The sequence below is a fragment of the Variovorax sp. GW821-FHT09A10 genome, from assembly GCF_059418385.1.
Genome location: NZ_JBWKPT010000007.1, coordinates 225,858 through 314,965, shown reverse-complemented (window position 1 = coordinate 314,965; position 89,108 = coordinate 225,858). Strand labels below are relative to the sequence as shown.

94 protein-coding genes (1 of these 94 only partly in view) are annotated in these 89,108 nt (G+C 69.6%); 50 read left to right on the top strand and 44 right to left on the bottom strand.

Annotated features, from left to right (window positions below; translation table 11 throughout):
* Window positions 1-108 precede the first annotated feature (108 nt).
* Together AC07Q9_RS24785 and AC07Q9_RS24780 are read right to left on the bottom strand one after the other, a co-directional pair.
* Entirely contained in the window at window positions 109-3,234 is a 3,126-nt protein-coding gene (locus AC07Q9_RS24785; protein ID WP_495312124.1) for an efflux RND transporter permease subunit, read from the bottom strand.
* Window positions 3,231-4,853, bottom strand: coding sequence for an efflux RND transporter periplasmic adaptor subunit (locus tag AC07Q9_RS24780; protein ID WP_495312123.1), 1,623 nt, complete (start codon window positions 4,851-4,853; stop codon window positions 3,231-3,233). Before AC07Q9_RS24780 ends, AC07Q9_RS24785 begins: the two co-directional genes overlap by 4 nt.
* A gap of 378 nt (window positions 4,854-5,231) precedes the next feature.
* On the opposite strand from AC07Q9_RS24780, the gene AC07Q9_RS24775 reads away from it, so the two are divergent.
* The 5 genes from AC07Q9_RS24775 to AC07Q9_RS24755 all read left to right on the top strand — a co-directional run bounded on the left by AC07Q9_RS24775 (window position 5,232) and on the right by AC07Q9_RS24755 (window position 9,021).
* Window positions 5,232-5,753, top strand: a complete 522-nt coding sequence (locus AC07Q9_RS24775) for a DUF6622 family protein (RefSeq protein ID WP_495312122.1) — start codon at window positions 5,232-5,234, stop codon at window positions 5,751-5,753.
* 41 nt (window positions 5,754-5,794) lie between these two features.
* The gene (locus AC07Q9_RS24770) at window positions 5,795-6,760 is read left to right on the top strand and encodes a sterol desaturase family protein (protein ID WP_495312121.1); all 966 of its coding nucleotides are present in this window, start codon (window positions 5,795-5,797) and stop codon (window positions 6,758-6,760) included.
* A gap of 5 nt (window positions 6,761-6,765) precedes the next feature.
* Window positions 6,766-7,068: a 2TM domain-containing protein gene (locus AC07Q9_RS24765; RefSeq protein WP_495312130.1), complete on the top strand. Its 303-nt coding sequence runs from the start codon at window positions 6,766-6,768 to the stop codon at window positions 7,066-7,068.
* 71 nt (window positions 7,069-7,139) lie between these two features.
* Window positions 7,140-8,162, top strand: coding sequence for a sensor histidine kinase (locus AC07Q9_RS24760; protein ID WP_495312129.1), 1,023 nt, complete (start codon window positions 7,140-7,142; stop codon window positions 8,160-8,162).
* A 22-nt stretch (window positions 8,163-8,184) separates the two neighbouring features.
* On the top strand, window positions 8,185-9,021 hold the full coding sequence (locus AC07Q9_RS24755) for a LytR/AlgR family response regulator transcription factor (protein ID WP_495312120.1): 837 nt from the start codon (window positions 8,185-8,187) through the stop codon (window positions 9,019-9,021).
* A gap of 81 nt (window positions 9,022-9,102) precedes the next feature.
* Here the strand turns inward: AC07Q9_RS24755 and AC07Q9_RS24750 are convergent, their stop codons facing one another.
* A complete protein-coding gene (locus AC07Q9_RS24750) occupies window positions 9,103-9,465 on the bottom strand; it encodes a hypothetical protein (protein WP_495312119.1) in 363 nt (120 codons plus the stop codon).
* Window positions 9,466-9,602: 137 nt separating this feature from the next.
* On the opposite strand from AC07Q9_RS24750, the gene AC07Q9_RS24745 reads away from it, so the two are divergent.
* From AC07Q9_RS24745 to AC07Q9_RS24715, 7 genes are all read left to right on the top strand, one after another.
* Window positions 9,603-11,420, top strand: a complete 1,818-nt coding sequence (locus AC07Q9_RS24745) for a glutamine--tRNA ligase/YqeY domain fusion protein (protein WP_495312118.1) — start codon at window positions 9,603-9,605, stop codon at window positions 11,418-11,420.
* A gap of 139 nt (window positions 11,421-11,559) precedes the next feature.
* Entirely contained in the window at window positions 11,560-12,525 is a 966-nt protein-coding gene (locus AC07Q9_RS24740; protein WP_495312117.1) for a GSU2403 family nucleotidyltransferase fold protein, read from the top strand.
* A complete protein-coding gene (locus AC07Q9_RS24735) occupies window positions 12,522-13,082 on the top strand; it encodes an rRNA large subunit pseudouridine synthase E (RefSeq protein WP_495312116.1) in 561 nt (186 codons plus the stop codon). The genes AC07Q9_RS24740 and AC07Q9_RS24735 overlap by 4 nt, the downstream gene beginning before the upstream one ends.
* Before the next feature lie 43 nt (window positions 13,083-13,125).
* Entirely contained in the window at window positions 13,126-14,019 is an 894-nt protein-coding gene (locus AC07Q9_RS24730; RefSeq protein ID WP_495312115.1) for a peptidoglycan DD-metalloendopeptidase family protein, read from the top strand.
* A 46-nt stretch (window positions 14,020-14,065) separates the two neighbouring features.
* Window positions 14,066-14,941 (top strand): hypothetical protein, encoded by an 876-nt coding sequence (locus tag AC07Q9_RS24725; protein WP_495312114.1) that lies wholly within the window; start codon window positions 14,066-14,068, stop codon window positions 14,939-14,941.
* 61 nt (window positions 14,942-15,002) lie between these two features.
* On the top strand, window positions 15,003-15,923 hold the full coding sequence (locus tag AC07Q9_RS24720) for a restriction endonuclease (protein ID WP_495312113.1): 921 nt from the start codon (window positions 15,003-15,005) through the stop codon (window positions 15,921-15,923).
* Window positions 15,924-15,937: 14 nt separating this feature from the next.
* Entirely contained in the window at window positions 15,938-16,261 is a 324-nt protein-coding gene (locus AC07Q9_RS24715) for a hypothetical protein (RefSeq protein ID WP_495312112.1), read from the top strand.
* A 17-nt stretch (window positions 16,262-16,278) separates the two neighbouring features.
* Here the strand turns inward: AC07Q9_RS24715 and AC07Q9_RS24710 are convergent, their stop codons facing one another.
* The 3 genes from AC07Q9_RS24710 to AC07Q9_RS24700 form a co-directional block, all read right to left on the bottom strand.
* Window positions 16,279-17,214 carry a M14 family metallopeptidase gene (locus AC07Q9_RS24710; protein WP_095948925.1) on the bottom strand — a complete coding sequence of 312 codons (936 nt, stop codon included), beginning with the start codon at window positions 17,212-17,214 and terminating at the stop codon, window positions 16,279-16,281.
* Between the two features lie 130 nt (window positions 17,215-17,344).
* Entirely contained in the window at window positions 17,345-18,547 is a 1,203-nt protein-coding gene (locus tag AC07Q9_RS24705; RefSeq protein WP_062476947.1) for an ammonium transporter, read from the bottom strand.
* A 170-nt stretch (window positions 18,548-18,717) separates the two neighbouring features.
* Entirely contained in the window at window positions 18,718-19,680 is a 963-nt protein-coding gene (locus AC07Q9_RS24700; protein WP_495312111.1) for a LytTR family DNA-binding domain-containing protein, read from the bottom strand.
* Window positions 19,681-19,836: 156 nt separating this feature from the next.
* On the opposite strand from AC07Q9_RS24700, the gene AC07Q9_RS24695 reads away from it, so the two are divergent.
* The gene (locus tag AC07Q9_RS24695) at window positions 19,837-21,096 is read left to right on the top strand and encodes an acyltransferase family protein (RefSeq protein ID WP_495312110.1); all 1,260 of its coding nucleotides are present in this window, start codon (window positions 19,837-19,839) and stop codon (window positions 21,094-21,096) included.
* On the opposite strand, the gene AC07Q9_RS24690 is transcribed toward AC07Q9_RS24695, so the two are convergent.
* Window positions 21,020-21,460, bottom strand: coding sequence for a PaaI family thioesterase (locus tag AC07Q9_RS24690; RefSeq protein ID WP_495312109.1), 441 nt, complete (start codon window positions 21,458-21,460; stop codon window positions 21,020-21,022). The genes AC07Q9_RS24695 and AC07Q9_RS24690 overlap by 77 nt on opposite strands.
* A gap of 231 nt (window positions 21,461-21,691) precedes the next feature.
* Here AC07Q9_RS24690 and AC07Q9_RS24685 point away from each other — a divergent pair, with 231 nt between their 5' ends.
* On the top strand, window positions 21,692-23,320 hold the full coding sequence (locus tag AC07Q9_RS24685) for a DUF4139 domain-containing protein (protein ID WP_495312108.1): 1,629 nt from the start codon (window positions 21,692-21,694) through the stop codon (window positions 23,318-23,320).
* A gap of 276 nt (window positions 23,321-23,596) precedes the next feature.
* Here AC07Q9_RS24685 and AC07Q9_RS24680 read toward each other — a convergent pair whose 3' ends face one another.
* The 7 genes from AC07Q9_RS24680 to ylqF all read right to left on the bottom strand — a co-directional run bounded on the left by AC07Q9_RS24680 (window position 23,597) and on the right by ylqF (window position 31,262).
* Window positions 23,597-25,789 (bottom strand): TonB-dependent receptor, encoded by a 2,193-nt coding sequence (locus AC07Q9_RS24680; protein WP_495312107.1) that lies wholly within the window; start codon window positions 25,787-25,789, stop codon window positions 23,597-23,599.
* 31 nt (window positions 25,790-25,820) lie between these two features.
* The gene (locus AC07Q9_RS24675; RefSeq protein ID WP_495312106.1) at window positions 25,821-27,296 is read right to left on the bottom strand and encodes an ABC transporter permease subunit; all 1,476 of its coding nucleotides are present in this window, start codon (window positions 27,294-27,296) and stop codon (window positions 25,821-25,823) included.
* Window positions 27,297-27,311: 15 nt separating this feature from the next.
* Window positions 27,312-28,712 carry an ABC transporter permease subunit gene (locus AC07Q9_RS24670; protein WP_495312105.1) on the bottom strand — a complete coding sequence of 467 codons (1,401 nt, stop codon included), beginning with the start codon at window positions 28,710-28,712 and terminating at the stop codon, window positions 27,312-27,314.
* Window positions 28,713-28,716: 4 nt separating this feature from the next.
* Window positions 28,717-29,421, bottom strand: a complete 705-nt coding sequence (locus AC07Q9_RS24665; protein ID WP_495312104.1) for an ABC transporter ATP-binding protein — start codon at window positions 29,419-29,421, stop codon at window positions 28,717-28,719.
* 120 nt (window positions 29,422-29,541) lie between these two features.
* Window positions 29,542-29,691 (bottom strand): type B 50S ribosomal protein L36, encoded by a 150-nt coding sequence (gene ykgO / locus AC07Q9_RS24660; protein ID WP_013542562.1) that lies wholly within the window; start codon window positions 29,689-29,691, stop codon window positions 29,542-29,544.
* Window positions 29,692-29,795: 104 nt separating this feature from the next.
* A complete protein-coding gene (locus AC07Q9_RS24655) occupies window positions 29,796-30,251 on the bottom strand; it encodes a Fur family transcriptional regulator (RefSeq protein WP_495312103.1) in 456 nt (151 codons plus the stop codon).
* A 33-nt stretch (window positions 30,252-30,284) separates the two neighbouring features.
* Window positions 30,285-31,262: a ribosome biogenesis GTPase YlqF gene (gene ylqF, locus AC07Q9_RS24650; RefSeq protein WP_495312102.1), complete on the bottom strand. Its 978-nt coding sequence runs from the start codon at window positions 31,260-31,262 to the stop codon at window positions 30,285-30,287.
* 216 nt (window positions 31,263-31,478) lie between these two features.
* Here ylqF and AC07Q9_RS24645 point away from each other — a divergent pair, with 216 nt between their 5' ends.
* From AC07Q9_RS24645 to AC07Q9_RS24635, 3 genes are all read left to right on the top strand, one after another.
* Complete coding sequence (locus tag AC07Q9_RS24645) at window positions 31,479-32,081, top strand: cell envelope protein SmpA (protein WP_495312101.1); 603 nt, start codon at window positions 31,479-31,481, stop codon at window positions 32,079-32,081.
* A 161-nt stretch (window positions 32,082-32,242) separates the two neighbouring features.
* Complete coding sequence (locus tag AC07Q9_RS24640) at window positions 32,243-32,671, top strand: CBS domain-containing protein (protein WP_099791301.1); 429 nt, start codon at window positions 32,243-32,245, stop codon at window positions 32,669-32,671.
* Between the two features lie 105 nt (window positions 32,672-32,776).
* Window positions 32,777-33,139 carry an HPF/RaiA family ribosome-associated protein gene (locus tag AC07Q9_RS24635; protein WP_492696528.1) on the top strand — a complete coding sequence of 121 codons (363 nt, stop codon included), beginning with the start codon at window positions 32,777-32,779 and terminating at the stop codon, window positions 33,137-33,139.
* Window positions 33,140-33,151: 12 nt separating this feature from the next.
* Here the strand turns inward: AC07Q9_RS24635 and AC07Q9_RS24630 are convergent, their stop codons facing one another.
* The 7 genes from AC07Q9_RS24630 to AC07Q9_RS24600 form a co-directional block, all read right to left on the bottom strand.
* Window positions 33,152-33,613, bottom strand: a complete 462-nt coding sequence (locus AC07Q9_RS24630; RefSeq protein ID WP_495312100.1) for a MerR family transcriptional regulator — start codon at window positions 33,611-33,613, stop codon at window positions 33,152-33,154.
* The gene (locus AC07Q9_RS24625) at window positions 33,603-34,019 is read right to left on the bottom strand and encodes a nuclear transport factor 2 family protein (protein ID WP_495312099.1); all 417 of its coding nucleotides are present in this window, start codon (window positions 34,017-34,019) and stop codon (window positions 33,603-33,605) included. The genes AC07Q9_RS24630 and AC07Q9_RS24625 overlap by 11 nt, the downstream gene beginning before the upstream one ends.
* Window positions 34,020-34,124: 105 nt before the next feature.
* Window positions 34,125-35,051 (bottom strand): SDR family NAD(P)-dependent oxidoreductase, encoded by a 927-nt coding sequence (locus tag AC07Q9_RS24620; RefSeq protein WP_495312098.1) that lies wholly within the window; start codon window positions 35,049-35,051, stop codon window positions 34,125-34,127.
* A gap of 112 nt (window positions 35,052-35,163) precedes the next feature.
* Entirely contained in the window at window positions 35,164-35,544 is a 381-nt protein-coding gene (locus AC07Q9_RS24615; RefSeq protein ID WP_495312097.1) for a response regulator transcription factor, read from the bottom strand.
* 152 nt (window positions 35,545-35,696) lie between these two features.
* On the bottom strand, window positions 35,697-37,253 hold the full coding sequence (gshA, locus tag AC07Q9_RS24610; protein ID WP_495312096.1) for a glutamate--cysteine ligase: 1,557 nt from the start codon (window positions 37,251-37,253) through the stop codon (window positions 35,697-35,699).
* A gap of 165 nt (window positions 37,254-37,418) precedes the next feature.
* Window positions 37,419-37,736, bottom strand: coding sequence for a putative quinol monooxygenase (locus tag AC07Q9_RS24605; RefSeq protein WP_062477003.1), 318 nt, complete (start codon window positions 37,734-37,736; stop codon window positions 37,419-37,421).
* Window positions 37,737-37,787: 51 nt separating this feature from the next.
* Window positions 37,788-38,450, bottom strand: a complete 663-nt coding sequence (locus AC07Q9_RS24600) for an alpha/beta hydrolase (RefSeq protein ID WP_495312095.1) — start codon at window positions 38,448-38,450, stop codon at window positions 37,788-37,790.
* A gap of 167 nt (window positions 38,451-38,617) precedes the next feature.
* Here AC07Q9_RS24600 and AC07Q9_RS24595 point away from each other — a divergent pair, with 167 nt between their 5' ends.
* The gene (locus AC07Q9_RS24595) at window positions 38,618-39,094 is read left to right on the top strand and encodes a Fur family transcriptional regulator (protein ID WP_095747674.1); all 477 of its coding nucleotides are present in this window, start codon (window positions 38,618-38,620) and stop codon (window positions 39,092-39,094) included.
* A gap of 16 nt (window positions 39,095-39,110) precedes the next feature.
* Entirely contained in the window at window positions 39,111-39,764 is a 654-nt protein-coding gene (locus tag AC07Q9_RS24590) for an FMN-binding negative transcriptional regulator (RefSeq protein WP_495312094.1), read from the top strand.
* 13 nt (window positions 39,765-39,777) lie between these two features.
* Here the strand turns inward: AC07Q9_RS24590 and zigA are convergent, their stop codons facing one another.
* A complete protein-coding gene (zigA, locus tag AC07Q9_RS24585; RefSeq protein ID WP_495312093.1) occupies window positions 39,778-40,971 on the bottom strand; it encodes a zinc metallochaperone GTPase ZigA in 1,194 nt (397 codons plus the stop codon).
* 110 nt (window positions 40,972-41,081) lie between these two features.
* Between zigA and AC07Q9_RS24580 the strand changes: the two genes are divergently transcribed.
* Both AC07Q9_RS24580 and AC07Q9_RS24575 read left to right on the top strand, forming a co-directional pair.
* Window positions 41,082-41,498, top strand: a complete 417-nt coding sequence (locus AC07Q9_RS24580; protein ID WP_495312092.1) for a hypothetical protein — start codon at window positions 41,082-41,084, stop codon at window positions 41,496-41,498.
* 241 nt (window positions 41,499-41,739) lie between these two features.
* Window positions 41,740-42,102 (top strand): GNAT family N-acetyltransferase, encoded by a 363-nt coding sequence (locus AC07Q9_RS24575; RefSeq protein WP_495312091.1) that lies wholly within the window; start codon window positions 41,740-41,742, stop codon window positions 42,100-42,102.
* Between the two features lie 6 nt (window positions 42,103-42,108).
* Here AC07Q9_RS24575 and AC07Q9_RS24570 read toward each other — a convergent pair whose 3' ends face one another.
* Both AC07Q9_RS24570 and AC07Q9_RS24565 read right to left on the bottom strand, forming a co-directional pair.
* Window positions 42,109-43,020: an SDR family oxidoreductase gene (locus AC07Q9_RS24570; RefSeq protein WP_495312090.1), complete on the bottom strand. Its 912-nt coding sequence runs from the start codon at window positions 43,018-43,020 to the stop codon at window positions 42,109-42,111.
* Between the two features lie 64 nt (window positions 43,021-43,084).
* Complete coding sequence (locus tag AC07Q9_RS24565) at window positions 43,085-43,957, bottom strand: helix-turn-helix domain-containing protein (protein WP_495312089.1); 873 nt, start codon at window positions 43,955-43,957, stop codon at window positions 43,085-43,087.
* A gap of 92 nt (window positions 43,958-44,049) precedes the next feature.
* Between AC07Q9_RS24565 and AC07Q9_RS24560 the strand changes: the two genes are divergently transcribed.
* The gene (locus AC07Q9_RS24560; protein WP_495312088.1) at window positions 44,050-44,709 is read left to right on the top strand and encodes a glutathione S-transferase; all 660 of its coding nucleotides are present in this window, start codon (window positions 44,050-44,052) and stop codon (window positions 44,707-44,709) included.
* Here the strand turns inward: AC07Q9_RS24560 and AC07Q9_RS24555 are convergent, their stop codons facing one another.
* Window positions 44,710-47,100, bottom strand: coding sequence for a PepSY domain-containing protein (locus tag AC07Q9_RS24555; RefSeq protein ID WP_495312087.1), 2,391 nt, complete (start codon window positions 47,098-47,100; stop codon window positions 44,710-44,712). It abuts the gene before it with no gap.
* Between the two features lie 55 nt (window positions 47,101-47,155).
* Window positions 47,156-49,261, bottom strand: coding sequence for a TonB-dependent siderophore receptor (locus tag AC07Q9_RS24550; protein WP_495312086.1), 2,106 nt, complete (start codon window positions 49,259-49,261; stop codon window positions 47,156-47,158).
* Window positions 49,262-49,481: 220 nt separating this feature from the next.
* Between AC07Q9_RS24550 and AC07Q9_RS24545 the strand changes: the two genes are divergently transcribed.
* The 3 genes from AC07Q9_RS24545 to AC07Q9_RS24535 all read left to right on the top strand — a co-directional run bounded on the left by AC07Q9_RS24545 (window position 49,482) and on the right by AC07Q9_RS24535 (window position 50,816).
* A complete protein-coding gene (locus tag AC07Q9_RS24545; protein ID WP_307587522.1) occupies window positions 49,482-49,799 on the top strand; it encodes a hypothetical protein in 318 nt (105 codons plus the stop codon).
* Window positions 49,800-49,962: 163 nt separating this feature from the next.
* Complete coding sequence (locus tag AC07Q9_RS24540; protein ID WP_495312085.1) at window positions 49,963-50,508, top strand: hypothetical protein; 546 nt, start codon at window positions 49,963-49,965, stop codon at window positions 50,506-50,508.
* Window positions 50,505-50,816: a hypothetical protein gene (locus tag AC07Q9_RS24535; protein ID WP_495312084.1), complete on the top strand. Its 312-nt coding sequence runs from the start codon at window positions 50,505-50,507 to the stop codon at window positions 50,814-50,816. The genes AC07Q9_RS24540 and AC07Q9_RS24535 overlap by 4 nt, the downstream gene beginning before the upstream one ends.
* A 15-nt stretch (window positions 50,817-50,831) precedes the next feature.
* Here AC07Q9_RS24535 and AC07Q9_RS24530 read toward each other — a convergent pair whose 3' ends face one another.
* Window positions 50,832-51,734, bottom strand: a complete 903-nt coding sequence (locus AC07Q9_RS24530) for a LysR substrate-binding domain-containing protein (RefSeq protein WP_159275969.1) — start codon at window positions 51,732-51,734, stop codon at window positions 50,832-50,834.
* A 128-nt stretch (window positions 51,735-51,862) separates the two neighbouring features.
* Here AC07Q9_RS24530 and AC07Q9_RS24525 point away from each other — a divergent pair, with 128 nt between their 5' ends.
* Both AC07Q9_RS24525 and AC07Q9_RS24520 read left to right on the top strand, forming a co-directional pair.
* Complete coding sequence (locus AC07Q9_RS24525; RefSeq protein WP_495312083.1) at window positions 51,863-53,185, top strand: MFS transporter; 1,323 nt, start codon at window positions 51,863-51,865, stop codon at window positions 53,183-53,185.
* 46 nt (window positions 53,186-53,231) lie between these two features.
* Window positions 53,232-54,335 carry a M14 family metallopeptidase gene (locus tag AC07Q9_RS24520; protein WP_495312082.1) on the top strand — a complete coding sequence of 368 codons (1,104 nt, stop codon included), beginning with the start codon at window positions 53,232-53,234 and terminating at the stop codon, window positions 54,333-54,335.
* 16 nt (window positions 54,336-54,351) lie between these two features.
* Here the strand turns inward: AC07Q9_RS24520 and AC07Q9_RS24515 are convergent, their stop codons facing one another.
* Both AC07Q9_RS24515 and AC07Q9_RS24510 read right to left on the bottom strand, forming a co-directional pair.
* Window positions 54,352-55,149 (bottom strand): enoyl-CoA hydratase/isomerase family protein, encoded by a 798-nt coding sequence (locus tag AC07Q9_RS24515; RefSeq protein WP_070062549.1) that lies wholly within the window; start codon window positions 55,147-55,149, stop codon window positions 54,352-54,354.
* A 77-nt stretch (window positions 55,150-55,226) separates the two neighbouring features.
* Window positions 55,227-55,661: a hypothetical protein gene (locus tag AC07Q9_RS24510; RefSeq protein ID WP_495312081.1), complete on the bottom strand. Its 435-nt coding sequence runs from the start codon at window positions 55,659-55,661 to the stop codon at window positions 55,227-55,229.
* Between the two features lie 136 nt (window positions 55,662-55,797).
* On the opposite strand from AC07Q9_RS24510, the gene AC07Q9_RS24505 reads away from it, so the two are divergent.
* Window positions 55,798-56,013 (top strand): hypothetical protein, encoded by a 216-nt coding sequence (locus AC07Q9_RS24505; protein ID WP_095948954.1) that lies wholly within the window; start codon window positions 55,798-55,800, stop codon window positions 56,011-56,013.
* Between the two features lie 26 nt (window positions 56,014-56,039).
* Here the strand turns inward: AC07Q9_RS24505 and AC07Q9_RS24500 are convergent, their stop codons facing one another.
* Both AC07Q9_RS24500 and AC07Q9_RS24495 read right to left on the bottom strand, forming a co-directional pair.
* Window positions 56,040-56,957 carry a DUF808 domain-containing protein gene (locus AC07Q9_RS24500; protein ID WP_495312080.1) on the bottom strand — a complete coding sequence of 306 codons (918 nt, stop codon included), beginning with the start codon at window positions 56,955-56,957 and terminating at the stop codon, window positions 56,040-56,042.
* A gap of 89 nt (window positions 56,958-57,046) precedes the next feature.
* Window positions 57,047-57,565, bottom strand: coding sequence for a GNAT family N-acetyltransferase (locus AC07Q9_RS24495; protein ID WP_062477596.1), 519 nt, complete (start codon window positions 57,563-57,565; stop codon window positions 57,047-57,049).
* Window positions 57,566-57,651: 86 nt separating this feature from the next.
* On the opposite strand from AC07Q9_RS24495, the gene AC07Q9_RS24490 reads away from it, so the two are divergent.
* The 3 genes from AC07Q9_RS24490 to AC07Q9_RS24480 are packed head-to-tail and all read left to right on the top strand — an operon-like array spanning window position 57,652 to window position 58,363.
* Window positions 57,652-57,798: a hypothetical protein gene (locus AC07Q9_RS24490; protein WP_167395057.1), complete on the top strand. Its 147-nt coding sequence runs from the start codon at window positions 57,652-57,654 to the stop codon at window positions 57,796-57,798.
* Complete coding sequence (locus AC07Q9_RS24485; protein WP_495312079.1) at window positions 57,795-58,082, top strand: VF530 family protein; 288 nt, start codon at window positions 57,795-57,797, stop codon at window positions 58,080-58,082. The genes AC07Q9_RS24490 and AC07Q9_RS24485 overlap by 4 nt, the downstream gene beginning before the upstream one ends.
* Window positions 58,079-58,363: a 2Fe-2S iron-sulfur cluster-binding protein gene (locus tag AC07Q9_RS24480; RefSeq protein WP_354343678.1), complete on the top strand. Its 285-nt coding sequence runs from the start codon at window positions 58,079-58,081 to the stop codon at window positions 58,361-58,363. Before AC07Q9_RS24485 ends, AC07Q9_RS24480 begins: the two co-directional genes overlap by 4 nt.
* A 3-nt stretch (window positions 58,364-58,366) precedes the next feature.
* Here the strand turns inward: AC07Q9_RS24480 and AC07Q9_RS24475 are convergent, their stop codons facing one another.
* On the bottom strand, window positions 58,367-59,563 hold the full coding sequence (locus AC07Q9_RS24475; protein WP_495312128.1) for an MFS transporter: 1,197 nt from the start codon (window positions 59,561-59,563) through the stop codon (window positions 58,367-58,369).
* 128 nt (window positions 59,564-59,691) lie between these two features.
* On the opposite strand from AC07Q9_RS24475, the gene AC07Q9_RS24470 reads away from it, so the two are divergent.
* Window positions 59,692-60,363 carry an RluA family pseudouridine synthase gene (locus AC07Q9_RS24470; protein ID WP_495312078.1) on the top strand — a complete coding sequence of 224 codons (672 nt, stop codon included), beginning with the start codon at window positions 59,692-59,694 and terminating at the stop codon, window positions 60,361-60,363.
* Here the strand turns inward: AC07Q9_RS24470 and AC07Q9_RS24465 are convergent.
* The 4 genes from AC07Q9_RS24465 to AC07Q9_RS24450 form a co-directional block, all read right to left on the bottom strand.
* Window positions 60,350-60,790: a universal stress protein gene (locus AC07Q9_RS24465; RefSeq protein ID WP_056579296.1), complete on the bottom strand. Its 441-nt coding sequence runs from the start codon at window positions 60,788-60,790 to the stop codon at window positions 60,350-60,352. The genes AC07Q9_RS24470 and AC07Q9_RS24465 overlap by 14 nt on opposite strands.
* A gap of 130 nt (window positions 60,791-60,920) precedes the next feature.
* The gene (locus AC07Q9_RS24460; protein WP_070062542.1) at window positions 60,921-61,670 is read right to left on the bottom strand and encodes a 2OG-Fe dioxygenase family protein; all 750 of its coding nucleotides are present in this window, start codon (window positions 61,668-61,670) and stop codon (window positions 60,921-60,923) included.
* Window positions 61,667-61,951 carry a DUF427 domain-containing protein gene (locus AC07Q9_RS24455; protein ID WP_056579293.1) on the bottom strand — a complete coding sequence of 95 codons (285 nt, stop codon included), beginning with the start codon at window positions 61,949-61,951 and terminating at the stop codon, window positions 61,667-61,669. Before AC07Q9_RS24455 ends, AC07Q9_RS24460 begins: the two co-directional genes overlap by 4 nt.
* A 139-nt stretch (window positions 61,952-62,090) precedes the next feature.
* The gene (locus AC07Q9_RS24450) at window positions 62,091-63,017 is read right to left on the bottom strand and encodes a LysR family transcriptional regulator (RefSeq protein ID WP_070062541.1); all 927 of its coding nucleotides are present in this window, start codon (window positions 63,015-63,017) and stop codon (window positions 62,091-62,093) included.
* A 234-nt stretch (window positions 63,018-63,251) separates the two neighbouring features.
* On the opposite strand from AC07Q9_RS24450, the gene AC07Q9_RS24445 reads away from it, so the two are divergent.
* From AC07Q9_RS24445 to AC07Q9_RS24400, 10 genes are read left to right on the top strand one after another with little or no spacing between them, the layout of a single operon-like run.
* Window positions 63,252-64,022, top strand: coding sequence for a 5-oxoprolinase subunit PxpA (locus AC07Q9_RS24445; RefSeq protein WP_495312077.1), 771 nt, complete (start codon window positions 63,252-63,254; stop codon window positions 64,020-64,022).
* A gap of 42 nt (window positions 64,023-64,064) precedes the next feature.
* Complete coding sequence (locus AC07Q9_RS24440) at window positions 64,065-64,313, top strand: acetyl-CoA carboxylase (protein ID WP_489058263.1); 249 nt, start codon at window positions 64,065-64,067, stop codon at window positions 64,311-64,313.
* 11 nt (window positions 64,314-64,324) lie between these two features.
* The gene (locus AC07Q9_RS24435) at window positions 64,325-65,719 is read left to right on the top strand and encodes an acetyl-CoA carboxylase biotin carboxylase subunit (protein WP_495312076.1); all 1,395 of its coding nucleotides are present in this window, start codon (window positions 64,325-64,327) and stop codon (window positions 65,717-65,719) included.
* A complete protein-coding gene (locus tag AC07Q9_RS24430) occupies window positions 65,716-66,615 on the top strand; it encodes a 5-oxoprolinase subunit B family protein (protein WP_495312075.1) in 900 nt (299 codons plus the stop codon). The genes AC07Q9_RS24435 and AC07Q9_RS24430 overlap by 4 nt, the downstream gene beginning before the upstream one ends.
* A complete protein-coding gene (locus tag AC07Q9_RS24425; protein ID WP_495312074.1) occupies window positions 66,605-67,582 on the top strand; it encodes a 5-oxoprolinase subunit C family protein in 978 nt (325 codons plus the stop codon). Before AC07Q9_RS24430 ends, AC07Q9_RS24425 begins: the two co-directional genes overlap by 11 nt.
* A 50-nt stretch (window positions 67,583-67,632) precedes the next feature.
* Window positions 67,633-68,715 carry a TMAO reductase system periplasmic protein TorT gene (gene torT, locus AC07Q9_RS24420; protein ID WP_495312073.1) on the top strand — a complete coding sequence of 361 codons (1,083 nt, stop codon included), beginning with the start codon at window positions 67,633-67,635 and terminating at the stop codon, window positions 68,713-68,715.
* A gap of 7 nt (window positions 68,716-68,722) precedes the next feature.
* The gene (locus tag AC07Q9_RS24415; protein ID WP_495312072.1) at window positions 68,723-70,231 is read left to right on the top strand and encodes a sugar ABC transporter ATP-binding protein; all 1,509 of its coding nucleotides are present in this window, start codon (window positions 68,723-68,725) and stop codon (window positions 70,229-70,231) included.
* Complete coding sequence (locus AC07Q9_RS24410; RefSeq protein WP_354343694.1) at window positions 70,228-71,274, top strand: ABC transporter permease; 1,047 nt, start codon at window positions 70,228-70,230, stop codon at window positions 71,272-71,274. The genes AC07Q9_RS24415 and AC07Q9_RS24410 overlap by 4 nt, the downstream gene beginning before the upstream one ends.
* Before the next feature lie 37 nt (window positions 71,275-71,311).
* On the top strand, window positions 71,312-72,583 hold the full coding sequence (gene gabT / locus AC07Q9_RS24405) for a 4-aminobutyrate--2-oxoglutarate transaminase (RefSeq protein ID WP_495312071.1): 1,272 nt from the start codon (window positions 71,312-71,314) through the stop codon (window positions 72,581-72,583).
* An 11-nt stretch (window positions 72,584-72,594) separates the two neighbouring features.
* Complete coding sequence (locus tag AC07Q9_RS24400; RefSeq protein WP_492727911.1) at window positions 72,595-74,058, top strand: NAD-dependent succinate-semialdehyde dehydrogenase; 1,464 nt, start codon at window positions 72,595-72,597, stop codon at window positions 74,056-74,058.
* Window positions 74,059-74,062: 4 nt separating this feature from the next.
* Here the strand turns inward: AC07Q9_RS24400 and egtD are convergent, their stop codons facing one another.
* Window positions 74,063-75,061 carry an L-histidine N(alpha)-methyltransferase gene (gene egtD / locus AC07Q9_RS24395; protein WP_095747679.1) on the bottom strand — a complete coding sequence of 333 codons (999 nt, stop codon included), beginning with the start codon at window positions 75,059-75,061 and terminating at the stop codon, window positions 74,063-74,065.
* 26 nt (window positions 75,062-75,087) lie between these two features.
* On the bottom strand, window positions 75,088-76,353 hold the full coding sequence (gene egtB, locus AC07Q9_RS24390) for an ergothioneine biosynthesis protein EgtB (RefSeq protein WP_495312070.1): 1,266 nt from the start codon (window positions 76,351-76,353) through the stop codon (window positions 75,088-75,090).
* A gap of 149 nt (window positions 76,354-76,502) precedes the next feature.
* Here egtB and AC07Q9_RS24385 point away from each other — a divergent pair, with 149 nt between their 5' ends.
* On the top strand, window positions 76,503-77,849 hold the full coding sequence (locus AC07Q9_RS24385) for an NAD(P)/FAD-dependent oxidoreductase (protein WP_495312069.1): 1,347 nt from the start codon (window positions 76,503-76,505) through the stop codon (window positions 77,847-77,849).
* A gap of 19 nt (window positions 77,850-77,868) precedes the next feature.
* A complete protein-coding gene (locus tag AC07Q9_RS24380; protein WP_495312068.1) occupies window positions 77,869-78,120 on the top strand; it encodes a hypothetical protein in 252 nt (83 codons plus the stop codon).
* 31 nt (window positions 78,121-78,151) lie between these two features.
* Here the strand turns inward: AC07Q9_RS24380 and AC07Q9_RS24375 are convergent, their stop codons facing one another.
* Both AC07Q9_RS24375 and AC07Q9_RS24370 read right to left on the bottom strand, forming a co-directional pair.
* On the bottom strand, window positions 78,152-78,718 hold the full coding sequence (locus AC07Q9_RS24375) for a thermonuclease family protein (protein WP_495312067.1): 567 nt from the start codon (window positions 78,716-78,718) through the stop codon (window positions 78,152-78,154).
* A gap of 97 nt (window positions 78,719-78,815) precedes the next feature.
* On the bottom strand, window positions 78,816-79,847 hold the full coding sequence (locus AC07Q9_RS24370; RefSeq protein ID WP_495312066.1) for a LacI family DNA-binding transcriptional regulator: 1,032 nt from the start codon (window positions 79,845-79,847) through the stop codon (window positions 78,816-78,818).
* A 130-nt stretch (window positions 79,848-79,977) separates the two neighbouring features.
* Here AC07Q9_RS24370 and AC07Q9_RS24365 point away from each other — a divergent pair, with 130 nt between their 5' ends.
* From AC07Q9_RS24365 to AC07Q9_RS24340, 6 genes are all read left to right on the top strand, one after another.
* Window positions 79,978-80,844: a dioxygenase family protein gene (locus AC07Q9_RS24365; RefSeq protein ID WP_495312065.1), complete on the top strand. Its 867-nt coding sequence runs from the start codon at window positions 79,978-79,980 to the stop codon at window positions 80,842-80,844.
* Between the two features lie 22 nt (window positions 80,845-80,866).
* Complete coding sequence (locus AC07Q9_RS24360; protein WP_095746212.1) at window positions 80,867-81,634, top strand: SDR family NAD(P)-dependent oxidoreductase; 768 nt, start codon at window positions 80,867-80,869, stop codon at window positions 81,632-81,634.
* Window positions 81,631-82,539, top strand: coding sequence for a beta-keto acid cleavage family enzyme (locus tag AC07Q9_RS24355; RefSeq protein ID WP_495312064.1), 909 nt, complete (start codon window positions 81,631-81,633; stop codon window positions 82,537-82,539). Before AC07Q9_RS24360 ends, AC07Q9_RS24355 begins: the two co-directional genes overlap by 4 nt.
* Entirely contained in the window at window positions 82,536-83,531 is a 996-nt protein-coding gene (locus AC07Q9_RS24350; protein WP_495312063.1) for a quinone oxidoreductase family protein, read from the top strand. The genes AC07Q9_RS24355 and AC07Q9_RS24350 overlap by 4 nt, the downstream gene beginning before the upstream one ends.
* A 20-nt stretch (window positions 83,532-83,551) precedes the next feature.
* The gene (locus tag AC07Q9_RS24345; RefSeq protein ID WP_495312062.1) at window positions 83,552-83,908 is read left to right on the top strand and encodes a cupin domain-containing protein; all 357 of its coding nucleotides are present in this window, start codon (window positions 83,552-83,554) and stop codon (window positions 83,906-83,908) included.
* A 62-nt stretch (window positions 83,909-83,970) separates the two neighbouring features.
* On the top strand, window positions 83,971-84,960 hold the full coding sequence (locus AC07Q9_RS24340) for a Bug family tripartite tricarboxylate transporter substrate binding protein (protein WP_495312061.1): 990 nt from the start codon (window positions 83,971-83,973) through the stop codon (window positions 84,958-84,960).
* 2 nt (window positions 84,961-84,962) lie between these two features.
* On the opposite strand, the gene AC07Q9_RS24335 is transcribed toward AC07Q9_RS24340, so the two are convergent.
* The 4 genes from AC07Q9_RS24335 to fhuE all read right to left on the bottom strand — a co-directional run.
* Window positions 84,963-85,325, bottom strand: a complete 363-nt coding sequence (locus AC07Q9_RS24335) for a DUF3325 domain-containing protein (protein ID WP_354343715.1) — start codon at window positions 85,323-85,325, stop codon at window positions 84,963-84,965.
* On the bottom strand, window positions 85,322-86,941 hold the full coding sequence (locus tag AC07Q9_RS24330; protein ID WP_495312060.1) for a PepSY-associated TM helix domain-containing protein: 1,620 nt from the start codon (window positions 86,939-86,941) through the stop codon (window positions 85,322-85,324). Before AC07Q9_RS24330 ends, AC07Q9_RS24335 begins: the two co-directional genes overlap by 4 nt.
* Window positions 86,938-87,240, bottom strand: coding sequence for a DUF3649 domain-containing protein (locus tag AC07Q9_RS24325; protein ID WP_095948980.1), 303 nt, complete (start codon window positions 87,238-87,240; stop codon window positions 86,938-86,940). The genes AC07Q9_RS24330 and AC07Q9_RS24325 overlap by 4 nt, the downstream gene beginning before the upstream one ends.
* Before the next feature lie 91 nt (window positions 87,241-87,331).
* Window positions 87,332-89,108: the 3' portion of a ferric-rhodotorulic acid/ferric-coprogen receptor FhuE gene (gene fhuE, locus AC07Q9_RS24320; RefSeq protein ID WP_495312059.1), read on the bottom strand. The gene runs 704 nt beyond the window's last position; 1,777 of the gene's 2,481 nt are visible here — the last part of the coding sequence; the start codon falls outside the window, past its right edge; its stop codon occupies window positions 87,332-87,334.

Sequence of the window (89,108 nt, the reverse complement as noted above, 5' to 3'; positions counted from 1 at the left end):
TCGCCTTTTCTTTGCTTACTTTCTTTTGGCGAAGCAAAAGAAAGTGAGTCGCCCGCCGGGGCGAGACCCGGCCTCGGAAAACAAAAGAACAACAGGAGATGAACCAGATCAAGCCGTCTCCTCCTCAAGCTCCGAAGAAGACCGACGACCACTCCCCCCACCCAACCGATCAAACGCCAGATAGATAACAGGCGTAGTGAACAAAGTCAGCAACTGACTAACGATCAACCCACCAAAGATCGCAAGCCCCAGAGGACGTCGCAACTCCGCCCCATCCCCAAAACTGAACATCAAGGGAACAGCAGCAAACAAAGCCGCCAACGTAGTCATCAAGATCGGCCGAAACCGCAACAACGCAGCCTGATGAATCGCCTCACGAGCCGACTTCCCCTGCGTCCTCTCAGCATCAATAGCAAAGTCGATCATCATGATCGCGTTCTTCTTCACGATGCCGATCAGCAAAATGATCCCGATGATCCCGATCACCCCCAGGTCATTGCCGGTCAGCATCAAGGCCAACAAAGCCCCAACCCCCGCAGAAGGCAACGTAGACAAGATCGTCAGCGGATGCACATAGCTCTCGTACAGCACCCCGAGCACGATGTACACACAAACCACCGCCGCCAGAATCAACCACAGCTGATTCGACAAAGACTTCTCATAAGCCCCTGAAGCCCCCAGAAAAGTCATCGTCACACTGCTCGGCAGCCCGATCTCTTTAGCAGCCGCGCGAATCGCGGCAACCGATCCACCGAGCGACACCCCCGGCGCCGTATCGAAGTTCAACGTGCTCGCCGGATACTGCGCCACGTGCGTGATCTGCAACGGCGCCTGCCGCTCGCTGATCTCCGCAAAGGCCGACAACGGCGTCGCCGTGCCAGACCCCGCAATGAGGTTCAGCTGCCCCAGCGTCTGCGGCGTGTTCACCATGCCAGGCTGCGCCTCGAGGATCACGCGGTACTGGTTCGTCTCCGTGAAGATGGTCGACACGATCCGCTGCCCGAAGGCGCTGTACAGCGCGTCGTCCACCGAACTCGCGGTGATCGACAGCCGCGACGCCGTGTCGCGGTTCACGTTCACATACGCGGCCAGCCCCTGCGCACCGGCATCGCTGCTCACGTTGCGCACCTTGTCCGACTCCTGCAGCTTCGCCACCAGCTTCTGCATCCACTCGGTGACGAGCGCGCTGTTCACGCCTTCGAGCGACACGCGGTACTCGGTCGGGCCGGTCTCGGCATCGATGGTCAGGTCCTGCGTGGGCTGCAGGTACAGCGTGAGTCCCGCCACCTGCCGCACGCGCTCGCGCAGGCGCTCCATCACCTCCTGCTGGTTGTCGTGGCTCTTCGTCAGGTTGATGAGCATGCTGCCGGTGTGCAGCATCGTGTTGTTGGCCGCGTCCACGCCGACGAAGGAACTCAGGTTCTCGACGTCATGGTCTTCAAGAATGGCGCGTGCGGCCTGCTGTTGCAGCTGCGCCATGCGGTCGAACGACACGTCTTGCGCGGCCTGCACGCGGGCCTGCAGCTGGCCGGTGTCCTGCGTGGGGAACAAGCCCTTGGGAATGGTGAGGTACAGCACCACGGTCAGCACCATGGTGAGCAACGCCACCAGCAGCGTGAGCGGCTGGTGCGCGATCACCCAGTGCAGCGAGCGGTCGTAGCGCACCATCACGCCGTCGAAGAAACGCTGGGCGCGCGCGCCGAAGCCGGTGCCCGATGCGTCTTTCTTCGGCTCATGCTTGAGCCAGCGCGCCGACATCATCGGCACCAGTGTGAGCGAGACCACGCCCGAGATCAGGATGGTGATCGCCAGCGTCACCGCGAACTCGCGGAACAGGCGGCCCACCACGTCGCCCATGAACAGCAACGGAATCAGCACGGCGATGAGCGACACGGTCAGCGAGATGATCGTGAAGCCGATCTGCGCGGCGCCCTTGAACGCGGCCTGCAATGGCTTCTCGCCCTCCTCGATGTAGCGCGCGATGTTCTCGATCATGACGATCGCGTCGTCCACCACGAAGCCGGTGGCGATGGTCAGCGCCATCAGGCTCAGGTTGTTCAGGCTGTAGCCCAGCAGGTACATCAGGCCGAAGCTGCCGATCAGCGAGATCGGCACGGCGATGCTGGCGATGACGGTGGCGCGCAGGCTGCCCAGGAAGGCGAAGATCACCAGCACCACGAGCACCACGGCCAACACCAGTTCCATCTCGACGTGCTGCACCGACGAGCGGATGCCGGCGGTGCGGTCGCTCAGCACCTCGATCTGCAGGCCCGCGGGCAGGCCGGCCTGCAGTTCGGGCAGCTGCTTCTTGATGGCGTTGACGGTGGCGATCACGTTGGCGCCGGGCTGGCGCTGCACGTTCAGGATGATGGCGGGCGTGAGCTGCACCTGCCCATCGACCTTGCGCCCGGACCACGCGCCCAGCTGGGCGTTCTCGGCGCTGTTGACCACGCGCGCCACGTCGACCATGCGGATCGGCGCGCCGTTCTTGTAGCTGACGATGAGGTTCTTGTAGTCGTCGACCGTGAGCAGCTGGTCGTTCGAGTTGATGGTGTAGGCGCGCTTGGGGCCGTCGAAGCTGCCCTTGGCGCCGTTGGAGTTGGCCGCGCTGATGGCGGTGCGCAGCGAATCCAGCCCGATGCCGTTGGCCGCCAGCGCCTGCGTGTTGGCCTGGATGCGCACGGCCGGGCGCTGCCCGCCGCTGAGCGACACGAGGCCCACGCCGGAGACCTGGCTGATCTTCTGCGCGAGCCGGGTGTTCACGAGGTTCTGCACCTCGGTGAGCGGCAGCGTGTCGGAGGTGATGGCCAGCGTGAGCACCGGCGCGTCGGCCGGGTTGACCTTGGCATACACCGGCGGCGCGGGCAGGTCGGCCGGCAGCAGCGAGCCGCCGGCGTTGATGGCGGCCTGCACTTCCTGCTCGGCGACGTCCAGCGTCTGGCCCAGCGAGAACTGCAGCGTGATGATCGACACGCCGGCCGCGCTGGTCGAGCTCATGCGGTCCAGGCCCGACATCTGGCCGAACTGGCGCTCCAGCGGCGCGGTGACGGTGTTGCTCATGACCTCGGGGCTGGCCCCGGGGTAGAGCGTCTGGACCTGGATGGTCGGGTAGTCGACCTGCGGCAGCGCCGCCAGCGGCAGGAAGCGGAACGCCACCAGGCCGGCCAGCACGATGGCCAGCATCAGCAGCGAGGTGGCGACCGGCCGCAGGATGAACGGGCGCGAGGGGCTCATGGGCTGCGCCGTCCCTCACCGCCGCGTTCGCCACCGCCGCCGGCGCCACCGCGCTCGGCCATGCGCTGCCAGCGCTCCAGCGCGGCGGGCTCGCCGCGGTCGAGGGCTTCGAGGAAACGCTTGCGGCGTTCGAGCTGTTCGGGATCGTCCTTGGCCGCATCGAGCATGCGCTGGCGCTGTTCGGCGGTGGGGAGCTTGGCGGGTGTGGCTGCAGGGGCAGGGGCTGCTGCAGGTGCTGGCGTTGCTGCCGCGGGCGCTGCAGCCGGCGCAGCCGTTCCAGCGGCGGGTGCGGCCGGGGCCTGCGATGGCGAAGCCGGCGCCGCCGCTTCGGCCGGACGGGCACCGCCGCCCTGAGCACCGCCAGCACCGCCAGCACCGCCCGCACCACCGCCACCTTCCTGCCGACGTCCTCCACGCCGTCCGCCTGGCGCGGCGGCGCCCGAGGCCGCACCGGCCGGCCGGTCGACCGTGGTCTGCACGCGCGCGCCGTCCTTCAGGCGGTCGCCGCCTTCGGTGACCACGGTTTCGCCGGGCTGCAGGCCCTTGGTGATGGAGGCGAAATCGACGCTCGATTCGCCGCGCGTCACCGGCCGCTGCGAAGCCGTGTTCTCGGCCGTCACCACGTACACGTAGTCGCCGTTCGGGCCGTGGCGCAGCGCCGTGACCGGTACCACCACCGCGCTGCTCACGGTGCGCAGCAGCAGCCGCAGGTTGACGAACTGGTTCGGGAACAGCGCGCCGTCGGCGTTGGTGAAGCGCGCCTTGGCCTTCACGGTGCCGGTCTGCGTGTCGACCATGTTGTCGAGCGTGGAGAAGCTGCCGTCGGCCAGCCGGCGCGTGCGCGTGCGGTCGAAGGCGGTGGTGGCGAGCGTGGCGCCCTGGCCCAGCCGCTCCTGTACCTCGGGCACGCGGTCTTGCGGAATGGCGAACTCGACGTCGATGGGCGCGATCTGCGTGATGGTGGCCACGCCGCCGGTGCTGCCGGTCGAGATGTAGTTGCCCGCGTCCACCGGCCGCAGGCCGATGCGCCCGCTCACCGGCGCCGTGATGCGGCTCCAGGCCAGGTTGAGCTTGGCGGTGTTCTCGTTGGCGCGGTCGATGGCCACGGTGCCTTCGAGCTGCTTGACCAATGCGGCCTGGGTGTCGACGTCCTGGCGGGCGATGGAGTCCTGCCCGAGCAGCGTCTGGTAGCGCTGCAGCGTGACGCGCGCCGCGGCCAGTTGGGCCTCGTCGCGCTGGCGGGCACCGGCGGCCTGCGCCAGCGCGTTCTCGAAGGGCTGCGGGTCGATGGTGGCGAGCACGTCGCCCTTCTTGACCATCTGGCCTTCCTTGAACAGCACGGCCGTGAGCACGCCCGACACCTGCGGCTGCACGGTCACGTTGGCCAGCGGCGTGACCGTGCCCAGCGCTTCGAGCTGCACCGGAATGTCGGCCTGCCGCGCGACGGCGGTGCCGACGGTGCTGGAGGCCGGACCGCCGCCACCTGCCCGCCCGCCCGGCCCGCCGCCGGGCCGGCCCGCGCCCTGGCCCGGTCCGCCCGCGCCGGGCGCCGGTGATTTGGAACGCTGGATCAGGTACCAGGCACCGCCCCCGAGCGCCACGAGCAGCAGCAGGGCCATCAGGCTCCCGAACCAGCGGCGTCGACGCGCCGGCGGATGGGTCGGCGACACGACGGGTGGCAGGGGTTCGGGGGGCGTTTGGGAATCCATGGGCGGTGCGTGCGAAGGGGTGCGAAAAGGCGGCCTGAAGGGAGGCGGCCTAGAGTACAGCGCGAAATATCACTCCCCAAGTTTTCCGTGCCGTAAAGCGACGGTAAAGCTTCCGTTTGCGCGGCGACCCCGTCATCCCGCGCCCGCCATTCGCGCCGGTGGCCGGCACTTCACGCCGCCCACCCGCATTTCGTCGCATGGCCGTGGCGAGGGCCGGGCGGCATCGGCACAGTCCGCTCCATCGATTCCCTGCCCCCTTTGTCTTCTTCCAACCGAACGGAGCCTCTCATGCTGATGCAAATCCTTCTTCACACCCCGAAGTGGGTGTTCGCCGTGTTCGTCCTGCTGGCCTGGCTCGGTGGCCGGCAGCTCGTGGCCAACCGCATCGGCCTGAACCGCGTGCTGGTGATGCCGGTCGCCATGGCCGGCCTGTCGTTCTGGGGCGTGGTGTCGGTGTCCGGCGAGTCGGCCGGCGCCCTGATCGGCTGGGCTGTGGCCGCGCTGCTGCTCATGGTGCTGGTGCTGCGCCGTCCGCTGCCGGCGACCACGCGCTACGACGCGGCGGCGCGCCAGTTCGAGGTGGCCGGCACCGCCGTGCCGCTGATGCTCATGATGGGCATCTTCCTCACCAAGTACGTGGTGGGCGTGTCGCTGGCCATGCATCCCGAACTGCGTCACCACGTGGCCTTCGCCCTGGGCGTGCCGGCGTTGTACGGTGCCTTCAGCGGCATCTTCGCGGCCCGTGCCGCACGCCTGTGGCGGCTGGCCGCCGCGTCGGGTGCGATGGTCAGCGGCGCCCGCGCAGCCTAAGATTCCGGCACCCCCGCCCGCCCTCGCCGCCAGGAACCGCCATGACCGTGCTCGTGTTGATCCTCAAGATTTCCATCTCGGTGGTGCTGCTTGCCTCGCTGGCCGAAGCGCTGGTGCTGTCGTGGCGCAACGGCTGGCGCAGCTACGACTGGAAGGCGGCGGGCATCTCGGTGTTCGACTTCCTGGTGCGCGAATACCCGCTGCGCTGGCTGCTGCCGCTGGCCTTCTGGGTCGGCGCCATGGACTGGCTCTACGCCCACCGGCTCTTCACGCTGCCGATGGACCACTGGACCGGCTGGCTCGCCTGCTTCGTCGGCCAGGAGTTCTGCTACTACTGGTACCACCGCGCCGCGCACCGCGTGCGCTGGTTCTGGTGTACCCACGCCGTGCACCACTCGCCGAACCAGCTGAACCTGTCGGCCGCCTACCGCTTCGGCTGGACCGGCCGGCTCACCGGCACGCTGGCCTTCTTCCTGCTGGCGCCGCTCCTGGGCATGCCGCCGCGGATCATCTTGCTGATGCTCACGCTGAACCTGCTCTACCAGTTCTGGATCCACGCGACCTGGATTCCGAAGCTCGGCCCGCTCGAATGGGTGCTCAACACGCCCTCGGCCCACCGCGTGCACCATGCTTCGAACCTGGAGTACCTGGACGGCAACTACGGCGGCGTGCTGATCGTGTTCGACCGCCTGTTCGGCACCTACATCCCCGAGCGCGCCGACCTGCCCTGCCGCTACGGGCTGGTGAAGCCGATCACCTCGTACAACCTGCTCGAGATCGAGTTCAGCCAATGGCGCGACCTGTGGCGCGACCTGCGCTCGGCGCGCTCGCTGCGCGCCTTCGTCGGCTACCTCGTGAAGCCGCCGGGCTGGCGGGCGGACGGGCCGGGCGAGACCACCGAGGAGCTGCGCCAGCGCGCGGCCCTGCCACCTTCACCGTCGATGCCGGCATCGGCCGCCAGCGACTTCGTTCCCCTTTCACCTGTCTCTCTCAAGGAGCTGTCATGACCCCCATGTCCCCTTCCTCCTCCTCCTCCTCTTCTTCGTCCGCCGACATCGAACGGCGCGCCCGCCGCCGCGCCGGCGCCAAGATGGGCTGGTTCATCCATGCCTTCGTCTACGTGGTCGTCAACGTCGGGCTGGTGGGGCTTGCCGCCTCGCGCGGCCACAACTGGGCCGTGTACCCGCTCATGGGCTGGGGCCTGGGCCTGCTGATCCATGGCGCCGTGGTCTGGCTCATTGCGCCCGGCGGCGGCCTGTACGACCGGCTGCTGGAGCGCGAGCGCCGCGCGCTGGGCGGCGAGGACCGCCGGTGAGCCTGGGCCTGTCGCTGTCGCCCCTTGCCGCCGGGCTCAGTGCCCGGTTCAGTGCCACCAACCTCCAGTCCATGCTGCGGCATGGGCTGATCACCGCGGTCTTCAACTGCATGATTGCCAGCGCGCTGACCATCGCCGGCGGCGGCAGCTGGGCCGCCCACATGGTCTATTCGCTGGCGATCGGCACCGCGAGCTGGCTGTTCATCGATGGCGGCCGGCTCCTCATCACCGGACACCGCGACGCCCTCTGGCCGAAATGGCCGTGGGGCCCGCTGCTGGTCGTGGTGGGCGTGACCTTCGGCTTCCTCACCGGCAACCTCATCGGCGACGCCTGGAGCGGCGCGCCCGCCTTCGACTTTCTCGACCTGCGGGGCCACAAGCTGGCCACGGGCGTCACCATCACCATCATCGCGGGGGCCGGCATCTGCTTCCTCTTCTACAGCCTCGGCAAGAGCAAGTACATGCAGAGCCAGATCGAACTGGCCCAGCGCAACGCCACCGAAGCCCGCCTCAAGCTGCTCGAAACCCAGCTCGAGCCGCACATGCTGTTCAACACGCTGGCCAACCTGCGCGTGCTGATCACCGTCGACCCGCCGCGCGCCGTGGCCATGCTCGACCGGCTCAACAGTTATCTGCGCATGACACTCAGCGGCTCGCGCGCGTTGTCGCATCCGCTGTCGGCCGAGTTCGACCGGCTGGGCGACTACCTCGAACTGATGTCGGTGCGCATGGGCGAGCGCCTGCGCTACACGCTCGACCTGCCCGATGACCTGCGCGACACGCCCGTGCCGCCGCTGCTGCTGCAGCCACTGGTCGAGAACAGCATCCGCCACGGGCTCGAGCCCCAGGTCGAAGGCGGCGAGATCGCCGTGCGCGCGCGCCGTGAGGCGGGCGAACTGGTCATCGAAGTGAGCGACACCGGCGTCGGGCTCGATGCGGCACCACCGCAGCCTTCGGAAGGCAGCGGCTTCGGGCTCGAACAGGTGCGCGAGCGGCTGGCCACCGTGTACGGTGAGCAAGGCCGACTGAGCCTGCGCCCCGCGCCGACGGGCGGCGGTACGTGCGTCACCCTGAATCTTCCCCTGCCTGCCTGACATGCCCCAAGACGACAAGACGATGCCCCTCACCGCCCTCATCGCCGAAGACGAACCCCTGCTGGCCCAGGCCCTGCAGGCTGAACTGGCCGCCGCCTGGCCCGAGCTGCGCGTGGTCGCCACCGCCCGCGACGGCCGCAGCGCCGTGCGCGAGGCGCTGAGGCTGCTGCCGCAGGTGCTGTTCTTCGACATCCGCATGCCCGGCCTGGACGGCTTGGGCGCCGCCGCCGAACTGGCCGACAGCTGGCCCACCGACGAGGCGCCGATGCCGCAGCTGGTGTTCGTGACCGCCTACGACGAGTACGCCGCGCGCGCCTTCGAGGCCGAGGCCATCGACTACGTGCTCAAGCCCGTGCAGCCCGAACGCCTGCGCAAGACCGTGGCGCGACTGCGGCAGGCATTGGCGGCGGCGCCGTCGATGACGCCCCCCGTTGCGGCCGACGAAGCGCTGGAGCGCACCCTCGCCCAGTGGCGCCAGGTTCTGGGCGCCGCCGGCGGTGCGCCGTCGGCATCGACGCCGCCATCAGCGCCGCTGCGCATGATTGCCGCGAGCGATGCCGGCGGCGCCACCGTGCGCATGGTGCCGATCGACGAGGTGCTGTATTTCGAGGCCGCCGACAAATACCTGCGCGTGCTCACCGCCACGCAGGAATACCTGATCCGCACGCCCCTCAAGCAACTGCTGCCCCAGCTCGACCCCGACACCTTCTGGCAGGTGCACCGGGCGGTGGTGGTGCGCAGCGCGGCCATCGAGGCGGTGCACCGCGACGAGGCCGGCAAGCTGCACTTGGCGCTGCGCGGGCGGGCCGAGAAGATCCCGGTCAGCCGGCTCTACGCCCACTTGTTTCGCGCCATGTGAAATCTGCGCGCCCAGCGCCCAGCAAAAAGCCGGCCTTTTCGGGGCCGGCTTTTTTCATTCAGTCACGAATGGCGTTGTAAATCAGCGCCAGTGGCCGTGCCCATGGCCGTGACCGCGGTAGTAACCACGACCGTAGTAGCGCGGGCCGTAATAGACCGGCGGCGGCGGTGCGTAGTACACCGGGGCCGGACGGTAATACACCGGCGGCGGCGGACGGTAGTAGACCGGGGGCGGCGGCGCGTAATACACCGGGGCCGGCGGTGCATAGACCGGGGCCGGGTAGTAGGCGGGTGCGCCCACGCCGACGGCCACGCCGGGCACGCCGACGCCGATCGACCAGCTCACGTCGCTGCGCGCGCTGGCCGAGGTGGCGGCAAACAGCGCACTGAAGGCCACCGCACCGGCGGCGGCCCATTTGAAGAAGGTAGAACGTGTGACGCTCATGATGTGGAACTCCTTGTTGAGGGGGCGTTGTGGGCCCATGTGTGTATTGAACGCCCCAAATGCAAACCGCGTGGACGCTGCATTGTGAAGAGCGTTGCCAAAAGTAACCCCCGCAGGCCCCCCTCTAGAATGACGCGATGACCTCCCCGACCGACAAAAGCGGCACCAAAACGACCGCTGCACCGAGCAATTTCCTGCGCCATGTGATCGAGAACGACCTCGCACAGGGTGCCTACGCAGGCCGCACCTGGGGCGGTTCCCCGGGCGACGCCGCCCACCACGCCCAGGGCATGCCCGACCCCGCCAAGGTCCGCATGCGCTTTCCGCCCGAACCCAACGGCTACCTGCACATCGGCCACGCCAAGAGCATCTGGCTGAATTTCGAGCTGGCCAAGGAATACGGCGGCGTGTGCCACCTGCGCTTCGACGACACCAACCCCGAGAAGGAAGAGCAGGAGTACGTCGATTCCATCCGCGACGCCGTGAAGTGGCTCGGCTACGAAACCTACCTGGCCGACCGCCCCAGCGCGCCCGGCACGATTCAGGAACACGAGTACTTCGCCAGCAACTACTTCGACTTCATGTACGAAGCCGCCGAGTACCTGATCGGCGCCGGCCTGGCCTACGTCGACGAGCAGACGCCCGAAGAAATGCGCGCCAACCGCGGCGACTTCAACACGCCCGGCACCGACAGCCGCTTTCGCAGCCGCACGCCCGACGAGAACCTGGCGCGCTTTCGCGAGATGCGCGACGGCAAGCTCGCCGACGGCGCCGCCATCCTGCGCGCCAAGATCGACATGGCGAGCCCCAACATCAACATGCGCGACCCCGCGCTGTACCGCATCCGCCGGGCCACCCACCACAACACGGGCGACAAGTGGTGCATCTACCCGATGTACACCTACGCGCACCCGATCGAAGACGCGCTGGAGCAGATCACCCACTCCATCTGCACGCTCGAATTCGAAGACCAGCGCCCCTTCTACGACTGGCTGCTCGACCGCCTGGCCGAAGGCGGCCTCGTCGCCAGCCCGCACCCGCGCCAGTACGAATTCGCCCGCCTGAACGTGACCCACGTGATGACCAGCAAGCGCAAGCTGCGCCAGCTGGTCGAAGAAAAGCACGTCGACGGCTGGGACGACCCGCGCATGCCCACCATCGCCGGCCTGCGCCGCCGCGGCTACACGCCCGCCGCGCTGCAGCTGTTCTGCGAACGTAGCGGCACCACCAAGTCGGGCGGCTGGATCGAATACGCCAGCCTGGAGGCCGCGCTGCGCGACACCCTCGACCCCATCGCGCCGCGCGCCATGGCCGTGCTCGACCCGGTGAAGCTCGTCATCACCAACTGGGGTGAGCTGATGGGCAGCAACGACGCGCTCGACGACTGCTCCGCCCCCGTGCACCCGCACCATCCCGAGATGGGCAAGCGCGAATTCAAGCTCGGCCGCGACGTCTGGATCGAGCGCACCGACTACGAAGACGTTCAGCCCAAGGGCTTCTTCCGCCTGTTCCCTGGCAACAAGGTGCGCCTGAAGTACGGCCACGTCATCGAATGCACCGGCGCCACGCGCGACGCCGACGGCAAGCTCCTCGAAGTGCAGGCCACGCTGGTGCCCGACACCAAGAGCGGGACGCCCGGCGCGGACGCGATCAAGGTCAAGGGCAACATCACCTGGGTGGCCGCGGCCGATGCCGTGCAGGCCGAGGTGCGGTTGTACGAGCGTCTGTTCGCCGAAGCCAACCCGGGCAGCGGCGAGCTGCTGGACGAGCTGAACAAGCACAGCCTGGAGGTGTGCACAGCCTTCGTCGAGCCGTCGCTGGCGAAGGCCGAGCCGGGCGTGGGCATCCAGTTCGAACGGCATGGCTACTTCGTGCGCGACACGAAGGGCGCCGCCGCCGGCGGACAGGTGGTGTTCAACCGCGCGGCGGGGATGCGGGACAGCTGGGCCAAGTAAGCCCGCTGGTCGCGTTCTCCTGCGAAGCCGGGGCCGTTGAGGCTCCGGCTTTTTTCATACCCTCATCGGTTGACATAAGTTATTGATTTGAAATAATTTTCCGTATAAATTAGGACTCTTGTTTTTTATACGGAAAATCATGGACTTCCAGGACATCGGCGACGACGCCCGGCGCCAGTACATCGATGCCAGAGCCACGTTCGAGGCCCTCGAAGCGGCACAGGTGCAAGCCGCAGGCGTGCGCGGCGGCATGTACTGGAAGACGGTGAACGGCATCGAGTACCTCGTGCGCACCAGCACCCGCAACGCACAAAAAAGCCTAGGTGCACGGAGCCCCGAGACCGAGGCCATCCACGCAGGCTTCATCCAAAGAAAGGAAGAAGCCGAGGGACGCATCAAGGATCTCGGCGAGGCACTCGCCCGCCATCAGCGCATGAACCGGGCCCTGTTCGTCGGCCGCGTGCCGACCATCGTCATCGATATCCTCGACATGCTCCAGCGTGCGGACATCGCAGAGCACTTCACCGTGGTGGGCACGCACGCGCTCTACGCCTACGAAGCAGCAGCGGGCGTGCGCCTGCAGAGTGCCGCCGTGGCCACGCGCGATGTCGACCTGCTCTGGGACACGCGCAAGCGTTTTCGCCTGGCAACGCAGCTCAAGCGGCTCGATTCGTCCATGCTGGCCTTGCTGCGCAAGGTCGACAAGACCTTCGCCTTGATCGCCGATCAGCGCTACACGGCGGTCAACAGCAAAGGCTTCGAGGTCGACATCCTGCGTCGCGAAGCACAAGAGCATGACCCCCACCCGGCACAGCTCAGCGACGATGAAGACGACTTCTGGGCCGTGCAAGCCCACAACGCAGAACAGTTGGTGAGCGCCCCGCGCTTCTCGGCCGTCGTGGTCGGCACCACCGGGCACATGGCGCGCATGAACACCGTGCATCCACTCGCCTTCGTGCGCTTCAAGCGGTGGTTAGCCCAGCGACCCGATCGCGATCCACTCAAGTCTGGACGCGACAGCTTGCAAGCGGACACCGTGGAAGAACTGGTGCGAGACTATCTGCCGCAGCTGGCCGATGCGCCACGCGATGCCACCCGCCCATGAATCTGCCAACCAGCTCCCGCCTCATCCGCTTCAACAAACCCTACGGCGTCCTCAGCCAGTTCACGCCCGAGGGCCGCTGGCGCGGGCTGAAGGACTTCATCGACCTCCCCGGCGTCTACGTCGCCGGCCGCCTCGATGCCGACAGCGAAGGCCTGCTGCTGCTCACCGACGACGGCAAGCTCCAGGCGCGCATCGCCGATCCGCGCTTCAAGATGGAGAAGACCTACTGGGTGCAGGTCGAGGGCGTGCCGACCGACGAAGCGCTCGAGGCGCTGCGCAACGGCGTGCAGCTCAACGACGGCCCCACGCGCCCCGCACGGGCGCACCGGCTCGATCCGCCGCCCGAGGTGTGGCACCGCGAGCCCCCCATCCGCGAGCGCAAGCTCATTCCCACCGCGTGGCTGGAGCTGGCGATCAGCGAAGGCCGCAACCGCCAGGTGCGGCGCATGACGGCGGCCGTGGGGCTGCCGACGCTGCGCCTCATCCGCGCCGCCATCGGGCCTTACACGCTCGACGGACTGGCGCCCGGCACCTGGCTGGAACAGAACGGTGGCTGAGCCGCCGCATAACCAACACTTCATTCGAATCCTGTCCATGCATATGAACTTCCCTTTCTCCGACCGCCCCTCTGCCGCATTGAACCGCCGCAGCGCCGTGCTCGGCGCCCTCGGCCTGCTGGCGCTGCCCGCCGGTGCCGCGGCCCCGGCCAAGAAAAACAAGCAGCAGGCGCCCGACGTCTGGCCGCACGCCTTGCTGGTGCCCGGCGGCGTCGCCCGCCTGTCGCTCGGCCCCGCGGCCACGCGCCCCAAGGCCTTCGCTGGTGATGTGCCGGTGCTGGTGCTCGGCGATCCGATCGAATGGACCGCGCTGGTCGGCATTCCGCTCGCCACCGTACCCGGCGAAGCCAGCATCAGCGTGCGCGCCGAGGGCAAGCCCGAACGCCAGATCGCCTACACCGTCGCCCCGAAGCAGTACCGCGAACAGCGCCTGACGGTGGCGCCGCGCACGGTCGACCTGTCGCCCGAGGACGAGGCCCGCTACGTCAAGGAACGCGATCACCTGACCAGCGTGATGGCCACCCTCACCGACCTGCGCCCCGACACCGCGCTGCAGATGCGCGTGCCCGTGCCGGGCCGCCGCTCCAGCTCCTTCGGCCTGCGCCGCGTATTCAACGGCCAGTCGCGCAATCCGCACAGCGGCATGGACATCGCGGCCGGCACCGGCACGCCCGTGCGCGCGCCGCTGGCCGGCAAGGTGATCGACACCGGCGACTACTTCTTCAACGGCGGCACCGTCTGGGTCGACCACGGCGGCGGTCTGCTGACGATGTACTGCCACCTGAGCCGCTGGGACGTGAAAGTGGGCGACGTGCTCAAGGTCGGCGACCAGCTGGCCGCGGTGGGAGCGACGGGGCGGGTGACCGGGCCGCACCTGCATTGGGGAGTGATGCTGAACCGGACGATGGTGGACCCGGCGTTGTTCGTTGCGGGTTGAGTCGCGCGCAGGAACAGGCCCTCACCGCCCTCGGTAATCTCGGCGCATGACGACCCGAACCAAGTCCTTTCTCATCTGGCTCGCCGTCGTCCCCGTGCTCACGGGCCTGTGCCTCATCGGCCTGAGCCTGTTGCCGCTGTGGTTCGCGTACCTCCTGCCCTATGCGATCGGGGCGGCCGTGCTGGTCGTCCTCGTGGCGGTCTTGGCCGCAGGCGGCGCGACCCGGACCCTCGGTGCGAGCGTTGCGGGGCTCGCTGGTGGCGTCGTGCTGGTGAGCGTTGCCTTCAGCATCGCCGACGCCGCACGTCGGGCGGATCGGGACGCTTCGTACAAGGAATTCCGGGCGTTCAGCCAGACCGTGGCGCGCGGCGACCGGAAGGCCACGGCGTCGGCGCTCAATGACCTGCGGCACTTCACGCCGGCCGAAGCGCTCTGCGTCCTGGGCGCCGACAGCGGGAGCGGCGGCTCGGGATATCTGATGCCCGAAGGGCCGGACACGCAGCGCACCCGCATGGGGCAGCGCTACTTCATCTCGACGCCGCGACTTTTCGAGGTGGCCGAGATCCTCGTTTCGACGCAGCCGGCCCAGCGTGAAACGCAGGTGGCCCTGTCTCAAATGCTGCAGAGCTTGTACTGGCGCGACGACCCCTCGGCATTCCCGCGCTGGGAACAGCTCTGGCTGCGCACAAAAACCGCCACGGACGGCACCGCCGGATGGCACTTCGACGGCGCCCGTTTGAGGCGGCCACCCGCGCGGTGCGGAGGAGACGACGACACGCACCTGGCCGGACTGGTCAAGGAGATCAACAAGCCGCCCGAAACACCGGAAGAAGCGCGTGCCCCCGAGTCCGGCAGCTCGCAGGCGCGGCAAGCCGCGGACAACGCGCTGCGAGACGCGCAGAGCAACGCGGTCGCGCGGTGAAGACCCGGGCGCCCGCCCCCGGCTTATAAAGAGATCTTTCGAGGAGCGAGGCGAGCGACCGATGGCAAAACAGACAAGAGCCGAGCGCCGACGCGAGCGCGCGCGACAGGAACTGGCCGGCAAGGCCTGGATGGCGATCTTCGTCGGCATCCTGCTGCTGGTGGTCGCCCCCGTCTTCCTGAAAGGGCCGATCGTGGGCACGCTGGGGCCGGCGCTGCGGCCTGCCGGTTGGGTCGCACTGGCGATCGGGGCCGTGCTGCTGGGCTTGCACTACGTCGTCCGTCGTCAGGCCACCCGCGTGGAGATCGAACCCGCGGCAGCTCGCGCTCCCGCACGCCCCGCGCCCGCCTCGACAGCCGGGCGTCGCGAGCCCGTGCTGTCGCCCGCGCCATCGACAACGCCCCATGCGGGCCAGGAATCGCAGTGGAGCCCCGCCGTACTCCAGGCCATCGAATGGCGTCGCTTCGAGGCCTTGTGCGAAGCGCTCTACGCACAAGCCGGGTTCACCACGCGCAGCCAATCGCACGGCGCGGACGGCGGCGTCGATATCTGGCTGCAGTCCAGGCACAGTGACGTGCCGCGCATCATCCAGTGCAAGCATTGGCAGAGCAAAGCCGTGGGCGTCAAGGAGATGCGCGAGTTCCTCGGCGTGATGGCTTCGCACCAATTGAAGAGCGGCACCTACGTGACGAGCTCGACCTTCTCGGCGGAAGCGGCGGCGTTTGCGAAGGCGAACGGCATCCACGCCCAAGACGGCGCGGCCCTGCTCAAGCTGATCGGCCAGCGCACGCCCGAACAACAAGCGGCACTGCTCGCCGTGGCCTACGAAGGGGAGTACTGGCGGCCGACCTGTGCGAGTTGCGGCACCAAGATGGTCGAAAGAAGCTCGTCCAAGAACGACGGCAGCTTCTGGGGCTGCGCCAACTACCCGAAGTGCCGGGGCCGGACGATCCCGAAGTCGAAGGCATCCGCGACGATCTGACCAGGAAGCGCGCCATGGCCCATCCAGCGATATTCACCGAAGCCTGCCTCGCCTCCTCGTTCGCCCCCACCGAACGCCGCGAAGCCCTCGCCCGCCTCAACACCCTCTTGCACCCCGCCCTGCAGCGGATCGTCGCCGCCGAGGTCGCCGCGGGCAACCGCGTCGTCGATGCCGGCGTCGACTGGCCCGACGAGGGCTCGGTGCACGTCACGCTCCAAAGGCACTTCACGGCCCGGCACGCCGGCAAGCAGGCCGCTTTCAGCCTCTGCGACGACCCGCACTACTGGCATGCCGACTACAGCACCGCGGACAAACCACGGCACCTGCTGATCTGCTGAACTGAAGGGCGTCGGCCTCAAAGCGGCCTGGTCAGGTACACCGCCTCGCGCCCGACGATCGTGCGCTGCGCGGGCATGAAGATCGTGCAGTCGTCGCACGGCGCGCGGATTTCGTCCGGGCCGTTGGTGGCGATCAGTTCGCCCTTGGCGAAGGTCTCGAAGCCGATCAGCGGGCGCACGAAGGCGAAGTCTTCCGACTTGATGACGTGCGTCTGGAGCAGCTCGAAGCGGCGCTGCTCGCCGGGCGCGGGCACGGCCGGGTCCTTGTCGATGAGGCCGAAGTGCGCCAGGAAATCGAGCGAGATGGCGGTGGCCAGCTCGGAGGCCGAGCGCAGGAAATGCTGGCCGCACTCGGCCACCAGCGCCACGCCCTTGCCGTCGGCCCGGCCATGCTGGCCGTGCTGGATCAGCGGCGTGCCCGAGCCCAGGCCGTCGGGCATCACCAGGTGCACCGACGGGCGACCGATGGCCATGGCGGCCTCGGCGTTGCGGTCGAAGGCCGGGTACACCCAGAACGGGATCACGGGCTGGCTCGTGGAATGAATGTCGAGGATGTGGTCGGCCGCGCTCACCACCGGGCGCAACTCGCGGGCGCGGCGCAGCTCGGGGCTGTCCTCGCTGCCGTCGAGCCATTCGGGCGACCACACGCGGTTGAGGTTGTGCACCAGCTGGCGGCTGTCGAACGGCAGCGCCTCGTTGAAGGACTCGTAGGCCGCCACGTTGGCAAAGCTGACGGTGAGCGTGCCGATCTTCGGGCGCACGCCGGTGTCGAGCAGGTGCGTGGCCGCGGTCATGCCGCAGATCTCGTTGCCGTGCGTCAGCGCGTTGATCAGCACGTGCGGACCGGGCTTGCCGGATTCGAAGCGGTGCACGTAGTCGATACCGACGTTGCCCTCGCGGTAGGCGGAAAGATCGCGGGGGAGGACTTCGAGGGCGGGGGGAGATTGGGTCATGGGGTGGTGAACAGGTGGGATCGGAGGCCGCCGGCAAGTTTGCTACAGCTGGCAAATTCGTGCCGTGAGCCGCAAATCCCCCGATGCGGCTCATGTCCTGAGCCGCATCTCCCTCACCGGCCTCTCGCCCTTACCAATTCACTTCCCGCTCCGGCGTCGCCGAAATGTGGTGGATCGACAGGTCCGCCCCGTCGTATTCCTCTTCCTGCGACAGCCGCAGCCCCATGGTCGCCTTGAGCACGCCGTACACCACCGCGCCGCCGATCAGCGCCCAGACCACGCCGAGCAAGGTGCCGATGAGCTGCGCCCACAGGTTCACGCCACCGATGCCGCCCAGCGCCTGCGTGCCGAAGATGCCGGCCGCGATGCCGCCCCAGGTGCCGCACAAGCCGTGCAGCGGCCACACGCCGAGCACGTCGTCGATCTTCCATTTGTTCTGGGTGCGCGTGAACATGAAGACGAAGATGGCGCCGGCCACGCCGCCCGCCACGAGCGCGCCCAGCGGGTGCATGAGGTCGGAGCCGGCGCACACGGCCACGAGGCCGGCGAGCGGGCCGTTGTAGACAAAGCCGGGGTCGTTCTTGCCCATGGCCAGCGCCACCAGCGTGCCGCCGACCATGGCCATCAGCGAGTTGACGGCGACGAGGCCCGAGATCTTGTCGATGCTCTGCGCGCTCATCACGTTGAAGCCGAACCAGCCCACGCACAGCACCCACGCGCCCAGCGCCAGGAACGGGATGTTCGACGGCGGGTGCGCGCTGAGCGAGCCGTCGCCGCGGTAGCGGTTGCGGCGCGCGCCCAGCAGCAGCACGGCCGGCAGCGCGAGCCAGCCGCCCACGGCGTGCACGACGACCGAGCCGGCGAAGTCATGGAACTCGTGACCCGTGACCGAGGCGATCCAGCCCTGGATGCCGAAGGCCTTGTTCCAGGCGATGCCCTCGTACAGCGGGTAGACGAAACCGACGATCACCGCGGTGGCGATCAGTTGCGGCCAGAACTTGGCGCGCTCGGCGATGCCGCCCGAGATGATGGCCGGAATGGCCGCCGCGAAGGTCAGCAGGAAGAAGAACTTCACCAGCTCGTAGCCGCTTCTTGCCGACAGTTCGGTGGCACTGACGAAGAAATGCGTGCCGTAGGCCACACCGTAGCCCACCAGGAAGTACACGATGGTCGACACCGAGAAGTCGACCAGGATCTTGACCAGCGCATTGACCTGGTTCTTCTTGCGCACGGTGCCCAGTTCCAGGAAGGCAAAGCCGGCATGCATGGCCAGGACCATGATGGCGCCGAGAAGGATGAACAGCGCGTCAGCGCCCTGTTTGAGTGCGTCCATGAGAGCTTCTTGCAGGTTTTTGGTTTGATTTGGTGCGTCGCACCCGAACGGCTCGGGGCGCCGGCGCAAGAAAGCAAAAATGGTGCCTGCAGGCTCTTGAATGGTGCGAAACGACCCAGGAATGGGCCGATTTCGCGGGACGCGCACCGGATCGGAACGCGCCGAAACCCTCAGCCCGCGCCGCCGCGCAGCGCGTCGCGATACCGCCGGCTGCAGGGCACGCTCGTCCCGTCGCGCATGTGCAGCCGGGCGTCGCCGCCGTCCAGCGGCTCGATCTCCTTGATGCGGCCCAGGTTCACGGCGTGGCTGCGGTGCACGCGCACGAAGGTCGCCGGGTCGAGCTGGGTCAGGAAGTCGGTGAGCGTGGCGCGCAGCAGGTAGTCGTGGCCGTTGACGTGCAGGCCGACGTAGTTGCCCTCGGCTTGCAGCCAGTCGATGTCGGTGGCGGCGATGAGGAATTCGCGGCGCAGCTTGCGCACGAGAAAACGTTCGGGGCGTGCCACCACGGGCGATGGCGCCGGCGGCGCTTCGACAGCGGGCGCGGGAGGCACGGCAGCGTCGGTGGGCGCCTCGGCGGCCACCGGCGGCATCGCAGCCTCGGCCGCCCCTGCATCCTCCGGCGCGTCGAGCACCCGCGCCTCCCCCTGCAGCCGCAGCATGAACAGCCGGTAGGCCCAGATACCGAAGACCATCGACACGTATGCGCGCACGTCCTTCAGGTATTCGTAGCCCCACTGGCCGCGCCAGTCCGCGAAGTCGTAGCGCTCGCCGACCGCTGCGTAGGCCAGCGCGCGCAGCGCGAACATGGCCACCACGTGCACCACGCTGAAGACCACGCTGGCCACCGCATGCCCCGCCAGGTAGCGCAGCAGGTGCCTGCGCGGCAGCGGCGACAGCCAGCGCTCGACCGCCACGATGCCCGGCACCAGCGCCAGCAGCACGAGGTGGCTGGAACCCTCCCACACCAGAATCTCCCAGGTGGCGTGCGGCACGGCGCGCCGCCCTGCATCGACCAGCGCCACCGAGGTGTTGAACACGGCCTGCACCGCCATGACCACGATCCAGAAACCCACCTCCACGTACCGCCGGATCGGCTCGTAGCGTTCGTACAGGTTCTTGCGCGGGTCTCGCATGCGGCGAATTCTCGCGAAAACAGGCCCCTGGGGTCGGCCCATTTCGTCCCTGCGGGGCACCGCTCGTCACAAAGCGGGAGCGATCCGTCCCCTTGCCGCCCCCGGCCGGGGCCGCGGGCCCGAGCATCGCGGCTTCTTCGCTTCGAGGCGCCTGCAATGACCACCGCAACCACCCACCCGGCCGACCCACGCCGCCACGACATCGACGCCCTGCGCGCCCTCGCCTTCCTGCTCGTCATCCTCTACCACGTGGGCATGTACTACGTGGCCGACTGGCCCTGGCACCTGAAGAGCCCGCACGCGGCCGAGTGGCTGCCGTGGCCGATGCGGGTGCTGAACCTGTGGCGCATGGACCTGGTGTTTCTCATCTCGGGCGTCTCGCTCGGCTTCCTGAGCCGGGGCCAGGGCACCTGGGGCCTGCTGCGCAGCCGGGGCCTGCGGCTGATGCTGCCGCTGGCCTTCGGCATGGCGGTGGTCGTGCCCTACCAGGCCTATGCCGAGGGCGTGGCGCGCGGGCTGGTGGCGCCGGGCTTCGGCACCTTCCTGCTGCGCTACCTGTCGATGGGCGCGCCGTGGCCCAAGGGCGCGTTCGCGGGGGCGGAGTTCGGCATCACCTGGAACCACCTCTGGTACCTGCCCTACCTGTTCCTCTACACAGCGCTGGTCGCGCTGACGTTGCCGCTGTGGCGCTCGGCGGCCGGCCAGTGGGTGCGGCGGCGCTTCAACGGGCTGCGCGGCTGGCAGCTGCTGGTGCTGCCGGCGCTGCCGCTGCTGGCGTGGACGGTGCTGCTGGCGCGGCACTTTCCGGCCACGCACAACCTGGTGTGGGACTTCCACCTGCACAGCATCTACTTCACCGTCTTCCTCTACGGCTACTGGATGGGCGTGGACACGGGCATCTGGCGCGAACTCGAACGGCTGCGCCGCGTGTCTCTATTGCTGGCGGTGGCGGCGATCGGCGCGCTCATCGCGCTGCGTGTCGGGGCCAAGGCGCCGCCCACGGGGCTGCTGATGGACGTGCTGCGCAATGCCTACCTGTGGCTCGCGGTCGCCACCATCCTGGGCCACGGCCATCGCCACCTGAACCGCCCCTGGCCGTGGCTGCGCTGGGCCAACGAGTCGGTCTACCCCTGGTACATGCTGCACCAGACGCTGATCGTCGCGGGGGTGGCGCTGCTGGTGCCGCTCGCGCTGGGCCCGGTGTGGGAACCGATGGCGCTGGTCGCCGTGACGATCGCCGGCTGCTGGCTGCTGACCGACGGGCTGATCCGCCGCATCGGCTGGCTGCGCCCGCTGTTCGGGCTGAAGCGCAAGCCCGAGGCCGAGCCTGCCGTGGTGCTTACGTCGCCTGCTTCGGCGTCGTCGATGCCTCGTCCACCGGCACCAGGATGGCGTTCGCCGTCGCCACGAGCTTGAGCTTGTCTTCGCCCTGGCCTTCAGGCCGCGCGAACAGCTCGGCCCCGACGAACACCTGCTTGCGCCCCGCCTTCACCACGCGCCCGCGCGCCACGAAGGCCTCGCCGATGGCGGGCGAGATGCAGTTGATGGAGAAATGCGAGGCCAGCACGCGGCCCGCCACGGTGGCGGCCGCGAAGCCGCTCACGGTGTCGAGCAGCGCGGCGATCATGCCCGCGTGCAAGAAGCCCGCGTACTGGCCCATGTCTTCCTCGCGCCATTTCATGCGCAGTTCGGCCTGCCCGTCGGCGGCCTGTGTGACGTCGAAGCCGGCCCAGCGGTTGAAGGCGGCCGAACGGTTGATGGCCTGGATCGTGTCGAGCATGGGGGTGTCCTCTCAAGATGAATGTGGAAAGTGAGGCCCACTCTAGAAAGCCGCGCCGCCGCGCACCGTCTCTTGGGTGACCGGTTTGCCGCCGACAGATGCCTGCGCGACAGCAACGCGCCCGCGTCACCTCGGCGTCATGAAAAAAACTTCGCAACGCCTTAACCCCGTTCGCCCGCCCCGTCCGTAGAAGCAGAGATTCGTCACTGACTTTCTTCCGGAAGGCTTTCCATGCACACACCGTTCTCCGCCCGTCCCCTCCTGCGTACCACCGCCCTCGCCGCCCTCTGGCTGACCGCAGGCGCCGGTGCCCATGCGCAGCTGCAGGCCGATGCCTCGCGCATCACCCAGGTCAAGGTCTACCCCGGCAGCGCCACGGTGGAGCGCGTGGCGCGCGTCGCGGCGGGCAGCCGCTCGGTCACCTTCGCCTGTCTGCCGGCCGGGCTCGACGTGCAGAGCCTGCAGGTGTCGGCCGACGCGGCGGTGCGCGTGGGCGAGACCTCCGTGCTCAGCGAGGCGCGCGAGCTGTCGGCGAACTGCGCCACCAGCGCGCTCGACGGCCGCATTCGCGAGCTCGAAGACCAGAAGGCCGCGCTGCAGGCCGAGACCGATGCGCTGGGCATGGTCACGGGGTATCTCAAGGGGCTGTCGGGCGGCGAATCGGGCCCCGGCGCGCGTGCGCCGATCGACGCGCGCAACCTCACCGCCGTGACCGACGCGATGCGCCGCTCGGGACAGGACGCGCTGCTCAAGCAGCACCAGATCCAGCGCCGCCAGACCGACCTCGACCGCCAGCTCAAACCACTGCTGGCCGAGCGCGGCCGCACGCAGGGCCAGGGTGCGCAGGTGACGGCCGTGACCGTCACGCTGGCCGCCAGTGCCGACGCCGACGTGAAGCTCAGCTACCAGGTCAACGGCCCGGGCTGGACGCCGAGCTACCGCGCGCTGCTCGACACCACGACGCGCAAGGTGCGCATCGAGCGCCAGGCGCTGTTGGCGCAGGCCACGGGCGAGGACTGGCGCGGGGTGAAGCTGGTGCTGTCCACCGGCCAGCCGCGCCGCGAGACCACGGGGCGCACGCCGAGCGCGTGGCGCATCGGCATCGAGCCGCCGCCGCGCGCGAATGCCGACTTGGCGTACATGGCCGCGCCGATGGCCGCCGCCCCTTCCCCCATCGCCGCCGACCGCAAGATGGCCATGGAGCGCACACGCGAGCCGCTGTTCGACGTGAGCGTGTTCGACAACAGCTTCGCCACCGAATTCGCCGTGCCGCAAAGCATCGACGTGCCTTCCAACGGCCAGCGCGTGACCCTGGCGCTGGGCCAGCACGAGGACACGGCGCAGCTCGCCGCGCGCACCAGCCCGCGCGTGGACCCGAGCGCCTTCCTGGTCGCCGAGATGGCACAGCCCGCGGGCGTGTGGCCGGCCGGCCCGATGCAGCTGTACCGCGACGGCAACTTCGTCGGCCAGGGCCGCTGGAACGCGCCGAGCGACGCCAAGCTCACACTCTCGTTCGGCCGCGACGAACTGGTGCGCGTGCAGGTCGAGCCCGAGCGCGACAACCAGGGCTCGGGCGGCTTCGTCGGCTCGCGCGCCGAGCGCCAGGTGCAACGCGCCTACGTGGTCGAGAACCGCCATCGCACGCCGATCGCCGTGCAGGTGCTGGAGGCCGCGCCGGTGTCGGTCGACGAGCAGGTGCGCGTGACCACGCGCTTCGCACCGCAGCCAGCCGAGCAGGCGTGGAACAAGCAGCCGGGGCTGGCGATGTGGCGCTTCGACCTGGACGCGGGGCAGACGGCGCGCGTGTCAGCGGACTACACGATCGGGTATCCGAAGGATGCGCGGTTGCAGATGCGCTGAACGGGACCGGTTCGGGGCGCGTGCACAGGACACCGGGTACTCCCCTCCGCGAATGTCCCCCGGGCTTCGCCCTCCTCCTTGATTTCGCTGCGGGGAGCACCCAGTGCCCTGCGCACGAGGGCACGCGGTCGGTTCTCGGCTGATCAACCAGTGCGCTGAAAACGATCACGCTGATGGGGTGCCTTGCGCAGCGAAATCAAGGAGGAGCCCGAAGGGCGGGGGACATTCGCGGAGCAAGGTGCCCCGTCGGCGTGATCGCACCCCGAACAACGGCACTCAGAAATCAAACTTCGCCGACACCTCGAAGGTCCGCCGCGGCGCCAGCAGCACCTGGCTCGCGGCGCGGCCGGTCCAGGTCGCGTAGAGCCGATCCGTCAGGTTGCGCACGCGAAAGCTCAGCAGCGCATTCTTCAGGCGGTAGCTCACCGCCGCATCGACCGTCGTGAAGCCGTTGATGCGGATCTGATTAGCGTTGTCGGTGTACATCGGCCCCGTGTGGTTCAGCGCCGCGAAGTACTCGAACTTCGAGCCGTCGGGCCGGTAGGTGGCGAAGATGTTGGCCATGCGCTCGGGCACGTTCGGCGGGGTCTTGCCCACGCGCGAGACGTTGCCGGCTTCGACCAGCGTGTCGAAGCGCGCATCGAGCGCCGCGAGGTTGCCCGCCAGCGTCCATTCGCGCGTGGGCTTCCACACGGCCGACAGCTCGAGGCCGCGCGACGACTGGCGGCCGTTGTTCACGGTGGTGGCGGCGTTGTTCGGGTCGCGCGAGAGCACGTTGTCGAGTTCGATCTTGTACAGCGCGGCTGTCCACTCGAGGTTGGCCGCGGGCAGGCTCTGCTTGAAGCCCACCTCGGCCTGCTTGCCGCGCGACATCGGGAACGCGGCGTTCGACGCCGACAGCAGGAACAGCGAACCCACCGGCAGCGTGGCGTTGGTGTACTGCGCGTACAGGCTCGACTGCGGCGACAGGTCGTACACCGCGCCGAGGCGCCCCGAGGTGGCGCGGTAGCTCGCGCCGAAGCGCGCGACGCTGCCCGCGTTCAGGTCCCAGATGCGGCGGTCGACCTCGGTGCGGTCGTGGCGCAGGCCGCCGACCAGCGTGAGGTCGCGCATCGGCTTGAGCGCGTCTTCCACGAAGACCGACGCGACCTTCACGCGCGAGAAGGTGTCGGCGCGGTTGCCCGCGCCGGTGGTCAGCGCAGGGTTGTCGTCGAAGTAGCCGGTGTACGGGTCGAACACGGGCACGCGCAGTTGCGCGGCGGTGGCGGGGCTGCTGTTGGAGAAGCGGCGCTGGCTGCCGAAGCGGGTTTCGCTGTACTCGCCGCCGACGACGAAGCGGTTGTCCAGCCCGGCGATCTTTCCCTTGTGCGTGGCGTCGAAGCGGTCGAGCCAGAAGTCCTGGTCGTGCGTGATGAGCGTCTGGTCGCGCGCGATGCTGGCGGGCGGCACGAAGGTGGCGCTCTCTGAATTGCGGAACATGCGCCTGGACTGGTTGGCCGAGAACTCGTTGCGCCACGACCAGCCGCCGTCCAGTTGCCCCGTAAGGCGCGCGCGCAGCCAGTAGGTTTCGGACGAGTTCTCGTCGTCGCGCACGTTGTAGTTGGTGCGCGCCATGCGCCGGTCGATCACGCGGCCGTCGGGCGTGCTGACCACGTTCGTCGGCTGCGTGGCGAAGCTGCGCGGCACGAGCGGCGTGCCCCAGTAGGCGTCGTTGTCGTCGCGCAGGTAGTCGAACGACAGGTCGAGCTTGACCGAGCCGCCCAGGTCCACCAGCAGGCCGCTCGTGAAGTGGTCGATGCGCTCGCCGTTGCGGTCGATGGTGCCCACCTTCGTGTCGTTGCGGCTGTAGTCGAGCCGGTAGGCGCTGGCTTCGCCCAGCGCGCCGCCGAAGCCGAAGGCCGCGCGCGTGGAGCCGTAGCTGCCGTACGACAGCAGCGCCTCCTTGTGCGGATTGCTGCGGTCGGGCCGCTTGGTCACGAAGTTGACGATGCCGCCGATGGCACCTTCGCCGTCGAGCACCGAGGCCGGGCCCTTGAGCACTTCGATGCGCTCGTAGTTCCAGGTGTCCTGCACGCGGTTGGTGACGCCCGCGCCCGAGCTGCGCACGCCGTCGTACAGGTACATGAGGCTGGTGAAGCCGCGCAGCGACAACGTGGTCGGCGACGACGGCGGGCCGCCGCCCGACAGGCCCGCCATGCCGCGCAGCGCCTCGCTGAAGGTGCGCGCGCCGCGTTGCTGGATCGCGTCCTGCGACAGGATCTCGACCGAGGCCGGCGTCTCGCGCACCGAGAGGCCCAGGCGCGAAGCCGAGCCGCTCGACTCATCGAGGTGCAGGCTGTTCGCGTCGCGGCTGCCTTCGATGGTGACGGTGCCGAGTTCGGCGTTGTTGCTGCTGCTGTCTTGTGCAGAGGCGACTTGCAAGGCGGTGAAGGCGGCCAGCGCGACGGTGGTGCGGGTGAACGGGGTCATGGAACGGTGCGTGGAAGAAATGAAGAAAGCGTCAGGCCACCGAGAAGCGCCGCAGCCGCCAGGCCGCAAGGCCGAACAGCAGCAGGCTCGGCACCAGCAGTTGCAGCACGGCCAGCGCGGCCTGTCCGCGCACGAGCTCGGCGGGCTCCTCGTGCCAGGCGAAGGCGGGCATGCGGTCGAAGTCGGCCGGGGCGAGCGCATCGCGCGCGTCGATGCGCGGGAAGAAGAAGTCCTTCCAGGCCTCGTGGTGCGCCACGGTCTGGGCATCGAAGCGCGCATGGCGGCGTGCGCCGTTGCCGGCCAGCGCGGTCATGCCTTCGTAGGCCACGGCCGCCGGCGACACGGCGCCGAAGCGGCCCACCAGCGCCTGCTGTTGCGCCTGCTGCGCGTCGAAGCGCGCGAGCGCGGGGCGGATCGCTTCGTCGACCTCGCGCTGGATGCGGTAGTTGGCCAGCGAGCGGCCGGCGATCTCGATCTTGCCGTCGCGCGGCACGAGGATGGCGCCCTGCCCCACGTGCTGGTACTCGGTGCCCAGCAGGTCCTGGTAGCGCTTCATCGCCTCGGCCGTGACCACGCGCTGGCGCGTGGCCAGCTCGGTGCGCGACGGCGCGGGCGCGGCCTGCGTGACGGCCAGGTTCAGCAGCACCGGCGCCACGAGCACCAGCAGCACCCAGGCGATGACGAGCACCATCGCGTTGGTCGCCGACGAGGCGCCAAAGGCGTTCACCGCCACCACCAGCGCGAACCAGAACAGCGCGTAGGCGCCGACCAGCAGCGCCCACCACAGCGTGGCGCTGCCCGCGCCACCTGCCGTGAGCCCCGCATGGCGCGCGATCCACAGCACCGCCACCGGCAGCAGCACGGCCGGCCCCAGCAGCACGGCGGCGCGCACCGTGAGCTTGCCCGCGAGCAGCGTGCGCAGCCGCAGCGGTTGCGACAGCAGCAGGCGCAGGGTGCCGTTCTCGCGCTCGGCCGACAGCAGGTTGTAGCTGAGCGCGAAGATGAGCAGCGGCAGCAGGTAGACGATGACGAAGGCCAGGTCGAAATGCCCGCTCAGCAGGTGCCACGGGTTCTCGATGTCGCTCGGGTTCATGAACACGACGCGGCTCTGGTTCGTGACCTGGTACTGGCTCGGGAACAGGTCGCTCTGCCCCAACGCCACCGGGCCCAGCGGCGCGGTCGGCAGCAGCACGTGCTGGCCGCCGTAGCCGCTGGCCATGCGCGACGGGTCGGCCGGGTTCTCGAAGGGCGTGGGCTGTGCGGTGCCGGCCAGGATGGCTTCGAGCAGCGTGCGCTGCGCGGTGCGGGTGTCGCGGTCGGCCTGCGCCACGGCCGCCTGCGCGCGGTCGCGCTGGGCGGTCTGCAGCAGGCCGTTGCCCAGTGCATAGGCCACGAGCAAGAGGAACAGCGCGCCGACGACCCACAGGCCGCGCTCGGCAAGCATCAAACGCACTTCCTGGCGCATCACGGCCAGCAGGCGGCGGCCTTGGGGAGGATGGATGGACATGGGTGGCATCCCCTCTCAGAGCGCGCGCTGGCGCAGGGTGGCAAAGGCCGCGAACGCCGCCGCGAGCAGCAGGCCGGCGCACAGCACGAGGAAGCTGCGCGTCTGGTGCCGCAGCGCCCACCCGGCCCCCGGCGGGTGGTAGTCGAAGGGCGGCACGGTGGCCCAGAGCTCGGGTGTGGCCTGGTAGGAGAAGTGGCGGTCGCCGAGCGGATCGGCGTGCGCCACCAGGTCCTTGCTCATCAGGTCCTGGATGTGGCGGCGGTGCAGTTCGGCGGCCGTGGTGAAGCGGCGGTGGTGCGAGAAGTCGGTGCCCGCCATGCCCATCGAGAAGCTGCGCACCGCGAGCAGCGGCAGCAGCAGGCCGCTCCACTCCTGCACCTTTTGCTGCTGCTCCCAGGTGTCCCACAGGCGGCCGTAGTGGCGGTCGTACACGGGGTACGAGGCCTGGTCGTCCAGGCGCAGCGCAATGCCCCACTTGCTCAGCGGCACATCACGGCCCCAGCGCTCGGTGGTGCCGAAGTTCTGCTGCCAGACCTGGTTCGACACGGCCTTGAGTTCCGCGCCGAGCGCCTGGTTGAACGCCAGCCGCGTCGGGCTTGGGAACCAGGTGCGCGAGAGTTCGGAGAGCACGCGCGGCGCCATCACGGCCTGCCCGATCCACAGCGCGAGCAGCACGGTGATCGCCATGCGCGAGGTGGACGACAGCGCCGACACGCCCAGCACCAGGCACACGAAGATGCCGAGGTAGACCGCGTAGCCCAGCGACCACGCGCCCAGCCGCAGCAGCGCATCGACGCGCCCGCCCGGCTCCGCGCCCACCGCCACGGCCACGGCCGCCACGAGGGCCGCCGGCACGAGCAGCACCGCGAGCAGCGCCGACAGCGCGAGCGCCTTGCCGGCCAGCAGCCGCAGCGGCGCCACGCCCAGGCTCAGCGTCTGGCGCAGGATGCCCTGCTCGCGCTCGCCCGCGAAAGCGTTGAAGCCCAGCACGATCACCAGCAGCGGGCCGAGCACCTGCAAGATCCATCCGACCGAGAGGTTGCCGAAGCGCTGCAGGCCCGTCGCGTCCTGCGCGGCGTTGAACTTGACCTCGCTCTGGCGGTGCGCCTGCAGCCACACGGTGCTGCCGATGTAGGGGTTGATGCCCGCGTCGACCATCGACAGCGGCGGCTCGGGCTTGAAGGCATGCATGCCCTGGTGCGCGGCGTCGTGCGGATGGCGCTTGTCCTGGTGCAGCCAGTCGCGGTAGTCCATGGCCTGCGCGGCGACCTGCTCGGCATGCGCGCCGCGCTGGTGCGCCCAGCCGACGGCCAGCGCGGTGAAGAGCAGCACGGCCACGAGACCGCCGGCCCAGTACAGGCGGCCGTCGCGCAGGCGTTCGGTGAATTCGCGTCGGGCGATCCAGCGCATCGTCATCGGGTCAGGCCCTCATGTGTTGCAGGTAGAGGGACTGCAGGTCGGTCTGGCCGATCTGCGCGCCGTCGAGGCTTTCGACCAGCCGCCCGCGCTTCATGATCCCGACGCGCGTGGCGGTCTGCTGCGCGTGGAACAGGTCGTGCGTGGTCGTGAGCACCGCCACGCCGCGGTCGGCCGCGCGGCGCAGCAGGTCGGAGAACTCGGCCGCGGCATGCGGGTCGAGCCCCGAGGTGGGCTCGTCGAGCAGCAGCGCCTTGGCCTCTTTGGCCAGCGCCACCGCGATCCACACCTTCTGGCGCATGCCCTTCGAATACATGCTGACGCGCTTGTCGGCGGCGGCGTGGTCGAGCCCCACCTCGGTCATCAGCGCGAGCAGGCGTTCGCGCGGCAGTTCGTGGCCCAGCGCCAGGCCGGCGAAGAAGCGCAGGTTCTCCAGGCCCGAGAGCGTGCCGTACAGCGTGACCTGCTCGGGGATGTACGCCACGTCCTGCTTGGTCGCGACCGGGTGGCGCGTGACGTCGGTGCCGTTGATCTGCACCGTGCCCTCGGTCGGCGCGATGAAGTTCAGGAACAGGTTGATGGTGGTCGTCTTGCCCGCGCCGTTGGCGCCCAGCAGGCAGTAGATGTCGCCGCCGCGGATGTCGAGGTCGAGACGGTCGAGCGCGGTGTGCGCGCCGTAGCGTTTGGTGAGGCCGGAGGCTCGGAGCATGGCGGAGGGGTTCCGATGGAAGGAAGAAAGGAAAGACGCGCGCAGGCACGCCCCGGCGTAGGCACGCCGATGCGGTCGTCGAGGGGGAATGAAGGCGACGGCGGCAGAGCCGCCGAATGCTCAGCGCTTGTTCTTGTTTTTCGCGCCGCCCTGCCGCGCCTTGAAGCGCGGGTTGGACTTGCAGATGACGTAGGTGCGGCCGCGCCGCGTCACCACCTGGCAATCGCGGTGACGCTTCTTGGCTTCCTTGAGCGAGGACAGGACTTGCATGTGCGTGGCCGGGGAGTTCGTTCGGACACGCGAATATACGTTATTGCGAATTCATTCTCAATAACTTTATCAACCCTTCCCCGGCATCCGGGGCCCCGCCGTCGTCAGTGCGGCGGATGCGCCTTCGGCGCTTTCGCGCCGGCGTCGACGCAGGCCGCGCACAGGCCATGCAGCGTGACCTCGTGGTGCGTCACCTGGAAGCCCTTGGGGGCGAGGTCGTGCATCGGCCCCGGGCACGCATGCAGCAGGAACACCTGCCCGCAGTGCGAGCAATGGAAGTAGTGATGGTGGTGGTGCCCTGCATCGTCGCCTGCAGCGTGCGAAGGGTCGTGCGCATCGGCCTTGCAGGCCACTTCATAGCGCGCCGGCTCGCCCGGCAGTTCGACCTTGGCGATCTCGCCGTCGGCCAGCAGCAGCGCGACCTGGCGGTACACCGTCGACAGGCTGATCTCGGGCACGATGGCCCGTGCGTGCTCGAGGATTTCGGGGGCGGTCAGCACGCGGCCGGCGTCGCTGAAGGCGGAAAAAACGGCGTTGCGCTGGCGCGTGAGACGTTGCATCGCTCGATGATAGGGGCGGCGCGCGCAAGACCTTCACACGTCGACCGTTGGGCCGCCGTCTGCCTCGGGCGCCTCGGGCTTTTGCTTGCCCTTCTTGCCACGCGCCGCCTTCTTCGCGGCCCGCTCGGCGTCGGCGCGCTGGCCGGCGGCCAGCCACTGCGCGAACTCCTCGGGCGTCTCGAGCGTGATGCGCCCCAGGTTGCCGGCGCGGAACTCGTGCATCACGATCTCGGCCGCCTTCTGCAGGTTGACCTTGCCCTTGCCCAGCAGCGCGCCGCGCTTGCGGCCGATGGTGTCGAGCACGTCCTCGTCCTTCATGCCGGCCAGGGTGGCGGTGTCGAGTTCGGTGAGCTTGAAGCGCGCGACAAGACCGTCGGCGTAGTTCGACTTGAGGTAGTCGAGCAGCTCCAGCGCCACTTCTTCTTCATCGAACGCATTGCGCCCCACCGCGCCGCTGGCCGCGAGGTTGTAGCCGCTCTTGGGCACGATGATGCGCGGCCACAGCATGCCGGGCGTGTCCCACAGGTAGAAGTCGTCGGCCAGCGTGATGCGCTGCTCGAGCTTGGTGATGCCGGCCTCGTCGCCGGTCTTGGCCTTGCGCCCGCCCGTCAGCGTGTTGATGAGGGTCGACTTGCCCACGTTGGGGATGCCGCAGATCAGCACGCGCATCGGCTTGGCCATGCCGCCGCGGTTGGGCGACAGCTCGTGGCAGGCGCGCACGATGCGCTGCGCGGGCATGGTCAGGCTGGCATCGAGCGCGATGGCGCGGGTGTCGGGCAGCGCGTTGTAGTGCGCCAGCCAGGCCTCGGTGCGCGCCGGGTCGGCCAGGTCCTGCTTGTTGAGCACCTTGAGCGTGGGCCGCCCGGCCGTGAGCTCGGCCAGCATCGGGTTGGCGCTGGAGCCGGGCAGGCGCGCGTCGAGCAGTTCGATCACCACGTCGATGTCCTTCACCCGTTCGGTGATGGCCTTCTGGGTCGAATACATGTGACCGGGGAACCACTGGATCGCCATCGATGGATGCTCTTTCTTTCGCGCTGTCTGGAAGGGGACCGGCCTCGCAGGCCGGGTGCGCATTGTGAACCGGGAAACGGACCGATTCCTCGCTGCTGCGCTTTTGATAGCACCAACTGGCGTATTCACTGGCTTGTTGGCCGCCAGATCACCCCTAGAATCCGCGCGCTGCGCCCGCAGCCGTTTCAAAAAGTCACACCGAGGGAGATCCTTTTCATGGTCCAGCGCCTTGCCGCCGCCGCCCTGCTCGCGGCCACCACCATCCTGTCCGCCACCGCGGTGCATGCCCAGCGCCCGTCGCCGCCGCCCGGCCCGCTGACCGACGGTTTCCTGTGCTGCAACATGCGCACGTACGGCGACTCGATCAGCGACATCAACTACGACGAACAGGGCACGAGCATCGTCCCCGTGGGCACGCCGGCGCGCATCACGGCCTACGACTTCCGCTTCTTCAACGTCGATCTCGCGGGCAAGCCCCAGCGCATCAAGAACGACTACAGCCGCAACATCACGCTCATCGACTTCGCCAAGCGCTACGTGGTCACCGAAGACCCGAAGCGCAAGATCGCGAGCTTCCCGCCCGCGGTGGGTGCAGCCATCGTCGCGGGCAAGGTGATGCCCGGCATGACGCGCGAACAGGTGCTCATGGCGATCGGCTACCCGGTGGCCAGCGAGAACCCGAGCCTGGACGCGTCGGTGTGGCGCTACTGGCGCGACAGCTGGTCGGAGTTCCAGGTGAACTTCGACGCGCAGGGCCTCGTGAAGGACGTCGCGGGCAACGCCGTGGCGCTGAGCCGCGTGCTCGCCACGGCCCCCTGAGCACCCTCTGAGGACACTGGGGTTCGTGTGCGCGGCATGACACGCGCAACACCCCGGAGGGTTTTGCATCGCACAGGGCGATTCCGCCCCTATGATTTGTCCGAAGCACGGCGCCGCCACGTGCGTCGGCCGGATCGAAACCCCTGAATGGAGTGCCTGCGATGAAACCCGTCTCCGAACTGCTCAAGCGCCACGATTCCGCCGCCTGGCGCACCTCGCCCGACACCAGCGTGTTCGACGCGCTGGCCACGCTGGCGCATTTCGAAGTGGGCGCGCTCATGGTGATGGACGGCGAAAAGCTCGTGGGCTTTCTGTCCGAGCGCGACTACACCCGCAAGGTGGCGCTGCAGGGCAAGAACTCGAAAGAGGTGAAGGTCTCCGAGATCATGACGCCCGACGTGATGACCGTCACCCCGCAGACCCAGACCCACGCCTGCATGGCGCTCATGAGCCAGCGCAAGTTCCGCCACCTGCCCGTGGTCGACGGCGACAAGGTGGTCGGCATGATCTCCATTCAAGACCTGATGGACGACATCATTTCCGAGCACGAGCAGACCATCACGCAGCTGACCAGTTACATCCAGAGCTGAGCACGCGGCCATGCCCCGGCAAAAAGGGGCAACACACCTACGCGCAGGGGCACTCTTTCGGGTGCACAGTGAAGGCTCGTTCACCATCCAGCAGGGACATACGCAATGCAGATCCAGGTCAACACGAGCAATGGCATCACCAACAAGGACACGCTGGAGCGCTGGGCAGACACCGAGATCAAGCAGCACCTGAGCCGTTTCGTCGAAGACGTGACGCGCGTCGAGGTGCACCTGAGCGACGAGAACCACGACAAGGCCGGCGGCGGCGACAAGTGCTGCGTGATGGAAGCGCGCCTGGCGCACCACCAGCCGCTCGCGGTGACACAGCACGCTGCCAGCCTCGACGAGGCCTTCCGCGGCGCGGCCGACAAGCTCAAGCGCCTGCTCGACAACACGCTGGGCCGCCTGAACAACCACCGCGCCCGCGATTCGATCCGCCGCGACGGCGAGGGCTTCGTCGCCGAGTAGTCGAGTCGAAGCTCAGCGCGCCGGCTTGCGCTTCGGCGCGGGCAGGCGCTGCGGCGTTTCCACCGGAATGAGCGGCGGGCGCCGCCCGTCGGCCATCCAGGCGTCGTAGAAATCGATCTTGCGATCGACCAGCGACAGCGCCTGCTGCCAGTCGGCAATGGTCTGGTGCACGCGCGCGCGGTGCGCCTCGAGCAGGTCGCGCCGCTGGCGCAGCGTGGTTTTTCCCTGCATCGCGAGCGCCGTGTAATCGCGCATCTCGGCGATCGACATGCCGGTGCGGCGCAGCCGGTCCATCAGGTCGAGCCAGCCCACATGCAGTTCGCCGTACACGCGCCGCCCGCCCGCGTCGCGCGCCACGCCGGGCACGAGGCCCTGCGATTCGTACCAGCGGATGGCGTGCACCGTGCGGCCCGTGCGCGCGGCCAGTTCGCCGATGTGGAACGGCGCGGTGGCGGCGCTGGGCTCAGCCGGCATGGGCGGTCGGCGCGTCGAGCGCCCGCTCGACCAGCGCGGTGTCGAAGTACTCGGTCAATGTCTTCACCTGGCCTCCTTCGAGTCGGTAGACGTAGCAATAGCGGTTGTTGTAGCGCTTGCCGGCCTTGGTGGGCACGTCGCCGCTGAACAGCACCACCACGCGGTCGCCTTCCGCAATGATGCATTCGGTCTTGCTCACATAGGGCCCGGCGAACTGCCCGAACAGCGGCTTGATCAGCTCTTCGCGGATCGCCTGCTTGCCCTGGTAGGTGCGCGACCAGGGCGTGCTGCCTTCCAGCGTCCAGCTGGCGTCGTCGGCCAGGCTGTCGATGAAGGCCTGGCCGTTGCCCTTGTCCAGCTCCGCGTGGATGCGCCGGACCAGGGCCTTGTTGTCGATCGTGTGCATAGCGTGATTTCCTTGGATGAATGAAGACACCGGACATCCGGTGAATTCATTGGAAATGCTCGAGTGCGCTCGAAGTCAAGCGCCATGCACCGAACGACGGTGAGATCAGCCCCGGCCGGCGTTCGCCATGCCCTTGGCGACTTCGTTCGCGCCCTGGGCAGCGCCGCTTTGCGGCACGGCCTCGCCTTCGCGTTCGGTCACTTCCGACAGGCGCGCCGCCAGCTGCTCGGGCGTGTCGGCGGCAATGCCCAGCCAGGCGCCCTGCGTCAGCGTGATGTGCGCAGCCTCGAAGGTGCCGGCGCCGGCGCAGAGGATGGTGCGGTTGGGTGCGTCCTGCGCGGCCAGCACCAGCATCGCGGGCACCACGGCCTCGGGGCGGAAGGCCTCGAGCATGTCCTTGGGGAACAGGTCTTCCGTCATGCGCGTGGCGGCGGTGGGCGCCAGGCAGTTCACGCGGATGTCGTTCTTGGCGCCTTCGATGCTCAGCGTCTGCATCAGGCCCACCAGCGCCAGCTTCGCGGCGCCGTAGTTGCTCTGGCCGAAGTTGCCGTACAGGCCCGACGACGACGTGGTCATCACGATGCGGCCGTACTTCTGCTCGTTCATGAGCGCCCAGACGGCCTTGGTGCAATTCACGGCGCCCATCAGGTGCACGTCGACCACCAGCTTGAAGTCGTCCAGCTCCATCTTGGCGAAGCTCTTGTCGCGCAGGATGCCGGCGTTGTTGACCAGGATGTCGACGCGGCCCCAGGCGTCGACCGCCTGCTTGACCATGGCCTGCACGGCCTCGAAGTCGGTCACCGAGGCGCCGTTGGCCACGGCTTCGCCGCCGGCCGCCTTGATCTCGTCGACCACCGCCTGCGCGGCGCTGACCGAGCCGCCGGAGCCGTCGCGCGCGCCGCCCAGGTCGTTGACCACCACCTTGGCGCCGCGCGCCGCCAGTGCCAGCGCATGCTGGCGGCCCAGGCCGCCGCCCGCGCCGGTCACGATGGCCACGCGGCCCTTGAAGTCGATGGAGGTGCTGTTGCTCATGGGTCTCTGCTCGCTGTCTGTAGGGAGTTGGAAAGGAGGTGCCGACGGGCGGCAACCCGGCGTTTTACCTCAGTTCCCCGCCCCGTTTGCCCTCGGGCGCCCCTCGCGGGAGTCACCCATGCGACGGCTGGACGGTTGCGCAGTACGCGACCAGCTGGTCGAGCTCGGCCGATTTGTCGAAGAAGGCGTCGGCGCCCAGTTGCTGCGAGCGCAGGCGCATGTCGGCGGTGGCGTAGTTGCTGAGCACCACCACCTTCTGCTGCGGCGCGCGGTGGCGGCAGGCATGGATCACGGCCAGGCCGTTGCCGCGCTGCAGAAACAGGTCAATGATGGCCAGGTCCCAGTCGCGCTGGTGCCGGCTCAACCAGTCGAGCGCCTCGTCGGCGGTGCTGGCCGAGGCCACCACATGCGCATGGGCCACGTCTTCGAGAAAGTCGACGAGGTTCTCGCGGATCACGGGACTGTCCTCGACCAGATAGGCATGGAGCGTCATGGGGAGTGTCTCGGGTCCGAAGCTTGGCAGCGCATGACGCCATCTTCCGGGCTGCCCGCACGGGCGCGGTGGGCCGGACAGGCCAACGGCTGTAGGCCATCGGCCAGCGGCGCTGTCGGCGCGCGCCGCCCTGCCCTCGCCCTGTCGCAGCCTCAGGCCGCGACAGGCAGGCGGCCGGGGGCCATGCCCAGGCGCGCCGGCGAGACGTACTGCTCGCGGTAGATCTCGAAGGGCATGGTGTCGGCCGCCTCGATGCGCTTTTGCGCCTGGATCGACTCGGCCGTCATCTGCTCGAACCCGGCCTGCTGCGCGGCCGTGAACGGCAGCGCCAGCAGCGCGGCGCGGGTCTGCTCCGACTGGGCGCGCACGAAGCCGACGAAGGAGTTGCCGTGCTGCTGCTCGATGGCCGCGAGCACGCGCGCCGACGGCAGGCTGTCGGGGTTCTCGAGGCCGGCCTTGGCGGCGCGCACCGCGTCGACGTGCTGCGTGCCGCCCTGCGCCGCGTCGAGCGCGGCGGCGATGGGCAGGCACTGCTCGACCAGCTCCAGGCCCCAGTCGGTCAGGCCGACCTCGCGCCCGTCGCGGCGCAGCTTCAGCCCCGGCTCGCGGCCGCGCGCGGCCGTGAGGTGCTGGTTCTGCGCCAGGTCGGCGATTTCCTGCGGCGTGTCGTCAGGGCTGTCGTTCAGCAGGCAGTGCAGCAGGAACACGTCGATGAAGCGCATGGTCTGCGCATTGATGCCGACGGTCTCGAAGGGGTCGAGGTCCATCAGGCGCACCTCGACGTACTCCACGCCGCGCTCGCGCAGCGCATGCAGCGGGCGCTCGCCGGAGTGGATGACGCGCTTGGGGCGGATGGTGCCGTAGAACTCGTTCTCGATCTGCAACAGGCTGGTGCCCAGCTGGTTGTAGTCGCCGCCCAGGTTGCGGATGCCGATGGCCTCGTAGGCCGGCCACGGGCGCGTGAGCGCGTCCTGCAGCGAGGCGCCGTAGCCCTCCAGGCTGTTGTAGCTCACGGCCAGCGAGGCCTGCGCCTCGCTCTGGTAGCCCAGGCGGCCCATGCGCAGCGAGGTGCCGTGCGGCATGTACATGCTGCCGTCGCCCAGCGGCTGCAGCTCGTGCGGGCGGCCCGCGACAAAGCTCGAACACAGGGCCGGCGAGGCGCCGAACAGGTACAGCAGCAAGAAGGCCTGGCGGCGGAAGTTGCGGATGAGCGCGAAGTACTCTTCGCTCGACACCTCCGGCAACGACCAGTTGTAGTGGATGCCCGAGATGGTCTGCATGCGGCGGCCATAGCGGTGGCTCAGGCCCATGCGGTACACGCTCTTGGCGCGGCCCACGTTCGACGAGCCGTAGCGGCCGATCGGAATGGTCTCGTCAGTCGGCAGGCCGCAGGGCATGCTCGACACCCACAGGCGCTCGTCGCCGAGCTGGTCGAGCACGCGGTAGGTGAACTGGTGCACCCGCGTGAGCTCTTCGATGGCCGACTCCACGCCCGCGTGCACGCCCGTGATGAGTTCGAGCTGCGATTCGCTGAAGTCGGTCGTGATGTGCGGATGCGTGAGCGCCGAGCCCAGCGCCAGCGGATGCGGCGTGAGGGCCAGCTTGCCGTCGGGCAACGCGCGCAGGCTTTCCTTCTCGATGCCGCGACGCATTCCCTTCAATCGCGCGGCCGGGAGTGCACCCAGCCTCTCCTGCAATCTGTTGCTCATGTTCTTATGACCCATCAATCTTCTGTGGGGCTGGAAGGTAGCACGGGCGGACAGGCACTGCTGAAGCAGGGAATCCCGCATCCGGCTATGCTGTTTTTTGCTACCTTTTCCATAGCTACCCTCTCAAATGCCACCGGCCTTGCGGCGCGCAGCGGGGTTCGAAATTCAGGCCTTGGCGCGGCCCGCCGCGAGGTCGATCTCTTCCGACTGGTAGACATGGATCGACGGCACGCCGTCGGCCATGGCCGCGAGCGCCTTGCCGAACGCACGCGACGCATCGACGCGAAAGTGCGCCTGCAGCGCCGCCATGTCGCTCCAGCGCTCCACGAAGGTGAGCTGCAGCGGGTCTTGCACGTCGGTCGTGACGTCATGCGAGATGCAGCCGGGCTCGGCGCGCGAGCGCAGCACGTGTTCCACGCTGATGGCCAGCATCGCCTGCAGGGTGTCGGCCTTTGCCAGCGCGTGTCCGATGACCAGGATCATGGGGTGTCTCCTTCTGTGTATGTCTCGTGGATTGCCGCAGCGGCCTGTGCTTCAGCGCAGCACGCGCAGCAGGAAATCGTTCAGGTCGGCCACTTCTTCCATGCAGACCGAATGCGCCATCGCGTACTCGTGCCATTCGACGGTGTAGCCCAGGGCGGCGAGCGCGTCGCGCGATTGCGTGGCGCGTGCCAGGGGCACCATCGGGTCCTGCCGGCCGTGGCCGAGGAACACCGGCGTGTCGTGGTTGGCGGCATGGCGCTCGGCCGCGGTGCTGGCCGCCAGCGGCAGCCAGCCCGACAGGCCGACGATGCCGGCCAGGCGCTCGGTGTGGCGCAGGCCGGTCAGCAGCGCCATGGCGCAGCCCTGCGAAAAACCGGCCACCACGATGCGGCTGGCGGCAATGCCGCGGGCCTTTTCATTCGCGATCACGGCCTCGATGGTGGCCTGCGAGCGGCGCAGGCCCGCGGCGTCTTCCTGCACGTTGAAATCGGGCCCGGCAATGTCGAACCACGCCGGCATCTGGTAGCCGCTGTTCAGCGTGACCGGAATCACCGGTGCGTTGGGGAACACGAAGCGCACCGGGCCCACGGCCGACAGGTCGAGCTCGCCGGCGATCGGCACGAAGTCGTTGCCGTCGGCACCCAGGCCGTGCATCAGGACCACCGTGGCGGTGGGGTTCGGGGCGGTTTCGATTTCGATGGGAGGACGGGACATGGTCAACGAAGGTATTCAGGAATGCGAATGCCCAGACCTTAGCGCATTCGGGCGACCCGGGCCGCGGCGAAACGGCCGGTTGGCTGACTTGCACCTCGCAACATCCGGGCCCCCGGCTGTCCTTGCCGTCGCAAGGGGGCGCCGGATGCAACACAATGGCGTTTCGCATGAAGACCCCCACCCCGCCCCTGAAAAGCTCGTCGTCCCGCCCCGCCTTCGACAGCGAGGCGCTGCTGCGCGGCAGCGGGCTGCGCGTGACGCGCGCCGCCCAGACCGTGCTGGAGCTGCTCGAACACGGCTCGCAGCCGCTGACCCACGAGGAAGTGGCCGCCGCCTACACCGCCGCCACGGGCGAGCCGCCCGACCGCGTCACGCTCTACCGCGTGCTCGACCGGCTGGTCGAGGCCGGCCTGTGCGACCGCCGCGTGGGCGCCGACCGGGTCAACCGCTTCGCGCGGCACGTCGACACCGCCTCGGGCAACACCTTCGAATGCGACCAGTGCCACAAGGTGCTGGCCCTGCCCTCCGACCCCGAACTGCCCAAGGTGATGGGCCGGCTCGGCAAGGCGCTGCGCAAGCAGGGCATCGACACGCGGCACACGGCGCTCACGCTGCACGGCATGTGCGGCGACTGCGCTCGATAGTTTCATCGCGCTGCACGTGTACGTCTCCCGGCACCACCGCCAGCCCGACCTCGGCGCGAGCCACGCGCTGATCGACGCGCATCCGCTGGGCGCCTGGGTCGTGCCGGGCGCCGACGGGCTGGTCGCCAACCACCTACCCTTTCTGCTCGACCGCTCGCGCGGCCCGTTCGGCACGCTGCTCGGCCACGTGTCGCGTGCCAATCCCGTGTGGCGCCAGCTCGATGCCCCTGCCCCGTCGGTCGTGATGTTCCAGGGGCCGCAGGCCTACATCACGCCCGGCTGGTACCCCGGCAAGGCCGAGCACGGCCAGGTGGTGCCGACCTGGAACTACGCCGTCGCCCATGCGCACGGCATCGCGCGCGCCATCGACGACGAAGCCTGGCTGCTCGACCTGCTCGCGCGGCTGACCGCGGCGAACGAGGCCGGCCAGCCCGTGCCCTGGCAGACCACGGACGCGCCCAAGACTTTCATCCGCAAGCTGGCGCGCGCCGTGGTGGGCATCGAGATCCCCATCGCCCGCCTCGAAGGCAAGCTCAAGGCCAGCCAGGACGAAGCCCTGCAGGACCGTCAAGGCACGGTGCAGGGCCTGGCCGCCGTCGGCAGCGAGAACGCGTCGGCCATGGCCCGGCTGGTGCAGCAGGCGATGCAGCCCGGCAGCGCCGGCGACTGAACCGCCCGCGCGCTCACACGTTCCACGACGGAAACGGATCGGGCAGGTTCTGCCACCACGAGGGGCCGAAGCGCATCTCGTTGGGCGTGAGCAGGCAGGCATCGAGCCGCGCGCGCAGCGCGGCCTCGTCCATGCCGATGCCGATCAGCACCAGCTCCTGGCGCGCATCGCCGGTGGCGTCGTCCCAGTTCTTGCGGATGAGTTCGAGCCCGTCGGGGTCGGTCGGCCAGTGTTCGCGCGGCACGGCCGCCCACCACAGGCCCGCCACGCCGTAGCGACAGGCGCCACCGGCCTGCGACCATGAACCCGCGCGGGTCGGCCGGCTCGCGAGCCAGAAGAAGCCCTTGGAGCGCACCACGCCTTCCCATTCGCCCTGTACTAGGTCCCAGAAGCGCTGCGGATGGAACGGCAGGCGCGACCGGTAGACGAAGCTGCGGATGCCGTAGGCCTCGCTCTCGGGCACGTGCTCGCCGCGCAGCTCGGCCAGCCAGCCGGGCGCCTGCTCGGCCTGCTCGAAATCGAACAGGCCCGTGTCGAGCACGCGGTCGAGCGCGACGCGGCCGAACTCCGACTCTTCGATGCGCGCACGCGGGTTGAGGCTGCGCAAGATGGCCATCAGCCGCTCGCGCTCCTCGCCCGTCACGAGGTCGGTCTTGTTGACCACCAGCACGTCGCAGAACTCGATCTGCTCGATCAGCAGGTCGACCACCGTGCGCGTGTCTTCGTCGCCCAGCGACTGGCCGCGCTGGCCCAGGCTGTCGGGCGAGCCGTAGTCGCGCAGGAAGTTGAAGGCATCGACCACCGTGACCATGGTGTCCAGCCGCGCCACGTCGGCCAGGCTCTGGCCGTCCTCGCCCGCGAAGGTGAAGGTCTCGGCCACGGGCAGCGGCTCGGAGATGCCGGTCGACTCGATCACGAGCTGGTCGAAGCGCCCTTCCTTGGCGAGCCGCTTCACCTCGATCAGCAGGTCTTCGCGCAGCGTGCAGCAGATGCAGCCGTTGCTCATCTCGACCAGCTTCTCGTCGGTGCGCGACAGCGCGGCGCCGCCCTCGCGCACCAGCGCCGCGTCGATGTTGACCTCGCTCATGTCGTTGACGATCACCGCCACGCGGCGGCCCTCGCGGTTGTGCAGGATGTGGTTGAGCAGCGTGGTCTTGCCGGCGCCCAGGAAGCCGGACAGCACGGTGACGGGAAGGCGATCGGCCATGAGGGCAGGCTCCATAGTTGCAACAGAATTGCATTATAGGGATTGACGCAACTCAGTTGCATTTCTTGCAAGCGTGACCGACAGGCGCGCGCTCGCCTACCATCCAGCGCATGACCGATTTCTCTGCCTTCGTCGCCCCGCCGCCCTCCGACGCGCCGCACGCGGCCGTCGTTGCCGCCGCATCGGCCTGCCTCGACCGCTTCACGGCCGCGTTCAACGCCTCGGACACGCAGGGCATGGACGCCGAGCTGCACTTTCCGCACACGATGCTCTCGGGCGCACGGCGGCTCGACTGGCCCGCACCCGGCCGGCACCCGGTGGATTTCTTCGACACGCTCAAGGCCGGCGGCTGGGCCTCCACGCAGTACGAGCAGAAGGAGCCGGTGCTCGTGAGCCAGGACAAGGTGCACTTCGTCGTGCACTACACGCGGCGCGATGCGGCCGGCGCGGTGCTCAGCACGCACGCCAACCTCTGGATCGTCGTGCAGGCTGAGGGGCGCTGGGGCATCGCCCTGCGCTCGTACTGATCAAAAAAACAAGGACCGTTTCCCATGTCCCTTTCCGCACTGCAACTCGTCTGGCCCTCGCCCGAGCATTTACCCGGCTACATCGCTGCGCTCGAGCGCGGCTGGTCGCCCAACAACCTGCGCGCCGAAGCCGGCCGGGAAGAACTGGCGCTGATCCGCGCCGACCCCGACGGCTTTCTCGCCGGCCTCGTCGACCGCGAGGCGAAGGGCCCACCCGTCGCGCTGCCCGCCGGCGGGCACCGTGCCCCGGCTGCCGGGCTACCGGCGCTGGCTGTGGGACGGCGAGTTCTGCGGCAGCATCCAGCTGCGCTGGCAGCCGGGCACCAACGCCCTGCCTTCGTACTGCCTCGGCCACATCGGCTACGGCGTGGTGCCGTGGAAAAGCGGCCGGGGCTATGCCACCGCCGCGCTGCGCGCGCTGCTGCCCGATGCGCGCGCCATCGGCCTGGACCACGTCGAGATCACGACCAGCCCCGACAACCTCGCCTCGCAGCGCGTGATCCGCGCCAACGGCGGCGTGCTGGTCGAAGAGTTCATCACCGAGCCCGGGCTCGGCGGCGCGCCCGAGCTGCGCTTTCGCATCGACGTGCGCGGGCTGCGCTGACGCGCCCTACATCTCGAACGGTTCGACCTGCCGCCCGTCGATGTCGGTGAAGCCGTAGGCACGCGCTAGGTCGGCCACGCGCAGCACCTGGCCGGTCTTGTCGAGCACCTGCGCATCGCCCGCCAGCGCGGCCACGGCGCGGCCCAGGTAGCGCGGCGATTCGGTGCGCGCCAGCGCCGGGCGCTCCTGCCAGTGCGCCTCGTCGGTCTTGTGGCCCGCGAGCACGAACTCGGTGCGCATCCAGCCCGGCGACACCGCCACCGAGGCCACGCCATGCGGCTGCAGTTCCTGCGCGATGCCGAAGGCCAGCCGCGTCATCGACGCCTTGGCGAGGTCGTAGAACAGGTTGCCGCGCAGGTAGTGGCCGCGGTCCCAGAAGGTGGTGGTGACGATCAGGCCCTGCTTGCGCGCCACCATGAACGGCGCGGCGCAGCGGCTGGCCACGAGGTGGTTGCGCACGCCGCGGTCGAACATCGAATCCCAGTTGGCCAGCGGGTGCTCCCAGAACGGCGCCTCGAAGACCCCGGTGAAGCTTTCGTGGCCGCCCCAGGCGTTGTTCACGAGCAGGTCGAGCCGGCCCTGCTCGCGCTCGACGCGCGCGAACAGCGCCGCCACCTCGTCTTCCTTCGTGTGGTCGCAGGCCACGGCAATGCCGCGCCCGCCGAATTGCGTGACCTCGTCGGCGGTGTCGTCGATGGTGCCGGGCAAGGCGGCCAGCTCGGACAGGGCGAGCAGCTGGCCGTAGGTGTCGGCCGGCCGCGCACGGGTGCTGCGCCCGGTCACGTACACGGTGGCGCCGGCCGCGCCCAGTTCCTGCGCGATGCCGCGGCCCGCGCCGCGGCTGGCGCCGGTCACCACGGCCACGCGGCCCGCCAGCGGACGGTGCGCGGCGTCAGGGGTGGAGGGGGCTGCTGTCATTTTTCATTGCTCCTTCGTTCGGTGAGGGTCCTTGGGCAGGACAAGCCGCCACGATAGGCCGGCCTCAGCGCGCCGTCTTGGAAGAAACCGAAACCCTGCGCCCGAGGAACTCGGTGGGCGTCACGCCGCACAGGGCGCGGAACTCGTTGACGAGGTGCGACTGGTCGTAGAACCCGTGGTCCAGCGCCATGTCGGCCCAGGCCGGCGCGCTGTGCAGGCGCAGCGCGCGCAGGCAGGCATGCAGCCGCGCGAGCCGGCCCCAGGCGCGCGGCGACAGCCCGACGTGCGCATGAAAAAGCTGCTGCAGCCGGCGCTCGCCCACGCCGACCGCCTGCGCCACCTCGCGCAGTGCCTGGCGCCCGTCGGCAGCGGCGATGAGCCGCGCGGCGTGCATGGCGGCGGCCGGCGGCGTGCCAGCGCCGGCTTTCTGCAGGCGCTTCATCAGGGCCTGCTGCAGCAGCTGCGCGCGTGCGGCATCGCCGCGCGCTTCGGCCATGCGCGCGAGCAGCGTCGAGCCCTCGCCGCCCCAGAGTTCGTCGAGGTGCACCGCGCGGCCCGCGATCTCGCCGGCCGGCACGCCGAGCAACGCAGCCGCCGCACCGGGGCGCAGCGCCACCGACAGGCCTTCGACCGTGTCGCGCATCCGCACCACGGCGGGTGCGGCGAAGGCGCCGATGGCTTCGACCGCCTGCCCCGGCGCGTCGTCGGCCGAGGGCGCGTCGCCGAAGTTGAAGACCAGCCGGATCGCGCCGTCGGGCAGCACGCGCTCGCGCACCTCGTGGCCGGGCGCGAAAGTCTCGCGGTACATCAGCAGGTGCGAGACATGCGACCGCAGGGCCGGCGCGATCGGCAGCACCTGCAGCGTGCCGTCGGGCACGCCCGACTCCGGCCCGTGCAGCGGGTCGTCGTGGAGCCGGAGGAAAAGACGTTCGCCCATGGCGGTCGATTGTGAGGAAAAACCCGCCGCCGCGCGACCGGGCGGGCACGGGCCGACAATCGGCCGGCTCCCCCTGTTCACCTTTGGTTCGCATGCCCGATTCCGCCCTCCCCGTGCTCTATTCGTTCCGCCGCTGCCCCTATGCGATGCGGGCCCGGCTCGCACTGGTGGCGAGCGAACAGCACTGCGCGCTGCGCGAGATCGAGCTCAAGCGAAAGCCCGCCGAGATGCTCGCGGCCTCGCCCAAGGGCACGGTGCCCGTGCTGGTGCTCGACGGCGGCGCGGCGGTGCTCGAACAGAGCCTGGACGTGATGCTGTGGGCGCTGCGCCGCCACGACCCGCTGCGCTGGCTGACGCCGGAGCGCGGCACGCTCGATGAGCTGCTGGCGCTGGTGGCGGCGTGTGACAACGACTTCAAGCCGCTGCTCGACCGCTACAAGTACCCGGCGCGTTATCCCGCATCGGAAGGCGCGGCACGCGACGAGGGCGCGCGCTTCCTGCAAGGGCTCGAAGACCGGCTCGCGATGTCAGTGCAACTGGCCGGCGCGCACGCCACGCTGGCCGATGCGGCGCTCATGCCTTTCGTTCGCCAGTTCGCGATGGTCGATGCGGCCTGGTTCGACGCCCAGCCCTGGCCGCGCCTGCAGGCCTGGCTCGCGGGCTGGACCGCATCGGACCTGTTCGCGCGCATCATGACCAAGTACGCGCCCTGGCAGGCGGGCGAACCGAGCGTGAGCTTTCCGCCCGCTTGATCAGTACACGTCGCGGCGGTAGCGGCCTTCGGCGATGAGCGCGTCCATGCCGCTCTCGCCCAGCACCTCGGTGAGCGCTGCATCCACGCCCGGCGCCATGCCTTCGAGGCTGCCGCACACGAAGACGATGGCGCCCTCTTCGTCCACCCACTGCTTCAGCACCTCGCCAGCCTCGCGCAGGCGGTCCTGCACGTACACGCGCTGCGCCTGGTCGCGCGAGTAGACGAAGTCAGCACGCGCGACCAGACCACCGGCCTGCCATGCCGCGACCTCGTCCGCACCGAAGCCGTCGTGCGCCGCCTGCCGCTCGCCGAACACCAGCCAGTTGCGCCCGTGCCCGCGGCGTGCACGCTCGCGCAGCAACGCACGCAGGCCCGCAAAGCCCGAGCCGTTGCCGATGAAAACGCAGGGCCGCGCATCGTCGGGCAGCGCGAAGCCCGGGTTGGCGACGAGTCGCAGCGCGAGTTCCGTGCCCATCGGTGCGCCGACCGTGAGCCAGCCCGAGGCCACGCCCAGGCCGTTGTCGTGCCGTGCCTGCCGCACCAGCAGCTGGATGGCGCCGTCGGACGTAATCGACGCGACCGAGTAGCTGCGCGGCGCGGGCGCCGGGGCGCCGTCGTCGTGCATCTGGCGCGGCACGATCTCGACCAGTGCGCCGGGCACCCAATCCATCGTGCCGCCATCGACGCGCCGCAACTCGATCTCGAACAACGGATCGCCCTGGCTGCCCGCATTGAGCAGGCGCCGGCCGTCGAGCCGCCAGGCGTCGAAAGCCGGCGCGGTCGACACAGGCCACGCGGCGTCGCGCACCCCGAAGGTCTCGCGCAGCGCATCGTGCCAACGCGCGAGCGCTACCGGGTCTTCGCCGTCCACCTCGATCATCGGGAACAGCGGCTGCGCGCCCTGGTTGTGCAGGTCGTGGTCGAGCTTGCGGCCGAAGCCGCAGAAGGTCGCGTAGTGACGGTCGCCCAGCGCGAGCAGGCCGTAGCGCAGATGGCGCAGGCCCGGGCCGCCTTGTCGTGCGAACGCACGGGCGAAGGCGCGCACGCTGTCGGGCGGCTCGCCTTCGCCGAAGCTGCTCGCCACCCACAGCACCTGACGGAAATGCAGCAGCGCGTCGGCGCTCAGTGCCGACACGGGCCGCACCACCGCCGCGACACCGGCGGCCTGCAACGCGCCGGCCGTCTGCAGCGCGAGGCGCTCGGCATGGCCGGTCTGGCTCGCGAAGGCGACCAGCACCTGCCCCGCATCGCCCGCCGGGGCGGGCACGGCGACCGCCTCGAGCCGCGCACGCTCGGCGCGCACGGCCTTCGCGGTGCGGCGGCGGCCGAGGTACATCATCCAGCCGCTGATCGCGAAGAGCGCGAGCCCCCCGCTCGTGAGCATCATCACGATGCGCCCCGGCAGGCCCCAGTAGGTGCCCATGTGCAGCGGGTAGATGCTGTTCACGAGGCGGCCCGCGAGCGGCTTGTCGGCATAGCGCTCGTGGCGCAGCGTCTCGCCGGTCGCGGCGTGCAGGTACAGGCGGTTGCGCGCGCGCTCGTGTTCGGGGTGCGTGCGCAGGTAGTTGGCCTCGACCTGCGCCCCGTTGCGCGCCGGCAGCCGCAGCGTGACCAAAGACCAGTCGCCCCCCGTGGTGTCGACGAAGGCCTGCCAGACGCGCGCCAGGTCGAGCGTCACCGGAGCATCGGCCGGCGCGCGTTCGGCGCGCACCACGCGGCCTTCGCCGACCGCGCCGTCGACCACCTTGCGCAGCCCGTCGAAGGCCCAGTACATGCCGGTGGTGGTCGACACCACGTAGGCCAGCAGCGCGACGGTGCCGACCACCGCGTGCAGGTTCCACAGGAAGGCACGGCCGCGCAGCGCGAAGTCGATGCGCAGCCACTGGCGCCACGCGAAGGGACGGCGCGGCCAGCGCAGGTACAGGCCCGACAGCGCGAGCAGCAGCAACAGGCCGGCCAGCGAGCCGGTGATGGGCTTGCCGTCGTCGCGCGGCAGCAGCAGCCAGCGGTGCAGCTCCTCGACGAACTCGAAGAAGTGCTCGCCCACGGGGTCGGGCAGCAGCGCGCCGGTGGCGGGATCGGCAAAGCGCGTCTCGCCGCGCCGCTGGCCGGGCGGCGGCGCGAAACCGACGCGCGCGGGGCGCCCGGGCTCGGCGAACACAGTGAGCGTCGCGATGCGGCGCCCCGGCGAATCCGCCTGCAGGCGCTCGAGCAGCGCGGGCGGCGCCAGCGGTGCGGCCGAGGCCGCGGGAATCGGGTTCAGCAGGTCGGTGATCTCGGCGCGGAACGACAGCATCGCCCCGCTCAGGCCGATGACGACCAGCACGCTGCCCGCCGTGATGCCGATGAACCAATGGATCTGGAACCAGACGCGTCGCAGCAAAGCCATGAAAAACAGAAGAAAACGAGAAACAGGAAGCCCCGCCAAGGCGGGGCGCGCGGGTTCAGAGATCGATCTTGACCAGGGCCTTGATCGTACGCGGCGTGCCGACCGCCAGCCGCGTGCCGGCCGCCGACCAGTAGCGCTTGTCGCCCACGTTGTCGACGTTCAGCTGGAACGTGGTGCGCCTGCCCATGAGCTGCGCCACGTAGCGAGCGCCCAGACCGAAGACGGTGGTGCCGCCGATGAAGCCCTGGTTCAGGTCGTCGACGGGACGGCGCCCCGTGAAGTACGCGCCGCCGTTGACCGACAACCCCGGCACCGCCGCGATGTCGTACGAGACAAAGGCGCTCGCCGTGGTTCGCGCCGTGTTCTCGGGCCGCTTGCCGTCGTACTGCGCGTTGATGCGGCGGAACTCGGCGTCCAGCCACTGGCCCGAGAGCTGCCACGCCAGCGCGCGCGTGAGCCGCCCCTGCGCCGACACCTCGAGGCCGCGGTAGCGCTGGCGCCCGCTGGCCACGAAGGTGTTGGCGCTGTCGGTGTAGGCGCCGGGCCGTTCGATGTCGAACAGCGCGCCCGACAGCAGCGTGCCGCCGCCGGTCAGCCAGCGCAGGCCGATTTCTTTCTGCCGGCTCACGCCCGGCGGCATGCGCGTGTTCTGGTTGGCGGTGCCGGCCGGTGCCACCTCGCCCTCTTCCACGCCCTGCGAATACGACACGTAGGCCATGAGGTCGGGCGTGAACTTGTAGCTCAGCGCCGCCAGCGGCGTGGTCTTGCGCACGCTGTAGTCCAGGGCCGGCAGCGTGGCGCTCGCGCCCTGCCAGCTCTGGTAGCGCGTGTGGCGCAGGCCGGCCACCAGTTGCCACTGCGGCGAGAAGGTGATGCGGTCGAGCGCGTACAGGCCCAGCTCCTCGCTGTCCTGCGCGCCCGAGGTGGGCCGCGACGGCATCGCGCTCAGCGCCAGCGCGCCGATGGGCACCGGGTTGTAGAGGTTCTGCAGCGTGGTCGCACCGCCGTAGTTGCGCTGGAACACGGGCGCCTGCGTCTTGTCGCTGCGTGCCGCACCGAGCGTCAGCTCATGCTGCAGCGCGCCAGTGGCGAAGGTGCCGAACAGCTCGGCGCGCAGCAGGTCGGAGCGCTGCTCGAGGTGCTGCACGTTGCCCGTGAGGCGGCCGATACCGGTGCGCACGTTGTAGGTGCCGAACTGCGCCAGGCGCCGGTCGCGCTCGGCCTCGGAATGGCCGGCCTCCACGCTGAGCGCCCAGTGGTCGCTCAAGGCGTAGTCGGCGCGCAGCTGGGTGTTGGTGACCTCGGCCTCGAACACGGCCCAGGGCGGCGCGATCAGCTTGTGCGGATCGGGCAGCGCCGGCAGCGCGATGACGCCGTTCACGGCCGCGAGCCGCGCGATGCCGGCCTGCTCGGTGATGCGCTTGCGGTAGTGCTCGATGTCGGCCTTCAGCGTGAGCCGCCGGTTCACGCGCCAGTCGAGGGCGGCCGAGACGAATTTGCGGTCGCCGTCCACGCCGTCGATGGTCGAGCCCAACTGGCCGCCGGCCGCGTTCAGGCGCAGCCCGAACTGGTCGTTCTCGCCGAACTGGCGGCCGATGTCGACCTGCCCCTGCAGCCCGCCCTGGTTGTCGACGCTCATCCCCAGTGAGGTCACGGGCGCGCGCCCCGCGCGCTTGGTGACGAAGTTGATCACCCCCGCCGGCGTGGTGAAGCCGTAGTACAGCGCCGACGCGCCCTTGAGCACCTCGACGCGCTCCTTGTTCTCCATCGGAATTTCCGACACGTTGGGGATCGCGAGCGCGCCGTTGAGGCGGTAGTTGGTACGGTTCTCCACGGCGATGCCGCGGATGACGAGCTGGTCGAAGGTGTCGCCGCCGTTCTGCTGGCGCGTCACGCCGGCCGTGTTGCGCAGCACGTCGTACACGCCGGTGGCGCCCTGCAGCTCGATCACCTCGCGCGTCACGGTGTTGACCGTGGCCGGCACGTCCATCACGGACGCGCCCCGGAACGTGCCCGCCTCGACCGTCTCGGCCAGGAAGCCGTTGGCGCGCGAGGCCTCGACGTTGACGGTGCTCAGTTCGCCCGTTTCGGCGGCAGCCACGGATTGCGCGTGCGCTGCCTGCACGGCGGCGAGCGCGAGGCCCACACAAACTCTCTTCATTCAAATCCCTTGGATGTTCTTGGCGGCGCGCCTCCCGGCGCCTGGTGACGCTTCCGGCGTGCGGAAGCGGGAGGGATTATGAATGAGAGGAATTCTCATTTGACAACAGTTTCATGGCACTCGCCGATAGGATCGGGCGCCGGAGCGTTCCATGTCGAAACGCCATCAAGGAGGAATTCATGACTGCCAGTGAAACATCGACCAGACGGGACGCCCTGCGATGAAGACGGCCGGACGCCTGGCGCTCGGCGTGCTCGCCTGGGTCACCGTGGTCCCGCTGCTGGGACTTCTCTGCTTGTGGCTGGGCGCGGTGGTCTTTGACGCCCCCGAAGCCTCGTCCGTCATCCTGTATGTGACCGTGGCATTCAACATCGGCACGGCCGCACTGCTCTACTGGTATGGCGTGCCGAGCGTGCCGCACTGGGGCCGCCGCGTGGCCTACTTCGTCGGCTTCGTGGTGCTGCTGGTGGTCGCCAGCGCCGTCGTGACCTTCGGCGTCCAACTGCTCATCGCGATGCTGGTGACGTTCAGGCGCTGAGCTGGGGTCATGGAGACTTGGCCCGGTGGCACTTCCGGTGCGCGGAAGCGGCAGGGCTCCCGGATGAGCGGAAGCCTCATTTGACAACAGTGTTTTGGCGCTCGCGCCCCTAGCATCGCCTCCAGAGCGTTCCATTTCGAAACGCCAATCAGGGAGGAAAGTCATGAACACCAATGAAAACTCGGTGGGGCGTGCGCAGCACTCGGCGCCGTCGTTCACGCTGTACGGCCGGGTGGCGGCCGGTCCTGCCGGGCTTGTGGGAACCCCTTATCCCAGCCTGCACATCTCGCTGGTCATCGATGACGCCTATTCGGGCCTCACGGTGATCGATGGTCAACCGACGATGGGCGAAGCGGGGTTGCACAACGTGTTGCGGACCCGAACCAACGTCTATGCCAACACGCTGCCCACCGATGTCGTCGTCAAGATTCCATTGGCGCCGCCCGGTGGCATGAGCCCCGAGGCGCTCGCGCGCACACTGATGAGGCGCGCCACGGATTTTTCGAGCTACGTGTCTCCCTACAGCTTCCCCGCACGCCTGCGAGGCGACCGGATGAACCCCGGCGAATACAACAGCAGTTCGTACCTCGCCGCACTGCTGCGCGGCGTGATGGGCTCGGTCCCCGATCTCGGGGTGTCCGGCTATCAGGCGCCCGGCTGGGAAAGCCCGATGCCTCTTCACTTCTTCAAGGGCGAGGCCATCCGATGAAGGCGGCGGGGCGGCTCGCGCTCGGCGTGCTCGCCTGGGCCGCCTTGATCCCGCTCGCGGGAGTCCTCGGCATGTGGCTGGACCGGTCGGTCTTTCACTCTGCCGGGGCCACGCGCGTCATCGCCCATGCGATCGAGGGCGTGCTGATCCTCGCGGCCGCGCTGGTCTATTGGCGCTGCGTGCCGCGCGCGCCGAGCTGGGGGCGGCGCGTGATCCATCTCGTCGGCTTCGCGCTGCTGCTGACCGGCGTTGGCTACGTGGTCCTCGGCGCGACCGTTGCCCTTGTGGTGCTGCTGTTCGGGCTTTGAGCCGCCCCGCCTCCGCTACACCTTCATCGCCGCCGCCGACGCCCGCTGAATGCACTCGATGAAGTGCTGCGCCGCCGGCGTCGACGGCTGCCCGCGCCGGCGCACCACGCACACGTTCAGCACCGGCAGCGTCTCGCGCACGTCGACGCGGCGGATGCCGTGGCGCTTGAAGCTCAGCCCGGCCAGCGGCTCGACGAAGAGGCCGATCAAATCCATGTGCCCCACCAGCGCGAGCGCCACGGTGACCGAGTGGCCCTGCAGCACGCGCGTGGGCGGCGGCAATCCGAGCGGGGTGAACAGCGGCGCCACGGCGTTGGTTCCGCCGTGGTCGTCGCCCGGCAGGACCCATTCGGCGGCATAGAGGTCGTTCAGCGAGCGCGCGTTGCGCAGCGGATGGCGCTCGCGCAGGCCGACCACCAGCTGCACCGGGAACAGCTCCAGCGCCTCGAACTGCGGATCGAGCGTGCCGGGCACGATGTGCGCCACCGCGAAGTCGAGATACCCGTCGCGCAGCCGCGCGAGCATCCACGGCAGCACGGCCTCGCTGAACTGCACATCGACCGCCGGCAGGCGGGTGTGGAAGTCCTTGAAGGCGGCGGGCAGCACGGTGAGCGCGAACGAGGCGCTCACGGCCAGTGAGACCGAGCCGGTGGCGCCGTCGCGGATTTGCGCGATCTCGTCGCGGGCGCGTTCCATGTCGGCCAGCAGCAGCCGCGCACGCGGCGCGAAGGCCAAGCCGAACTGCGTGAGCCGCACGCCTTTCACACTGCGCTCCACCAGCGGCGCCCCGACCTCGCGCTCCAGCTCGCGCACGATCTTGGTCACGGCCGGCTGCGAAATGCCAAGCACGCGCGCGGCGGCGCGGATGCTGAGCTGCTCGACCACGGCCACGAAGGCATGCAACTGATTGGGTTTCATCTTTGGAGTGACAACCAAAAGTTATCGTTGACGCCCAATTATTGTCTTTTCATGACAGCGGCGAGTCTCTAGCATCCGCCGCGGTTCGGGCCCACGCGGCCTGCGCCCCCGATACACACAGGAGACACATGAACACCCTCGCTTCCCAGCCCTCGCCTTCCTCGCCGGCCCGCCGGCGCCAGACCATCGTGGCCACCACCATCGGCAACGGCCTGGAATTCTTCGACTTCACGGTCTACGGCTTTCTCGCGCTGGTGATCGGCAAGCTGTTCTTCCCCACCTTCAGTTCCTACGGCCAGTTGCTGCTGACGGTGGCGAGCTTCGGCGTCGGTTTCATCATGCGGCCGCTGGGCGGCATCGTGATCGGCGCGTACGCCGACCGCGCGGGCCGCAAGAAGGCCATGACGCTCACGATCTTCCTGATGGCGCTGGGCTGCGCGCTGATCGCCTTCACGCCGACCTACGCGAGCATCGGCGTCGCGGCGCCGATCGTGATCGTGCTGGCGCGCCTGATCCAGGGCTTCTCGGCCGGCGGCGAGGTGGGCGCATCCACCACGCTGCTGGTGGAGCACGCCACGCCCGCCAACCGCGGCTACATGGCGAGCTGGCAGTTCGCGAGCCAGGGCCTGGGCGTGCTGATGGGTGCCGTGGTGGTCGGCGTGCTGACCGTCTCGCTGTCCGCCGAAGCCATGCAGAGCTGGGGCTGGCGCGTGCCCTTCGTGCTCGGCATGCTGATCGCGCCGGTGGGCATGTACATCCGCCGCCACCTCGAGGAGTCGCTGCACATCTCGCCGGAAGACGCGAAGGCGCCGCGCGAGAGCAGCCTGAAGATCGTCTGCACGCAGCACGGCAGGACGGTGCTGGCCGCCATCCTCGCGCTGGTGGGCGGCACCACGGCGGCCTACGTGGTCACCTTCTACATGCCGACGTATGCCGTGCGCGAGCTCGGCCTCACGCCGTCGGTGGCGCTGTTCGGCGCGGCGCTCACGGGCCTGCTGTCGTTCGCGCTCGCGCCCTTCGTGGGCAAGTGGTCGGACATCGTGGGCCGCAAGCCGCTCATCCTGTGGAGCCGCATCGCGCTGGCGATCCTGATCTACCCGGGCTTCCTGTGGCTCAACGCCTCGCCGACGCCCACGGTGCTGTTCGTGGTGCTCGGCGTGCTGAGCATCGGCCTGGTGGGCCAGACGGTGCCGGGCATCACGATGCTGCCCGAGATGTTCCCGAAGGCGGTGCGCGCCAGCGGCATGTCGCTGGTCTACAGCGTGGGCGTGGCGCTCTTCGGCGGCTTCGCGCCCTTCGTCAGCACCTGGCTGGTCAACGCCACCGGCAGCAAGCTCGCGCCGGCCTGGTACCTGGTGGGGATGACGCTGGTGTCGCTGCTCGGGCTCCTTTGGTTGCGCGACCACACGGGCCGCGACATCGATGCCGCCAACGCCCACGCGCCGGCCTGATACCGTCTTCCTCCTTCCCGCCTTCATGCACAGGAATCTTCCCGCCATGTCCCAGCCTGCCACCGCCGCCACCCGCCATTTCTCGGGCACGTACGTCGAAGCCCGCGCCAAGTTCCTCGAGGCCGCCGCGGCGCGCGGCGCCACCATCGAGTCGTTCGTGCACCCCACGCACCGCGGCGCGCTCGGCGAAGAGCTCGCCACCGACGTCGCGCTGATCGGCGCGGCCGACGCGAAGAAGGTGCTGCTCGTCACCTCGGGCACGCACGGCCCCGAGGGCTTCTGCGGCTCGGGCGCACAGGTGGCCACGCTGAACGACGCCGACCTGCTCGCGCGCCTGGAGCGCGCGGGCGTCGCGCTGCTGCTGGTGCATGCGGTGAACCCGCATGGGTTCTCGCACCTGCACCGCACCAACGAAGACAACATCGACCTGAACCGCAACCACATCGACTTCAGCGCACCGCTGCCGGTGAACGCCGAGTACGCCGACGTGGAGCCGCTGGTGCTGCCCGCCAGCTGGCCGCCGACGCCGGCCGACGACGCGGCCGTGGCGAGCTACATCGCCACGCACGGCATGACCGCCTTCCGCGCGGCCGTCACGCGCGGGCAGTACACCTCGCCCGACGGCCTCTTCTACGGCGGCACCGCGCCGTCGTGGAGCAACCGCACCATCCGCGCCATCCTGCGCGGCTACGCGGCCTCGGCCACGCACCTGGGCTGGATCGACGTGCACACCGGCCTGGGGCCCTACGGCCACGGCGAAAAGATCTACCCGGGCCGCAACACGCCCGAAGACCTCGCGCTGGCCCATGCCTGGTGGGGCGCCGACGTGTTCGCGCCGTTCGCGGGCGACTCGGCCTCGGCCGACGTGTCGGGCCCGGTGATCTCGACCGCCTACGACGAATGCCCGAACGCGCGCGTCGCGCCCATGGGCCTGGAGTTCGGCACGCTGCCCGACCTGGAAGTGCTCGACCGCCTGCGCGCCGACACCTGGCTGCGCCGCCACCCCGAGGCGCCCGAAGCGCAGAAGCGCGAGATTCGCCGCCGCCTGCGCGACGCGTTCTACTGCGACAACGACGAATGGAAGGGCATGGTGCTGGGCCAGACCCGCGTCGTGCTCCTGCAGACCTTGCAAGGGCTGAGCAAGGCCTGATCCGGCGGACTTCGGCTCAGCCGAAGTTCGGCGCGCGCTTCTCGCGCAGCGAGGCCACGCCTTCGCGCACGTCGGCGCCCGCAAAGCCCATGAACTCCAGCGCCAGCGAAGCGTCGAAGGTCGGCCCCGCCTGGCGCAGCCAGTTGTTCAGCGCGTACTTGGTGAAGCGGATCGCGCTCTGGCTGCCGGCCGCAAGGCGGTCGGCGATCTCGTAGGCGCGCGGCAGCAGGTCGGCCTCGTCCACGGCCAGCGACACCAGGCCGATGCGCTCGGCCTCCTCGCCGCTCACCGGCTCGCACAGCAGCAGGTGGTACTTGGCCTTGGCCATGCCGCACAACAGCGGCCACACGATGGCCGCATGGTCGCCCGCCGCCACGCCCAGGCGCGTATGGCCGTCGACGATCTTCGCGTTCTTGCTCGCGATGGAGATGTCGGCCAGCAGCCCCGCCACCAGCCCCGCGCCCACGGCCGGACCGTGCATGGCGCTCACGATGGGCTTGTCGCAGTTGACGAGGTTGTAGACCAGGTCGCGCGCTTCCTTCCACACGCGCTGGCGCACGGTGTCGTCGGTGGTCATGTCCTGCACCATGCCCAGGTCGCCGCCGCCCGAGAAGCCCATGCCCTCGCCGCGCAGCACGGCGCAGCGCACCGTGTCGTCGGCCGCCACGTCGCGCCAGATCTCGGCCAGCTCGCGGTGGCCGTCATGGCCGGCCGTGGGCAGCTTGCCGTTGGCGGCGCGCATCTGGATGTCGAGCACCGCGCCGTTCGCGCCGCGGCGCGTGAGGGCGAGGGTCTGGTAGCGGGTGTAGTCCATGCGTGTGTCTCCGCCCCGCACGCACGGCCATGGCGCGGGGACTTCGTTCGATGAAGGAGAGAAGAAAGGCCGGAGGCCTATTTTTGCGCGGCCAGCTCGCGGCAGCGCTTCACGTTCGCATCGAAACGCGGCACCAGGCCCGGCTCGCAGCCATCGTCGGCGGGGTTCAGCCGGCACATGCCGACCACCGCGTAGTCCATGACGGCCGCCGTGCACATCGGGTAGGCGGCCAGCTCGGGGTTGGCCTTGGCCTTGAAGCCCCAGCGCTCGGAGAACTGCACCATGCGCGTCATCGCGCCGAGGAAGAAGCTGCGGTCCTTCGCGGCGATGGCCGCCTCCATGCGCGGCAGCTCCTCGTTGAGGTAGCCAACCGAGTCCAGCGGAAAGCCGGCGGGGTCGGGCTGCGGCTGCGCGAAGGCCGTGGCGGCCATCAGGGCCAGCGAGGCGCCCACGCAGGCGCGTCGCAACGGGAGGAAGAAGGCGGAACCGGTGGGCAGGTGGCGGTATGGCATGGCCTGCGATTCTGCAACGTTTGGAAGCATTTTTGCGCGCCGACCGATGCGCGCACGCGACGTTTTCAGGCGGCCACCGGCCTCCCCGCGCGGCGCGGGACAATGGCCGCTTCCGTTTTCCCTTGCAAAGACCCCCATGGCCCGACGCCCCCAACGACAGCTGCGCACCATCGAGCGCGGCATCCTCTGCCTTCTGATCGGCGTCGCCGTGCTGCTGGGGCCGCGCTTCCTGCAGGGCACGCGCTGGTTCGACATGGTGGCCGGCGCGTACCTCGTCGGCTGGTTCGCGCTCGCGCTGGGGGTGGCGCTGGTCGGCGTGGGCCTGTTCCAGCGCGGCAAGCCGGACCGCTGAGGCCCGGCCGCAAGGTCAACAGGCGCTCAGTGCGCCGCCGCCTTCTTGCCGCGCAGCTTGCCGACGAGTTCCACCACGGCCAGCACGACGGCGCCGGCCACGAGGCCCACGACGGCATTGACGCCCATCGAGCCCAGCGTGCCGAACACGCCGCCCGTGGCCTTGGCCCAGTCCTCGACCGCATGGCCGAATGCCGGCACGCCGTGCACCAGGATGCCGCCGCCCACGAGGAACATGGCGGCCGTACCGGCCACCGACAGGCCCTTCATGAGCCACGGCGCCGCCGCCAGGATGCCGCGGCCCAGGGCGCGCGCCGCCGCGCTGCTGCGCTGGCTCAGGTACAGGCCCGCGTCGTCGAGCTTCACGATGCCGGCCACGAGGCCGTAGACGCCCACCGTCATGATCAGCGCGATGCCGACCAGCACGCTGAGCTGCGTCGTGAACGGCTGGCCCTGCACGGTGCCCAGCGTGATGGCGATGATTTCGGCGGAGAGGATGAAGTCGGTGCGCACCGCGCCCTTGATCTTGTCCTTCTCGACCGCGACCACGTCGACCGTGGTGTCGGCCACCGCCTGCTGATGGCGCGCGGTATCGGCCTCGTGCTCCTGCTTATGCAGGAACTTGTGGGCCAGCTTCTCGGCGCCCTCGAAGCACAGGAACGCGCCGCCCACCATGAGCAGCGGCGTCACCAGCCAGGGCAGCCAGGTGCCGATGGCCAGTGCGGCCGGCACCAGGATGGCCTTGTTGACGAGGGAGCCCTTGCACACGGCCCACACCACCGGCAGCTCGCGCTCGGTGCGCACGCCGGTGACCTGCTGCGCGTTCAGCGCCAGGTCGTCGCCGAGCACCCCGGCGGTCTTCTTGGCAGCAAGCTTGGTGAGGACGGCGACGTCATCGAGCACGGTGGCGATGTCGTCGAGCAGCAGGAGCAGGCTGGTGGCCATGGGCGAAGTCGGGCTGTGGAAGAAGCGGCGAGCTTATCCGCAGCCGATGGCCGCGCCGGTGAAGACCGTACGCGGCATCCGGGGGTGGATCAGTCCACCGCCCGCTTCAGGCGGATCTCTTCGACGCGCACCGTGCCCAGGGCGGTGGTCTTGGCGGTCTTCATCTCGCGCTTGAAGCCGGCGAGTTCGTGGAAGCGCATGGCGCGGTCGTTGCGCAGCGGCACCCAGATGGTGACCGTGGTGCAGCCTTCTTCGGCCAGGCCTTCGCGGGCGGCGTCCCACAGGGCCACGCCGGCGCCCTTGCCCCAGTGCTCGGGCTTGACGTAGATGGCCCAGATCTCGCCCGTGGTGGGCGGCGTCTTGGGGTCGCGCGAGCGGTCGAAGCCCACGAAACCGACGATCTCGCTGCCGTGCGTCACCACATGGACCTGGGGTTCGCTGAACTCGATGGCCTCGCGCCACTTGGCCTCGCGCGAGGCGGGGGCCAGCACGCGCAGGTCGTCTTCGGACAGGATGCCTTCGTAGGCGGCCTTGGCAGAGAGGGCATGGACTTCGGCGACGGCCTTGGCGTCGCGCATCGTGGCGGGGCGAACTTCGTAATCGGACATGAAAGCGGAAAAACGTGTGGAACCGGCTATTGTCGCCGCACCGCTAAACTCCTCCCGCATCCGCACGTATCAACTGGAGAAAGCACATGGCCAAGGGTCAGCAACGCACCAACAAGGAAGCGAAGAAACCGAAGAAGGACACCTCGCCGCCGAAGGCACCCACCGGCGGCATCGAGCCCGTGCGCACTGTCACCACGGCAGTGATTCCGCGCGGCAAGCTCAAGAACAAGTGACCGACGTCCCCGCGCCCGCCCCCAAGCCGGCGCAGCCGCGCAACCCGTTGCATGGCCTCACGCTGGAGGCCATCGTGACTGCGCTGGCCGACTACTACGGCTGGGAGCAGCTGGGGCACCTGGTGCCGATCCGCTGCTTCATCAGCGAGCCCAGCGTGGGTTCCAGCCTCAAGTTCCTTCGCAAGACGCCCTGGGCGCGCGACAAGGTCGAGAGCCTGTACCTCTTCATGCTGCGCGAGCAACGCCGCGAACAGCAACAGCAGCAAGAACCTCCCGCGCAATGAAGGTCCGTCTCGAACCGTCGGGCCTCGAATTCGAGGCCGAGGCGGGCGTCACGCTGCTGCATGCGGCGGAGGCGGCCGGCATCGAGCTGCCCAGTTCGTGCCGCAACGGCACCTGCCGCACCTGCATCTGCCAGCGGCTCTCCGGCGAGAGCCGCCATCTCATCGAATGGCCGGGCCTGAGCTTCGACGAAAAGATCGACGGCTGGATTCTTCCCTGCGTGGCCGTGGCGCAGAGCGACCTCACGCTCGACGCGCCGCAGGCCCGCGCCCTCTTCGACTGACGATCAGGACCGCGCCGACGCCGGCGCCGCGACCCCCAGCCGGTCGCGCTGCGCGAGCGACGGGAACAGGCGGAACCACGTCAGCGCCACCAGCATCGTTCCCACGCCGCCGAGCACCACCGAGCCGACCGGCCCCAGCAGCGCCGCGGTGGCGCCCGATTCGAACTCGCCGAGCTGGTTGCTCGCGCCGATGAAGATCGAGTTGACCGCGCTCACCCGCCCGCGCATGGCGTCGGGCGTTTCCAGCTGCACCAGCGTCTGGCGGATCACGACGTTGACCATGTCGGCTCCGCCCGATACCGCGAGCGCGACGAGCGAGACGAGAAAGCTCTTCGACAGCCCGAACACCACCATGCACAGCCCGAACGCCCCCACCGCCAGCAGCAGCGTGCGCCCCACGTTGCGCTCGACCGGCCGGCGCGTGAGCGCAATCGACATCACCAGCGCGCCCACCGCCGGTGCGCTGCGCAGCAGGCCCAGGCCCCAGGGGCCAGTGTGCAGGATGTCCTTGGCATAGATCGGCAGCAGCGCCACCGCGCCGCCCAGCAGCACCGCGAACAGGTCGAGCGACACCGCGCCCAGCACCGGCTTGCGCTTCCAGATGAAATTGACGCCCGCGAACACCGTGGCCAGCGTGACCGGCTCGCGCGCGGCCGGCGCGTGGTCGTAGCGCAGCCGCAGCACCAGCACGCAGGCCACCGCGAAGCACAGCACGCTCGCGCCGTAGACCACCGCCATGCCCGCCACGAACAGCAGCCCGCCGAGCGCGGGCCCGCCGATGATCGCGCCCTGCATGCCGGCCGAGCTGAACGCCATCGCCCGCGACAGCAGCAGCGGCGGTACCAAGAGCGGCGTGAGCGCCTGCTGTGCCGGCATCTGGAAGGCGCGCACCGCGCCCAGCACCAGCGACAGCCCGAGCAGCAGCCCGCGCGTGTCGTTCTTGTGCAGCACGGCGAAGAGCAGCGCCAGCGCCACCGTGCCCTGCACCGCGAAGCACACCGCCACGATGCGGCCCCGGTGATGGCGGTCCACCACATGACCGGCCAGCAGCGCCAGCAGCAGCGCGGGCACGAACTGGTACAGCCCGACCAGGCCCAGGTCCCATGCGCTGCCGGTCAGCTCGTACATGTGCCAGCCGATGGCCACGAGCATCATCTGCGAGGCGGCGGTGCCGAAGAGGCGCGCCACCCACAGCTGCATGAAGGGGCGCTCGCGCCTCAGGTCGGTGAACGTGGGAGACAAGGGAGAAGAAGCGGCACCGGGCATATCGGTCGAGGATAGCCCAGCCTTCTTCCGGCTTTCTGAGCCTCTCTACACTCGCTGTCCCCATGACCGCTTCGCCGCCCGACCTGCTCCCCATTCACGAAGACGCCCACCTGCTGGTGCTCGACAAGCCCGCCGGCCTGCTGTGCGTGCCCGGGCGCGGCGAGGACAAGCAGGACTGCCTGAGCGCACGCGCCCAGCGCCAGTGGCCCGACGCGCTCATCGTGCACCGGCTCGACATGGGCACCAGCGGCCTCGTGGTGATGGCGCGCGGCCTGGAGATGCAGCGCGTCCTGAGCGCGGCCTTCGCCGACCGCGAGGTGCACAAGCGCTACGAAGCCGTGGTCGACGGCGTGATGCCGCAGCGCGATGACTGGTCGCTCATCGACGCCCCGCTGATGGCCGACTGGCCGCGCCGGCCGCTGCAGAAGATCGACCCGGCCGGCAAGCCCAGCCTCACGCGCTGGCGCGCACTGGCCAGTGTGTCGCCGCCCGGCGGCCCGGCGGCCACGCACGTGCTGCTGGAGCCGCTCACCGGCCGTTCACACCAGCTGCGCGTTCACCTGCTGTCGATCGGGCACCCGATTTTGGGCGACGCGCTGTACGGCGACGCCGCGCTGCAGGCACGCGCACCGCGCCTGCTGCTGCATGCCAGGGAGTTGGGGTTCGTGCATCCCGCGACGCGGGAGCCGTTGCACTTCGAATCTGCGGCGGGCTTCGTGCTCAGCGGCCCTTGACGACGAGCACCGGCATGGTGGCGTCCTGCAGCACGCGCTGCGTCACGCTGCCCAGCAGCAGTTTCTCGATGCCGCTGCGGCCGTGCGAGCCCATCACGATCAGGTCGGCCGCGATGGCGATGGCGGTGTCCACGATGCCTTCGTGCACCACGTGGCCGTCGATCACGCGCTGGTCGCTGTGCAGGCCTTCGGCCGCCAGGGCGGCCACGCCGCGTGCGAGCGCCGCGTTGGCGCTGGCGGTGGCCGCCGCGAGGTATTCGTTCTGGCCGAGCGCATAGTCCGCGCCCACGCCGATGAAGGGGTAGTTGTCGATCACGTGGATCAGCGTGATGCGGCTGCCGAAGGCCAGGGCGAGACCGCTGGCCTTGCTGACCGCGAGCATGGAAGTTTCGGAGCCGTCGATGGGGACCAGGATGTGATTGAACATGGCGGGACCTCGCTTAGCGTTCGCAGACAGACAGACTGACGGACCCGGTTCGCACCGGGTCGGGCCCCGAATTTAACCGCTATACAGAACCCGCCCTGTAGGACTCCGACCAGCGAAGTCCGCAGGCGTCTCAATCCCCCTGGAAACCCTCAGACCGGCAGGTGACGACGAGCGTGTCGCGCCACCCATCGCCGCCCTCTTCCAGCGGCTGGATCGGCGTCGATTCGTGGATCACGCGCGCGTCGTCCAGCAGCAGCAGCGTCCACGGTTCGGTCATGGTGAAGCGCTCGCCGCGCCGGCCGTTGGCCTCGAACACGCGCGTCTCGCCGCCCTTGATGCCCTGGCGCCCGATCAGCACCACCGCCACCAGGTCGACACCGTCGCGGTGCGCGCCTTCGGGCGTCGGGCGGCCGATGCCGCCGGCGGTGTCGATGCGGAACTGGTGCGCTTCCACGAACCAGCGCTGCGGTGCGCCGCGCATGTCGCTGCTGACCTGGCCCAGCTGCTGCATCAGCCGCTGCCACACGGGCTGCGCCACCGTGGCGTCGAGCATCGGCGCGAACCAGCGCTGCATGCCGCCGTGCAGCGCGTTGTATTCCACCGGCTGCCAGTGCGCGCGGTGCGGCACCTGCGCCAGCGTGGCGTCGGCCTCGACCGTGAAGCAGGCGTGGCGCCGCGTGCGGTAGCGCCCGCCGTCCTTCAGGTATTCGTCGGGCGGCAGGTCGTTCCAGTCGGCGTGCAGCGCCTCGAGCTGCGCCAACGGCACGCCGAGCCAGTCGCACACGCCCTGCGGGCTGAGCACCGCATAGCCGTGCTCGCGCAGCGCACCGGCCAGTTCGGCCGGCGGCGTGAACGGGGGAGCGAAGGCGGCGGTGCTCACTGGGCGCTGACCTTCACGTCCTTCCAGAACGCGACGCGGTCACGGATTTCCTCGGCTTCGGGCTTCGGGTCGGGGTAGTACCAGGCGGCGTCGGCGTGGAGCTCGCCGTTGACCAGCAGCGAGTAGTAGTTCGCCGAGCCCTTCCACGGGCAGGTGGTCTTGTGGTTGCTGAAGGTGACCACGTCGCGGTTGAGCGAACTCATCGGGAAGTAGTGGTTGCCTTCGACGAGCACGGTGTCGTCGCTTTCGGCGATGGTGACGCCGTTCCAGGTTGCTTTCATGGGATCGATCTCCGGGGAGGTGCAAGGTGCCGATGCCGCATTGCGCGCTCGGGACAGCGGCTATTGTGACGCTGGCGCGACGTGCTTTCCTTGCGCCGGGTCATCCCGGCCCGATGCCGGCAGGGTTTCCCCCGCAACCTCAGCCGCGACCGCGCCCCGTGCGCCCCGACGCCGGCTCGAGAAACAGCTGCCGGAAATAATTGCGGAACGCGGTCATCGCCGGCGAAAACTCCACGCCCTGTTTCCACCCCAGGCCGATGTTCATCGTGGGCACCGCGTCGCGCAGGTTGATGGTCTCGATGCGCTTGCCTTCCAGCGACCACGGGCGGTAGACCATGTCCGACAGCACCGTCACGCCCAACCCGTTGGCCACCGTGCTGCGCACCGCCTCCACCGAACTCGTGCGCAGCCGGATCTGCGGCTGGTGCGGCGTCTTGCTCCAGTACTTGAGCGCGGTGGCCGCGGCCTCGTCCACGGTGAGCATGATGTAGGGCTCGGCCGCCACGTCGGCCAGTGTCACCTCGGCCTTGTCCAGCAGCGGGTGCTTGGCCGGCACCCACAGCCGGCGCTGCGAACCGAAGAAGGTTTCGAGCGACAGCTCGCGCAGCACCACGTTCGAGGTGAGCACCACGCCGATGTCGTAGCGCTGTGTGATCAGGCCCTCCTCGATGGCCTCGCGCGCCACCTCGTGCACCTTCACCGTCACCTGCGGGTGCAGCTGCTCGAAGCGCTGCAGGTGGTGCGGCAGGAAGTAGCCCAGCACCGTGTAGCTGGCCGCGATGGTGAGCGAGCCCTCGACGTTCTCGCCTTCGTGCGGCATGCGCACCGCTTCGTCGGCCGCCGACAGCACCGCGTAGGCGTGGCTCAGAAAGCGGCGCCCGGCCTTGGTGAGTTCCACGCCGTGCGGATGCCGCTCGAAGAGCTGCTGCCCCATCAGCTCCTCGAGCTCGCGGATGGCGGTGGTCACGGCCGACTGCGAGATGTTCAGTTGCAGCGCCGCGTGCGAGATGCGCCCCACCTCGGCCACCGCCGAGAAGTACTTGAGCTGGCGAAGGGTCAGGGACATGGCGCCGTCTTCCTAGGGTATTTACGGATACGCGCTGCCCGCCTCGGGCGAAAACCCGATACCGCGCGATCGCTTCCCTCCAGCGTAGCGCCCAATCCAACCGCTTGCAGCATCTGTTTTTCAGATATCGGGCCGCCTGAAAACAATGCTTTTCGGCCTTTCGACTGCTGGCTAACCTTCGCGCCAACCTGCACCGCCCCCTTGGCGATGCGCACCACACAAAGGCGGGACGACGTGACGAAGACAACGCGGATCGATCTGAATTCCGACATGGGCGAAGGCTTCGGCCCCTGGACCATCGGCGACGGCGTCGACGAGCAGCTCATGCCGCTGATCAGCTCGGCCAACATCGCGACCGGCTTCCATGCCGGCGACCCGAACATCATGCGCAGGATGGTGCTGCTGGCCCGCGAACACGGCGTGGGCATCGGCGCGCACCCGGGCTTTCGCGACCTCGTGGGCTTCGGGCGCCGCCACATCACCGCGCCGGCCGACGAGCTGGTGAACGACATGGTCTACCAGCTCGGCGCGCTGCGCGAGTTCGCGCGCCTGGCCGGCATGACGCTGCAGCACATCAAGCCGCACGGCGCGCTGTACATGCATGCGGCGCGCGACGAGGCGCTGTCGCGCGCCCTCATCACCGCGCTGCAGCAGATCGAACCCACGCTGCGCCTGTTCTGCATGGAATCGTCGGTCACCTTCCAGGTGGCACGCGAGCTGGGCCAGCCGGTGGTGCGCGAGTTCTATGCCGACCGCGACTACGACCTGAGCGGCTCCATCGTCTTCACGCGCCGTGTCGGCGCGCTCGACCCCGAGGCCGTGGCCGCCAAGGTGCTGCGCGCCTGCACCGAGGGCGTGGTGCGCACGGTCGAAGGAGAAGACATTGCGATCGGCTTCGACTCGGTCTGCATCCACAGCGACACGCCCGGCGCGCTCGCGCTGGTGCAGGCCACGCGCCGCGCGCTGGCCGACCACGGCATCGAAGTTGCGGGCCTGGCGGCCTGAGCGTTTTTTTCTTGTTTCTGATCTTGTTCCAGGAGTGCACCGATGCCCGCTACCCATGACGTCCTGAGCCCGCTGCCGGGCACCTTCTACCGCCGCTCGGCGCCCGACGCGCCGCCGTTCAAGGCCGAAGGCGACACCGTGGCCGTGGGCGACGTGCTCGGCCTGGTCGAGGTGATGAAGCAGTTCAGCGAAGTCACGGCCGACGCGGCCGGGCGCCTGGCGCGCTTCGCCGTCGAGAACGGCGAGCCGGTCGATCCGGGCCAGCTGCTGGCCGTCATCGAAACGGCCTGAGGCAACCGCCCATGACCGCCGCATTCGACACACTGATGGTCGCCAACCGGGGCGAGATCGCGGTGCGCATCATCCGCGCCGCGAAAGAACTGGGGCTGAAGACCGTCGCGGTCTACAGCGACGCCGACGCGCAGAGCCTCGCGGTGCGCATGGCTGACAAGGCCGTGCGCATCGGCCCGGCGCACGCCACCAAGAGCTACCTGAGCATCGACGCGATCCTGCAGGCCGCCGCCGACAGCGGCGCCGGCGCGGTGCATCCGGGCTACGGTTTTCTTTCGGAGAACGCCGCGTTCGCCGAGCGCGTCGAGGCCGCGGGCCTGGTATTCGTGGGCCCGACGCCACATGCGATCCGCACCATGGGCGACAAGGCCGCGGCGCGCGCCGCCGCCCTGCGCGCCGGCGTGCCCACCGTGCCCGGCAGCGCAGGCGTGGTGACCGACCCCGACACCGCCGTCGAAGTCGCGAAGGACATCGGCTACCCGATCATGATCAAGGCCTCGGCCGGCGGTGGCGGGCGCGGCATCCGCGTGGCGCACGACGAGGCCGAGCTGCGCCAGCAGTTCGCCACCGCCACCGCCGAAGCGCAGGCGGCCTTCGGCAACGGCGAGGTGTACCTCGAACGCTTCATCCGCCAGGCGCGCCACATCGAGGTGCAGATCCTGGGCGACGGCGAGCGCGTGGTGCACTGCTTCGAGCGCGAATGCTCGCTGCAACGGCGTCGCCAGAAGGTGTGGGAAGAAGCGCCCTCGGCCGCCATCAGCGAGGCCACGCGCGCCGCGCTGTGCGAATCGGCACTGCGGCTCGCACGCGCCGTGGCCTACCGTGGCGCGGGCACGCTCGAGTATTTGTACGACGATGACACGCGCGAGTTCTTCTTCATCGAGATGAACACGCGCATCCAGGTCGAGCACCCGATCACCGAGATGGTCACCGGCGTCGACCTCGTGAAGGAAATGCTGCGCATCGCGCTGGGCCAGCCGCTGCGCCTGCAGCAGGAAGACATCCGCCTGAACGGCGCGGCCATCGAGGTGCGCATCAACGCCGAGAACGCGGCGAAGAACTTCATGCCGAGCCCCGGCCTCGTGTCGCAGCTCGTGGTGCCGGGCGGCCCGGGTGTGCGCTTCGACACCTTCCTGTTCCCCGGCTACACCGTGCCGGCCTACTACGACTCGCTGCTCGGCAAGCTCATCGTGCACGACACCGACCGCGCCAGCGCGCTGGCCCGCATGCGGCGTGCGCTCGACGAGTTGCAAGTCGAAGGCATCCACACGACGATCCCGCTGCACCGCGCGCTGTGCGAGGACGCTGATGTGGCGAAGGCCGCGTTCCACACGGGATTTCTCGAAACCTGGCTCGCCGCGAATCCACTCGCCGACGCGCCTCCTCTGTTGAAGGTGGCCGCATGACCGCTGCAAGCACCCTCCCTGCGCAAGCCCGCTACAGCTTCGGCGGCGACGAGCACCTGTTCGTCGAGATCAGCGAAGAGATGTCGCTGCCCGCCTTCTTCAAGGGCATGGCCATCTGCAACGCGCTGCGCCGCCGCGCCCTGCCGGGCGTGACCGAGATCTGCCCGGCCAACGCCGCCTACCTCGTGCGCTTCGACCCCGATGCGATCGCCCCCGACACGCTGCTCGCCACGCTCAAGGAGATCGAAGCGGGCCTGGGCGATGCCGACCTGCAGATGCAGACGCGCATCGTCGAGATTCCCGTGCTCTACAACGACCCGTGGACGCACGAAACGCTGATGCGTTTTCGCGAGCGCCACCAGGACCCGTCGAGCACCGACATCGAGTACGCCGCACGCATCAACGGCCACGCCTCGGTCAAGGCCTTCATCGAGGCGCACTCGTCGGCACCGTGGTTCGTGTCGATGGTCGGCTTCGTGGCCGGCCTGCCCTTCCTGTTCCAGATGGTCGAGCGCCAGCGCCAGATCCAGGTGCCCAAGTACCTGAGCCCGCGCACCGACACGCCCAAGCTCACGCTGGGCCACGGCGGCTGCTTCAGCTGCATCTACTCGGTGCGCGGCGCGGGCGGCTACCAGATGTTCGGCGTCACGCCCGCGCCGATCTTCGACCCGGCGCAGCGGCTGTCGTACCTCAAGGACCTGATGGTGTTCTTCCAGCCCGGCGACATCGTCAAGTGGAAGCCCATCGACCGCGCCGAGTACGACCGCCAGGTCGCGCAGGTCGAGGCCGGCACCTATGCGCTGCGCATCGCGCCGGTGTCGTTCTCCCTCAACGAGTTCCTGGCCGACCCCGACGGCTACAACCAACAACTGCTGAAGGTGCTCCATGGCGATTGACGTGCTCAAGCCCGGCCTCGCGACCAGCGTGCAGGACGCCGGCCGCCCCGGCTACTACCACCTGGGCATTCCGCTGTCGGGCGCGCTCGACCAGCAAAGCCTGGTGCTCGCGAACCTGCTGGTGGGCAACGACGAGGGCGCGGCCGTCATCGAAAGCACGCTGCTCGGGCCCGAGCTTCAGTTCGACGCCCCCGCGCTGGTGGCCGTGACCGGCGCCGACGCGAAGGTCAAGCTCAACGGCAACGAGATGCCGCGCAATGAATCCTTCACGGTGCAGGCCGGCGACAAGCTGAGCTTCGACTTCATGAAGCTCGGCGCGCGCATGTGCATCGCCGTGGCCGGCGGCATCGACGTGCCGGTGGTGCTGGGCAGCCGCTCGACCTACGGCCTGGGTGCGTTCGGCGGCTTCAACGGCCGCAAGCTGCTGGCCGGCGACAAGCTGCCCGTGGGCACGCCTTCGGCCAAAACCCGCGCAGGCCGCACGGTCGATGCCGCGCTGCTGCCGGTGCTCGAAAAAGAAGTGGCCCTGCGCGTGCTGCCGGGCATCTACTTCCATCGCCTGCAGGAGGTGTCGGTGCACAGCTTCTTCGCCGACACCTGGACCGTGGGCTCCGAGGCCGACCGCATCGGCTACCGCTACAAGCACGGCACGCCGCTGAAGTTCCAGGACCGCACGCCGCCCTTCGGCGCGGGCGACGACCCGTCGAACATCGTCGATGCGGGCTACCCCTACGGCTCCATCCAGGTGCCGGGCGGGCGCGAGCCGATCATCCTGCACCGCGACGCGGTGTCGGGCGGCGGCTACGCCATGGTCGGCACGGTCATCAGCGCCGACATGGACCTCATCGCCCAGATGCAGCCCAACCACAAGGCGCGCTTCGTCGAGGTCGACATGGCGCAGGCGCTCGACGCCCGCGCCGAACGCCGACGACGGCTCGACCGCCTGCGGGCCGCACTCGCGGCCTGACGCGTTCCCCCTCCCCCTTTTCTTCACCGCTGTCACCCAAGGAGTTCTTCATGAACAGCTCGCCCCTGCGCGTTTCATTGATCGCCGCTTCGCTCGCCGCCGCCCTGGCGTGGCACGCCCCAGCCTCGGCCGCCGACTGGTTCCCCTACAAGGCCGAGGCCACCGAGCCCGCCTTCTCGGCCGAAGGCACGAAGAAACCCATCGACTACACGCCGCTGGCCAAGGCGTCGAAGAAGTGGGACATCTGCGTGTCGTTCCCGCACATGAAGGACGCCTACTGGCTCGGCGTGGACTACGGCGTGATCGAAGAGGCGCGCCGCCTGGGCGTGAAGCTGCAGGTGGTCGACGCGGGCGGCTACACCAACCTGAGCAAGCAGGTCTCGCAGATCGAGGACTGCGTGGCGCGCGGCGCCAACGCGGTGGTCATCGGCGCGATCTCGGGCGATGGGCTGAACAACGTCATCAAGGCCACGGCCGCCAAGAAGGTGCCGGTGATCGACCTGGTCAACGGCATCAGCTCGCCCGACCTGTCGGCCAAGTCGCTGGTGTCGTTCTACACGATGGGCCACTCGACTGGCGAGTACCTCGCCAAGAAGCACCCGGCCGGCTCGCCGCCCGTGAAGGTCGGCTGGTTCCCCGGCCCGGCCGGCGCGGGCTGGGTCGAGGCCGCGCACAAGGGCTTCATGGAAGCGATCAAGGGCAGCGCCGTGACGGTGCTCGACCCCAAGTACGGCGACACCGGCAAGGAAGCGCAGGCCAAGCTGGTCGAAGACGTGCTGCAGGGCAACCCCGACCTGGCCTACGTGGCCGGCACGGCCGTCACGGCCGAGGCCGCCACCGGCATCCTGCGCGCACGCAACCTCGACAAGAAGGTGCAGGTGCTCTCGTTCTACATGACGCCGGGCGTGTACGAAGGCATCCAGAAGGGCCGCATCGTGGCCGCGCCGGCCGACTCGATGGTGATCCAGGGCCGCATCGCGGTCGACCAGGCCGTGCGCCTGCTCGAGAACAAGGACGTGGTGAAGCACGTCGGCCCGAAGATCTTCGTGGTCGACGCCGGCAACATCAAGAGCGTGAAGCAGGCCGACATCCTGCCGCCGACCGGCTTCAAGCCGGTGTTCGAGGTCAAGTAAGCCGGCCATGGCTCCCGTGCTGCTGCAGACCCTCGGCCTGGGCAAACGCTACCCCGGCGTGCTCGCGCTCGATGCGATGGACTTCGAGCTGCGCGCCGGCGAGGTGCACGTGCTGTTCGGCGAGAACGGCGCCGGCAAGTCGACGCTGATCTCGCTGCTGGCCGGTGCCAACGTGCCGACCGCGGGCGAGATCCGGATGCACGGCGCGCCGGTGAAGTTCGCCAACGTGCACGACGCGCGGCGCCACGGCATCAGCGCGGTGTTCCAGGAGTTCTCGCTGATCCCCACGCTGTCGGTGGCGCAGAACCTGAGCCTGGGCGGAGAGCCGTGCCAGCGCGGCCTGCTCGACCGCGCGGCGGTGCGCGAACGCGCCCGCACGATGCTGGCCGACCTGGGCTTCGAGATCGACGTCGACGCGCCGGTGGCGGGCCTCACGCGCGCGCAGCAGCAGATGGTGGAGATCGCCAAGGGCCTGCGCGGCGAGGTGTCGGTGCTGATCCTCGACGAGCCCACGGCCTCGCTCACCGACACCGAGACGCAGCGCCTGTTCGAACTGGTGGCGCGGCTGAAGGCGCGCGGCGTGGGCATCGTCTACATCTCGCACCGCATGCAGGAGATCGCACAGATCGCCGACCGCATCACGGTGCTGCGCGACGGGCGCAAGGTCACGACCGTGGAAGCGAACGCCACGAGCGCCGACCGGCTCATCGAGCTGATGAGCGGGCGCGCCATCGACAACATCTACCCGCGCATCACGGCCACCCCCGGCGAGGTGGTGCTGCAGGTCGAAGGACTGGCTTCGCCCAACGGCGTGCGCCATGCCAGCCTCACGGTGCGGCGCGGCGAAGTGGTCGGGCTGGCCGGATTGGTCGGCTGCGGCAAGTCGGAGCTGTTCCGTGCGATCTACGGGCTCGACCCCGTGAGCGAAGGCCGCGTGCTGTTCAAGGGCCGGCCACGCACCGGCGCGACGGTGCGCCAGCTGCTCGACGAGGGCCTGTTCTACCTGCCGCCCGACCGCAAGGGCGAAGGGCTGGTGCTCGGCTTCACGTCGCGCGCCAACATCACCTTGCCCCTCGTGCACGGGCCGCTGCGCGGGCGCGGCGGCTGGCTGCGCAAGCGCCTCGGGCGCCGGCTTTCGACGACGGCCGCCGAGCGCGTCGAACTCGCGCCGCGCAACCTCGAACGGCCCGTGGGGCTGCTCTCGGGCGGCAACCAGCAGAAGGTGCTGTTCGGCAAGGGCATGACGCGCGACGCCGCGCTCTACGTGTTCGACGAGCCCACGGTCGGCGTCGACGTCGGCACCCGCAGCGCGCTGTACGAGGTGATCCGCAAGCTCTGCGAAGGCGGCGCGGCGGTGGTCGTGATCTCGTCCGACCTGCCCGAGGTGCTGCACCTGAGCCATCGCGTGTACGTGATGTGCCGCGGCGAGATCACCGGCGAGCTGCACGGCGACGCCATCCAGGAAACCGCCGTGCTCAACCTGTTTTTCGGCCCCAGCGAGAACCCCTCCTCATGACTTCGCCTTCCCTCACCGCCGCCCCGGCGGCTCCCACGCCCGGCCTGGCCGGGCGCGCCCTCGGCCTGCTGCGCAGCCTCTTCCTGCGCCTGGGCGTGCTGCCCTTCATGCTGGTGATCGCCTGCGTGGTGTTCGCCACGCTGTCCGACCAGTTCCTCACGGTGCAGAACCTGGTGAACCTGCTGCGCCAGTCGGTCTACCTGATCCTCGTGTCGCTGGGCCAGATGCTGGCGCTGGTCACCGGCGGCTTCGACCTCTCGGTGGGCACGGTGATGGCGATCACCTCGGTGGTCTCGGCGCTTGCCATGCAGGCGCTGGGCGCGGCCTTTCCCGACGCGGCCTGGATGGTGGTGCTCGTGGGCTGCGCCTGCGGGATGCTCGCCGGGCTGGTGGTGGGCCTCATCAACGGCTTCGGCGTGGCGGTGATCGGCGTGTCGCCCTTCATCGTGACGCTGGGCGTGCAGTCGATCGGCTTCGGCTTTGCGCTGTTCCTCACGGGCGGCGTGCCGGTGTCGGGCATGCCGGCGCAGTTCAGCGAGCTGTTCGGCTTCGGCACCGTGCTCGGCGTGCCGGTGCCGATCCTCGTGACGGCCGTGTGCGTGGCCGGCATGGGCCTGCTCATGGGCCGCCTGCCGACCGGCACGCACCTGCTCGCGGTGGGCGGCAACGCCAAGGCCGCAGCGCTGTCGGGCATCGACACGCGCCGCGTGCTGCTCATGGCCTACCTGCTGTGCGCGGGCCTGGCGGCCGTGAGCGGCCTGCTGCTCACGGCACGCGTGGAAACCGGCGAGGCCAACCTCGGCGGCACCGTGGCGCTCGAATCGATTGCGGCCTGCGTGATCGCCGGCGTGAGCCTGCGCGGCGGCATCGGCCGCGTGCCCAACGTGGTGATGGGCGCGATCTTCATCGGCCTGGTGCAGAACGGCATGAACCTGGCCAGCGTGGGCTCGTACCTGCAGATGGTGGTGCTGGGCGCGCTGCTGATCGTGGCCGTGGTCGCCGACCAGATCCGCCATCGCATGGTGGCGCCGGGCAGCCACTGAGCTTCACACCCCAACACAAGCAACGAAGGAGTCTCGCATGACAACCAAGACCAACGCCGCCATCGACGCGCGCCGCATCGCTGCCACGCCGCGCGGCGTCGGCATCGGCTTCCCCATCTATGCAGAGCGCGCGCTGAACGCCGAGCTTTGGGACGTCGAAGGCCGGCGCTACATCGACTTCGGCTCGGGCATCGCGGTGCTCAACACCGGCCACCGGCATCCGCGCGTGGTCGAGGCCATTCGCGCGCAGCTCGAGTGCTTCACCCACACGGCCTACCAGGTGGTGCCGTACGAAAGCGTGGTGTCGCTGGCCGAGCGCCTGAACCGCCTCACGCCCGGCACCCACGCCAAGAAGACCGCCTTCTTCACCACCGGCGCCGAGGCGGTCGAGAACGCCATCAAGATCGCGCGCGCCGCCACGCGCCGGCCCGGCGTGATCGCGCTGGGCGGCGGCTTTCACGGCCGCACCTTCATGGGCATGGCGCTCACGGGCAAGGTGGTGCCGTACAAGACCGGCTTCGGGCCCTTTCCCGGCAGCATCTTCCATGTGCCCGCGCCGATCGCGCTGCACGGCGTGTCGGTGGACGACTCGCTGCGCGCCATCGACAAGCTGTTCAAGGCCGACATCGAGCCCGAGCAGGTGGCGGCCATCATCCTGGAGCCGGTGCAGGGCGAAGGCGGCTTCTACGCCGCGCCGCCCGCCTTCATGCGCGCGCTGCGCGAGATCTGCGACCGCCACGGCATCCTGCTGATCGCCGACGAGATCCAGACCGGCTTCGCGCGCACCGGCAAGTGGTTCGCCATGGACCACCACGACGTGGTGCCCGACCTCATGACGATGGCCAAGAGCCTGGCCGGCGGCACGCCGCTGTCGGCCGTGTGCGGCCGCGCCGAGATCATGGACGCGCCCGCGCCCGGCGGCCTCGGCGGCACCTACGCCGCCAACGCGCTGGCCATTGCGGCGGCGCATGCGGTGCTCGACGTGATCGAGGCCGAACGCCTGTGCGAGCGCGCGCAGATACTGGGCGACCGGCTCAAGGCGCGCCTCGAAGGGCTGCGCGCCAAGGTGCCGCAGATCGCGGACGTGCGCGGCCTGGGCGCGATGGTGGCAGTCGAGTTCGCCGGTGCCGACGGCGCGCCCGACCCCGAGTTCACGAAGCAGGTGCAAACCCGAGCGCGCGACGCGGGTTTGCTGCTGCTGACTTGCGGCGTGCACGCCAATGTGGTCCGCTTCCTGTTCCCCCTGACCATCGAAGACGCGGTGCTCGGCGAAGGCCTCGACATCCTCGCCGCCGTGCTGCAAGCCTGAGACAACATTCCATGCCATTGAAGCTCCAAGACCCGACCCTGCTGCGCCAGCAGGCCTGCATCGCCGGCGCCTGGGTGAATGCCGACAACGGCACCACCGTCGCCGTCACCAACCCCGCCACCGGCGAGCAGATCGGCACCGTGCCGATGTGCGGCACCGAGGAAACCGTGCGCGCCATCGCCGCCGCCGAGAAGGCGCAGAAGGCCTGGGCCAGGGTGCCCGCCAAGGAACGCTCGGCCATCCTGCGCAAGCTCAACGACCTGATGCTCGCGAACGTGGACGACCTCGCGCTGATCATGACCACCGAGCAGGGCAAGCCCCTGGCCGAGAGCCGCGGCGAGATCGCCTACGCCGCCTCGTTCATCGAGTGGTTCGCCGAAGAAGCGCGCCGCGTGTACGGCGACACCATTCCCGCGCCGCAGGCCGACCGCCGCATCCTGGCGCTGAAGCAGCCCGTGGGCGTCACCGCCGCCATCACGCCCTGGAACTTTCCCACCGCCATGCTCACACGCAAGGCCGGGCCCGCGCTCGCGGCCGGCTGCGCCATGGTCGTGAAGCCGGCCACGCAGACGCCGTTCTCGGCGCTGGCCTTTGCCGTGCTGGCCGAACGCGCGGGCGTGCCCAAGGGCCTGCTGTCGGTGCTCACCGGCTCGGCCAGCCAGATCGGCGGCGAGATGACGCGCAGCCCCATCGTGCGCAAGCTCACCTTCACCGGCTCGACCGAGGTGGGCCGCACGCTCATGAAGCAGTCGGCCGACACCATCAAGAAGCTGTCGCTCGAACTCGGCGGCAACGCGCCCTTCATCGTGTTCGACGATGCCGATGTGGATGCCGCCGTCGAAGGCGCGATGGTCTCCAAGTACCGCAACACCGGCCAGACCTGCGTGTGCGCCAACCGCTTGTACGTGCAGCGCGGCGTGCTCGAGGCCTTCACGCAGAAGCTGGTGGCCAAGGTCAACGCGCTGAAGGTCGGCAACGGCACCGAGGCCGGCGTGAACCAGGGCCCGCTGATCGACGCCAAGGCGGTCGAGAAGATCGAGGAGCACGTGGCCGACGCCGTCGCCAAGGGCGGCACCGTGCTCGCGGGCGGCAAGCGCCATGCATTGGGCGGCCTGTTCTACGAGCCGACCGTGATCGGCGGCGCCACGCCCGACATGCTGTTCGCGCGCGAGGAAACCTTCGGCCCGCTGGCGCCGATCTTCGCGTTCGATACCGAGGCCGAGGCCATCGCCGCGGCCAACGACACCGAGTTCGGCCTGGCCGCGTACTTCTACAGCCGCGACATCGGCCGCATCATGCGCGTGGCCGAGGCGCTCGAATCGGGCATCGTGGGCGTGAACACCGGGCTGGTGTCGACGGCCGAGGCGCCCTTCGGCGGCGTCAAGCAGTCGGGGCTGGGGCGCGAGGGCTCGAAGTACGGGCTCGACGACTTCCTCGAAGTGAAGTACGTCTGCCTGGCGGGGCTGGACAGCTAGCGCGTCAGCTCAGCAGCCAGTGCACGCTGAACAGCCGCTCGGGGTCGGTCCACACCGCCCCGACGCGGAAGCCCGCGCGCACCGCCAGGGCCTGCAGGCCCTCGACGGTGAACTTGTGCGAGTACTCGGTGTGCAGGGTCTCGCCTTCCTCGAACGAGAAGCGCTCGCCACGCAGCTGCACGCTCTGCGCGCGCCGGCTCACGAGGTGCATCTCGATGCGGCGCATCGGTGCGTTGTAGAAGGCCGCGTGCGAGAAGCCGTCGAGGTCGAAGTCGGCCGACAGCTCGGCGTTCGCGCGCCGCAGCAGGTTGAGGTTGAACGCCGCCGTCACGCCCTGCGCGTCGTTGTAGGCCGCGTGCAGCCGGTCGGGGTCTTTCACCAGGTCGACGCCGATGAGCAGGCCGCCGCCGCGCAGCATGCGCGCCGCGAGCTGCAAAAACGCCAGCGCCTCGTCGGGCTCGAAGTTGCCGATGGTCGAGCCGGGGAAGAAGCCCACGCGCCGCCCCGCCCCGGCCAGGGGCGCGGGCAGCACGAGCGGCATGGTGTAGTCGGCCGCGATGGGCTGCACCGCGAGCGCCGGGTAGTCGGCCTTCAGGCGCGCCGCCGCGGCTTCGAGGTGCTCGCCCGAGATGTCGATCGGCAGATAGCGCTTGGGTGATTCGAGCGCATCGAGCAGCAGCCGCACCTTGGTGAGCGAGCCGGCGCCGAACTCGACGATCTCGGCGTTCGGCCCGATCTGCGCGGCGATCTCGCCGGCGCAGGCGCCCAGGATGCCCAGCTCGGTGCGCGTGGGGTAGTACTCGGGCAGCTCGCAGATGCGGTCGAACAGCTGCGAGCCGGCCACGTCGTAGAAGAACTTGGGCGAGATGTGGCGCGGCGTGCGTGCCAGGCCGGCCTGCATGGCGCGGCCGAACTCGGACCACGGGGCGGTGTCGGGCGGGGTCGCCGCTTCCTGTCGCTGCAGGTGGCTGGCGAGGGCGAACGGGGCGGTCGGATTGCGCATGGTGCTCGGCTCCATCGAGGTGTCGGTCAAAGGTCTTTCGCGAGCCGCAGCCCCGAGAACTGCCAGCGTGCCGCCGGCGGAAAGAAATTGCGGTAGCTCGACCGCGTGTGGCCGGCCGGCGTGGCCACGCTGCCGCCGCGCAGCACCAGCTGGCCCACCATGAACTTGCCGTTGTATTCGGCCGCGATGCCGGGCAGCGGACGAAAGCCCGGGTACGGGTCGTACGAGGAACGCGTCCATTGCCAGACATGGCCGCTCATCTGCGCGATGCCGGGCGCGTCGAAGGCGGCCTCCCATTCGAACTCGGTGGGCAGCCGTGCGCCGGCCCATTCGGCGTACGCGGCGGCCTCGTAGAAGCTCAGCTGGGACACGGGCGCGTCGGCCTCCATCGGCCGCACGCCGTGCAGGCCGAACACTTGCCAGCCGCCGGGCGCGGCAGGGCCGCCGCCCGCGCCGAGGGTGGCGATGCGCGGGTCGTCGGCCTCGAGCCAGTAGGCGGGGTGGCGCCAGCCTTGGGCCTGCACCGTGGCCCAGCCGTCGGACAGCCACAGCTCGGGCCGGCGGTAGCCGCCGTCGGCGATGAACTGCGCGTAGTCGCCGCAGTTCACCAGCCGGTCGGCGATGGCGTAGGGGCGCAGCAAGGCGGCGTGGCGCGGCGTCTCGTTGTCGAAGCAGAAGCCCTCGCCCGCATGCCCGACCTCGACCGTGCCGCCCGGCTGTTCCAGCCAACGCACCTCGGCCGGCACGGCGGCCAGCCGCCGCGCGGGGCCGCTCGCGGGCTTGTACGCCGGCAGCAGCGGGTTGCACGACAGCGCATGCAGGATGTCGGTGAGCAGCAGCTCCTGGTGCTGCTGCTCGTGGTTCAGCCCCAGCGCGACGATGGCCTCGATGGCCGCCCAGTCGAGCGCCTCCGGCGCCGCAAGCAGCGCGAGCACCGCCTCGTCGACATGGCGGCGGTAGGCGTGCACCTCGTCCAGCGACGGCCGCGTGAGCAGCCCGCGCTGCGGCCGTGGGTGGCGCGGCCCGAGCGCCTCGTAGTAGGAGTTGAAGAGGTAATGAAAACGCGCATCGAAGGGTCGGCACCCCGCCGCATGCGGCTGCAGCAGCACGGTCTCGAAGAACCACGTCGTGTGCGCCAGGTGCCACTTGGTCGGGCTGGCGTCGGGCATCGACTGGATGCACTGGTCCTCGGCGGACAGCGGCGCGGCCAGCGCCACGCTGGCGGCGCGCACCATGCGAAATTGCTCGCGCAAGGCGCTCGCCACGGGGGCGATCGGCCGGGAAAACGTCATGGTGTCTCCAGTCGGGTGAGCCGGAAGTTTTAGCCCATACCGGCGACAAAGGCACGTAGGACAAGACGCCGCCGCCGCGCCGCCACGGGAGCCCGTCCTGCGCGCAAGCGGCCCCGGAACGCCGCGGGCCGCTGCGTATGATTCGGGCGATGCAAACCCCCTCTCCTTCGGCCAGGCCCCACGTTGTCATCATCGGCTGCGGTTTCGGCGGACTCGAGGCAGCGCGCAAGCTGCAGCGGGCCGACGTCGATGTGACGGTGATCGACAAGACCAACCACCACCTGTTCCAGCCCCTGCTCTACCAGGTGGCGACCGCCGGGCTCGCGGCGCCGTCGATCGCGGCACCGGTGCGCGCCCTGTTCCGCAAGCAGGCCAACGTGACCACGCTGCTGGCCGAGGTGACGGGCATCGACCCGGCCGCGCGCACGGTGCAGCTCGCCGATGGCAGCCAGGTGGCCTACGACCACCTGATCGTGGCGGCCGGCGCCACGCACAGCTATTTCGGGCACGACGAGTGGGCGCCCGCCGCGCCGGGCCTGAAGACGCTGGCCGACGCCTTCGAGATCCGCCGCCGCGTGCTGATGTCCTTCGAGACGGCCGAGACCACCGCCGACCCCGAGCGCCGCCGCGCGCTGCTCACCTTCGTGGTGATCGGCGCCGGGCCGACCGGCGTCGAGATGGCCGGCACGCTGGCCGAGATCGCCAAGCACACGCTCGCCGGCGAGTTCCGCCGCATCGACCCCGGCAGCGCGCAGGTGCTGCTGGTCGAGGGCGGCCCGCGCGTGCTGCAGGCCATGCCCGAAAGCCTGAGCCAGAAGGCGCTCGAGCAACTGGAGCGGCTCGGCGTGGAGGTGCGGCTGAACGCGCGCGTCACCGCCATCGACAACGCCGGCCTCGAAGTGCAGACCGGCGGCGGCCCCGACGGCGCGCCGCTGCAGAGCTACCGCATTCCCAGCAGCTGCGTGGTGTGGGCGGCCGGTGTCGCGGCCTCGCCGCTGGGCCGGCTGCTCGGCAGCGCCACGGGCGTCGAGTGCGACCGCGCGGGCCGCATCAAGGTCGAGCCCGACCTGAGCCTGGCAGGCCACCCCGAGATCAGCGTGGTGGGCGACCTGGCCGCGGCCATGAGCCACGCGCCCGGCAAGCCGCCCAAGCCGGTGCCCGGCGTGTCGCCCGGCGCCAAGCAGGCCGGCCGCGCGGCGGCGGCGAACATCCTGCGCCGCCTGGCGGGCCAGTCCACGGTGCCGTTCCGCTACGCCGACTACGGCAATCTGGCCACCATCGGCCGCAACTCGGCGGTGGTCGACCTGGGCACGCCCTTCGGCCCGCTGCGCTTCAGCGGCCGGCCCGCGTGGCTGTTCTGGCTGTTCGCGCACGCGTACTTCCTCATCGGCTTCCGCAACCGCGTGGTCGTGATGTGGGACTGGGCCAGCGCCTACTGGAGCTTCCAGCGCAACGCGCGCGTGGTGGCCGACGTGCAAGGCCGCAGCGAGTCGTAAGCACTTCCCACGCCGCGCGATGACGTTGCTCTGGTGGGTTGTCTTTCATGCGCTCGATGCGCTGTTCTGGCTCTGGATCCTGCGCTGGGGCGGCGCGGCCTGGCTCGAAGGCACATTCCTCTCGGGCTTTCTCGTGAGCATCTTCGCGCCACGCTGGGGCGCCGAGGGCCTGCGCATGTTCGCGCTGCTGATGCTGATCGTGTGCGCGATCAGCTTCGTCTGGGGCCTGCTCATGCCCGAGGTGCGCTGCTGGTACTCGGGCCACTGCTGACCCATTGAAGTCGCGAGGCGCCGTCAGGCGCTCATGACAAGGGTTCGAAGCGCACGTCGCCCCACGGCTGCGAACCACCGCCACCATGGCGCGGCTGCTCCCGCCGTTCGCGCCGCCAGTCCCATGGCGGCGTGGGCGCCGTGTCGGCCCACAGGCCCAGGTGTTGCGCGCGCGCCGTGGCCTCGAGCCGGAACAGGTCGCCCCCGCGCTTCTTCGCGATGCCGTGGTAGTCGTACACCCAGGCCCAGCCCTCGGCCACCATGCGGCGGCCGACGTCTTCGCCGTTGCAGCGCACGTCGGCCACGGTGCGGCCGTAGCGGTCGGTGTCGCGCTCGGTGATGACGGCCTTCTCGGCGTAGCACAGGCGGCTCAGTGCCTGGCGGCTGCGCTGGCCGTAGGGCTGCGCTTTCTCGGGCGCGTCGATGGCGGCGATGCGCACCTTGACCTGCTCGTAGGCGCCGCTGCGACCGCAGCGCGCGGTGAGCGTGTCGCCGTCGCTCACGCCCACGACGAGGCAGGTGCGCGGCGACGCGGCGTGGGTCAGCAGCGGGAGGGAAAGGCCGAGGGAAAGAAGCAGGAAGACGGGACGAAAGCGCATGCGGAAAGGGAACGGAACACGGGGCCGGGAATGGCCGACGATTCTCGGCGCGAAGTGAACGCGCCGCCCTTCGGATGCATTTGTTTTCGTCTTCGCTTCAGCGCGCAGCCGGCGCGCCCGTCGACTTGCGCACCACCAGTTCCGGGCGCAGCACCACGGTGGAGGCCGACAGCGCCTGCCCGTCGATCTCCTCGAACAGCATCTCGGCCGCACGCCAGCCGAGTTCGCGGTGCGGCAGGCGGATGGTGGTGAGCGGCGGATCGACCATGTCGACCAGCGGCATGTCGTTGTGGCCGGTGATGGAGATGTCCTTCGGCACGCGCAGGCCGGCCTCGCGCAGCGCGTCGTAGGCGCCCAGTGCCACGAGGTCGTTGCAGCAGACCACGGCCTGCGGCGCGGCGCCGGCCGCGAGCATCTGCTTCATCGCGACCGCGCCCGCCTCGCGGCTGTAGCTCGTGCATTCGACGATGCGGGCCGGCTTCATGCGGTGGTCGCGCAGCGCCTGCTCCACGCCCAGCAGGCGGCCCACGCCGGTGGGGATGGTCTGCGGCCCCGCCAGGTGCGCGATGCGCTTGTGGCCCAGGCCCACGAGGTGGTCGACCGCGAGCTTCATCGCCAGCCGGTCGTCGCTCACCACGGCGGGCAGGCGGCCGGTTTCGTCGGCGCGGTTGACCAGCACCGCGGTCATGCCGGCCTTGGCGACGAAGTCGACCAGCGGGTCGTCGCGCGTGGCGGTGGCCAGGATCACGCCGTCCACGCGCTGCGCCAGCATGCGCTCGAGCACCGGCCGCGCGAGCGCCGGGTCGACCACGTTGGTGACGAACACGAAGTAGCCGCGCGCCGCCGCGCTGGCCTCGATGCCCTGCAGGATCGGCGGGAACACCGCGTTGGTGATGTCGGGCACCAGCACGCCGATGGTGTGGGTGCGGCCCGTGCGCAGCGCCGAGGCCGCGCGGTTGGGCCGGTAGCCCAGCCGCTGCGCGGCCTCCTCGACCACGCGCAGCACCTCGTCGCTGATCAGCGAGCGCTTCTCGGGGCTCAGCGCGCGCGACACGGTCGACACATGCACCCCGGCGGCACGGGCGACGTCGCGGATGGTGACGGGGCTGGTAGGGGGATGGGTGCTCATTGGTGCAAACGATTGTTGGTCATCCGGTGCGCCATGGTTGGCGAATTCCCATTCTGGCATCCCGGATACCCATCATTTTACTTTTCCGAAATCTGTCTTAAGATCATGCAAACGATTGCAAGGATTGCAGATGAACATCGCCACCTCCCCCGATTCGGTGCTCGGCTTTGCGCTCGACGCCATGCAACACACCCCCGACCCGCGCCTGCGCACCGTGATGGACGCGCTCACGCGCCACCTGCATGCCTTCGTCCAGGAGGTGAAGCTGACCGAGGAGGAGTTCGAGCAGGCGCTCGAATTCATCGTCGCCATCGGCCACGCCACGGGCGAAACCAAGAACGAGGTGGTGCTGGCGGCCGACATCCTGGGCTTGTCCACGGTGGTGGCGCTGCAGAACAACCAGGACCCGCACGGCGAATCGCCGGCCGCGCTGCTCGGCCCCTTCTGGCGCGCCAACTCGCCGGCCTGCGCGGCGGGCGAGAGCATCGCGCGCTCGGGCACGCCGGGCACGCCGCTGGCGGTGACGGGCACGGTGCGCGATGTGGGCGGGCAGCCGATGGCCGGCGTCACGGTCGACGTGTGGCAGGCCTCGCCGGTCGGGCTCTACGAGAACCAGGACCCGGAACAGGACGACATGAACCTGCGCGGGCGTTTCACCACCGACGCGCAAGGCCGCTTTCATTTCCGCAGCGTGCGCCCCGCCGGCTACCCGGTGCCCACCGACGGGCCCTGCGGCGTGCTGCTCCGCCCACACCACCGCCACCCGAACCGGCCCGCGCACCTGCACTTCATGCTGAGCAAGCCGGGCCACAAGGTGCTGGTCACGCAGGTGTTCGCCGACGACGACGAGAACCTGGAGAGCGACCCGACCTTCGGCGTGACGCGCCAGCTCATCGGCCGCTTCGCGCTCGCGCCCGACGGTCGCAGCGCCACGCTGCAGTACGACTTCCAGCTCGAGCCGGGAGAAATGAAGTTCCCCCGCCCACCGATCCCCTGATTCCGCAACTTCCCTTCATCCCATGAGCTTCGATCCCCAATCCCGACTCCACGGCAAGATCGCCGTCATCACCGGCGGCCTTGGCGCCATCGGCTACGCCACGGCCACGCGGCTGGCCGCGCTGGGCGCCACCTGCGTGCTGCTGCACCGCGGTGGCGACGACAACGCCGCCGCGCGCGCCGCCGCCCTGCCCTCGGACAGCGGCCAGCGCCACGGCGCGATCCGCGCCGACATCGTCGACACGCCGAGCCTGCAGGCCGCCGCCGCGGAAGTGAAGGCCGCGCACGGGCGCTGCGACATCCTGGTCAACAGCGCGGGCCACACGCAGCCCGTGCCGGCCGGCGACCTCGACGCGCTGACCGACGAACTCATCGACGACCTGCTGCGCGCCAACTTCCGCGGCGTGTTCGCCACCATCCGCGCCTTCGCGCCGATGCTCAAGGCCACCGGCGACGGGCTGGTGGTCAACATCTCGTCCATCGCCGGCTTCACGGGCGTGGGAAGCAACCTCGCGTATGTCGCGGCCAAGGCCGGGCTCGACGTGGTGGGCGACGCGCTGGCCAAGGCGCTGGCGCCGGCGGTGCGCGTGGTGTCGGTGTCGCCGGGCGCGGTCGAGTCGGGCTTCGTGCCCGGGCGCGGCGCCGAGTTCGCCGACAAGATGGCCAGCACCACGCCGCTGGGGCGCATCGGCAAGCCCGACGACGTGGCGGCCACCGTGGAAGCACTCGCCACCACGCTGCGCTTCGTCACCGGCACGCGCATCGTGGTCGACGGAGGGCGCCACCTGTGAACAACGCCAAGACGCTCATCACCTGCGCCGTCACGGGCAACCTCGTGAAGCCCGAGCAGACGCCGCACCTGCCGATCACGCCGGTGCAGATCGCCGACGAATGCCTGGCCGCCGCCGAGGCCGGCGCGGCGCAGGTGCACATCCACGTGCGCCACCCCGAGACGGGCAAGCCCTCGATGGAGGTCGAGCTGTACCGCGAGGTGGTCGATCGCATCCGCCGCGAGAACCGCGAGCTGATCGTGAACCTCACGACCGGGCCGGGCGGGCGCTTCATTCCGAGCGAGGACGATCCGAAGATCGCCGCGCCCGGCACCACGCTGCTGCCGCCCGAGAAGCGCGTGGAGCACATCGCGCTGATCCGGCCCGACGTGTGCTCGCTCGACCTCAACACCATGAACTCCGGCCCCGACGTGGTGATCAACACACCGAAGAACGTGCGCCGCATGGCGAAGGTGATGCGCGAGGCCGGCGTGAAGCCCGAGCTGGAGATCTTCGACTCGGGCGACATCCACCTGGCGCTGGACCTCATCGCCGACGGCACGCTCGACGGGCCCGCGATGTGGACCTTCGTGCTCGGCGTGAAGTACGGCTTCGCGCCCACGCCCGAGACGCTGCTCTATGCGCGCAACCTGCTGCCGCGCGGCGCCTTCTGGAGCGCCTTCGGCATCGGCCGCACGGAGTTCCCGATCGTCGCGCAGTCGTGGCTGCTGGGCGGCCACGTGCGCGTGGGCATGGAAGACAACATCTACCTCGAGAAAGGCGTGCTGGCCCAGAGCAACGCGCAGCTCGTGGCGAAGGCGCGCGACATCCTGCGCAGCCTGGGCGGCGAGGTCGCCAACCCGCGCGAGGCCCGCGCGATGCTGGGGCTGGCCGACACCCGCACCGTTCAGGGAGCCGCACGATGAGCGCCCTCCTTCATGAACCGCGCGCACTGCGCGTGAACGGCAAGGCCGCCAACCTCGAGGCGCTGCACCTGGAGGCTGCGCCGCAACCCGAACCCGTGGCGCCACCCGGCCATGCCGTGGTGCGCGTGATGGCCGCCGCCGTGAACCCGAGCGACGTGAAGGCCGCGCTGGGCCTCATGCCGCAGGCCGTCTGGCCGCGCACGCCGGGGCGCGACTTCGCGGGCACCGTCGTGAGCGGCCCTTCGGAATGGATCGGCCGCGAGGTCTACGGCTCGGGCGGCGACGTGGGCATCACGCGCGACGGCTCGCATGCGCGCTACCTCGTGCTGCCCGAGGCGGCCCTGCGCGCCAAGCCGAAGGGCATCTCGATGGACGAGGCCGGCGCGGTGGGCGTGCCCTTCGTCACGGCCTACGAGGGCTTCCGGCGCTGCGGCATGCCGCAGGCGGGCCAGACGGTGCTGGTGCTGGGCGCCAACGGCAAGGTCGGGCAGGCAGCGGTGCAGCTGGCCGCGCAGGCCGGCGCGCGCGTGATCGCGGTGCAGCGCGGCCCCGGGCCCTTCGCGGGGTTCGCGAGCGCGCCGGTCGACGTGGTCGATGCGCGCCACCACGCCGACGTGGGCGCGCAGGTGCGCGAGCTCACCGACGGACGCGGCGCCCACATCGTCTACAACACCGTGGGCAGCGCCTACTTCGAGGCCGCCAACAAGGCGATGGCCAAGGGGGCCACGCAGATCTTCATCGCCACGCACGACCGCGCGGTGCCCTTCGACATCTTCGCGTTCTACCGCGGCATGCACACCTACGTGGGCATCGACTCGCTGGCGATGGACTGCGTGGCCTCCACCGCGCAACTCGACGCGATGCGCGAGGGCTTCGAGCGCGGCACGCTGAGACCCTTTCCCGTGGCACGCCACTTCGCGCTCGACGAAGCGATCGACGCCTACCGGCTCGTGCTGTCTGGCAGCACCGACCGCGTCGTGCTGCGCCCCTGACCCCCACCAGGACATTCACCATGCATGTGACCCGTTTCAGCGAGGCGCCGCACTACGAGGCGCCCAACCACTTCGACATGCGCTGCCTGCGCCTGCAAGGCAAGGAAGCCGGCCCCTCGACGCAGATGTGGATGGGCATGAGCCAGATCCTGCCCGGCGGTCGCACCGGGCTGGACGGTTCGCCGATGGAAAAACTCTACCTCGTGCTCGAGGGTGAGCTGCACGTCGTCGGCGAGCTCGACGGCGCGCACCAGGAAGACGTGCTCCAGCCCTACGACAGCTGCCGCTTCGCGCCCGGCGAGAAGCGCCAGCTCGAGAACCGCAGCAACCGCCCGGTGCTGGTGGCGCTGGTGATGGCGAACGCACCGCCCGCCTGACGCCCTCCTTTCCCAGCCAGTCATTCATCGCTCGCACCAACAAATCAACGGAGACAAGACGCATGAAAAAGACATTCCCCTGGAGCCGCCGACAGGCGCTCACGGTCGCCGCGGCGCTGGCGGCCTGCACGCTCGGCGGCGCGCATGCACAAGGCGCGTGGCCGGGCACGCAGCCCATCAAGCTGGTCGTGCCCTTCACGGCGGGCAGCGGCACCGACATCGTCGCGCGCCTGGTCGCCGAGAAGCTCGGGCCCGCGCTGGGCACCAGCGTGATCGTGGACAACCGCCCCGGCGCGGGCGGCACGCTGGGCGCGGCCATCGCCGCCAAGGCGCCGGCCGACGGCTACACGCTGCTGGTGCATTCGGCCGGCCACCTCGTGAACCCGTGGATCTACAAGGGCCTTTCGTACGACACGCTGAAGGACTTCACGGGCGTGACGCCCATGGCCAGCCTGCCCAACGTGCTGGTGACCTCGCCCTCGCATTTCACCGACGTGAAAGACCTCGTGGCCAAGGCGAAGGCCAAGCCCGGCGGACTGAACTACGGCTCCGCGGGCAACGGCTCGGCCACGCACATGAATGCCGAGGTGTTCCGCCTCGCAGCCAGCGTCGATGCGCAGCACGTGCCCTTTCGCGGCACGCCCGAGGCCATGACCGAGGTGATGGCCGGGCGCGTCGACTGGTTCTTCGCGCCGATGGTGTCGGCGCTGCCGCTGATCAAGAGCGGCAAGCTCAAGGCGCTGGCCGTGGGCACCGCCGGCCGCTCGTCCGCCCTGCCCGACGCACCCACCACCGTGGAGGCCGGCGTGCCGGGCTCGGCCTACCTGTTCTGGGTCGGCCTGTTCGCGCCCGCAAAAACGCCGCAGCCCGTGGTGGAACGGCTGCAGGCCGAGGTCGCGAAGATCATGGTCGCGCCCGAGCTGAAGGAGCGGCTGGAGAAGCTCGGCGCCGAACCCTTCACCATGCCCTCCGCGCAGTTCAACAAATTCATCGCCGACGAGACCGCGAAGGCGCAGCAGGTGGTCAAGGCCGCGGCCATCAAGGTGGACTGACCTCAGCGCAGCAGCGCCGCCAGCACCGGCGCAAGCCCCGCACCACCGGCCACGGCGGCAGCACCGGCGCCCCACGCCACGGCGCGTGGGCGGTACGGCAACAGCAAGGCCACCGGCAACGCACCCGCCGACAGGAAGCCCAGCCACGCGACCGTCCCGACCGTGGGGCCCCAGGCCATCACGCATGGCACGATGGCCGCAGCCAGCAGCACCATGCCGATCACGCGCAAGCCCGTGCGCCGGCGCGCGGGCACTTCGCGTCCGCGCGTCAGCTGCTCGTGGTGCCGGTCCATGGCAAAGCTCAGGCACGACATGCCCGCATACGCCAGCGCCAGGCCAAGCAACGAAGCCCATGCCGTCGTCATCGCGCCACCTTCCGCAGCAGATGACGCAGCGCGCCCAGCGCCGCTGGGCCGAAGGCCACCACGCCCAGTTCGACGCCGAGGCTTTCCCAATCACTGCGCAGCAACTGCGCCAGCAGGTGATCGCCCGTGGTCACGAAGTTGAGCACCGGCAACAGCAGGCACAGCGCGGCCAGCGCGCCGAGCTGCTCGCGCCACGCGCGTGCCGGCGAACGCACGAAGGCATGCACCAGCGCCAGCGCCCACAGCGCGAAGAAGACCTGCAGTTCGCGGTCCGCGCGGTGCCCGATGCCGACCGGCACCAGCCGGTTGGCCCACAGGTAGCCCACGCAGGCGATGGCCAGGCCGGCGATGGCCGCGACGTTCAGCGCCTCGACCAGCCGGTAGACCCGCGCCGTCGCGCCGCCGAACTCGCCCAGGTGCTTCTGTCGGCGCTTCACGATGAACAGCACGGCGCCCGAACCCATCATCGCGGTGCCCGCGAGCCCGCACAGGAAGTAGAGCCACTTCATCGGCCAGCCGCCGAAGGTGACCATGTGCAGCCCGCCCATGGCCGACTGCGCGAGCATGGCCGCGCCGCCGTCCGCGGCGCCCGGCAGGCGCACGCGCTGCACCTGGCCGCTGGCGGCCGAGAACTGCACCATGCCGGTGGTGGCGCTGAGCCGGCGCGCGGATTCGTCATCGCCGTTCCATCCGTACACGCCGATGCGCGCGCCCGCGTCGCCCGGGTGGTCGATGACGACCGCGCGCACGGGCTGGCCCATGCGCTCCTGGCCGCGCGCCGCGAAGGGTTCGAGCACGGGCACGGGCATGGCGCGGCCGGTGGCGGCGGGCTTGTCGCCGTCGCCCAGCTCGGACACGAAGCGCACCTGCGCCGCCTCGCCCGTGCCGTAGTGCAGCGCCTTGGGGGCCGGCATGAAGCTGGTGCCCGAGATCACGAGGCCGGTGTAGGCGATCATGAACTGGAAGGGCAGCGTCAACACCGCCACGGCGTTGTGCGCGTCGAGCCAGCTGCGCTGGCCTTTCTTGGGCCGGAAGGTGAAGAAGTCCTTGAAGATGCGCTTGTGCGTGATGACGCCCGACACCAGCGCCACCAGCATCGCCATCGCGGCGATGCCGACGATCCACAGGCCGACGGTGCCGGCATGCAGCTCGTAGTGGAAGTCGACGAAGTGGTGGCCACCGAGCGTGGCGCGCGCCGCGTGGCCGCCCTCCTCCGTCAACGGCTTGCCGGTGGCGGGGTCGAGTGCGATGCCCGCGTACTGCCGGTTGGCGTCGAACCAGAACACGCGCAGCTCGCCGCCGCCCTGCGCATCCGAAGGCCACAGCTCCCACATCGAGGCGCCCGCGTGGTGCTCGGCCATGTAGGCCATGCCCCAGGCCAGGCGCTGCGCGCGGTCGGCCGTGGGTTCGCCCTTCCTGGCTGCGGCGGCGGCCTCCTCGGCGTGGTGCTCCGGCGTCATCCAGTGGGTGATGGGCTCGTCGAACACGGCCAGCGTGCCGGTGAGGAATACCGCGAACAGCAGCCACGAGAACCACAGGCCGCACCAGGTGTGCAGCCAGGCCTGGGCCTGGCGAAAGCCCCCTTGCGAGAGCGCCTTGGCTTTCTTCGTGCTCATGCGCCGCCTCCCGCGCCGCGCAAGGCCAGGCCGAGCCCGGCCAGCACCACGGCGGGCAGCAGCAGGCCGGCCCAGGCGCGCGGCAGCGACACGGGCGCGAACGCCCAGATCACGGCGACGGTGTAGACCGCGAAGCTGAACTGCATGCCCCCGAGCGCGGCCTCGGCAGGGCCGGCCGGCAGCACGGCGGCCAGGAAGACGGCGGCGGCCGAGGCCAGCGCGTAGCCGCCGAACACGGCGGCTGCGACGCGGGACAGCAGCCGCAGGGCGGGAGAAAAGGAGGAGGTGCGGGTGTTCATCGGGGACCGGAAAACGGGGCGCGGACATGCGCCCCTCCCCTACATGACAAACGAGAACGAAAAAAGGGTCATGCCCCCCGCTCTTTTCCGGTCAGAACGCGTAGCTCAGCGTCGCCACCGCGTTGCGCGGCGTGCCGAAGTAGGCCTGCCCGTCGATGTTGCTGTAGTACTTCTTGTCGAAGAGGTTCTCGATGTTCAGCTGCAGCGCCAGCTTGGGCGTGAAGGCGTAGCGCGCCATCAGGCTCACGACCGCGCGCGAGCCCTGCTGGTAGCGCAGGTCGACGTCGCCCACGCTGTACGCGTAGGAGGTGCGGTTCTGCCAGTTGACGCCGCCGCCCAGCGTGAGCCGGTGCCACGCGCCGGGCAGCCGGTAGGTGGTGAACAGCGTGGCCTGCGTGGTCGGCATGGCGGTGTTGATGCGGTTGCCGTTGCCTTCGCGGCCCAGCGTGCGCGCGATGCCCGCGTTGAGCTGCCAGCCCGGGGCCAGTTCGCCCGACACCTGCAGCTCGATGCCCTTGCTGGTCACGCCGCGCGCGCCGTAGTAGGCGCCTTCACTCGAGTTGGGCACGAGCTTCGTGCCGTCGCGCTGCGCCACGTTCTCCTGCTCGGCGCGGAAGACGGCGATGGAGGTGTTGAGCTTGCCGTTCAGGTGCTCGCCCTTGAGGCCGATCTCGTAGCTCTTGCCGGTCACCGGGTCGAGGTACGAACCACTGGCGTCGCGGTAGTTCTGCGGCTGGAAGATGTCGGTGTAGCTCGCGTACACCGAGTAGTTCTCGCTCAGGTCGTACACCAGGCCCGCGTAGGGCGTGAACACCTCGTGCTTGCGCGTGGCCGGTGCGTCGGCGGTCAGGCGCGTGGAGCGCCAGCTGTTCTGGCGCCCGCCCACGATGAGCTTGAGCGAATCGGCCAGCGACAGGCGCGCGGCGCCGTAGGTGCCGGTCTGACGCGTCTTGGTGATGGCCGAGACCTTCAGCGGGTCCCAGCCCGGCTCGGGGTACGACGCGGCGTTCCAGTCGTAGAAGTTGCCGGTGTCGGGCTGCGGGCTGGTGCGCGGATGGCTCGCCTCCACGTAGCGCGACTGGCTGTTGCTGACGCCCACCACGAGTTCGTGCGTGCGGCCCAGCAGCGTGAAGGGGCCGGTGGCCTGCAGGTCGAGGCTGTTCTGGCGGAACTGGTGTTCGAAGTAGCCCGGCAGCGAGCCCAGGCCGGTGCCGGTGAGGCGGTCGAGGTCGCCGTACAGGTACAGCAGCTTGGCGTTCTGCCTGCTCTGCCGGTGCGAGCCGTTGGCCTTGAGTTTCCAGCCGTTGTCGAACTGGTGCGTGAGGTTCGCGAAGGCGGTGGTGGTGGTCGTGTCCCAGTGGGTCCACGGCGTGCCGAGGGTCTTGGAGCGGTCCCAGCGCGTGGCCGTGCCGTCGCCGAAGGTCAGCGGCAGGCCGCCCCAGGTCGACGAGGTGGGCCGCGTGGCCTGCGACTCGATGCCCACGCTCAGCGTGGTGTTCGGCGACAGATCGGCATCGACCACGCCGTACAGCACGTGCTTGCGGCCGTGGTACATGTCGATGAAGGAGTCGCGGTCTTCCGTCATGCCGATGAGGCGGGCGCGCACGCGGCCGTCTTTGGTGACGGGCGTCTGCAGGTCGACCGTGCCGCGGCGCAGGTTCCACGAACCCAGCGCAAGCGACGCGTTGCCGGCGAACACCTTGCTGTCGGCGTGCTTGCGCACCAGGTTCACCGAGGCCGAGGGGTTGCCCGCGCCGGTGAGCAGCCCGGTCGAGCCGCGCACGACCTCGATGCGGTCGTACAGCACCGGGTCGTTGGTGGAGGCGCCGAAGAAGTCGGTGGTGACGGTGGTCGGCACGCCGTCGTAC

Excerpts from the sequence above, each read along its gene's own strand:
- AC07Q9_RS24785 (WP_495312124.1), bottom strand. The coding sequence starts at position 3,234 with ATGAGCCCCTCGCGCCCGTTCATCCTGCGGCCGGTCGCCACCTCGCTG.
- AC07Q9_RS24780 (WP_495312123.1), bottom strand. The coding sequence starts at position 4,853 with ATGGCCCTGCTGCTGCTCGTGGCGCTCGGGGGCGGTGCCTGGTACCTG.
- AC07Q9_RS24775 (WP_495312122.1), top strand. The coding sequence starts at position 5,232 with ATGCTGATGCAAATCCTTCTTCACACCCCGAAGTGGGTGTTCGCCGTG.
- AC07Q9_RS24770 (WP_495312121.1), top strand. The coding sequence starts at position 5,795 with ATGACCGTGCTCGTGTTGATCCTCAAGATTTCCATCTCGGTGGTGCTG.
- AC07Q9_RS24765 (WP_495312130.1), top strand. The coding sequence starts at position 6,766 with ATGTCCCCTTCCTCCTCCTCCTCCTCTTCTTCGTCCGCCGACATCGAA.
- AC07Q9_RS24760 (WP_495312129.1), top strand. The coding sequence starts at position 7,140 with ATGCTGCGGCATGGGCTGATCACCGCGGTCTTCAACTGCATGATTGCC.
- AC07Q9_RS24755 (WP_495312120.1), top strand. The coding sequence starts at position 8,185 with ATGCCCCTCACCGCCCTCATCGCCGAAGACGAACCCCTGCTGGCCCAG.
- AC07Q9_RS24750 (WP_495312119.1), bottom strand. The coding sequence starts at position 9,465 with ATGAGCGTCACACGTTCTACCTTCTTCAAATGGGCCGCCGCCGGTGCG.
- AC07Q9_RS24745 (WP_495312118.1), top strand. The coding sequence starts at position 9,603 with ATGACCTCCCCGACCGACAAAAGCGGCACCAAAACGACCGCTGCACCG.
- AC07Q9_RS24740 (WP_495312117.1), top strand. The coding sequence starts at position 11,560 with ATGGACTTCCAGGACATCGGCGACGACGCCCGGCGCCAGTACATCGAT.
- AC07Q9_RS24735 (WP_495312116.1), top strand. The coding sequence starts at position 12,522 with ATGAATCTGCCAACCAGCTCCCGCCTCATCCGCTTCAACAAACCCTAC.
- AC07Q9_RS24730 (WP_495312115.1), top strand. The coding sequence starts at position 13,126 with ATGAACTTCCCTTTCTCCGACCGCCCCTCTGCCGCATTGAACCGCCGC.
- AC07Q9_RS24725 (WP_495312114.1), top strand. The coding sequence starts at position 14,066 with ATGACGACCCGAACCAAGTCCTTTCTCATCTGGCTCGCCGTCGTCCCC.
- AC07Q9_RS24720 (WP_495312113.1), top strand. The coding sequence starts at position 15,003 with ATGGCAAAACAGACAAGAGCCGAGCGCCGACGCGAGCGCGCGCGACAG.
- AC07Q9_RS24715 (WP_495312112.1), top strand. The coding sequence starts at position 15,938 with ATGGCCCATCCAGCGATATTCACCGAAGCCTGCCTCGCCTCCTCGTTC.
- AC07Q9_RS24710 (WP_095948925.1), bottom strand. The coding sequence starts at position 17,214 with ATGACCCAATCTCCCCCCGCCCTCGAAGTCCTCCCCCGCGATCTTTCC.
- AC07Q9_RS24705 (WP_062476947.1), bottom strand. The coding sequence starts at position 18,547 with ATGGACGCACTCAAACAGGGCGCTGACGCGCTGTTCATCCTTCTCGGC.
- AC07Q9_RS24700 (WP_495312111.1), bottom strand. The coding sequence starts at position 19,680 with ATGCGAGACCCGCGCAAGAACCTGTACGAACGCTACGAGCCGATCCGG.
- AC07Q9_RS24695 (WP_495312110.1), top strand. The coding sequence starts at position 19,837 with ATGACCACCGCAACCACCCACCCGGCCGACCCACGCCGCCACGACATC.
- AC07Q9_RS24690 (WP_495312109.1), bottom strand. The coding sequence starts at position 21,460 with ATGCTCGACACGATCCAGGCCATCAACCGTTCGGCCGCCTTCAACCGC.
- AC07Q9_RS24685 (WP_495312108.1), top strand. The coding sequence starts at position 21,692 with ATGCACACACCGTTCTCCGCCCGTCCCCTCCTGCGTACCACCGCCCTC.
- AC07Q9_RS24680 (WP_495312107.1), bottom strand. The coding sequence starts at position 25,789 with ATGACCCCGTTCACCCGCACCACCGTCGCGCTGGCCGCCTTCACCGCC.
- AC07Q9_RS24675 (WP_495312106.1), bottom strand. The coding sequence starts at position 27,296 with ATGTCCATCCATCCTCCCCAAGGCCGCCGCCTGCTGGCCGTGATGCGC.
- AC07Q9_RS24670 (WP_495312105.1), bottom strand. The coding sequence starts at position 28,712 with ATGACGATGCGCTGGATCGCCCGACGCGAATTCACCGAACGCCTGCGC.
- AC07Q9_RS24665 (WP_495312104.1), bottom strand. The coding sequence starts at position 29,421 with ATGCTCCGAGCCTCCGGCCTCACCAAACGCTACGGCGCGCACACCGCG.
- ykgO (WP_013542562.1), bottom strand. The coding sequence starts at position 29,691 with ATGCAAGTCCTGTCCTCGCTCAAGGAAGCCAAGAAGCGTCACCGCGAT.
- AC07Q9_RS24655 (WP_495312103.1), bottom strand. The coding sequence starts at position 30,251 with ATGCAACGTCTCACGCGCCAGCGCAACGCCGTTTTTTCCGCCTTCAGC.
- ylqF (WP_495312102.1), bottom strand. The coding sequence starts at position 31,262 with ATGGCGATCCAGTGGTTCCCCGGTCACATGTATTCGACCCAGAAGGCC.
- AC07Q9_RS24645 (WP_495312101.1), top strand. The coding sequence starts at position 31,479 with ATGGTCCAGCGCCTTGCCGCCGCCGCCCTGCTCGCGGCCACCACCATC.
- AC07Q9_RS24640 (WP_099791301.1), top strand. The coding sequence starts at position 32,243 with ATGAAACCCGTCTCCGAACTGCTCAAGCGCCACGATTCCGCCGCCTGG.
- AC07Q9_RS24635 (WP_492696528.1), top strand. The coding sequence starts at position 32,777 with ATGCAGATCCAGGTCAACACGAGCAATGGCATCACCAACAAGGACACG.
- AC07Q9_RS24630 (WP_495312100.1), bottom strand. The coding sequence starts at position 33,613 with ATGCCGGCTGAGCCCAGCGCCGCCACCGCGCCGTTCCACATCGGCGAA.
- AC07Q9_RS24625 (WP_495312099.1), bottom strand. The coding sequence starts at position 34,019 with ATGCACACGATCGACAACAAGGCCCTGGTCCGGCGCATCCACGCGGAG.
- AC07Q9_RS24620 (WP_495312098.1), bottom strand. The coding sequence starts at position 35,051 with ATGAGCAACAGCACCTCCATCGACTTCAAGGGCCGCGTGGCCATCGTG.
- AC07Q9_RS24615 (WP_495312097.1), bottom strand. The coding sequence starts at position 35,544 with ATGACGCTCCATGCCTATCTGGTCGAGGACAGTCCCGTGATCCGCGAG.
- gshA (WP_495312096.1), bottom strand. The coding sequence starts at position 37,253 with ATGAGCAACAGATTGCAGGAGAGGCTGGGTGCACTCCCGGCCGCGCGA.
- AC07Q9_RS24605 (WP_062477003.1), bottom strand. The coding sequence starts at position 37,736 with ATGATCCTGGTCATCGGACACGCGCTGGCAAAGGCCGACACCCTGCAG.
- AC07Q9_RS24600 (WP_495312095.1), bottom strand. The coding sequence starts at position 38,450 with ATGTCCCGTCCTCCCATCGAAATCGAAACCGCCCCGAACCCCACCGCC.
- AC07Q9_RS24595 (WP_095747674.1), top strand. The coding sequence starts at position 38,618 with ATGAAGACCCCCACCCCGCCCCTGAAAAGCTCGTCGTCCCGCCCCGCC.
- zigA (WP_495312093.1), bottom strand. The coding sequence starts at position 40,971 with ATGGCCGATCGCCTTCCCGTCACCGTGCTGTCCGGCTTCCTGGGCGCC.
- AC07Q9_RS24580 (WP_495312092.1), top strand. The coding sequence starts at position 41,082 with ATGACCGATTTCTCTGCCTTCGTCGCCCCGCCGCCCTCCGACGCGCCG.
- AC07Q9_RS24570 (WP_495312090.1), bottom strand. The coding sequence starts at position 43,020 with ATGACAGCAGCCCCCTCCACCCCTGACGCCGCGCACCGTCCGCTGGCG.
- AC07Q9_RS24565 (WP_495312089.1), bottom strand. The coding sequence starts at position 43,957 with ATGGGCGAACGTCTTTTCCTCCGGCTCCACGACGACCCGCTGCACGGG.
- AC07Q9_RS24560 (WP_495312088.1), top strand. The coding sequence starts at position 44,050 with ATGCCCGATTCCGCCCTCCCCGTGCTCTATTCGTTCCGCCGCTGCCCC.
- AC07Q9_RS24555 (WP_495312087.1), bottom strand. The coding sequence starts at position 47,100 with ATGGCTTTGCTGCGACGCGTCTGGTTCCAGATCCATTGGTTCATCGGC.
- AC07Q9_RS24550 (WP_495312086.1), bottom strand. The coding sequence starts at position 49,261 with ATGAAGAGAGTTTGTGTGGGCCTCGCGCTCGCCGCCGTGCAGGCAGCG.
- AC07Q9_RS24545 (WP_307587522.1), top strand. The coding sequence starts at position 49,482 with ATGAAGACGGCCGGACGCCTGGCGCTCGGCGTGCTCGCCTGGGTCACC.
- AC07Q9_RS24540 (WP_495312085.1), top strand. The coding sequence starts at position 49,963 with ATGAACACCAATGAAAACTCGGTGGGGCGTGCGCAGCACTCGGCGCCG.
- AC07Q9_RS24535 (WP_495312084.1), top strand. The coding sequence starts at position 50,505 with ATGAAGGCGGCGGGGCGGCTCGCGCTCGGCGTGCTCGCCTGGGCCGCC.
- AC07Q9_RS24530 (WP_159275969.1), bottom strand. The coding sequence starts at position 51,734 with ATGAAACCCAATCAGTTGCATGCCTTCGTGGCCGTGGTCGAGCAGCTC.
- AC07Q9_RS24525 (WP_495312083.1), top strand. The coding sequence starts at position 51,863 with ATGAACACCCTCGCTTCCCAGCCCTCGCCTTCCTCGCCGGCCCGCCGG.
- AC07Q9_RS24520 (WP_495312082.1), top strand. The coding sequence starts at position 53,232 with ATGTCCCAGCCTGCCACCGCCGCCACCCGCCATTTCTCGGGCACGTAC.
- AC07Q9_RS24515 (WP_070062549.1), bottom strand. The coding sequence starts at position 55,149 with ATGGACTACACCCGCTACCAGACCCTCGCCCTCACGCGCCGCGGCGCG.
- AC07Q9_RS24510 (WP_495312081.1), bottom strand. The coding sequence starts at position 55,661 with ATGCCATACCGCCACCTGCCCACCGGTTCCGCCTTCTTCCTCCCGTTG.
- AC07Q9_RS24505 (WP_095948954.1), top strand. The coding sequence starts at position 55,798 with ATGGCCCGACGCCCCCAACGACAGCTGCGCACCATCGAGCGCGGCATC.
- AC07Q9_RS24500 (WP_495312080.1), bottom strand. The coding sequence starts at position 56,957 with ATGGCCACCAGCCTGCTCCTGCTGCTCGACGACATCGCCACCGTGCTC.
- AC07Q9_RS24495 (WP_062477596.1), bottom strand. The coding sequence starts at position 57,565 with ATGTCCGATTACGAAGTTCGCCCCGCCACGATGCGCGACGCCAAGGCC.
- AC07Q9_RS24490 (WP_167395057.1), top strand. The coding sequence starts at position 57,652 with ATGGCCAAGGGTCAGCAACGCACCAACAAGGAAGCGAAGAAACCGAAG.
- AC07Q9_RS24480 (WP_354343678.1), top strand. The coding sequence starts at position 58,079 with ATGAAGGTCCGTCTCGAACCGTCGGGCCTCGAATTCGAGGCCGAGGCG.
- AC07Q9_RS24475 (WP_495312128.1), bottom strand. The coding sequence starts at position 59,563 with ATGCAGCTGTGGGTGGCGCGCCTCTTCGGCACCGCCGCCTCGCAGATG.
- AC07Q9_RS24470 (WP_495312078.1), top strand. The coding sequence starts at position 59,692 with ATGACCGCTTCGCCGCCCGACCTGCTCCCCATTCACGAAGACGCCCAC.
- AC07Q9_RS24465 (WP_056579296.1), bottom strand. The coding sequence starts at position 60,790 with ATGTTCAATCACATCCTGGTCCCCATCGACGGCTCCGAAACTTCCATG.
- AC07Q9_RS24455 (WP_056579293.1), bottom strand. The coding sequence starts at position 61,951 with ATGAAAGCAACCTGGAACGGCGTCACCATCGCCGAAAGCGACGACACC.
- AC07Q9_RS24450 (WP_070062541.1), bottom strand. The coding sequence starts at position 63,017 with ATGTCCCTGACCCTTCGCCAGCTCAAGTACTTCTCGGCGGTGGCCGAG.
- AC07Q9_RS24440 (WP_489058263.1), top strand. The coding sequence starts at position 64,065 with ATGCCCGCTACCCATGACGTCCTGAGCCCGCTGCCGGGCACCTTCTAC.
- AC07Q9_RS24435 (WP_495312076.1), top strand. The coding sequence starts at position 64,325 with ATGACCGCCGCATTCGACACACTGATGGTCGCCAACCGGGGCGAGATC.
- AC07Q9_RS24430 (WP_495312075.1), top strand. The coding sequence starts at position 65,716 with ATGACCGCTGCAAGCACCCTCCCTGCGCAAGCCCGCTACAGCTTCGGC.
- AC07Q9_RS24425 (WP_495312074.1), top strand. The coding sequence starts at position 66,605 with ATGGCGATTGACGTGCTCAAGCCCGGCCTCGCGACCAGCGTGCAGGAC.
- torT (WP_495312073.1), top strand. The coding sequence starts at position 67,633 with ATGAACAGCTCGCCCCTGCGCGTTTCATTGATCGCCGCTTCGCTCGCC.
- AC07Q9_RS24415 (WP_495312072.1), top strand. The coding sequence starts at position 68,723 with ATGGCTCCCGTGCTGCTGCAGACCCTCGGCCTGGGCAAACGCTACCCC.
- AC07Q9_RS24410 (WP_354343694.1), top strand. The coding sequence starts at position 70,228 with ATGACTTCGCCTTCCCTCACCGCCGCCCCGGCGGCTCCCACGCCCGGC.
- gabT (WP_495312071.1), top strand. The coding sequence starts at position 71,312 with ATGACAACCAAGACCAACGCCGCCATCGACGCGCGCCGCATCGCTGCC.
- AC07Q9_RS24400 (WP_492727911.1), top strand. The coding sequence starts at position 72,595 with ATGCCATTGAAGCTCCAAGACCCGACCCTGCTGCGCCAGCAGGCCTGC.
- egtD (WP_095747679.1), bottom strand. The coding sequence starts at position 75,061 with ATGCGCAATCCGACCGCCCCGTTCGCCCTCGCCAGCCACCTGCAGCGA.
- egtB (WP_495312070.1), bottom strand. The coding sequence starts at position 76,353 with ATGACGTTTTCCCGGCCGATCGCCCCCGTGGCGAGCGCCTTGCGCGAG.
- AC07Q9_RS24385 (WP_495312069.1), top strand. The coding sequence starts at position 76,503 with ATGCAAACCCCCTCTCCTTCGGCCAGGCCCCACGTTGTCATCATCGGC.
- AC07Q9_RS24380 (WP_495312068.1), top strand. The coding sequence starts at position 77,869 with ATGACGTTGCTCTGGTGGGTTGTCTTTCATGCGCTCGATGCGCTGTTC.
- AC07Q9_RS24375 (WP_495312067.1), bottom strand. The coding sequence starts at position 78,718 with ATGCGCTTTCGTCCCGTCTTCCTGCTTCTTTCCCTCGGCCTTTCCCTC.
- AC07Q9_RS24370 (WP_495312066.1), bottom strand. The coding sequence starts at position 79,847 with ATGAGCACCCATCCCCCTACCAGCCCCGTCACCATCCGCGACGTCGCC.
- AC07Q9_RS24365 (WP_495312065.1), top strand. The coding sequence starts at position 79,978 with ATGAACATCGCCACCTCCCCCGATTCGGTGCTCGGCTTTGCGCTCGAC.
- AC07Q9_RS24360 (WP_095746212.1), top strand. The coding sequence starts at position 80,867 with ATGAGCTTCGATCCCCAATCCCGACTCCACGGCAAGATCGCCGTCATC.
- AC07Q9_RS24350 (WP_495312063.1), top strand. The coding sequence starts at position 82,536 with ATGAGCGCCCTCCTTCATGAACCGCGCGCACTGCGCGTGAACGGCAAG.
- AC07Q9_RS24345 (WP_495312062.1), top strand. The coding sequence starts at position 83,552 with ATGCATGTGACCCGTTTCAGCGAGGCGCCGCACTACGAGGCGCCCAAC.
- AC07Q9_RS24340 (WP_495312061.1), top strand. The coding sequence starts at position 83,971 with ATGAAAAAGACATTCCCCTGGAGCCGCCGACAGGCGCTCACGGTCGCC.
- AC07Q9_RS24335 (WP_354343715.1), bottom strand. The coding sequence starts at position 85,325 with ATGACGACGGCATGGGCTTCGTTGCTTGGCCTGGCGCTGGCGTATGCG.
- AC07Q9_RS24330 (WP_495312060.1), bottom strand. The coding sequence starts at position 86,941 with ATGAGCACGAAGAAAGCCAAGGCGCTCTCGCAAGGGGGCTTTCGCCAG.
- AC07Q9_RS24325 (WP_095948980.1), bottom strand. The coding sequence starts at position 87,240 with ATGAACACCCGCACCTCCTCCTTTTCTCCCGCCCTGCGGCTGCTGTCC.